110 protein-coding genes, 2 tRNA genes, 7 pseudogenes and 1 riboswitch (2 of these 120 only partly in view) are annotated in these 112260 nt (G+C 58.5%); of the genes and pseudogenes, 65 read left to right on the top strand and 54 right to left on the bottom strand.

The window, feature by feature from the left end; genetic code table 11:
- Positions 1-1238, bottom strand: the beginning of a protein-coding gene (rapA, locus tag AC1MDT_RS28095; protein ID WP_480419928.1) for an RNA polymerase-associated protein RapA. 1609 nt of this gene lie to the left of the window's left edge; 1238 of the gene's 2847 nt are visible here — the first part of the coding sequence; it begins with the start codon at positions 1236-1238; its stop codon lies off the left edge, out of view.
- Between the two features lie 263 nt (positions 1239-1501).
- Between rapA and AC1MDT_RS28100 the strand changes: the two genes are divergently transcribed.
- From AC1MDT_RS28100 to ccoM, 3 genes are all read left to right on the top strand, one after another.
- Positions 1502-1843: an aspartate-semialdehyde dehydrogenase gene (locus AC1MDT_RS28100; RefSeq protein WP_480419929.1), complete on the top strand. Its 342-nt coding sequence runs from the start codon at positions 1502-1504 to the stop codon at positions 1841-1843.
- 72 nt (positions 1844-1915) lie between these two features.
- Positions 1916-2077 (top strand): hypothetical protein, encoded by a 162-nt coding sequence (locus AC1MDT_RS28105; protein ID WP_007935839.1) that lies wholly within the window; start codon positions 1916-1918, stop codon positions 2075-2077.
- Between the two features lie 144 nt (positions 2078-2221).
- On the top strand, positions 2222-2335 hold the full coding sequence (gene ccoM / locus AC1MDT_RS28110; protein WP_342214916.1) for a cytochrome c oxidase subunit CcoM: 114 nt from the start codon (positions 2222-2224) through the stop codon (positions 2333-2335).
- A 265-nt stretch (positions 2336-2600) separates the two neighbouring features.
- Here the strand turns inward: ccoM and AC1MDT_RS28115 are convergent, their stop codons facing one another.
- From AC1MDT_RS28115 to AC1MDT_RS28125, 3 genes are all read right to left on the bottom strand, one after another.
- A complete protein-coding gene (locus AC1MDT_RS28115) occupies positions 2601-4076 on the bottom strand; it encodes an inorganic phosphate transporter (RefSeq protein WP_480419930.1) in 1476 nt (491 codons plus the stop codon).
- 375 nt (positions 4077-4451) lie between these two features.
- A complete protein-coding gene (locus AC1MDT_RS28120) occupies positions 4452-4652 on the bottom strand; it encodes a hypothetical protein (protein ID WP_007935837.1) in 201 nt (66 codons plus the stop codon).
- Positions 4653-4656: 4 nt separating this feature from the next.
- On the bottom strand, positions 4657-4824 hold the full coding sequence (locus AC1MDT_RS28125) for a hypothetical protein (RefSeq protein ID WP_480419931.1): 168 nt from the start codon (positions 4822-4824) through the stop codon (positions 4657-4659).
- Positions 4825-5338: 514 nt separating this feature from the next.
- On the opposite strand from AC1MDT_RS28125, the gene pcaR reads away from it, so the two are divergent.
- The 11 genes from pcaR to pcaC all read left to right on the top strand — a co-directional run bounded on the left by pcaR (position 5339) and on the right by pcaC (position 16215).
- A complete protein-coding gene (gene pcaR, locus AC1MDT_RS28130; protein ID WP_480419932.1) occupies positions 5339-6181 on the top strand; it encodes a pca regulon transcriptional regulator PcaR in 843 nt (280 codons plus the stop codon).
- A gap of 127 nt (positions 6182-6308) precedes the next feature.
- Positions 6309-7655: a 4-hydroxybenzoate transporter PcaK gene (pcaK, locus tag AC1MDT_RS28135; RefSeq protein WP_480419934.1), complete on the top strand. Its 1347-nt coding sequence runs from the start codon at positions 6309-6311 to the stop codon at positions 7653-7655.
- A 284-nt stretch (positions 7656-7939) separates the two neighbouring features.
- A complete protein-coding gene (locus AC1MDT_RS28140) occupies positions 7940-8800 on the top strand; it encodes a CoA transferase subunit A (RefSeq protein WP_480419935.1) in 861 nt (286 codons plus the stop codon).
- A complete protein-coding gene (locus AC1MDT_RS28145) occupies positions 8797-9576 on the top strand; it encodes a CoA-transferase subunit beta (protein ID WP_480419936.1) in 780 nt (259 codons plus the stop codon). Before AC1MDT_RS28140 ends, AC1MDT_RS28145 begins: the two co-directional genes overlap by 4 nt.
- Entirely contained in the window at positions 9573-10778 is a 1206-nt protein-coding gene (pcaF, locus tag AC1MDT_RS28150) for a 3-oxoadipyl-CoA thiolase (protein WP_480422878.1), read from the top strand. The genes AC1MDT_RS28145 and pcaF overlap by 4 nt, the downstream gene beginning before the upstream one ends.
- Before the next feature lie 53 nt (positions 10779-10831).
- Entirely contained in the window at positions 10832-11536 is a 705-nt protein-coding gene (pcaH, locus tag AC1MDT_RS28155) for a protocatechuate 3,4-dioxygenase subunit beta (protein WP_480419937.1), read from the top strand.
- A gap of 1 nt (position 11537) precedes the next feature.
- Positions 11538-12104 carry a protocatechuate 3,4-dioxygenase subunit alpha gene (gene pcaG / locus AC1MDT_RS28160; RefSeq protein ID WP_480419938.1) on the top strand — a complete coding sequence of 189 codons (567 nt, stop codon included), beginning with the start codon at positions 11538-11540 and terminating at the stop codon, positions 12102-12104.
- 190 nt (positions 12105-12294) lie between these two features.
- Positions 12295-13599, top strand: coding sequence for an MFS family transporter (locus tag AC1MDT_RS28165; protein WP_480419939.1), 1305 nt, complete (start codon positions 12295-12297; stop codon positions 13597-13599).
- A 45-nt stretch (positions 13600-13644) separates the two neighbouring features.
- Positions 13645-15009, top strand: coding sequence for a 3-carboxy-cis,cis-muconate cycloisomerase (locus tag AC1MDT_RS28170; RefSeq protein WP_480419940.1), 1365 nt, complete (start codon positions 13645-13647; stop codon positions 15007-15009).
- An 11-nt stretch (positions 15010-15020) separates the two neighbouring features.
- Positions 15021-15812: a 3-oxoadipate enol-lactonase gene (gene pcaD / locus AC1MDT_RS28175; RefSeq protein ID WP_480419941.1), complete on the top strand. Its 792-nt coding sequence runs from the start codon at positions 15021-15023 to the stop codon at positions 15810-15812.
- 10 nt (positions 15813-15822) lie between these two features.
- On the top strand, positions 15823-16215 hold the full coding sequence (gene pcaC / locus AC1MDT_RS28180) for a 4-carboxymuconolactone decarboxylase (protein WP_414906421.1): 393 nt from the start codon (positions 15823-15825) through the stop codon (positions 16213-16215).
- Positions 16216-16327: 112 nt separating this feature from the next.
- Here the strand turns inward: pcaC and AC1MDT_RS28185 are convergent, their stop codons facing one another.
- The 4 genes from AC1MDT_RS28185 to AC1MDT_RS28200 all read right to left on the bottom strand — a co-directional run bounded on the left by AC1MDT_RS28185 (position 16328) and on the right by AC1MDT_RS28200 (position 23786).
- Positions 16328-17587, bottom strand: coding sequence for an OprD family porin (locus tag AC1MDT_RS28185; RefSeq protein ID WP_480419942.1), 1260 nt, complete (start codon positions 17585-17587; stop codon positions 16328-16330).
- A gap of 431 nt (positions 17588-18018) precedes the next feature.
- Positions 18019-19479 carry an efflux RND transporter outer membrane subunit EmhC gene (gene emhC / locus AC1MDT_RS28190; protein WP_480419943.1) on the bottom strand — a complete coding sequence of 487 codons (1461 nt, stop codon included), beginning with the start codon at positions 19477-19479 and terminating at the stop codon, positions 18019-18021.
- Positions 19476-22625 (bottom strand): efflux RND transporter permease subunit EmhB, encoded by a 3150-nt coding sequence (emhB, locus tag AC1MDT_RS28195; RefSeq protein ID WP_480419944.1) that lies wholly within the window; start codon positions 22623-22625, stop codon positions 19476-19478. Before emhB ends, emhC begins: the two co-directional genes overlap by 4 nt.
- A 3-nt stretch (positions 22626-22628) precedes the next feature.
- Positions 22629-23786, bottom strand: a complete 1158-nt coding sequence (locus tag AC1MDT_RS28200) for an efflux RND transporter periplasmic adaptor subunit (protein ID WP_480419945.1) — start codon at positions 23784-23786, stop codon at positions 22629-22631.
- A gap of 262 nt (positions 23787-24048) precedes the next feature.
- Here AC1MDT_RS28200 and emhR point away from each other — a divergent pair, with 262 nt between their 5' ends.
- Positions 24049-24681: an efflux system transcriptional repressor EmhR gene (gene emhR / locus AC1MDT_RS28205; RefSeq protein ID WP_480419946.1), complete on the top strand. Its 633-nt coding sequence runs from the start codon at positions 24049-24051 to the stop codon at positions 24679-24681.
- A gap of 362 nt (positions 24682-25043) precedes the next feature.
- Here the strand turns inward: emhR and AC1MDT_RS28210 are convergent.
- The 5 genes and pseudogenes from AC1MDT_RS28210 to AC1MDT_RS28230 form a co-directional block, all read right to left on the bottom strand.
- Positions 25044-25357: pseudogene (locus AC1MDT_RS28210) on the bottom strand (DUF3077 domain-containing protein).
- 1193 nt (positions 25358-26550) lie between these two features.
- Positions 26551-26673, bottom strand: a pseudogene (locus AC1MDT_RS28215) (transporter); the annotation flags it as partial.
- 297 nt (positions 26674-26970) lie between these two features.
- Positions 26971-27291 carry an acid-activated periplasmic chaperone HdeA gene (gene hdeA, locus AC1MDT_RS28220; RefSeq protein WP_480419947.1) on the bottom strand — a complete coding sequence of 107 codons (321 nt, stop codon included), beginning with the start codon at positions 27289-27291 and terminating at the stop codon, positions 26971-26973.
- A gap of 93 nt (positions 27292-27384) precedes the next feature.
- The gene (locus AC1MDT_RS28225; RefSeq protein WP_480419948.1) at positions 27385-27570 is read right to left on the bottom strand and encodes an HdeA/HdeB family chaperone; all 186 of its coding nucleotides are present in this window, start codon (positions 27568-27570) and stop codon (positions 27385-27387) included.
- Complete coding sequence (locus AC1MDT_RS28230) at positions 27533-27691, bottom strand: HdeA/HdeB family chaperone (RefSeq protein WP_480419949.1); 159 nt, start codon at positions 27689-27691, stop codon at positions 27533-27535. The genes AC1MDT_RS28225 and AC1MDT_RS28230 overlap by 38 nt, the downstream gene beginning before the upstream one ends.
- Positions 27692-27988: 297 nt before the next feature.
- On the opposite strand from AC1MDT_RS28230, the gene AC1MDT_RS28235 reads away from it, so the two are divergent.
- Complete coding sequence (locus tag AC1MDT_RS28235) at positions 27989-28273, top strand: (2Fe-2S)-binding protein (protein WP_480422879.1); 285 nt, start codon at positions 27989-27991, stop codon at positions 28271-28273.
- Here AC1MDT_RS28235 and AC1MDT_RS28240 read toward each other — a convergent pair.
- The 5 genes and pseudogenes from AC1MDT_RS28240 to AC1MDT_RS28260 all read right to left on the bottom strand — a co-directional run bounded on the left by AC1MDT_RS28240 (position 28252) and on the right by AC1MDT_RS28260 (position 31703).
- Positions 28252-28565 (bottom strand): annotated as a pseudogene (locus AC1MDT_RS28240) (type II toxin-antitoxin system YafQ family toxin). The gene AC1MDT_RS28235 and the pseudogene AC1MDT_RS28240 sit on opposite strands and share 22 nt — an antisense overlap.
- On the bottom strand, positions 28531-28821 hold the full coding sequence (locus AC1MDT_RS28245) for a type II toxin-antitoxin system RelB/DinJ family antitoxin (RefSeq protein WP_480419950.1): 291 nt from the start codon (positions 28819-28821) through the stop codon (positions 28531-28533). Before AC1MDT_RS28245 ends, AC1MDT_RS28240 begins: the two are co-directional and overlap by 35 nt.
- 308 nt (positions 28822-29129) lie before the next feature.
- Positions 29130-30179: an alkene reductase gene (locus AC1MDT_RS28250; RefSeq protein ID WP_480419951.1), complete on the bottom strand. Its 1050-nt coding sequence runs from the start codon at positions 30177-30179 to the stop codon at positions 29130-29132.
- 20 nt (positions 30180-30199) lie between these two features.
- Positions 30200-31366, bottom strand: coding sequence for an MFS transporter (locus AC1MDT_RS28255; RefSeq protein ID WP_480419952.1), 1167 nt, complete (start codon positions 31364-31366; stop codon positions 30200-30202).
- Between the two features lie 34 nt (positions 31367-31400).
- A complete protein-coding gene (locus tag AC1MDT_RS28260) occupies positions 31401-31703 on the bottom strand; it encodes an ArsR/SmtB family transcription factor (RefSeq protein WP_480419953.1) in 303 nt (100 codons plus the stop codon).
- Between the two features lie 171 nt (positions 31704-31874).
- Here AC1MDT_RS28260 and AC1MDT_RS28265 point away from each other — a divergent pair, with 171 nt between their 5' ends.
- On the top strand, positions 31875-32474 hold the full coding sequence (locus AC1MDT_RS28265) for an acyl carrier protein phosphodiesterase (RefSeq protein WP_480419954.1): 600 nt from the start codon (positions 31875-31877) through the stop codon (positions 32472-32474).
- Positions 32475-32541: 67 nt separating this feature from the next.
- On the opposite strand, the gene AC1MDT_RS28270 is transcribed toward AC1MDT_RS28265, so the two are convergent.
- Positions 32542-33333, bottom strand: coding sequence for a lysophospholipid acyltransferase family protein (locus AC1MDT_RS28270; protein ID WP_480419955.1), 792 nt, complete (start codon positions 33331-33333; stop codon positions 32542-32544).
- Positions 33333-34088 carry an L-ornithine N(alpha)-acyltransferase gene (gene olsB, locus AC1MDT_RS28275; protein WP_480419956.1) on the bottom strand — a complete coding sequence of 252 codons (756 nt, stop codon included), beginning with the start codon at positions 34086-34088 and terminating at the stop codon, positions 33333-33335. The genes AC1MDT_RS28270 and olsB overlap by 1 nt, the downstream gene beginning before the upstream one ends.
- A gap of 154 nt (positions 34089-34242) precedes the next feature.
- On the opposite strand from olsB, the gene AC1MDT_RS28280 reads away from it, so the two are divergent.
- The 5 genes from AC1MDT_RS28280 (at position 34243) to AC1MDT_RS28300 (ending at position 38535) form a co-directional block, all read left to right on the top strand.
- The gene (locus AC1MDT_RS28280; RefSeq protein WP_480419957.1) at positions 34243-35121 is read left to right on the top strand and encodes an acyl-CoA dehydrogenase middle domain-containing protein; all 879 of its coding nucleotides are present in this window, start codon (positions 34243-34245) and stop codon (positions 35119-35121) included.
- A 158-nt stretch (positions 35122-35279) separates the two neighbouring features.
- Complete coding sequence (locus tag AC1MDT_RS28285) at positions 35280-36374, top strand: serine hydrolase domain-containing protein (RefSeq protein WP_480419958.1); 1095 nt, start codon at positions 35280-35282, stop codon at positions 36372-36374.
- The gene (locus AC1MDT_RS28290) at positions 36371-36700 is read left to right on the top strand and encodes an amidase (protein ID WP_480419959.1); all 330 of its coding nucleotides are present in this window, start codon (positions 36371-36373) and stop codon (positions 36698-36700) included. The genes AC1MDT_RS28285 and AC1MDT_RS28290 overlap by 4 nt, the downstream gene beginning before the upstream one ends.
- An 85-nt stretch (positions 36701-36785) precedes the next feature.
- On the top strand, positions 36786-37376 hold the full coding sequence (locus AC1MDT_RS28295; protein WP_480419960.1) for a YceI family protein: 591 nt from the start codon (positions 36786-36788) through the stop codon (positions 37374-37376).
- Between the two features lies 1 nt (position 37377).
- Positions 37378-38535: a phospholipase D-like domain-containing protein gene (locus AC1MDT_RS28300; protein ID WP_480419961.1), complete on the top strand. Its 1158-nt coding sequence runs from the start codon at positions 37378-37380 to the stop codon at positions 38533-38535.
- A 151-nt stretch (positions 38536-38686) separates the two neighbouring features.
- On the opposite strand, the gene bglX is transcribed toward AC1MDT_RS28300, so the two are convergent.
- Complete coding sequence (gene bglX, locus AC1MDT_RS28305; protein ID WP_480419962.1) at positions 38687-40978, bottom strand: beta-glucosidase BglX; 2292 nt, start codon at positions 40976-40978, stop codon at positions 38687-38689.
- 240 nt (positions 40979-41218) lie between these two features.
- Here bglX and AC1MDT_RS28310 point away from each other — a divergent pair, with 240 nt between their 5' ends.
- From AC1MDT_RS28310 to AC1MDT_RS28325, 4 genes are all read left to right on the top strand, one after another.
- Positions 41219-41827, top strand: a complete 609-nt coding sequence (locus tag AC1MDT_RS28310) for a LemA family protein (protein ID WP_480419963.1) — start codon at positions 41219-41221, stop codon at positions 41825-41827.
- Positions 41828-41855: 28 nt separating this feature from the next.
- Complete coding sequence (locus tag AC1MDT_RS28315) at positions 41856-42605, top strand: TPM domain-containing protein (protein ID WP_480419964.1); 750 nt, start codon at positions 41856-41858, stop codon at positions 42603-42605.
- A gap of 28 nt (positions 42606-42633) precedes the next feature.
- Positions 42634-43251: a TPM domain-containing protein gene (locus AC1MDT_RS28320; RefSeq protein WP_480419965.1), complete on the top strand. Its 618-nt coding sequence runs from the start codon at positions 42634-42636 to the stop codon at positions 43249-43251.
- A 212-nt stretch (positions 43252-43463) separates the two neighbouring features.
- Positions 43464-44678: a class I SAM-dependent methyltransferase gene (locus AC1MDT_RS28325; protein WP_480419966.1), complete on the top strand. Its 1215-nt coding sequence runs from the start codon at positions 43464-43466 to the stop codon at positions 44676-44678.
- A 62-nt stretch (positions 44679-44740) separates the two neighbouring features.
- On the opposite strand, the gene AC1MDT_RS28330 is transcribed toward AC1MDT_RS28325, so the two are convergent.
- A complete protein-coding gene (locus tag AC1MDT_RS28330; protein ID WP_480419967.1) occupies positions 44741-45646 on the bottom strand; it encodes a DMT family transporter in 906 nt (301 codons plus the stop codon).
- A gap of 304 nt (positions 45647-45950) precedes the next feature.
- Here AC1MDT_RS28330 and AC1MDT_RS28335 point away from each other — a divergent pair, with 304 nt between their 5' ends.
- The 3 genes from AC1MDT_RS28335 (at position 45951) to AC1MDT_RS28345 (ending at position 47378) form a co-directional block, all read left to right on the top strand.
- On the top strand, positions 45951-46532 hold the full coding sequence (locus tag AC1MDT_RS28335; RefSeq protein ID WP_414907788.1) for a DJ-1/PfpI family protein: 582 nt from the start codon (positions 45951-45953) through the stop codon (positions 46530-46532).
- Between the two features lie 14 nt (positions 46533-46546).
- A complete protein-coding gene (locus AC1MDT_RS28340; RefSeq protein ID WP_480419968.1) occupies positions 46547-46852 on the top strand; it encodes a ribbon-helix-helix domain-containing protein in 306 nt (101 codons plus the stop codon).
- Between the two features lie 181 nt (positions 46853-47033).
- Positions 47034-47378 (top strand): YegP family protein, encoded by a 345-nt coding sequence (locus tag AC1MDT_RS28345; RefSeq protein WP_480419969.1) that lies wholly within the window; start codon positions 47034-47036, stop codon positions 47376-47378.
- 213 nt (positions 47379-47591) lie between these two features.
- Here the strand turns inward: AC1MDT_RS28345 and AC1MDT_RS28350 are convergent, their stop codons facing one another.
- The gene (locus AC1MDT_RS28350) at positions 47592-48611 is read right to left on the bottom strand and encodes a DUF4917 family protein (protein WP_480419970.1); all 1020 of its coding nucleotides are present in this window, start codon (positions 48609-48611) and stop codon (positions 47592-47594) included.
- Positions 48612-48752: 141 nt separating this feature from the next.
- Between AC1MDT_RS28350 and yiaY the strand changes: the two genes are divergently transcribed.
- From yiaY to AC1MDT_RS28395, 9 genes are all read left to right on the top strand, one after another.
- Positions 48753-49901, top strand: coding sequence for an L-threonine dehydrogenase (yiaY, locus tag AC1MDT_RS28355; protein ID WP_480419971.1), 1149 nt, complete (start codon positions 48753-48755; stop codon positions 49899-49901).
- A gap of 70 nt (positions 49902-49971) precedes the next feature.
- Complete coding sequence (locus AC1MDT_RS28360; protein ID WP_480419972.1) at positions 49972-50880, top strand: LysR family transcriptional regulator; 909 nt, start codon at positions 49972-49974, stop codon at positions 50878-50880.
- 236 nt (positions 50881-51116) lie between these two features.
- The gene (locus AC1MDT_RS28365; RefSeq protein WP_480419973.1) at positions 51117-52310 is read left to right on the top strand and encodes a CaiB/BaiF CoA transferase family protein; all 1194 of its coding nucleotides are present in this window, start codon (positions 51117-51119) and stop codon (positions 52308-52310) included.
- Positions 52307-53233, top strand: coding sequence for a hydroxymethylglutaryl-CoA lyase (locus tag AC1MDT_RS28370; RefSeq protein ID WP_480419974.1), 927 nt, complete (start codon positions 52307-52309; stop codon positions 53231-53233). The genes AC1MDT_RS28365 and AC1MDT_RS28370 overlap by 4 nt, the downstream gene beginning before the upstream one ends.
- A 187-nt stretch (positions 53234-53420) precedes the next feature.
- Complete coding sequence (locus AC1MDT_RS28375; protein ID WP_480419975.1) at positions 53421-54752, top strand: MFS transporter; 1332 nt, start codon at positions 53421-53423, stop codon at positions 54750-54752.
- Positions 54753-55151: 399 nt separating this feature from the next.
- On the top strand, positions 55152-55790 hold the full coding sequence (locus AC1MDT_RS28380; protein WP_480419976.1) for a LysE family translocator: 639 nt from the start codon (positions 55152-55154) through the stop codon (positions 55788-55790).
- Between the two features lie 85 nt (positions 55791-55875).
- Positions 55876-57222 carry a sensor domain-containing protein gene (locus tag AC1MDT_RS28385; protein ID WP_480419977.1) on the top strand — a complete coding sequence of 449 codons (1347 nt, stop codon included), beginning with the start codon at positions 55876-55878 and terminating at the stop codon, positions 57220-57222.
- Positions 57223-57338: 116 nt separating this feature from the next.
- Positions 57339-57497 (top strand): KGG domain-containing protein, encoded by a 159-nt coding sequence (locus AC1MDT_RS28390; RefSeq protein WP_480419978.1) that lies wholly within the window; start codon positions 57339-57341, stop codon positions 57495-57497.
- 75 nt (positions 57498-57572) lie between these two features.
- On the top strand, positions 57573-58076 hold the full coding sequence (locus AC1MDT_RS28395; protein ID WP_480419979.1) for a DUF4142 domain-containing protein: 504 nt from the start codon (positions 57573-57575) through the stop codon (positions 58074-58076).
- A 63-nt stretch (positions 58077-58139) separates the two neighbouring features.
- Here the strand turns inward: AC1MDT_RS28395 and AC1MDT_RS28400 are convergent.
- Positions 58140-58373 (bottom strand): annotated as a pseudogene (locus AC1MDT_RS28400) (low affinity iron permease family protein); the annotation flags it as partial.
- 311 nt (positions 58374-58684) lie between these two features.
- Here AC1MDT_RS28400 and tam point away from each other — a divergent pair.
- Positions 58685-59455: a trans-aconitate 2-methyltransferase gene (tam, locus tag AC1MDT_RS28405; protein WP_480419980.1), complete on the top strand. Its 771-nt coding sequence runs from the start codon at positions 58685-58687 to the stop codon at positions 59453-59455.
- A 403-nt stretch (positions 59456-59858) separates the two neighbouring features.
- Here tam and AC1MDT_RS28410 read toward each other — a convergent pair whose 3' ends face one another.
- The gene (locus AC1MDT_RS28410) at positions 59859-60122 is read right to left on the bottom strand and encodes a short-chain dehydrogenase (protein WP_480419981.1); all 264 of its coding nucleotides are present in this window, start codon (positions 60120-60122) and stop codon (positions 59859-59861) included.
- A gap of 507 nt (positions 60123-60629) precedes the next feature.
- Between AC1MDT_RS28410 and gltS the strand changes: the two genes are divergently transcribed.
- The 8 genes and pseudogenes from gltS (at position 60630) to AC1MDT_RS28450 (ending at position 66123) form a co-directional block, all read left to right on the top strand.
- On the top strand, positions 60630-61832 hold the full coding sequence (gene gltS / locus AC1MDT_RS28415) for a sodium/glutamate symporter (RefSeq protein ID WP_480422880.1): 1203 nt from the start codon (positions 60630-60632) through the stop codon (positions 61830-61832).
- Between the two features lie 90 nt (positions 61833-61922).
- A complete protein-coding gene (locus AC1MDT_RS28420; protein WP_480419982.1) occupies positions 61923-62315 on the top strand; it encodes a RidA family protein in 393 nt (130 codons plus the stop codon).
- A gap of 426 nt (positions 62316-62741) precedes the next feature.
- Entirely contained in the window at positions 62742-62996 is a 255-nt protein-coding gene (locus AC1MDT_RS28425; protein ID WP_480419983.1) for a type II toxin-antitoxin system HicA family toxin, read from the top strand.
- The gene (locus tag AC1MDT_RS28430; RefSeq protein ID WP_480419984.1) at positions 62993-63325 is read left to right on the top strand and encodes a type II toxin-antitoxin system HicB family antitoxin; all 333 of its coding nucleotides are present in this window, start codon (positions 62993-62995) and stop codon (positions 63323-63325) included. Before AC1MDT_RS28425 ends, AC1MDT_RS28430 begins: the two co-directional genes overlap by 4 nt.
- 257 nt (positions 63326-63582) lie before the next feature.
- Positions 63583-63927 (top strand): annotated as a pseudogene (locus AC1MDT_RS28435) (hypothetical protein); the annotation flags it as partial.
- Positions 63924-64469 carry a baseplate complex protein gene (locus tag AC1MDT_RS28440; protein WP_480419985.1) on the top strand — a complete coding sequence of 182 codons (546 nt, stop codon included), beginning with the start codon at positions 63924-63926 and terminating at the stop codon, positions 64467-64469. The pseudogene AC1MDT_RS28435 and the gene AC1MDT_RS28440, both read left to right, overlap by 4 nt.
- Positions 64466-65170, top strand: a complete 705-nt coding sequence (locus tag AC1MDT_RS28445) for a hypothetical protein (RefSeq protein WP_480419986.1) — start codon at positions 64466-64468, stop codon at positions 65168-65170. The genes AC1MDT_RS28440 and AC1MDT_RS28445 overlap by 4 nt, the downstream gene beginning before the upstream one ends.
- Positions 65143-66123, top strand: coding sequence for a phage baseplate assembly protein V (locus tag AC1MDT_RS28450; RefSeq protein WP_480419987.1), 981 nt, complete (start codon positions 65143-65145; stop codon positions 66121-66123). The genes AC1MDT_RS28445 and AC1MDT_RS28450 overlap by 28 nt, the downstream gene beginning before the upstream one ends.
- Positions 66124-66126: 3 nt before the next feature.
- On the opposite strand, the gene AC1MDT_RS28455 is transcribed toward AC1MDT_RS28450, so the two are convergent.
- From AC1MDT_RS28455 to AC1MDT_RS28535, 17 genes and pseudogenes are all read right to left on the bottom strand, one after another.
- Complete coding sequence (locus AC1MDT_RS28455) at positions 66127-67329, bottom strand: hypothetical protein (RefSeq protein WP_480419988.1); 1203 nt, start codon at positions 67327-67329, stop codon at positions 66127-66129.
- Between the two features lie 208 nt (positions 67330-67537).
- Complete coding sequence (locus tag AC1MDT_RS28460) at positions 67538-67834, bottom strand: hypothetical protein (protein WP_480419989.1); 297 nt, start codon at positions 67832-67834, stop codon at positions 67538-67540.
- A 10-nt stretch (positions 67835-67844) separates the two neighbouring features.
- Positions 67845-68096, bottom strand: coding sequence for a hypothetical protein (locus AC1MDT_RS28465; RefSeq protein ID WP_480419990.1), 252 nt, complete (start codon positions 68094-68096; stop codon positions 67845-67847).
- Between the two features lie 642 nt (positions 68097-68738).
- The gene (locus AC1MDT_RS28470; protein WP_480419991.1) at positions 68739-70010 is read right to left on the bottom strand and encodes a hypothetical protein; all 1272 of its coding nucleotides are present in this window, start codon (positions 70008-70010) and stop codon (positions 68739-68741) included.
- An 839-nt stretch (positions 70011-70849) separates the two neighbouring features.
- A pseudogene (locus AC1MDT_RS28475) lies at positions 70850-71079 on the bottom strand (hypothetical protein).
- Positions 71080-71648: 569 nt separating this feature from the next.
- Positions 71649-71722: transfer RNA gene (locus AC1MDT_RS28480), tRNA-Gly, on the bottom strand.
- 162 nt (positions 71723-71884) lie between these two features.
- Positions 71885-72769, bottom strand: a complete 885-nt coding sequence (locus AC1MDT_RS28485; protein ID WP_480419992.1) for an alpha/beta fold hydrolase — start codon at positions 72767-72769, stop codon at positions 71885-71887.
- A 312-nt stretch (positions 72770-73081) separates the two neighbouring features.
- A complete protein-coding gene (locus AC1MDT_RS28490) occupies positions 73082-73774 on the bottom strand; it encodes a pseudouridine synthase (protein ID WP_480419993.1) in 693 nt (230 codons plus the stop codon).
- A 57-nt stretch (positions 73775-73831) separates the two neighbouring features.
- Positions 73832-74026: a cysteine-rich CWC family protein gene (locus AC1MDT_RS28495; RefSeq protein WP_480419994.1), complete on the bottom strand. Its 195-nt coding sequence runs from the start codon at positions 74024-74026 to the stop codon at positions 73832-73834.
- Positions 74019-74330, bottom strand: a pseudogene (locus tag AC1MDT_RS28500) (GGDEF domain-containing protein); the annotation flags it as partial. The pseudogene AC1MDT_RS28500 and the gene AC1MDT_RS28495, both read right to left, overlap by 8 nt.
- Before the next feature lie 281 nt (positions 74331-74611).
- Entirely contained in the window at positions 74612-76390 is a 1779-nt protein-coding gene (atzF, locus tag AC1MDT_RS28505; protein ID WP_480419995.1) for an allophanate hydrolase, read from the bottom strand.
- 25 nt (positions 76391-76415) lie between these two features.
- Positions 76416-80063 (bottom strand): urea carboxylase, encoded by a 3648-nt coding sequence (uca, locus tag AC1MDT_RS28510; RefSeq protein ID WP_480419996.1) that lies wholly within the window; start codon positions 80061-80063, stop codon positions 76416-76418.
- A 305-nt stretch (positions 80064-80368) separates the two neighbouring features.
- Positions 80369-81022, bottom strand: coding sequence for an urea amidolyase associated protein UAAP2 (locus tag AC1MDT_RS28515; RefSeq protein ID WP_480419997.1), 654 nt, complete (start codon positions 81020-81022; stop codon positions 80369-80371).
- A gap of 11 nt (positions 81023-81033) precedes the next feature.
- Positions 81034-81759, bottom strand: coding sequence for an urea amidolyase associated protein UAAP1 (locus AC1MDT_RS28520; protein ID WP_480419998.1), 726 nt, complete (start codon positions 81757-81759; stop codon positions 81034-81036).
- Positions 81760-81771: 12 nt separating this feature from the next.
- Positions 81772-82560, bottom strand: a complete 789-nt coding sequence (locus AC1MDT_RS28525; protein WP_480419999.1) for an ABC transporter ATP-binding protein — start codon at positions 82558-82560, stop codon at positions 81772-81774.
- A gap of 19 nt (positions 82561-82579) precedes the next feature.
- On the bottom strand, positions 82580-83395 hold the full coding sequence (locus AC1MDT_RS28530; protein ID WP_480420000.1) for an ABC transporter permease: 816 nt from the start codon (positions 83393-83395) through the stop codon (positions 82580-82582).
- A gap of 12 nt (positions 83396-83407) precedes the next feature.
- Positions 83408-84475, bottom strand: a complete 1068-nt coding sequence (locus AC1MDT_RS28535; RefSeq protein ID WP_480420001.1) for a putative urea ABC transporter substrate-binding protein — start codon at positions 84473-84475, stop codon at positions 83408-83410.
- A 61-nt stretch (positions 84476-84536) separates the two neighbouring features.
- Positions 84537-84637: riboswitch (guanidine-I (ykkC/yxkD leader) on the bottom strand.
- 268 nt (positions 84638-84905) lie between these two features.
- Here AC1MDT_RS28535 and AC1MDT_RS28540 point away from each other — a divergent pair.
- Positions 84906-85187, top strand: a complete 282-nt coding sequence (locus AC1MDT_RS28540) for a hypothetical protein (protein ID WP_480420002.1) — start codon at positions 84906-84908, stop codon at positions 85185-85187.
- A gap of 167 nt (positions 85188-85354) precedes the next feature.
- Complete coding sequence (locus AC1MDT_RS28545) at positions 85355-85804, top strand: hypothetical protein (RefSeq protein ID WP_480420003.1); 450 nt, start codon at positions 85355-85357, stop codon at positions 85802-85804.
- 99 nt (positions 85805-85903) lie between these two features.
- Here AC1MDT_RS28545 and AC1MDT_RS28550 read toward each other — a convergent pair whose 3' ends face one another.
- Positions 85904-87007 (bottom strand): enoyl-CoA hydratase/isomerase family protein, encoded by a 1104-nt coding sequence (locus AC1MDT_RS28550; protein WP_480420004.1) that lies wholly within the window; start codon positions 87005-87007, stop codon positions 85904-85906.
- A gap of 132 nt (positions 87008-87139) precedes the next feature.
- Here AC1MDT_RS28550 and ung point away from each other — a divergent pair, with 132 nt between their 5' ends.
- Positions 87140-87832: a uracil-DNA glycosylase gene (gene ung, locus AC1MDT_RS28555; RefSeq protein WP_480420005.1), complete on the top strand. Its 693-nt coding sequence runs from the start codon at positions 87140-87142 to the stop codon at positions 87830-87832.
- 90 nt (positions 87833-87922) lie between these two features.
- Here ung and AC1MDT_RS28560 read toward each other — a convergent pair whose 3' ends face one another.
- From AC1MDT_RS28560 to AC1MDT_RS28575, 4 genes are read right to left on the bottom strand one after another with little or no spacing between them, the layout of a single operon-like run.
- Complete coding sequence (locus AC1MDT_RS28560; protein ID WP_480420006.1) at positions 87923-88963, bottom strand: AbrB family transcriptional regulator; 1041 nt, start codon at positions 88961-88963, stop codon at positions 87923-87925.
- Positions 88956-90470 (bottom strand): tripartite tricarboxylate transporter permease, encoded by a 1515-nt coding sequence (locus AC1MDT_RS28565; protein WP_480420007.1) that lies wholly within the window; start codon positions 90468-90470, stop codon positions 88956-88958. Before AC1MDT_RS28565 ends, AC1MDT_RS28560 begins: the two co-directional genes overlap by 8 nt.
- 1 nt (position 90471) lies before the next feature.
- A complete protein-coding gene (locus tag AC1MDT_RS28570; RefSeq protein WP_480420008.1) occupies positions 90472-90930 on the bottom strand; it encodes a tripartite tricarboxylate transporter TctB family protein in 459 nt (152 codons plus the stop codon).
- 59 nt (positions 90931-90989) lie between these two features.
- On the bottom strand, positions 90990-91967 hold the full coding sequence (locus AC1MDT_RS28575; protein WP_480420009.1) for a Bug family tripartite tricarboxylate transporter substrate binding protein: 978 nt from the start codon (positions 91965-91967) through the stop codon (positions 90990-90992).
- 405 nt (positions 91968-92372) lie between these two features.
- Between AC1MDT_RS28575 and AC1MDT_RS28580 the strand changes: the two genes are divergently transcribed.
- Both AC1MDT_RS28580 and AC1MDT_RS28585 read left to right on the top strand, forming a co-directional pair.
- Positions 92373-93044 (top strand): response regulator, encoded by a 672-nt coding sequence (locus AC1MDT_RS28580; RefSeq protein WP_133837442.1) that lies wholly within the window; start codon positions 92373-92375, stop codon positions 93042-93044.
- Positions 93037-94422, top strand: coding sequence for a sensor histidine kinase (locus AC1MDT_RS28585; protein ID WP_480420010.1), 1386 nt, complete (start codon positions 93037-93039; stop codon positions 94420-94422). Before AC1MDT_RS28580 ends, AC1MDT_RS28585 begins: the two co-directional genes overlap by 8 nt.
- 116 nt (positions 94423-94538) lie before the next feature.
- Here the strand turns inward: AC1MDT_RS28585 and AC1MDT_RS28590 are convergent, their stop codons facing one another.
- Positions 94539-95360, bottom strand: a complete 822-nt coding sequence (locus tag AC1MDT_RS28590; protein ID WP_480420011.1) for an HDOD domain-containing protein — start codon at positions 95358-95360, stop codon at positions 94539-94541.
- Between the two features lie 34 nt (positions 95361-95394).
- A complete protein-coding gene (gene ygfZ / locus AC1MDT_RS28595; RefSeq protein WP_480420012.1) occupies positions 95395-96336 on the bottom strand; it encodes a CAF17-like 4Fe-4S cluster assembly/insertion protein YgfZ in 942 nt (313 codons plus the stop codon).
- Between the two features lie 149 nt (positions 96337-96485).
- On the opposite strand from ygfZ, the gene AC1MDT_RS28600 reads away from it, so the two are divergent.
- The gene (locus AC1MDT_RS28600) at positions 96486-96740 is read left to right on the top strand and encodes an FAD assembly factor SdhE (protein WP_007944081.1); all 255 of its coding nucleotides are present in this window, start codon (positions 96486-96488) and stop codon (positions 96738-96740) included.
- Complete coding sequence (locus AC1MDT_RS28605) at positions 96724-97176, top strand: protein YgfX (RefSeq protein ID WP_480420013.1); 453 nt, start codon at positions 96724-96726, stop codon at positions 97174-97176. Before AC1MDT_RS28600 ends, AC1MDT_RS28605 begins: the two co-directional genes overlap by 17 nt.
- On the opposite strand, the gene nadB is transcribed toward AC1MDT_RS28605, so the two are convergent.
- Positions 97145-98761, bottom strand: a complete 1617-nt coding sequence (gene nadB, locus AC1MDT_RS28610; protein ID WP_480420014.1) for an L-aspartate oxidase — start codon at positions 98759-98761, stop codon at positions 97145-97147. The two genes, AC1MDT_RS28605 and nadB, sit on opposite strands and share 32 nt — an antisense overlap.
- 556 nt (positions 98762-99317) lie before the next feature.
- On the opposite strand from nadB, the gene rpoE reads away from it, so the two are divergent.
- The 4 genes from rpoE (at position 99318) to AC1MDT_RS28630 (ending at position 103092) form a co-directional block, all read left to right on the top strand.
- Complete coding sequence (rpoE, locus tag AC1MDT_RS28615; protein ID WP_007944079.1) at positions 99318-99899, top strand: RNA polymerase sigma factor RpoE/AlgU; 582 nt, start codon at positions 99318-99320, stop codon at positions 99897-99899.
- A 30-nt stretch (positions 99900-99929) separates the two neighbouring features.
- Positions 99930-100517, top strand: coding sequence for a sigma-E factor negative regulatory protein (locus AC1MDT_RS28620; protein WP_480420015.1), 588 nt, complete (start codon positions 99930-99932; stop codon positions 100515-100517).
- 8 nt (positions 100518-100525) lie between these two features.
- A complete protein-coding gene (locus AC1MDT_RS28625) occupies positions 100526-101485 on the top strand; it encodes a MucB/RseB C-terminal domain-containing protein (protein ID WP_480420016.1) in 960 nt (319 codons plus the stop codon).
- Between the two features lie 179 nt (positions 101486-101664).
- Positions 101665-103092 (top strand): DegQ family serine endoprotease, encoded by a 1428-nt coding sequence (locus AC1MDT_RS28630; protein WP_480420017.1) that lies wholly within the window; start codon positions 101665-101667, stop codon positions 103090-103092.
- Positions 103093-103170: 78 nt separating this feature from the next.
- Here the strand turns inward: AC1MDT_RS28630 and AC1MDT_RS28635 are convergent, their stop codons facing one another.
- On the bottom strand, positions 103171-104604 hold the full coding sequence (locus AC1MDT_RS28635) for a M48 family metalloprotease (protein ID WP_480420018.1): 1434 nt from the start codon (positions 104602-104604) through the stop codon (positions 103171-103173).
- A 98-nt stretch (positions 104605-104702) separates the two neighbouring features.
- Here AC1MDT_RS28635 and AC1MDT_RS28640 point away from each other — a divergent pair, with 98 nt between their 5' ends.
- Together AC1MDT_RS28640 and AC1MDT_RS28645 are read left to right on the top strand one after the other, a co-directional pair.
- Positions 104703-104942, top strand: a complete 240-nt coding sequence (locus AC1MDT_RS28640) for a sulfurtransferase TusA family protein (protein WP_020300476.1) — start codon at positions 104703-104705, stop codon at positions 104940-104942.
- Between the two features lie 30 nt (positions 104943-104972).
- Complete coding sequence (locus AC1MDT_RS28645; protein ID WP_480420019.1) at positions 104973-106043, top strand: AI-2E family transporter; 1071 nt, start codon at positions 104973-104975, stop codon at positions 106041-106043.
- A gap of 119 nt (positions 106044-106162) precedes the next feature.
- Here AC1MDT_RS28645 and AC1MDT_RS28650 read toward each other — a convergent pair whose 3' ends face one another.
- Together AC1MDT_RS28650 and AC1MDT_RS28655 are read right to left on the bottom strand one after the other, a co-directional pair.
- On the bottom strand, positions 106163-106636 hold the full coding sequence (locus AC1MDT_RS28650) for a peroxiredoxin (RefSeq protein ID WP_480420020.1): 474 nt from the start codon (positions 106634-106636) through the stop codon (positions 106163-106165).
- Positions 106637-106646: 10 nt separating this feature from the next.
- Positions 106647-107207 carry a glycine cleavage system transcriptional repressor gene (locus tag AC1MDT_RS28655; protein ID WP_046055714.1) on the bottom strand — a complete coding sequence of 187 codons (561 nt, stop codon included), beginning with the start codon at positions 107205-107207 and terminating at the stop codon, positions 106647-106649.
- Positions 107208-107533: 326 nt separating this feature from the next.
- Here AC1MDT_RS28655 and dapA point away from each other — a divergent pair, with 326 nt between their 5' ends.
- From dapA to AC1MDT_RS28680, 5 genes are all read left to right on the top strand, one after another.
- On the top strand, positions 107534-108412 hold the full coding sequence (gene dapA / locus AC1MDT_RS28660) for a 4-hydroxy-tetrahydrodipicolinate synthase (RefSeq protein WP_480420021.1): 879 nt from the start codon (positions 107534-107536) through the stop codon (positions 108410-108412).
- A 17-nt stretch (positions 108413-108429) separates the two neighbouring features.
- The gene (bamC, locus tag AC1MDT_RS28665) at positions 108430-109542 is read left to right on the top strand and encodes an outer membrane protein assembly factor BamC (protein WP_480420022.1); all 1113 of its coding nucleotides are present in this window, start codon (positions 108430-108432) and stop codon (positions 109540-109542) included.
- Between the two features lie 4 nt (positions 109543-109546).
- The gene (locus AC1MDT_RS28670; RefSeq protein ID WP_414907743.1) at positions 109547-110305 is read left to right on the top strand and encodes an MBL fold metallo-hydrolase; all 759 of its coding nucleotides are present in this window, start codon (positions 109547-109549) and stop codon (positions 110303-110305) included.
- 28 nt (positions 110306-110333) lie between these two features.
- Positions 110334-111047 carry a phosphoribosylaminoimidazolesuccinocarboxamide synthase gene (gene purC / locus AC1MDT_RS28675; RefSeq protein WP_414907742.1) on the top strand — a complete coding sequence of 238 codons (714 nt, stop codon included), beginning with the start codon at positions 110334-110336 and terminating at the stop codon, positions 111045-111047.
- 83 nt (positions 111048-111130) lie between these two features.
- Positions 111131-111220 (top strand) — tRNA-Ser (locus AC1MDT_RS28680).
- A 172-nt stretch (positions 111221-111392) separates the two neighbouring features.
- Here the strand turns inward: AC1MDT_RS28680 and AC1MDT_RS28685 are convergent.
- Positions 111393-112260, bottom strand: partial view of a hypothetical protein gene (locus tag AC1MDT_RS28685; protein WP_480420023.1) — the 3' portion only. 317 nt of this gene lie beyond the right edge of the window; the window shows 868 of its 1185 coding nt (coding positions 318-1185); its start codon lies off the right edge, out of view — the gene reads right to left on this strand; the stop codon is at positions 111393-111395.

Consider the following 112260-nt stretch of genomic DNA (forward strand, 5'->3'; position numbering starts at 1 on the left):
CGAAACAGCACGCGGCCGGTGCCATGGCGGTCGAGCAATTCGCGGACCAGGCGGGCGCTGGCTTCGGTGTCGCCATCGTTCACGGCGGTCAGCAAGGCTTCGCCTTCGTTGCCGAGGAAGCCATGAATGGTCTTGTGCGCTTCAGGCGACAGGCGCCCTTTGTCCAATAGCTCCTGAACGGCTTCGGCCACCGGGCGATAGTTTTCGCTCTCGGCACGGAAGGCGTGCAGGTCATGGAAACGGTTCGGATCGAGCAGGCGCAGACGGGCGAAGTGGCTGTCCTGACCCAGTTGTTCCGGGGTGGCGGTCAGCAGCAATACGCCCGGGATCGTTTCAGCAAGCTGCTCGACCAGGGTGTACTCAGGGCTGGCCTTGTCTTCGTGCCACACCAGGTGGTGCGCTTCGTCGACGACCAGCAAATCCCAACCGGCGGCGAACAGCGCGTCCTGGGCCTTCTCGTCGTCCACCAGCCATTCCAGTGCAACCAGCGCGAGCTGAGTGTCTTCGAACGGGTTGGCGGCATCGCTTTCGATAAAGCGCTCTTCGTCGAACAACGCGACTTGCAGGTTGAAGCGACGGCGCATCTCGACCAGCCACTGGTGCTGAAGGTTCTCCGGAACCAGGATCAGCACGCGGTTGGCGCGGCCCGAGAGCAGTTGGCGGTGGATGACCAGGCCGGCTTCGATGGTTTTACCCAGGCCCACTTCGTCAGCCAGCAAAACCCGTGGGGCAATGCGGTCGGCGACTTCACGGGCAATGTGTAACTGGTGCGCGATCGGTTGCGCACGCACGCCGCCCAGGCCCCACAGCGAGGACTGCAATTGGCGGCTGGTGTGCTCAAGCGTGTGATAACGCAGGGAGAACCATGCCAGCGGGTCGATCTGGCCGGCGAAGAGACGGTCACTGGCCAGACGGAACTGAATGAAGTTCGACAGTTGGGTTTCCGGCAGGGTCACCCCTTCGTTCTGCGCGTTGAGGCCGTGGTAGACCAGCAGGCCGTCGACGTCGTCGACTTCCTGTACGGTCAGTTTCCAGCCTTCGAAATGCGTGATCGAGTCGCCCGGCGAAAATCGCACGCGCGTGAGGGGTGCATTTCGCAGCGCGTACTGGCGAGTGTCGCCAGTGGCCGGATAGAGCACGGTCAACAAGCGGCCGTCCTGTGCCAGAACGGTGCCTAAACCCAGCTCGGCTTCGCTGTCACTGATCCAGCGTTGCCCCGGTTGATACTGCTGCGCCATGCTGCCTGACTCCCACCTTGAAAAAGCGGGCTATCTTAACGGAATGAGGGCAGCAGGGCCAAAGGATTACTCGTGTAGGAGCGAGCTCGCTCGCGAAGCACGTTAACGATGACGAGGGCTGCCTGGGTGTACGCGGTGCCCTGACGTTCTTCGCCAGCGAGCTCGCTCCTACACCTACAGTGTGCACCCGGTCACAGTTTGCGACCGATGGCTCAAGTCGCCATCCCTACAGCCGACAGCCTGCTGACAGGAGAACCAAAAATATGCTGCTTCCGATGCTCCCTTTGAGTGCCGTGCCGATCACATCCCAGCACGACCCGGTCCGCCAGCGTCCGGATATTCCGCCGGTGGTAGCGGTGCAGGAAAACTCCAACGAAAGCACCATCGACCTGCAACAGCGTAATCCGGAAGAAGCGGCGTTTCAGCTGCGCGAAGAACAGCGCCGCCAGCAGGAGCGGCAGCGGCGTCGTCGTGAAGCCGATGAGGATCCGCAGGAGCACCTGGCGATTCCCGGTGACGAGCTGAATGCCGACAATACCGTGCCGGTGGCGCCGCTGATGGAGGATCAGCCGCGTCAGGGGTTGTGGGTCGATATTCAGATTTGAGGGGGTGGCTGGTCAGCGCTGCCGTCAGACTGCATTATTGCGACAAACCTGCCAAACGATGTACTGAGTACCATGAGCCAAGACGACAAGCTGATCGATCTCAATTCTGAACGCGCCAAGCGGGTTCATGACCTTAATGAAAAGCGCCTGAATGAAGTACGCCAGGCATTCGAGCAGGCCATGCCGTTGGGCAAAGCCAAGAAAAAGCCGAAAAACAAACCGAAAAAGCGTTGATGCATCCAGCATCGGTTGATGCTGGTCAGTTATTTCCCCTTCTATAAGCCCATTCTCGGGCGATATTGACCCTGGTCAATTTTTTCTCCTGCCTGATTGGTTAACTTAGCCCTATCGCAACAGGGCAAGTGCAGGAGGCTAGTCATGTTTTTCGACAACGTGGTGATCGCCGGAGTGCTGACTGTCAGCCTCATGGTTCTGTTTTTTGCTGGGTTTGGATTTTTTATCTGGAAGGATTCACATAAGCGCAAACCGTAGATCTTTCTGGATGTAATGAGCACGCAAGGCATTTTGGGCAACTTCGGTTGCCCTTTTTTTTGCCTGAAAATCTGTCTGGCAAAACAGAACCCTGTGGGAGCGAGCTTGCTCGCGATGGCGGCCTGTTAGCCAACATGGATGTTGAATGTTATGGCCTCATCGCGAGCAAGCTCGCTCCCACAGGGGATTTGTGGTGTCTGGAAGAAAACAGGTACAAAAAAGGCGCGAACCTCACGGAACGCGCCTTTTTTAATTGCAGCTACTATCAGCTACCCAATGCCTTCGATGCCAGCCAGAAAAGGCCGGCCGACAGGGCCACTGTGGCTGGCAAGGTCAGGACCCAGGCCAGCAGGATGGTTTTGACAGTGCCGCCTTGCAGGCCGCTTTTGTTGGCAACCATGGTGCCGGCCACACCCGAAGACAGGACGTGGGTGGTGGACACCGGCAGGCTGAAGATGTTGGCCAGGCCGATCATGCCCGCAGTGGTGATCTGGGCCGACATGCCTTGTGCGTACGTCATGCCTTGCTTGCCGATCTTCTCACCGATGGTCAGTACCACACGCTTCCAGCCAACCATGGTGCCCAGGCCGAGTGCCAGGGCGACCGCCAGAATCACCCAGAACGGGGCGTACTCGGTGGTGGTGGTCAGGTCTTTGCGCAGTTTGTCCAGGTCAGATTTTTCACGGGCTGCCAGGGTAGGTAATTTGCTGACTTTCTTCGCGGTGTCATCCAGGCAAAGCAGGTAGCGACGCACTTCGATGCGGCTTTCCGACGACAGCGAGTGATAGTCGGCTACACCTTTGAGGGTGTCGAGCAGGGCGCTGATGGTCGGTTCGGTCTGTTGCGGGTTGCAACGGAATTTCTCCGGCAAATCGCCTTCCACGCTTTTGCCCAGCGCCAGGAATTCACCCAGGGTGTCGGCATTTCGCTTGTAGAACTGGCTCAGGTGCAGGGTTGCGTCGCGAGTCCGTTCGATCTGATAAGTCGTGCTGCTCAGGTCAAGTACAAACTGCGCCGGCACAATACCGATCAAGACCAACATGATCAGGCCAATACCTTTCTGGCCATCATTGGAACCGTGCACGAAGCTCACGGCCATGGCCGAGATCACCAGCACCAGTCGATTCCAGAACGGCGGGTGCTTCTTGTCGTCGAGCTTGCGACGCTGGTCTGGCGTCTTGTGCATCTTGGACAGTGGGCGCCACCATTTAAGGCCGACCAGTATCAACCCGGCAACAATGAAGCCGGCTATTGGCGAGAACACCAGGGAAGCACCGATATCAATCGCTTTCTGCCAGTTCACGCCATCGGCCAACGGGATGTCATTGATCAAGGCGTTCGCCAGGCCGACACCGAGGATTGAACCGATCAAGGTGTGGGAGCTGGAAGCCGGGATACCGAAGTACCAGGTGCCCAGGTTCCAGGTAATAGCGGCGGCGAGCAACGAGAACACCATGGCCAGCCCGTGACCGGTGTTTACATTGATCAGCAGCTCTACCGGCAGCAGGTGGACGATGGCATACGCCACGCCAACACCGCCCAGCAGCACCCCGAGAAAGTTGAACACACCGGAAAAGAACACCGCCAGATGAGGTGGCATGGCTTTGGTGTAGATAACAGTGGCAACCGCGTTAGCGGTGTCATGAAAGCCGTTGATGAACTCGAAGGCGAGGACAAAGGCCAGGGCGAGCAAGAGGCTCACAAGCACCCAAGCATCCAGTCCGCTGAATAAATCGATCATGAAGGTTTTCTGACCCGGTCGTAAGGGGGCGCGATTATGCCAGAAAAGACTGGAAATCGATGCACTTGCTGCTCGTCGGTAACATTCTTCAATGAATTAATTTGTGGCGAGACCCTAAGCCCGAGGTTTTTTACGGGATTTGCAAGTCATTGAATCCAGTTGGAAAGACCACAGGCACAAGGGATTCTCTCAGGCGCGAGAGGCTGAACGCTTGTGTGAAATATCCGAGAAGAGGGTCGGACATCAGCCTATTACCTCATGTTATGAGTGAGGCGGCCGCTGCCCGCTGGTAGCGGGCGCGAAAAGCATAGTCGTTATCTCCCCGCTTTTAACGGGTGCCGACGCAGTCCCTTGAAAGGATTCAGGCCGAAGCGGTCAGGGCTCTTCGGCTTTGAGTTCCTTTTCCATCTTCTGCAATTCCTGGGTAAAAGCCTGATCCTGAACAGTGGCACGTTTGCGCCAGGGTTTGCGTTCCGGTTCTGGCTGAGCGGCGTAGGTGGTGACTTCCCCGCCGTAAACTTCCTTGTAACGTTGTTCCTGGCGCTCAAGTTCCGCGCGCAGTTCGTCTTTCGTCACAGTGCTACCTGATTGAGTTGAGATTAATTCTGGTGAAACGCGCTGCATCAAATCTATTGACCACGTTCGTCGAGAGGACAAAGCCCGCAAAGACATCATTTTTCGGCAGTGCAATCAATACTTCCATGTTGCAGGCGGCCACGACACCAGAGATGAATAGCTGACGCAGCATCAGTTTCCTGTTTCAGCGAGCGCAATGGCGGAGCATATGAAATGAGCGTCAGGCGCTTGCTGCGGGCAGCAACGATGGAACATCGCGCTGCCGGGTGGCGGAATCGGCAATAAAAAACCGGGGCCACTGAGTTGCATTATAGCGGTCGATTCGAAGAACACTATCTCCAAAGAGTTAAAAGTAGATCTTGATGTGTGATTGTTTTGTGAACCGTAACTTTTACGGCTAACTAGGGTTGCACAGTGAAGCCACTTTGCAATGATGTCTTTCTGGCGCCAATCAATCTCTCAACTTGGGACATAACATCGCGCCCTTAAGTTCTCGTCCAGGCAAGTGGGAAAAGATCTAGCGAACCCGGAGAGCGGAGTCGGCGAGCCTGGCTCGCCTTGGGTATCGTTGGTTGCGATTATCGGTCGATGGTTCGATAATCGCCCGCTCTTGACTATTCGGTGTTGTGTCTCAGGCCGGTAGCCGCTTGTAATAGTCGCTGACCCCTGTGGGAAAAGGACCTTATATGAACGATCAATTGCGCAACTCCTTCGCTTCAGTGGCGCCGCCGATCGTCGCCTCGCCCGCCAAGCGGATCCAGGCGCTGACCGGTGACCCGGACTTCATGACGTCCCTGGCCCGTGGCCTGGCGGTGGTGCAAGCGTTTCAGGAGCGCAAGCGGCACCTGACCATCGCCCAGATCAGTCACCGTACGGAAATTCCCCGCGCCGCTGTGAGACGTTGCCTGCACACATTGATCAAGCTCGGCTACGCCACCACCGACGGCCGCACGTATTCGCTGCTGCCCAAAGTGCTGACCCTCGGTCACGCCTATGTCTCCTCAACGCCCCTGGCGGTCTCCGCCCAGCCGTACCTGGACCGCATGAGCGAGCAACTCCACGAGGCCTGTAACATGGCGACGCTGGAAGGCGATGACATTTTGTACATCGCCCGTTCGGCGACCACCCAGCGACTGATCTCTGTCGACCTCTCGGTGGGCGGACGCCTGCCGGCCTATTGCACTTCCATGGGCCGTATTCTGCTGGCGGCGCTGGACGACACGTCTCTGGGCGAGTACCTCGACCACGCGGAACTGCAAGCCAAGACCAGTCGCACGCTGCACACTCCCGAGGCGTTACTCGAATGCCTGCAAGAGGTGCGGCAACAAGGCTGGTGCATTGTCGATCAGGAACTCGAACAGGGCCTGCGCTCGATTGCCGTTCCGGTGTACGACGCTTCCGGTCAAGTGGTCGCGGCGCTAAACGTCAGCACTCACGCCGGCCGGGTCAGTCGCAGCGAACTGGAGCAGCGTTTTCTGCCCGGCCTTCTGTCTGCCAGCCGCGACCTCAGCGCGCAGCTCTTCGCCTAAGCTGTTCGATAATCGCACAGACTCGCCTTTGGCGAATTGACGCTCTTTCACCAGGATCACTAATGTCGCGGCAGTGTCAGTTTCGGCTGACTCCTGTCCGACTGCGTTCTTGCGTGGAATAAAAATAATGAACCAGCCTCAGTCTGCTGTAGGTAACTGCCTCGACGTGCAGTCCTTCATCAATGCTCAACCCATTTCGCGCTATCAATGGCGAGTGGTGATCCTGTGTTTTCTGATTGTCTTCCTCGATGGCCTCGATACGGCGGCCATGGGCTTCATCGCGCCCGCCCTGTCGCAAGAGTGGGGCATCGACCGCGCCAGTCTCGGTCCGGTCATGAGTGCTGCGTTGATCGGCATGGTCTTCGGCGCGCTGGGGTCCGGCCCATTGGCTGACCGCTTCGGACGAAAAGTGGTGCTGGTGAGCGCCGTGCTGTTGTTCGGTGCTTTTAGCCTGGCCTCGGCTTACAGCACTAACGTCGATCAGCTGCTGGTCTTGCGTTTCCTCACCGGCCTGGGCCTCGGCGCAGGCATGCCGAACGCCACGACGCTGCTGTCCGAATACACCCCTGAGCGCAAAAAGTCCCTGCTGGTGACCAGCATGTTCTGCGGCTTCAACCTGGGTATGGCCGGTGGCGGGTTTATTTCGGCGAAACTCATTCCGGCGTTCGGTTGGCACAGCCTGCTGCTCATCGGCGGGATTTTGCCGTTGATGCTTGCGATTGTTTTATTGCTCTGGCTGCCGGAATCGGCGCGTTACCTGGTGGTGCGCAATCGAGGCACCGACAAGGTGCGCAAGGCGCTGGCGCCAATCGATCCAACTGTTGTTGCCCAGGCGTCCAGCTTCAGCGTGCCGGAACAGAAAACCGTGAAAGCCCGCAATGTATTTGCGGTGATCTTCTCCGGTACCTACAGCACCGGCACCTTATTACTGTGGCTCACTTATTTCATGGGCCTGGTAATTGTTTACCTGCTGACCAGTTGGCTGCCGACGCTGATGCGTGACAGTGGCGCGAGCATGGAGCAGGCCGCCTTCATTGGCGCGTTGTTCCAGTTTGGCGGCGTATTGAGTGCGGTGGGCGTGGGCTGGGCGATGGACCGGTTCAATCCGCACAAGGTAATTGGCATTTTCTACCTGTTGGCCGGGGTGTTTGCCTACGCGGTAGGGCAGAGCCTGGGCAACATCACGCTATTGGCGACCTTGGTGCTGTTGGCCGGGATGTGCATTAACGGCGCGCAATCGGCAATGCCTTCACTGGCAGCGCGGTTTTATCCAACCCAGGGCCGGGCGACCGGTGTGTCGTGGATGCTGGGGATTGGTCGTTTCGGCGCGATTCTGGGTGCGTGGATGGGGGCGACGTTGTTGGGGTTGGGCTGGAACTTTGAGCAAGTGCTGACGGCGCTGGTGATCCCGGCGGCCTTGGCGACCACGGCGGTGGTGATCAAGGGCATGGTCAGCCATGCGGATGCGACCTGACTGCCTGATCCGGAATCTCACGTGGTTTCGATGGCCTCTTCGCGAGCAGGCTCGCTCCCACAGGGGGAACGCGATCGACTGTGGGAGCGAGCCGGCTCCGGGCGGCGTTCCGACGAAGCTTTTGGGGATAGGTAGCCAGACAACAATCTGTTCGATAAACGAACACTCAGTCGATTATCGGATTGTTTGGCGTTTTTCAGAGGCTTACTCTTCAGTCATTCCGGCGCTGCGCATCGCGCCTTTTTCATCCACTGTCGGTTCATAACAAAACGGGAGCCTGCCCCATGGCTGAAATCCTTTCGCTGCACGACGCGGTGAAGCAATTCGTAAACGATGGCGATACCGTCGCGCTCGAAGGCTTCACTCACCTGATCCCTACGGCGGCGGGTCACGAAATCATTCGCCAGGGCAAGAAAGACCTGACGCTGGTGCGGATGACGCCTGACTTGATCTACGACCAGTTGATCGGTGCCGGTTGCGCTCGCAAGTTGATTTTCTCCTGGGGCGGTAACCCGGGTGTCGGTTCGCTGCACCGTCTGCGTGACGCCGTCGAGAAGCAGTGGCCGCACGCGCTGGAAATTGAAGAGCACAGCCATGCCGACCTGGCCAATGCCTACGTCGCTGGCGCTTCCGGGCTACCGTTTGCGGTGCTGCGTGCCTACGCCGGTTCCGACCTGCCGAAAGTCAACCCGCTGATCAAAACCGTCACGTGCCCGTTCACCGGCGAAGTGCTGGCAGCCGTGCCTTCGGTGCGTCCGGACATCACCGTAATTCACGCGCAGAAAGCCGACCGCAAAGGCAACGTGCTGCTCTGGGGCATTCTCGGCGTGCAAAAAGAAGCCGCGTTGGCCGCCAAGCGTTGCATCGTCACCGTCGAAGAAATCGTCGATGACCTCAATGCACCGATGAACGCCTGTGTTTTGCCGACCTGGGCATTGAGCGCGGTCTGCCACGTCCCTGGCGGCGCCCATCCGTCCTACGCTCATGGCTATAACGAGCGCGACAACCGTTTCTACCAGGCTTGGGACCCGATTGCCCGCGACCGTGAAACCTTCACCGCGTGGATCAACGAATACATTCATGGCTGCGCTGACTTCAGCGAGTTCCAGGCCAAGCTGGCCGCCGCTTCGCAGGTGAAGAAATGACTTACACCACCAATGAAATGATGACCGTCGCCGCTGCTCGCCGCCTGAAGAACGGTTCGGTGTGCTTCGTGGGTATCGGCCTGCCGTCGAAAGCGGCCAACCTGGCGCGGCTGACGTCCTCGCCAGACGTGGTCCTGATCTACGAGTCGGGCCCGATCGGTGCCAAACCGAGCGTACTGCCGCTGTCGATCGGTGACGGTGAGCTGGCGGAAACCGCTGACACCGTGGTTCCGACCGGTGAGATTTTTCGCTACTGGCTGCAGGGCGGACGCATTGATGTCGGCTTCCTGGGCGCCGCGCAAGTCGACCGTTTCGGCAACATCAATACCACCGTCGTTGGCGACTATCACCAGCCGAAAGTCCGCTTGCCAGGTGCCGGTGGCGCGCCGGAGATTGCGGGCTCGGCCAAAAGCGTTCTGATCATTCTCAAGCAGTCGGCGCGTTCCTTTGTCGACAAACTCGACTTCATCACCTCGGTCGGTCATGGCGAGGGCGGTGATTCGCGCAAGCGTCTGGGCCTGCCGGGTGCCGGTCCGGTCGGCATCATTACCGACCTGTGCATCATGGAGCCGGAAACCGGCACTCATGAATTCGTGGTCACCGCGCTGCACCCGGGTGTGACCCGCGAGCAAGTCATCGCTGCGACCGGTTGGCCGATTCGTTTTGCCCAAACCGTTGAAAACACAGTCGAGCCGACCGAGATCGAGCTTAAGGCACTGCGTGATCTGGAAGCCCGCACCGCTGCGGCCCACGGCCAAGCCCCCGGAGAAGCCTGATGCGTGACGTTTATATCTGCGACGCGATTCGCACCCCTATTGGCCGTTTCGGCGGTGGCTTATCGGCGGTTCGCGCCGACGACCTGGCCGCCGTGCCGATCAAGGCGCTGATGGAACGCAACCCGTCGGTGGACTGGACGGCGGTGGATGAGGTGTTCCTCGGCTGCGCCAACCAGGCCGGCGAAGACAACCGCAACGTGGCACGCATGGCGTTGTTGCTGGCAGGTCTGGCGGAAACCATTCCGGGCGTGACCCTCAATCGTCTTTGCGCCTCGGGTATGGACGCCATCGGTACTGCATTCCGCGCTATCGCCAGTGGCGAAATGGAGCTGGCGATTGCCGGCGGCGTCGAGTCGATGTCCCGTGCGCCGTTCGTGATGGGCAAGGCTGATGCGGCGTTCTCGCGCAACATGAAGCTGGAAGACACCACGATCGGTTGGCGTTTCATCAATCCGTTGATGAAAGCCCAGTATGGCGTCGATGCGATGCCGCAGACCGCTGACAACGTGGCCGACGATTACGAAGTTTCCCGCGAGGATCAGGACGCTTTCGCACTGCGCAGTCAGCAGCGGACGGCCGCCGCGCAAGCCGCAGGATTTTTCGCCGAAGAAATCGTTGAAGTGCGGATTGCCCACAAAAAGGGTGAAACGATCGTCAGCCAGGACGAGCATCCGCGCGGCGACACTACGCTGGAAGCCCTGGCCAAACTCAAGCCAATCAACGGTCCTGACAAAACCGTCACCGCCGGCAACTCTTCGGGTGTGAACGACGGTGCGGCGGCGCTGATTCTGGCGTCTGCCGAAGCGGTGAAGAAGCATGGCCTGACTGCCCGCGCCAAAGTGTTGGGCATGTCCAGCGCCGGTGTTTCGCCACGGGTAATGGGCATTGGTCCGGTGCCAGCAGTGCGCAAGTTGACTGAACGCCTGGGTCTGGCCGTCAGCGATTTCGATGTGATTGAACTCAACGAAGCGTTCGCCAGCCAGGGTTTGGCGGTATTGCGTGAGCTGGGACTGGCGGACGACGCGGCACAGGTCAACCCGAACGGCGGCGCCATTGCCTTGGGCCATCCGCTGGGAATGAGCGGTGCGCGTCTGGTGCTGACCGCGCTGCATCAGCTGGAAAAAACCGGTGGCAAGAAAGGTCTGGCGACCATGTGCGTCGGCGTCGGCCAAGGTCTGGCCTTGGTAATCGAACGCGTCTGACGGCGGCTCTGATAAATCAGCAGCGCCGACTAATAAGAACTGAGGAATGCTTCATGACTGACAAGCCTGGTTACCGCCGCCCGCAACAGGGCACCCAGCCGGAATACCTGCACCCGGCCTATCAATCCACCAACCGTCGCTCGCCGTCCAAGCCGTTGGTGTTTTTGCCCCATTCGCTGTCGGAAATTACCGGTCCAACCATCGGCGCCGAACGTATTAAAGAGCAGGACAACGACCTGACCGCCCAGCATAAGGGTGAGCCGTTGGGTGAGCGGATTATCATCCACGGCCGCGTGCTGGATGAAGATGGCTTGCCGGTACCAGGAATTCTGGTGGAGATCTGGCAGGCCAACGTCGCCGGTCGTTACAACCATGATCGCGACCTGCACGACGCGCCGCTGGACCCGAACTTCACCGGCACCGGTCGCACCGTGACCGACGCGGAGGGCTGGTATCAGTTCCAGACCATCAAGCCCGGCGCCTATCCGTGGGGCAACCACCACAACGCGTGGCGCCCGGCGCATATCCATTTCTCACTGTTCGGGCCCAGTATTCTGACGCGCCTGGTCACCCAGATGTATTTCCCGGGCGACCCGTTGCTGGCCTACGACCCGATCTACAACTGCGTGCCCGATACCCGCGCCAAAGAGCGCTTGATCGCCAGTTTCGATCTGGAAAAAACCATCCCTTCCTATGCCCTCGGTTATCGCTGGGACATCGTTTTGCGCGGCCGCGACGCCACGCCGATGGAGAAATAAGATGACGCTGAACGCGACCACGTCCCACACCGTCGGGCCGTACTACCACATCGGCCTGACCTGGCTGAACCGCGAGAACCTGACTGTCGAACACACCCTCGGCGAACGTGTAGCGATCACCGGGCAAGTGGTCGATGGCAACGGCGACGTCGTTAACGACGCGATGCTGGAAGTCTGGCAGGCCAACGCGGCCGGCAAGTACGACCATCCGGAAGACGATCAGGACAAACCCCTGGACCCTAACTTCGAAGGGTTTGGCCGGGTGCCGGTGGATGCCGAAGGGCGTTTTCGCTTTACCACGATCAAGCCGGGTACGGTGGAAGGCTTGAAGGGCACCACGCAGGCGCCGCATCTGGTGGTGTTGGTGTTTGCTCGCGGTCTGGTGAAGCACTTGCTAACGCGGATTTACTTTGAGGGGGAACCGGCGAACGTGGCGGATCCGCTGCTGGAGTGCGTGCCCTCCGAGCGCCGCACGACATTGCTGGCGAAGAAGGATGCATCGGGTGTTTATCAGTGGAATGTGATTCTGCAAGGCACCGATGCCGAGACGGTGTTCTTCGACTATTGAGAACACCGCAACCTTTGTGGGAGCGAGCCTGCTCGCGAAGGCGGTGTGTCATTCAGCATTGATGGCACTGTTACACCGCTTTCGCGAGCAGGCTCGCTCCCACAGGGGATTTGTGTCGCTGATGCTTCTGTGGAACGGGACTGTTGCGAAGTGTGTCTAGACTCTCACTGTCCCCATTGAGTGAAAAACAATGACAACGACCACCGCTACTCCGGTTCATTACACGGGCGAAGAGCGACGTAAACGCATCTTCGCGATTGTCGGCGCTTCGTCCGGCAACCTCGTCGAATGGTTCGACTTCTACGTCTATGCCTTCAGCGCAATCTATTTCGCCCCTGCCTTCTTTCCGTCCGACAACCCTACCGTGCAGTTGGTTAATACCGCCGGTGTGTTCGCCGCCGGGTTTCTGATGCGGCCTATCGGTGGCTGGATTTTCGGCCGCGTGGCCGACCGTCACGGGCGCAAGAATTCGATGATGATATCGGTGCTGATGATGTGCTTCGGTTCGTTGCTCGTCGCCTGCCTGCCGACCTACAACAGTATCGGGGTCTGGGCGCCGATCATGTTGCTGTTCGCCCGTTTGATTCAGGGTTTGTCGGTGGGTGGCGAATACGGCACCACGGCGACCTACATGAGTGAAGTGGCCCTCAAGGGCCAGCGCGGTTTCTTCGCCTCGTTCCAGTACGTGACGTTGATTGGCGGGCAGTTGTTGGCCGTGTTGCTGGTGGTGATCCTGCAACAGTTCCTCAACGAGGACGAATTGCGTGCCTATGGCTGGCGGATTCCGTTCGTGGTCGGTGCGGCGGCGGCGGTGATTTCGTTGTTTCTGCGTCGCACGCTCAAAGAAACCACCAGCAAGGAAATGCGTGAAGACAAAGACGCCGGCAGTATCAAGGCGCTGTTCCGCGATCATAAGGCTGCGTTCATTACCGTGCTCGGTTACACCGCCGGTGGGTCGCTGATTTTTTACACCTTTACCACGTATATGCAGAAGTACCTGGTGAACACCGTCGGCATGCAAGCCAAGACCGCCAGTTACATCATGACTGGCGCGCTGTTCCTTTATATGTGCATGCAGCCGCTGTTTGGCATGCTCGCGGACAAGATCGGCCGGCGCAATTCGATGCTCTGGTTCGGTGCCCTCGGCACGTTATTCACGGTACCGATTTTGCTGAGTCTGAAAAGTATCAGCAATCCGTTCCTCGCCTTTGTGCTGATTACCGTGGCGCTGGCAATCGTGAGTTTCTACACCTCCATCAGCGGTCTGGTGAAAGCCGAAATGTTCCCGCCGAAAGTGCGTGCATTGGGCGTCGGCCTGGCGTATGCGGTGGCCAATGCGATCTTCGGCGGTTCGGCGGAATACGTGGCTCTGAGCCTCAAAGCCGCGGGTATGGAAAATTCGTTCTACTGGTACGTCACGGTGATGATGGCGGTGGCGTTCCTGTTTAGTCTGCGTCTGCCGAAACAAGCCGCGTATTTGCATCACGACCTTTGATCGTTACGCGTGGGCCTGACCGGCCCATGCCTCCAGGGATTCTGTATGAACCAGCGACCGGGCAATCAATTGTTCGATGCCTATTTCACTGCCCGCGATATGCGTGACGTGTTCTGCGATCAGGGCCGGGTTCAGGCCATGCTCGATTTCGAAGCGGCACTGGCTCGGGCCGAGGCGCGAGTGGGTTTGATTCCACACACCGCTGTTGCGCCTATCGAAGCTGCGTGTCGGGCCGAGCAATACGATTTCGCCGTCCTTGCTGAAGCCATTGCCACGGCCGGAAACTCGGCCATTCCGCTGGTCAAGGCCTTGGGCAAACAGATTGCGAGCGACGATGCCGAAGCCGAACGCTACGTGCATCTGGGCGCGACCAGTCAGGACGTGATGGACACCGGCCTGGTGTTGCAACTGCGTCAGGCGCTGGCGTTGATCGAACGCGATTTGGCGCAACTGGGCGAAACGCTGGCCACCCAGGCATTACGTTACGTCGCCACGCCACTGGCCGGACGCACCTGGTTGCAACACGCGACACCGGTCACCCTCGGCATGAAAATCGCCGGTTGGCTGGGCGCGGTGAGCCGCAGCCGTCAGCGTCTAAGTGAGCTCAAGCCACGTTTGCTGGTGCTGCAATTCGGCGGCGCCTCCGGAACCCTGGCGGCCCTTGGCGAACAGGCGATGCCGGTTGCCGAAGCACTGGCCGGGGAACTGCAACTGACCTTGCCCGAGCAACCTTGGCACACCCAGCGTGATCGACTGGTGGAGTTCGGATCGGTACTCGGACTGATCGCCGGCAGCCTCGGCAAACTCGGTCGCGACATCAGTCTGTTGATGCAGACCGAAGCGGGCGAAGTGTTCGAACCTTCCGCACCCGGCAAGGGCGGTTCATCCACCATGCCGCACAAACGCAATCCCGTGGGCGCTGCGGTGCTGATCGGTGCCGCGACGCGCGTTCCCGGTTTGCTCTCGACCCTGTTCAGCGCCATGCCTCAAGAACACGAGCGCAGCCTCGGTCTGTGGCATGCCGAGTGGGAAACCTTGCCGGAGATTTGCTGCCTGGTGTCCGGCAGCCTGAAGCAAGCGCTGCTCGTGGCGGATGGACTGGACGTCGATGCCGATCGCATGGCCCGTAACCTCGACCTGACTCAAGGCCTGGTGCTCGCCGAAGCGGTGAGCATCGTTCTCGCCCAACGGGTGGGGCGCGACACCGCGCATCATCTGCTCGAGCGATGCTGCAAACGTGCGGTGGCCGAGCAACGTCATCTGCGCGCGGTACTCGGCGACGAGCCGCAAGTGACCAGCGAGCTCACGCCCGCTGAGCTGGATCATCTGTTGAACCCCGCCCATTACCTCGGTCAGGCCCACGCCTGGGTCGAGCGAGCAGTGGCTGAACATTCTGCATTGACTGCCTGAAGGAGATTGCTGTGGCTTTCGTACAACTCGCCGAGGGCGAACTGCATTACCAACTCGATGGGCCGGAGGATGCGCCGGTGCTGGTGCTGTCCAACTCGCTGGGCACCGACCTGCACATGTGGGACGCGCAGATCGCGGCGTTCACCCAGCATTTGCGCGTGCTGCGTTTCGACACCCGTGGCCACGGCAAATCGCTGGTCACGCCGGGGCCGTACAGCATTGAGCAACTGGGCCACGATGTGCTGGCGCTGCTCGATGCACTGCACATCGAACGGGCGCATTTTTGCGGTCTGTCCATGGGCGGCTTGATCGGCCAGTGGCTGGGGATCAACGCCGGTAATCGACTGAACTCGCTGGTGGTGTGCAATACCGCAGCGAAAATCGGCGATCCGTCGGTGTGGAACCCACGAATCGAAACCGTGCTACGTGACGGCTCGGCCGCCATGGTCGCGCTGCGTGATGCGTCGATTGCGCGTTGGTTTACCCCGGATTTTTCCGCCGCCCATCCGGCTGCGGCGAAGCAGATTACCGACATGCTCGCGGCCACCTCGCCTGAAGGCTATGCGGCCAATTGTGCGGCCGTGCGCGATGCCGATTTCCGCGATCAACTGGCCTCGATCAAGGTGCCCCTGCTGGTGATCGCCGGCACTGAAGACGCGGTCACGCCGCCGTCCGGTGGGCATTTCATTCAGGAACACGTGCCGGGCGCCGAGTACGCCGAGTTCTATGCGGCGCATCTGTCCAACGTTCAGGCCAGCGCTGCGTTCAGCGAACGGGTACTGGCGTTTTTGTTGGCTCATTAAGGGGATTGTCGTGGACGAAAAACAACGCTACGACGAAGGGCTGAAAGTCCGTCGCGCAGTCCTCGGAGACGCTCACGTCGACCGTAGCTTGAACGCGCTGACCGAGTTCAACTCGGAGTTTCAGGAAATGATCACCCGCCATGCCTGGGGTGACATCTGGACCCGCCCCGGCCTGCCGCGCCATACCCGCAGCCTGATCACCATCGCGATGCTGATCGGCATGAACCGCAACGATGAACTCAAGCTGCACCTGCGCGCCGCCGCCAACAACGGCGTGAGCCGTGGCGAGATCAAGGAAGTGATCATGCAGAGCGCGATCTACTGCGGCATTCCGGCGGCCAATGCAACGTTCCACCTGGCCGAATCGGTGTGGGATGAGTTGGGGGTTGAATCGCGGGAGTAATCGGCAAAGGCATACCCCTGTAGGAGCGAGCTTGCTCGCGATGGAGTGTCAGCTACATTAATGTCGGCTGACACACCATCGCGAGCAAGCTCGCTCCTACAAGGGCGTGGGTTTACAGCAGGCTGATCGGGTAGCTGATGATCAACCGGTTCTCGTCGAACTCGTTGTTGCTGAAATCGCGGCGCATGGTCGAGTTGCGCCACTTCACGTTCAGGTCCTTGAGCGCACCGCTTTGTACGGTGTAGCCCAACTCACTTTCGCGACCCCATTCCTTGCCATCAGTGAGGGTGCCGGTGTGAACGTTGTCGCCGCTGATGTAGCGGTTCATCAAGGTCAGACCGGGCACGCCAAGGGCGACGAAGTTGTAGTCGTGGCGCACTTGCCAGGACTTTTCCTGAGCATTGTCATAGCTGGAATTGTAACTGTCGTTGGCCAGGGTGCCGCCACTGGTGCCGTTGACCCGCATCCACGCGCTGTCGCCGGTCAGCTTTTGCAGGCCGACGAAGAAAGTGTTGCCGCCGTACCTGGCAGAGAACAGCCCCGACCAGGTTTTGTTGTCCAGCTCGCCAGCCCGGGCGCTGCCATCGTCCTTGCCATAGAAGAAACCGAGGTTCGCGCCCAGGGTCCAGTCACCAATGGGCTGGCTGTGGATCAGATTGACGAATTGCTGGCTGTAGATGTCCTTGAGTTCGGCATTCCACAGAGCGATCTGCGTGCGTTTTTCGTTGAACAGGTATTCGCCGCCCTGAAAGTTGAAACGGTCAGAGGTGAACGCGGGTTTTCCGTTCATCGACATTTCACTCATGCTGCTGTCGTCGCGCGGGCTGTTGGCGCGGAACTGGCCACCGTACAGCGTCAGGCCGTCGATTTCCTTTGAGGTGATCTGACCGCCACGGAAGGTTTGCGGCAGCGAGCGACCGTCGTCCGAGCGCAGAATCGGCAGTACCGGCATCCATTCACCAACCTTCGCTTCGGTCTGCGACAGCTTGGCCTTGAAAGCCACGTTGGTGCGACCGAAGGTATCGGCCGGGCGACCGTCGTGGTCCAGCGGCAGCAACTGTGTACCGCCGGTGCCTTTGCCGCCGTCGAGTTTCACCGAGTACAGCCCCAGTACATCCATGCCAAACCCGACGGTGCCCTGAGTGAACCCGGACTTGGCATCGAGGATGAAGTTTTGTGTCCACTCTTGAGCCTTGGCCTGAGCCTTGGTCGGGTTGGTGAAGTTGCGATTGATGTAGAAGTTGCGCAGGTTCAGGTTGACCTTGGCACCGTCGACAAAGCCTGACTCCTCGGCGGTGGCGGGCAGGGCCACACAGGCTAGGGCGATGGCGATCAGACTCGGGGGGAAATACTGTGCGGTGGAAGGCTTCATGTGCTCGGGTCTCTCTAGTTTTTAGCGGTAAAACGGGGGTGATGCCGCAACCTGGAGTTGCAGACAAAAATCGGAGTCAGGATAAAAAAACGAGAGGTGTCAGCCGGACAGGGCAGGGCGCGGGGGCATGGTGTTGAACCTGTTGTTATTGGTTTTGTACGGCAAATGGTGCGGGGAATGTACTGGATGGTTCAATCTTGAAAAGTGGGTTTTGGGCGGTTATCGAACGTAAGATTGGTTCTGTTTTTGTGGTGAATGTGCGGGCCTCTTCGCGAGCAGGCTCGCTCCCACAGGGGAGTGTATTTTAACTGTGGGAGCGAGCCTGCTCCGGGCGGCGTTCCGACGAAGGGGCCAGTATTCACAACACACCTTTTCCCACAGACAACAAAAAGCCCACCAAAAAGGTGGGCTTCTTTTTTACTACACCGCGATCAGAACAACTGCATCTTCGGCGCATCTTCTTTCAACGGCTCATTCTTCGCGGTCTGCTCGTCCCAGCCACCCCCCAGTGCCTTGTACAGATTGACCTGGCTAATCAGCTGCGCCAGACGGTCGGTGATCAACGACTGTTGGGAGGCGAACAGCTGGCGCTGCGCATCGAGGAAGGTCAGGTTGCTGTCGACACCGATCCGGTAACGACGCTCGGCCAGACGGTAGTAGTCCTGGTTGGCGCTGACCAGATCACGTTGAGCTTGTACCTGGTCGGTGTAGGTCGCGCGCGAAGCCAAGCCATCGGCGACTTCCTGGAAGGCAGTCTGGATGGACTTCTCGTAGTTCGCCACGCCAATGTCTTTCTGGATTTTCGAGTAATCCAGGCTGGCGCTCAGGCTGCCGGCGTTGAAGATCGGCAGGTTGATCTGCGGCTGGAACAACCAGGCGCCCGAACCGCCCTTGAACAGACCGGACAAGTCCGGGCTCAGGGTGCCGGCATTGGCGGTCAGGGTGATGCTCGGGAAGAACGCCGCCCGCGCCGCGCCGATGTTGGCGTTCGCCGCTTTCAGGTTGTACTCGGCCTGGAGAATATCCGGACGACGGTATAGCAAGTCCGACGGCAAGCCGGCCGGCACGTCGCTCAACAGGTCGTCAGCCAAAGGCTTGGCGGCTTGCAGATTGGCCGGGACGCCCGTGCCGAGCAACAGCACCAGGCTGTTTTCATCCTGGGCGACCTGGCGCGTGTACTTGGCCAATTGCGCCCGGGCGTTTTCCACCGAGGTACGCGACTGGGCCAGGTCCAGCGCCGAGGCTACCCCCACTTCGTTGCTGCGGGCGGTGAGCCTGTAGCTCTCCTGGAATGCACCGAGGGTGTCCTGGGTGACCTTCAGCAGTTCCTTGTCCGCCTGCCAGGTCAGATAGGCATTGGCCACGCTGGCCACCAGACTGATCTGCGTGCTGCGGCGACCTTCTTCCGTGGCGAAGTATTTCTGCAGCGCTTCTTCGCTCAGGCTATGAACCCGACCGAAGAGGTCGAGTTCATAAGCGCTAATGCCGACGTTGGCGGAATAGAGACTGGTGATGCCCTCTGCGCCGGTCTGTGAGGCCCGTGCCGGGACTCGCTGACGGCTGCCGCTGCCATTGGCCGAAACGGCCGGGAACAGGTCGGCACGCTGGATGCGGTACTGAGCTGCGAACGCATCAATGTTGAGGGCCGCGACACGCAGATCACGGTTGTTTTCCAGGGCGACCTGGATCAGCTGTTGCAACGCCTGGTCATGGAAAAACTGCTTCCAGCCCTGTTCGGCGGCGGCCTGGTTCGGTGCCTGGGCCGGCGAATAAGCAGGACCTTGCGGGTATTGGGCCGCCACCGGTGCTTCAGGCCGCTGGTAATCGGGTATCAGCGAGCAACCACCGAGCACAAAGGCGGCGACGGCTAGGGAGAGTAGCGACTTGCTCATTGGCCAGCCTCTTTAGTGGTTTCAGTAGTGTCATCCGGGTCGACGATTTTGCGCTGACCGATGGAAGACACGGTGACGAAGAACAGTGGGACCCAGAAGATCGCCAGGACCGTGGCGGTGAGCATACCGCCAATAACCCCGGTACCGATCGCATGTTGGCTACCCGAACCTGCACCCGTGGATATAGCCAGTGGTACTACACCGAGGACAAATGCGAGCGAGGTCATGATGATCGGTCGCAAACGCATACGGCAGGCTTCGATCGCGGCATCGCGCAGGCTACGCCCTTGCTCATGCAGTTCCTTAGCAAATTCGACAATCAAAATGGCGTTTTTCGCCGCCAGCCCGATGGTCGTCAGCAACCCTACCTGGAAGTACACGTCGTTTGACAGGCCGCGCAGGCTGGTGGCCATCAATGCACCGATGATCCCCAGTGGCACCACCAGCATGACCGCAATCGGAATTGACCAGCTTTCGTACAACGCCGCCAGACACAGGAACACCATCAGCAGCGACAACGCGTACAGCGCTGGCGCTTGGGAGCCGGACAGACGTTCCTCGTAGGACAGACCGGTCCAGGAGATACCGACACCGGGTGGCAGTTTCTGAGCGATGGCTTCGACTTCAGCCATGGCTTCACCGGTGGAGTAGCCAGGCGCCGGGGCACCGAGGATTTCCATCGCTTCTACGCCGTTGTAACGCGACAGCTTCGGCGCACCGTAGATCCATTGACCTTTGGCGAAGGCCGAGAACGGCACCATAGTTCCGTGGGCGTTACGCACGTACCACTTCTTGATGTCCTCCGGACTCATGCGCGAGTCAGGCTGACCTTGCACGTACACCTTTTTCACCCGACCGCGGTCGATGAAGTCGTTGACGTAGCTACTGCCCAGGGCAATCGACAGGGTGCTGTTGATTTCCGCGATGGTAATGCCCAGGGCACTGGCCTTCTCGTCATCGATTTCCAGCTGATACTGCGGTTCGTCGTTCAGACCGTTCGGACGCACCTGATAGAGCATCTTGCTTTGCGCGGCCATACCGAGGAACTGGTTTCGTGCCTCCATCAACTTGTCGTGACCGATACCGGCGCGATCTTGCAGGAACACATCGAAGCCGGTGGCGTTACCCAATTCCAGTACCGCCGGTGGTGCGAAGGCAAACACCATGGCATCACGGAAGGTGAAAAAGTGCTGCTGGGCGCGGGCGGCGAGTTTGAATACGCTGTTTTCCGCATCCCGTTCATGCCACGGCTTGAGCATGATGAACGCCAGGCCGGAACTTTGACCGCGACCGGCGAAGTTGAAGCCGTTCACGGTAAAGACCGAAGCCACTGCGCCGGATTCTTTCTCCAGCAAGTAGGCGCGCATCTGGTCGACCACCACTTGCGTGCGTTGGGCAGTGGAGCCTGCCGGTGTCTGCACCTGAGCGAACAGTACGCCCTGGTCTTCTTCCGGAAGGAATGCTGTGGGGATGCGGGTGAACAGCCAGATCATGCCGACCAGGATGATCACGTAGGCCAGCAGGTACGGGGCCTTGTTCGCGAGCATGTTGCCGACACCGCGCTCGTAGCTTTTGACACTACGATCGAAGCCGCGGTTGAACCAGCCGAAGAAGCCGCGTTTCGGCGTGCCGTGCTCGCCTTTCGGAATCGCCTTGAGCATGGTGGCGCAGAGCGCCGGGGTGAAGATCAGCGCGACCATTACGGAAAGGGCCATGGCCGAAACGATGGTGATCGAGAACTGTTTGTAGATCACACCGGTGGAACCGCTGAAGAACGCCATCGGCAGCAGTACGGCCGACAGAACCAGCGCGATACCGACCAGTGCACCCTGGATCTGCCCCATGGATTTCTTGGTGGCCTCCTTGGGTGACAGGCCTTCTTCGCTCATGACCCGTTCGACGTTTTCCACCACGACGATTGCATCGTCCACCAGCAAGCCGATGGCCAATACCATCCCGAACATGGTCAGGGTGTTGATGCTGAAGCCGAATGCCGCGAGGATCCCGAACGTACCCAGCAATACCACGGGCACGGTCATCGTGGTGATGACGGTGGCGCGGAAATTTTGCAGGAACAGGAACATCACCAGGAACACCAGCACGATGGCTTCGACCAGGGTTTCAACCACACCCTTGATCGACTCGGTCACCACGGGCGTGGTGTCGTACGGGAATACCACTTCCATCCCTTGCGGGAAGAATGGCTGGAGCGTGTCGATGGTCTTGCGCAGGGCTTTGGCAGTGTCGAGGGCGTTGGCACCGTTGGCCAGTTTGACTGCCAGACCGGAAGCCGGTGCGCCGTTGAACTGGGCGTTGATGGCGTAGTTCTCACCACCGAGGCCAACCTCGGCCACGTCTTTGAGGCGAACCTGAGAGCCGTCCTTGTTGACCTTGAGCAGGATTTCCTTGAACTGTTCCGCCGTCTGCAAACGGGTCTTGCCGATGATTGTGGCGTTCAGTTGCTGATTGGGCAGTGCAGGCAGGCCGCCCAGTTGGCCGGAAGAAACCTGCACGTTCTGCGCGGAGACTGCGGCACTAACGTCCACCGGGGTCAGGTTGAAGTTGTTCAACTTGGCCGGATCGAGCCAGATCCGCATCGCGTACTGGGCACCGAAGACCTGGAAGTCACCGACACCGGCGGTCCGCGAAATCGGGTCCTGCATGTTGGACACAATGTAGTTGGCCAGGTCGTCGCGGTTCATGCTGCCATCTTTCGAGACCACACCGATGACCAACAGGAAGTTTTTCACTGCCTTGGTCACGCGGATGCCCTGTTGCTGAACTTCTTGCGGCAGCAGCGGGGTGGCCAGGTTCAGTTTGTTCTGGACCTGAACCTGCGCGGTATCGGAGTTGGTGCCCTGTTCGAAGGTCGCGGTAATGGTCATGCTGCCGTCGGAGTTACTTTCCGAGGAGACATAACGCAGGTTATCGATACCGTTGAGCTGTTGCTCGATGACCTGCACCACGGTGTCCTGCACGGTTTGTGCGGACGCGCCTGGGTAAGTCACCTGGATCGCAATGGCGGGAGGCGCAATGCTTGGGTACTGGTTGATCGGGAGTTTGAGGATCGATAGAGCCCCGACCAACATGATCACCAGGGCAATTACCCAGGCGAAAATCGGACGGTCGATAAAAAATTTCGACATGGGTTACTCCCCTTTACCGCTGGAAGCCTTGTCAGCTGCCTGTGCGGTGGACGGGTTCTTGGTGCCGACGTTAGTGGCTTCAGTGGCCTTGACTTCAATACCAGGCTTGACGAATTGCAGGCCCTCGGTGATCAGGCGATCGCCGGCTTTCAGACCGTCTTCGATCAGCCATTGGTTGCCGACGGTGCGACTGGCCTTGAGCTGATGCAGTACAACCTTGTTGTCCGGGCCGACGACCAGCGCGGTCGGCGTACCTTTAAGGTCGCGGGTTACACCTTGTTGCGGGGCCAGAATCGCGGCGGCGTTCACACCGGACTGCAACTGGGCGTGAACGAACATGCCCGGCAACAGCGTGTGGTCGGGGTTCGGGAACACGGCACGCAGGGTGACGGAACCGGTGGTCTGGTCAACCGAGACTTCGGTGAACTCGAGCTTGCCGTCCTGCTTGTACTGGCTGCCATCTTCCAGGGTCAACTTGACCGCTGCCGCGTTGTCGCCGGATTTTTGCAGACGACCGCTTTCCAGCTCACGGCGCAGTTCAAGCAGCTCGACGGACGACTGGGTGACGTCGACGTAGATTGGGTCGAGTTGCTGGATCACCGCCATCGGATCAGCTTGACCGCTGGTGACCAGAGCGCCTTCGGTCACGCTGGAGCGGCCGATACGACCCGTGAGCGGGGCGTAAACCTTGGTGTAGCGCACATTGATCTGGGCGCTTTGCAGGGCGGCTTCCGATTGCATGCGGTTGGCCACGGCAGTGTCGTATTCCTGACGGCTGACGGCTTGTTCGTTGACCAGTTGCTTGTAGCGATCCGCGATCGACTTGGTCTGTTGCAAGTTGGCTTCAGCGCTTTTCAGCGTAGCGTCATAGACCGACGAATCGATTTGATAGAGCTGCTGGCCAAGCTTGACGTCGCCGCCTTCCTTGAACAGACGCTTGAGAATGATGCCGTTGACCTGCGGGCGAACTTCGGCGATGCGGTACGCACTGGTGCGGCCTGGCAGTTCGGAGGTCAGGGTGAAGGATTGAGGTTGCAAAGTTACAACGCCGACCTGAGGGGGTGGCGCGGCCGGTGCCGCCTCTTCCTTTTTGCATCCGCTTAGCAGTGATGCCAAGGCGACGGCGGCGACCAGAGCGGTAACAGCTGGCTTGAATTGCATGAAAATCCTCGGGTCAGGCGCGCAAGAAACGCTCAAGAAATGTGAAAAGGTAAAAATGGGTGATGAGTGGATAAGTAGCTTGCTATTGAATATACTTACGTTCATGGTTGTTTGTAAACACCGGCTACGTATCCACAACGTTACAGACGCCGTTCGAAGGTTCGAATTGTAGGCCGGGGACGTTACCCAAGAGCGCTCGCACCACTTTTATTCAGCGGATATTCAGACATCGCTGAAGCATCCTGATTGAGGTTTTACTGCCATGGCCCGTCGTACCAAAGAGGAAGCTCAAGAAACCCGTAGCCAGATACTCGAAGCGGCAGAAAAGGCCTTTTTTGAACGGGGCGTAGCGCGCACGACGCTGGCGGACATCGCGACCCTGGCTGGCGTCACTCGCGGGGCTATCTACTGGCATTTCAGCAACAAGGCGGACCTGGTGCAGGCCATGCTCGATGCGTTGCACGAGCCGCTGGATGAAATGGCCAGGGCCAGTGAGAGCGAAGCGGAGCTCGATCCACTGGGCTGCATGCGCAAGCTGTTGATTCATTTGTTTCATCAAGTTGCCCTGGACCCGAAAACACGACGCATCAATGAGATTTTTTTCCATAAGTGCGAATTCACTGATGAAATGTGCGATCTGCGCCAGCAGCGCGTGGTGGCGAGCCTCGACTGCAATGTGCGGATCGGCCTGGCCCTGCGTAATGCAGTGAATCGGGGGCAAATGCCGGAAAACCTCGACACGGAGCGCGCGGCCATCAGCCTGCATGCTTACATCGATGGCATCCTGTACCAGTGGCTGCTGGTTCCCGACAGTTTTCACCTGCACATCGAAGCAGAGCGTTGGGTTGATACAGGGTTGGACATGCTGCGCTTGAGCCCCAGTCTGCGCAAATGAAACAAATTTCGTAATCGGATCCGCTTGTGTCAAGGCTTGAGGCGAGTGGAGACCTGTTCTTCGCCCGCCTTGTCGTAATGGGATGCTTTTATATATGGACGCTTGCCAGGTAGCTAGGCAGTGAACTACGTATTTTGTAGGAATTTTGTGTCGAGTCTGTGAGCGAATGTGAATACCAGGCAAAAATCGATCCTGTGGGAGCGAGCCTGCTCGCGAAGGGGTCGTCGCATCCAACATCTTTGTTGACTGACACACCGCATTCGCGAGCAGGCTCGCCCCCACAGTTGATAGTGTCCAACCCACAGCATTTGTTTCAGGTACAAAAAAGCCGCGTTCGTACGCGGCTTTTTTACGTGCATGAGTTATCGCTGTTGCGTGGCTTCCTTACGCGTGCGATCAGGCCCTCGCTCCAGCACCTTCATCACATCATCGATCACGGCTTTGCTCATGGCTGTCAGGTAATGCGCAGCCCAGGCGTGGCGGTCGGTGTCTTTGGCGTAGGCGGCGTCGATGGATAGCTCTTTGGCGAGGTACACAAATTGGATGCTTGGGCCAGCGCGTCGGCGAGGGGCACGCCGCAGCTGACATGGAACAGCGCCTGATTCGAGCAGTAGATGAAAGGGGTGAGGCCGATAGTTTTCAGTTCTGAAGGATCGTGCGGATTTGTTTTGCTCATGGTCTAGCTCCTTGACATGGGGAGCTGCCACATTCGTTACCACACGAATGGGAGGCAGCTGTGCGCAGGGTGGTAAACCGGGAGCCAAGGAAACCGGCACGCCCGAGGGCGTCCCACGCACAGCCGCCATAACACAGGATCGTAGCCATAAAAAACTGACTGTATTGTGTTGGAAGCGCTGTTGCGCCTTTTCTCGCCGGGTTACCACACCCGATCGCTGAATGGTCAGCGACGTCCGGAGACTATCCCGTCGAAGAAAAGCGCAACAAGGCATCAAAGTGCCCAAACGCGAGATTAGGAGTTTGCCTACAAGGTCTGCGGGCGTCATCCGATATTCCGACACTTAAAGTAAACGGAACTAAACATCAGGTCGAAAACGCATGAGTTCGTTTACTGAACCGGGGATCAGTCTTCAGTGAAGTAGTCCGATTCAAGCATCCGAATGTTTTGTGTGCAGGAGGTAACTGAGTACTTGGGTCTAGGCACGCTAGCCCAGTCTGCTGGCAGCGTTTGAGTGCTGAGGCGACTCCGGTTTTGCTGATGCCTAGCGAGGCTTGCAGGGCGCGGCGGTATCGCTCAGCTCTGTAATTTCACTGTCGAGCTTTTGTTGCAGCTGTTGCTCCAGGCAAGTCAGTTTGATCAATAAGAGGATGTCTTGACTCTTCATGTGGCCTCGGCTAGCAACTGTCCTTTGTCCTGGGACGGAGGACAGTTTTGGTGGTTTTGCTCAGCAACTATCAACGAGCTCAACCTATCGAAGGCACAAGGCTGTCATTCAAATCTCCACTTGACCCCCGTTTTCATTCGACCTGACCACCGATTGCCTCGGATTTGACCAGCACGCTTTGTAACCATGATCGGCAGAGAACGGCCAAAAGCGGACTTTCTCCGGATTGTCTGTGCCTCCCCTCGAACACGGTCAAGCTCGCCAGGCATTCCAATGAACAGAAAGCTCCCGGCTACGGTATGGGCGCCATGGTGTAATAAACATCGTTGGCGCCTTAGGCGGATCGCACCTAGGAATTGCCGCACTGGTATTACGTGCTATGCGAGACGGTTTTCAAACCACACCTGGAAGGAAGGATGACAAACTTTGCTCCCGTGGGCATTGTCGGTGGTGTGAAGCCACCATGCTCGCGTTATACAGAGCCGGGGCTTTGTTCCGATGCCCTGCTGTCTTGGCTGTTGGGTACTCATCGGGGAAACAACAGCGTAATCGCCGCGCGAAATCCCCAGCCACGAGCACCGTCCTCGGGACTGTCGGCCCAATAGCGTGGACCAACTTGAATGGTCAGCGGTTGACCTCCCAGCTTGAGTTTTAACCCAAGTAGCGTTCTTCGAAACAAACGCTCAATCATTTGGGAGGCTTCCACGTTCAGTGGCTGCTCGGTAGGCGGCTCAATCGGTACCCTTCGGGTCCGATGGTTTCCATTGTAGTTGAGGCGTGGTGGCCCGCTGTTTGTAGCGAGCGGCAGTTCAGGAGGAGGGTTGCCGGTGGCTGCCCTGGGCATTCCAGTATTCAAACAAAGGCGTATCAGCGCCTTTGTCTGATTTCGGGTTATGACACGGCATGTCAGTAATGTTTCCAGCATATTCAGTGGAAGCCATTGAACTTACATTGCTTTTTTGACTTTTGCCCACTCGGCTTTGAGTTTGGTTATGAAGGATGCCTTTGGTTCTTTGGCACACACCTGAACCAACGCAGGCGTAACGGCAGCGATACCATCAACATCCACTACCTCATCTTCCACTTTACCCTTGCGGCTCACCAACTCCCCAATCCCCACGGCGGTGGGTTGGAAACTTTCATCTACGGCAAGAAAGTCTTCACAGGTCCACTGTGACACAGGTTTTTTCCCCGCACTGCCAGCGGCCATGGCCATTGAGCTGGCAGCCAGCATCAACGCTGTTATAAAGATTATTTTGCGCTGCATTATTAAATCCTCTGTTAATTGAATAATGAAAACCAGTAAGCTTTTTCTCAGATGCCCAAGCAACTCTAGTCAAGCAAAATCCGTTATGGGTATTTACTGTTTGGCTTTCGTTTTTTTAAGCGTATCAATGAAGGAATCCTGCATATTTTCAGTACAGGCTTTAATCACCTTCGGGGTTACTGTGACGGTGTCATCTACATCCATTACGGCATCAACGGGCTTACCCGCTTTAGTAAAACCCTCAGCTAAAAAAAACGGCGTTGGGTTGATACGTCTCATCCAACTCCAAAAAATCACCACACGTCCATTTATCGACAGGTGTCTTGGGGGCTTTGGCGGCCAATACACTTGAGCTGGCCATTATTACGAGGGTGGTTACAAGCACTTGCTTTGCATTCATTGGATTAACCTCAATACACAGCTACATGGTTGAAAACGCGAATGCTCGTTCAAGCCATTCACAGCAACTCACTATAGGTCAGCAAGAGATTTGTGCCCGGCAGCACATTCTTCGGCGACGACTGGCATGCTTGAGGTAAGCGCTGGTGAATCAATCTTGATCTATCGTCGTGAGCTCAAGGGCGGTGCCACAATCACCATCCCACTGACGGCTTCTGGCCGATTTCAGCCTCTGACCAACGGCAGCTTTGGGTCCAGGCTGTGTGAAAACGTTTTAGAGCAGATTTGAAAGTCAGGACTGGAACGAAAATCGCGTTCCTACGCAAATTTCCGGTCTGCTGCTGAACCAAACGCTGGCAGATTTTACGTAGCAACGCGGACTTCAAAATGGTGCATGCGTTTTCACACAGCCTGGGCCGTTCTCTGCCGGTCATGTCCACGAATCGTTCTGGTCAAATCCGATGCAAATGACTGGTCAGGTCGAATGCAAATGGGTGGGCAAGTCTGTGCAATTACCCAACAACAAAGCCCCGAACCAGTCGGGGCTTGTGTTTATAGTCGCTACTTGAACAGTTCGGAATGACTCCGAGATCAACAAACGTGATCAGGTCGAGATGCGTCTGCTCATAAATCATCAAAAAGTCACCGCCTATATGACACTCTCGAAAACCGGTCCAATCACCCGTCAGCGCATGATCCAGGTACTCGGCCGACAGCGGCTCTCCCAGAAATAGCATGACCATCACCTGACGAACTTCATTCATGTCGCGGCGTCCGGCACGCTTGTAACGTTCCCAGGATTTCTTGAATTCCGACGTTTGCGCACACTGCTTGGGTAGATCAGCGCGCTTTTGCTTTCTCTCCGGTTTCGCCATCAGTATCCCTCAGCATGTCGTCTATCGAGTCGAACCGCTGGCGAATATCTCGGGCTTGCGCCATGGCGCGGGCCGTTTTATCCGAAGGAACGCGCACCTCAAAGGGGAGGCCCTGAGTCGCTACGACCTGACGAAGAAAAAGACGCATGGCATCACTGATGCTCAGGCCGCACGCACTCAAGACTTCAGTAGCACGAGCTTTCAAATCCTCATCTATACGGCAACGCACGTCTGTGGTTTTCAGCAATGCACCCATGGAAATCACCTCATCGTTAATTTGTAGCTACATTGGCGCTACCTCGAGCAGTATGGTTGGCGGGGTCTTTTGGGTCAACTCCAGCGTGATGGACGGCTGCGATACTGTAGTAGCGTGATAATCAGCTGAATTTCTCGTCAGATATTTCAATCGATTGAGCACACGATGAACATCAGCCCGATCCCTTTCCTACTTGAGAACGTTCCGATTCCAACGCAGGAAAGAGCTGATGACCTCGAACGCTACATTCCCCAAAAAAAAGCCCCGGCTCTTTCGAGTCGGGGCTTTTGCGTTTGAACGGGTGACGATTACATCATCGGGTAATCGATGTAACCAACCGGCCCCTTGCCATAGAACAGTTCAGGACGCGCCTCATTCAGCGGTGCATCGGCCTTCAATCGTGCAGGCAAGTCCGGGTTGGCAATGAACGGCACGCCGAAGGCCACCGCGTCGGCCTTGCCGCTGGCCAGCCAAGCGTTGGCGCTGTCCTTGGTGAAGCGTTCGTTGACGATGTAGGGGCCGCCGAACGCTTCCTTCAACTGAGGACCGAGGCTGTCGCCGGCTTCTTTTTCACGAGAGCAGATGAACGCGATGCCACGTTTGCCCAGCTCGCGAGCGACATAGGTGAAGGTCTCGGACAGGTTGTCGTCGCCCATGTCATGAGAGTCGGCGCGTGGAGACAGGTGCACACCGACGCGGCCGGCGCCCCAGACTTCGATGGCGGCATCCGTCACTTCCAGCAACAGGCGAGCACGGTTTTCCAGGGAGCCGCCGTAGTGGTCGGTGCGCTGGTTGGTGCTGCTTTGCAGGAACTGGTCGAGCAGATAGCCGTTAGCACCATGGATTTCCACACCGTCGAAACCGGCCGCCTTGGCGTTCTCGGCACCCACGCGGTAAGCGTCGACGATGTCGGCGATTTCAGCGGTTTCCAGGGCGCGCGGGGTTGGGTAGTCGGCCAGTGGACGAACCAGGCTGACGTGACCTTTAGGCTGGATGGCGCTCGGTGCTACCGGTGCTTCGCCGTTCAGGTACGAAGTGTGGGAGACCCGGCCAACGTGCCACAGCTGCAGAACAATCTTGCCGCCCGCGCCGTGGACCGCTTTGGTCACGTTGGTCCAGCCGCGCACCTGGTCGTTGGACCAGATGCCTGGGGTATCGGGATACCCGACGCCCATCGGCGTGACTGAAGTGGCCTCGCTAAGGATCAGGCCGGCCGAGGCGCGCTGAACGTAGTACTCGGCCATCAGCGCGTTCGGCACACGGCCTTCGTCGGCGCGGCAGCGGGTCAGGGGCGCCATGATGATGCGGTTGGCCAACTCGAGGTCGCCCAGTTTGATCGGATCGAAAATAGTCGTCATGAAGTACAACCCTCGTGAGGTTAGTGAGTAGCAGGGGCCAGTTCGGGGTTGCCGCTCTGGCGGAAAGTAATCAGGGTGACCAGCAAGGCGAGTACCGCCAGTACGGCTGCCGCGAGCGGCACGCGGGTCAGGCCGAAGCCGTGGGCGATAACGCTACCGCCGACCCAGGCGCCCAATGCGTTGCCAATGTTGAACGCGCCGATGTTCAGGGTTGACACCAGGTTCGGGGCAGCCTTGCCGAAGGTCACCACGTTCACTTGCAATGCAGGCACGGCCGCAAAACACGCGGTGGCCCAGAGGAACAGGGTGATTTCGGTCGGAATCAGCGCGATGCTGGTCCAGGTCAGCACGGTGGATATCACCGCCATCGAAATGAAGACGCCGATCAGCGTCGCGGCCATGCCTTTGTCAGCCAGTTTGCCGCCGATGATATTGCCGACCGTCAGGCCCAGGCCGATGAGCATCAAGGTCCAGGTCACACCACGGGGCGAGACACCGGTGACTTCGCCCAGCAATGGCGCGACGTAAGTGAACAGGGTGAACACCGAGGCGGCGAACAGCGCGGTCATGCTCAGGGACAGCCAGATCCCGGCGCCCTTGAGCGCCGCCAGTTCGGCGCGCATGTCGAGTTTCTCTTCATCGCGCTTGGCCGGCAGGAAACGGATCAGGCCGATCAGCGCAATCACGCCGATCACGGTCACCGCCCAGAACGTCGAGCGCCAACCAGCTTGCTGACCGAGCGCAGTGCCCAACGGCACGCCCAGGACATTGGCCAGGGTCAGGCCGGTGAACATCAGGGCCACGGCCGAAGCGCGCTTGTTAGCCGGTACCAGGCCTGCTGCCACCACCGAGCCAATGCCGAAGAACGCACCGTGGCAGAGGGCAGTCACCACACGGGCAAACATCAGCACGTTGTAGTCAGTGGCCAGTGCGCAGAGCAGATTGCCGATGATGAAAATCCCCATCAACGCTACCAAAGCGGCCTTGCGCGGTAACCGGGCGGTGGCCAGTGCCATGAATGGCGCACCGATCGCCACGCCCAGGGCGTAACCGGTCACCAGCCAGCCGGCACCGGGAATCGACACACCGAGGTCGGCCGCCACGTCCGGCAGCAAGCCCATGATGACGAATTCGGTGGTGCCGATGGCAAAGGCGCTCAAGGCCAGAATGAGGAGCGAGAGGGGCATCATTGATTCCTTGTCGGCTGACTGACGTAAAGGGTCAGAGCTCTTTGCTGATGGTGCTGAGGAACGCCTGGATGGTTTCCTCGTTGCGCTTGAAAAAGTGCCATTGGCCGACTTTGCGGCTGCTGATCAGGCCGGCGCGTTGCAGGGTTGCCAGATGCGCAGACACGGTGGACTGCGACAAACCGCAACGTTGATCGATTTGCCCGGCGCAAACGCCGTGCTCGTTGCTGTGGGACTGGTCGGGGAATTCGACGGTAGGGTCTTTGAGCCAGTGCAGGATTTCTCGCCGTACTGGGTGTGCCAGGGCTTTTATTATTTCGTCGAGGTCAAGGTTCATGGCTTAGGGCTCGTGATGAGTAAAACGCTATATCGCGATGCGGCGAACTTTAAATCGGTATTTCGCGATATACCAATATGATTTTGCTCTGAGGACTGCGTAAATCGGTATATCGAGTTATAACGATATGCTGGTTGTAAAAATACAAGGGCGCAGTGCTAAGCTGCGCTCATGAACTATCTCGCCCATCTTCACCTTGGTGGTCAGCGTCCCGGTCAACTGCTCGGCAGTCTTTATGGCGATTTCGTCAAAGGGCGGCTGCAAGGGCAGTTTGATCCGGAGATTGAGTCGGCCATCCAGCTGCATCGCAGCATCGACGTTTTTACCGACCGCCACCCGTTAGTGGACGTGGCGTTGTCGCGGTTTTCCCTGACCCGCCGGCGTTACGCCGGGATCGTGCTCGACGTGTTTTTTGATCACTGCCTGGCGCGGGACTGGAAACTGTACGCCGACCAACCGCTGGCGCTGTTCACCTCGGACGTGTACCGCGTGCTGACAAGCGAACCGCAACTGCCGGAACGCCTGGCGCGCATTGCACCGCATATGGTGGCCAACGACTGGTTGGGTTCTTATCGGGAGTTCGAGGTGCTGGAGCAGGTGTTGCGGGGAATTTCACGGCGGTTGACGCGACCAGAAGAGCTGGCGGCAGCAATGCAGGAATTGCGGGTGCTGTATGAACCGTTGAGCGAGGATTTTCGGTTGTTCTATCCGCAGTTGCAGGAGTTTGCACGAATCAATGTGGGAGCGAGCTTGCTCGCGATGAGGCCATAACAGTCACCATTGATGTGCCAGTTAAATAGCTATCGCGAGCAAGCTCGCTCCCACAGGGGATGTGTGTTTAAGCCGCAATCGCGGGGCGCATTGGAATCTGCTGTTTCTCCGGGATAGCCCCAAACAACGCCTTCTGCACCGCCTGTTGCGCCTCGAACGCCAGTGCTGCGCGCTCCCGACCTTCGCAAGCAATTGGCTTGAGCAGATGAATCTCCACTTCACCCCGATCATTGGCGAACAAGCGCATCAGGTGTGAGAGCAAATCATCATCGCCAATAAACGGTGCCAGCGAATCAAGCTCACCGTCACGCAGGTAACGAATTGCTACCGGCTGCAGCTTCACTTCGGAATCAATTGCCGCGGACAGCAAGCGCCCATGAAAGGTGCGCAACGAACGGCCATCGGTGGTGGTGCCTTCCGGGAACATCAGCAGTGGATGGGCTTGCTCCAGATGACGGGTCATTTGTTTGCGGATCAACTGGCTGTCGCCCGAACCCCGACGGATAAACAGACTACCGGCCTTGGCCGCCAACCAGCCCGCCACCGGCCAGGTGCGCACTTCAGCCTTGGACAGGAATGACAGCGGCGTCAACATGCCCAGCAGTGGGATGTCGGTCCAGGACACGTGGTTGCTGACCCACAGCATCGGCGCTTGCGGCAATTCGCCGTGTACGGTCACGCGAAACGGCAGGGCGTTGCTCAACCGTGCCATGAAGAATCGCGACCAGCGCTGGCGGCGAACCATCGAATGAGCAATCCCTACACGCTCGAACAACCCGAACACACTGGCCATGCTCAAACCCAGCGCCACCACGCCAAGCACTCGCGCAATCCGCGCGTACACCCGTAACCGGCTCATTACACAGCCGCCTTGAAGTGTTTGGCGTAACGCGGGCAGAGCTCGTCGCGCTTGAGCAGAATGAACACGTCGGCGACCTGGAAATCTTCGTCCCAGCACGGCTCGCCGCAGATTTTCGCACCCAGGCGCATGTAGGCCTTGAGCAGCGGTGGCATTTCGGCGATGACGTTGGATGGGATGTCTAGAACAGGCAGCGGCTTTTTCGGCTCGGCTCGCAGGTGTTCAGTGCACAGATAACGTTCGCGTAAACGCTGCATGATCGCGTGAGCCTGAATGCCGCCGTCCTGCATCGGAATACTCGCGCAACCCATCAAATAGCTGTAGCCGCCTTGGTTCAGCACTTCAGCCAGTTCACCCCAGAGCACGGCGATGGTGCCGCCGTTGCGGTAGGCCGGGTCGACGCAGGTGCGGCCGATTTCGAGGATCGGGCCTTGCAGATGGACCAGCCCGTGCAGGCTGAATTCCTCTTCACTGTAAAACCTGCCCAGGCTGCTGGCAGCCGTGTGATCGAGCAAACGAGTGGTCGCCACCAGACGCCCGGTATTCAAGTCGCGTACACCGATGTGGGCGCAGTGAATATCATAGTCATCCATGTCCAGACCCAGTTCAGCACCCTTGAGCTTGGCGTTGAATTCGCCGCTGAACACGTTGAAGCGCAGGGTCTGGGCTTCCTGCAAGGCCACGGCGCCCATCAGGCGTTCGGCTTGCAGGCGGCGTTCATTGCCGGTGTCGCTGATGCGGGCGATCTGAGTCATAGGGAATCTCCGTGCGGGCTGTTTCCCCGTCTTGGGTGGCAGCCGATCGACTTTCTTTATGCAGCCGTGTTGTGCAAAGTCAGGCTATGTAGCCCCGGTGTCATCGCCATGAAGCTTTGGTGATGCTTGTATGACAGCCCACAAGGAGCCTCTTATGCCCTGGCAAACCCTGTTGCACCGCTGTGATCGCTTGCCTGCCAATGCGGACTTGGGTGAAGGTTTTTCGATGTTGTTGCACCAATTGGGTACCGTTACGCCGTTCGAACTGGCGGTAGCGGGTGGCCGGTTGATGGCGACACCGGGGCTGGCGTTTCTGGTGGGCTATCAGGCAGCGTTGCGCATGCTCTGGCCGAGTGCGCCTCTGAGCCTCGGCGCGTTGTGTGCGACCGAGCAACGCAGCCTGCGGGTCTCGGACATGCAAACCCGACTGGTCGGGTTGCGCGTGAGCGGGCGCAAGGATTTCGTCACTGCCGGTGATGCCGCCGACTGGTTGCTGATCGCCGCTCGCAGTGAAGAGCCAGGCGAGACGCCGCGCTTGAGTCTGGCAGTGGTTTATCCCGGTGAGCCGGGCGTGCGCCTGGAAAAGCTGCCTGCAATCGCGTTGATGCCGGACATCAGCCACGGCCGGCTGTTTCTCGACAACGCGTTATGTGAATTGCTGGCGGGGGATGGTTGGGACGCTTACGTCAAACCGTTCCGTACGCTGGAAGACACCTATGTGCTGAGCGCCATGACGGCCTGGCTGTATGGCGTCGCTCAGGACAGTGACTGGCCGCAAACCTTGCAATTGCGCTTGCTGGCGCTGCTGGCAGGCTGTGCAGAAGTCAGTCGGCAAGCGCCGAACAATTCGAGCGGCCATGTGTTGCTGGGCGGGTTGTTCGCACAGTTTGATGGGCTCAAGGCTGAGGTGGATCAGGCATTGGCCAATGGCCCGCCGCATTGGGCGGCGATGTGGCGCAGGGATCAGGCGGTGATGGATTTGGCGGCTGGGGCCAGGGGGAAGCGGTTGGCCAAGGCATTGGCGGTGTTCTGACGGGCCTCTTCGCGAGCAGGCTCGCTCCCACATTTTGAAATGCATTCCCCCTGTGGGAGCGAGCCTGCTCGCGAAGGCGGCCGGATGGACGACACAAACTCCGAAACTGTCATCAAACTCAACTAATCTCAGCAGGTGGATACCTCCGAGCGCCTGCCATGTTGAAAGGCTTGTCCCTGATTTTGATGCTGCTGCTCAGCCTCACCGCCCAAGCCGAAAACTGGCCCGCTGAACAATGGCCAAAGGGCCCGACGATTACCGGACTCGCACTCGACGCCTTGGAGGCCTACGCCTTCCCACCTCGCGACGACAGCACCCGCCAAGGCGTGCGCACCGATGCCTTGCTGGTGATCCGCGACGGTCAATTGATCTACGAACGCTACGCCGGCCCGACCACCGCCAACACACCGCACCTGACCTGGTCGATCAGCAAAAGCCTCATGGCCACGGTCCTCGGTGCGGCCTATGGCGAAGGCCTGTTCACACTCAATGACCCGGCGCTGAAGTTTTATCCGCCGCTTGAAAAACACCCGATGATAACGATGGCCGATCTGCTGCATTGGGGTTCGGGCCTGGACTGGCAGGAAGACTACGAATACGCGCCATTGAAGTCGTCGGTGGTGGCCATGCTCTACACCCGCGGTCACCACGACATGGCGGCGTTCACCGCCGATCACGGAGAGTACGCCGCCCCCGGTCAGGCGTTTCGCTATTCCAGTGGTGACAGCAGTCTGCTGTCTGCCGCGCTGAAAAACATCGTTGGCCCGGCACGTTATCCAGACTATCCATGGACTGCGCTGTTCGAACCGTTAGGGATTCGCCACGCCGTCTGGGAAACCGACGGCACAGGTATCTTTGTCGCTTCGTCCTATGCCTACCTCACCGCTCGGGATCTGGCCCGCGTCGGTCTGTTGATGTTGCGCGACGGTCGCTGGGGGGAGCGCCAATTGCTTCCCAAAGACTGGGTCGCCTTCAATCGCGAACCCTTTGCCCACTATCAAGCGAATCAGGACGATGCGGTGCCCGGCGGACAGTGGTGGCTCAATCGCGCAGTGGATGGCGCCGCGCAACCCTGGCCCGATGCCCCTGCCGATACCTTCGCCGCGCTGGGTCATTGGGGGCAGGCAATGTACGTGATCCCCAGCCAAAACCTGGTGATCGTTCGCTACGGCGATGACCGTGACGACCGCTACCAAGACAACGACTTGCTCAAACTCGCGCTCAAGGCATTTGCCGTGAAGGAACAGCCATGAACCGTCGCTCTTTCGTTCGTCGCCGACCGGTCAGCGCTTTGCTATTGATCCTGCTGATGCTCTTGCTCGGCTGGGTCTGGCAGGAGCGTGTAGCGCTGTGGGCGTTCCCGGACATCATCAGCGCCTACACCGCCAAGGAATATTGTTCGTGCCGCTACGTGATGAACAACGCCGTCGAGTATTGCCACAGCTATGTGAAGCAATGGCTGCCCACCAGCGGCTTCACCGACGATCCCGCCAGCAAGCGCGTCACCGCCAGCGGCATGGGCCGCAGCAACAGCGCCGTGTGGGTCAGCGAACGCCAGGGCTGCCGACTGATTCCGTAGCAGCAGCCTTCGGCAGCTGCTACAGGTTTGCTTCTGGCTCACGGGCGGCTAAGGTTCGCTCAGGTTTTTCTGCTAGCGAGTCTCTATGTTCAACCGCTTTTTCTCCCAAAACCTCGCTTTCGTGCTACTGGCAGGCGCCACGCTGCCGGCACACGCCGATTGGTACCTGGACGGCGAGTCCTCGCGGCTATCGTTCATCAGCACCAAAGACGCCAATATAAGCGAGGTGCAGCGCTTTCTGGTGCTGCACGGCAAGGTCGATCCCACGGGCCGGGCCGAAGTGGAGGTCGAGCTGGACTCGGTGAACAGCGGCATCCCGCTGCGCGACGAGCGTATGCGCAAGGACCTGTTCGAGATCCAGAGCTTTCCCGAGGCCTTGATCACCGCGCAGATCGATTTGCGGCCGATCAACGATCTCGCCCCCGGTGCGCAACTGGAGTTACGTCTGCCGCTGACCGTCAACCTCCATGGTAAACAACACAACTACAACGCCGAACTGTTGGCGACCCGTCTTGATGATCGGCGCTTCCAGGTGGTGACCCTCGAGCCGCTGGTGATCAACACAGCGAATTTCGATCTGGCCCCCGGTCTGGAACGTTTGCGCAACGTCGCCGGTTTGTCGGCGATCAGTATGTCGGTGCCGGTGGGTGCGGTACTGATTTTTACGGCGCGCTGACATGGCCGGCGCAATTTTTCCCTGGCGTGAAGGCAACCGCTTCGAACTGCTGATCGACGGTCCGCAGTTCTTCCCGCGCATGTTGGTCGCGATTGCCCGCGCTGAAGAGCAGGTCGAACTGGAGCTGTACCTGGTGGAAGCCGGTGCGTGCGCCGAGGCCATGGTTCAGGCGCTGGTCCAGGCGGCCGAACGTGGCGTGCGTGTGCGTTGCCTGTTCGATGATTACGGCAGCCTCGCGTTTACCCTGAACCTGCGTCAGCGTTTGATGGCCGCCGGTGTGGAACTGCGTTTCTACAATCGACTGAGCTGGCGGCGCTGGGTGGGTAACTTTTACCGCGATCACCGCAAGCTGTTGCTGGTGGACCAGCGCCTGGCGGTGGTCGGCGGCACCGGGGTCACCGATGAGTTCTGGACGCCGGGCGAAGACACCAGTGAATGGCACGAAGTCATGGTGGAAATCATCGGCCCGCTGGTCATCGACTGGCAGTTGCTGTTTGACCGCCAATGGATCGCCAACCGTCATCGACGCGCCTGGAAACCGGCTTCGCATTTCGGCTTGCCTCGGCTGCCGCGCGTGCCGTCCATGGGCGAGGGCATGGGCCGGGTGGCCTATGCGGACGCCCGCCAGCACCGGGACATTTTGCAGTCGCTGACGCGTGCGTTGAACAGCGGGCAGCGGCGAATCTGGCTGGCAACTCCGTATTTCCTGCCAACGTGGAAAGTCCGCCGCTCACTGCGCCGGGCAGCTGGCCGGGGCGTCGATGTGCGACTGCTGCTGACCGGGCCGCGCACCGATCACCCGTCGGTGCGTTACGCCGGGCATCGCTATTACCCGCGATTGCTCAAGGCAGGGGTCAAGATCTTTGAATACCAGCCGTGTTTCCTGCACCTGAAAATGGTGTTGATCGATGATTGGGTGAGCATTGGCTCGTGCAACTTCGATCACTGGAATCTGCGTTTCAACCTGGAGGCTAACCTCGAAGCGTTTGACCCCGGGTTGACCCGGGCGGTGGCGGCGAGTTTTGAAAAGGACTTTGGCTTGAGTCAGGAAGTAAGCCTGGAAGCCTGGCAACGCCGGCCGCTGTGGCGACGGGTGAAGCAACGGATGTGGGGATGGGTGGATCGGTTGGTGGTGAACCTGCTGGATCGACGGGACTAAACCCAATTTGCGCAACACCCCAAAACCATTGTAGGAGCGAGCTTGCTCGCGATGGTCGTCAACGATAACGCTGCGAGCCTGATACCCCGCGGCGTTCTCAAGCGTATCGCGAGCAAGCTCGCTCCTACAGGTTTTTGCAGTGTTTGAACGGTTACAGCAACTCAAAACTCTGCTGCGTCACGTCCTCTGAGTCCAGGCCGATCTGCACATTGAACTTGCCCGGTTCCGCCGCGTACTTGAGCTGGGCGTTGTAGAACTTCAGGTCATCCTCGGTGATAGTGAAGTGCACGACTTTCTGTTCGCCGGCCTTGAGCATGACTTTCTGGAAGTTCTTCAGTTCCTTGATCGGACGAATCATCGAACCGGTCACGTCCTGGATGTACAGCTGCACCACGGTTTCGCCGTCACGCTTGCCGGTGTTCTTCACCGTGACGCTGGCGTCGAGCTTGCCGGTCTTGTTCAGCGTAGTGGACGACAGGGCCATGCCGCTCAGGTTGAAATCGGTGTAGCTCAGACCGAAACCAAACGGGAACAGGGGACCGGTGGTGTCATCGAAATACTGCGAGGTGTAGTTGCCCGGTTTACCCGGCGTGAACGGCCGGCCAATGCTCAGGTGGTTGTAGTAGGTGGGAATCTGACCCACCGAGCGCGGGAAGCTGACTGGCAGTTTGCCCGACGGGTTGTAGTCGCCGAACAGCACGTCGGCAATGGCGTTGCCGCCTTCGGTGCCGGTGAACCAGGTTTCCAGAATCGCGTCAGCCTGTTCTTTCTCTTCGAGAATCGACAGCGGACGGCCATTCATCAACACCAACACCAGCGGTTTACCGGTAGCCTTCAAGGCCTTGATCAAGTCGCGCTGATTGGCCGGGATGTTGATGTCGGTGCGGCTCGACGATTCGTGAGACATGCCACGGGACTCGCCCACCGCTGCCACCACTACATCGGCGTCTTTGGCGGCTTTCACCGCTTCGTCGATCAACACTTGCGCCGAACGGGGATCATCGACCACTTCCGGGGCGTCGAAGTTGAGGAAGTTCAGGTAATCCAGCACCTTCTTGTCGCTGGTGATGTTGGCGCCACGGGCGTAAATCAGTTTCGATTGTGCGCCCAGTGCGTTGGTCATGCCGTCAAACAGGGTCACCGATTGCGCGGGTTTGCCGGCGGCGGCCCAGCTGCCCATCATGTCGATTGGCGCCTTGGCCAGTGGACCGACCAGGGCAATTTTCGCGGTTTTCTTCAGCGGCAGGGTTTCGTTCTGGTTCTTCAGCAACACCTGGCTGCGGCGCGCAACGTCACGCGCCTCGGTACGGTGCAGACGGCTGTCGGCGTAAGTGTCGGCCGGATCATCTTCAGCCTTGCCAATGCGCAGGTACGGGTCTTTGAACAGGCCCATGTCGTACTTGGCGGTCAGTACTTCACGCACGGCGTTGTCGATGTCGCTTTGCTCGATCTCGCCGGCTTTCAGCAGCCCTGGCAGTTCTTTGCCGTAGAGGCTGTCGTTCATGCTCATGTCGATGCCGGCCTTGATCGCCAGCTTCGCGGCTTCGCGACCGTCGGTGGCAACGCCGTGTTTGATCAGCTCGAAAATCGCCCCATGGTCGCTGACGGTGAGGCCTTTGAAGCCCCATTCCTTGCGTAACAGGTCTTTCATCAGCCAGGTGTTGGCGGTGGCCGGCACGCCGTTGATCGAGTTCAGCGCAACCATGACCCCGCCGGCACCGGCGTCGATGGCGGCGCGGTAGGGTGGCAGGTAGTCCTGGTACATTTTGACCGGGCTCATGTCGACCACGTTGTAGTCGCGACCCCCTTCGACTGCGCCATACAGGGCAAAGTGTTTGACGCTGGCCATGATGCTGTCGGCCGCGTTCGCGCCGCTGCCCTGGAAGGCCTTGACCATCACGCCGGCGATGCGCGAAACCAGATAGGTGTCTTCGCCGAAACCTTCGGATGTGCGACCCCAGCGTGGATCGCGGGAGATGTCGACCATCGGCGCGAAGGTGAGGTCCAGGCTGTCGGACGCCGCTTCCTTGGCTGCGATGCGTCCGGACAGGCCGATGGCGTCCATGTCCCAGCTCGAGGCCAGGGCCAGCGGGATCGGGAAAATGGTCCGGTGGCCGTGGATCACGTCATAGGCGAAGAACATCGGGATTTTCAATCGGCTGCGCATGGCCGCGTCCTGCATCGGACGGTTTTCCGGGCGCGTGATCGAGTTGAACGTGCCGCCGATGTTGCCGGCGGCGATTTCCTTGCGGATCAGCTCCCTAGGCATTTCCGGGCCGATGCTGATCAGGCGCAACTGGCCGATTTTTTCATCGAGGGTCATTTGCTTCATCAGGTTGCTGATGAAGGCGTCCTTGTTCTCCAGAGGTGCGGGCGTCGTAGCGGCCAATACGTTATGACTGGCCAGGCTGACGAACAGGCCCAGCAAACACAGCTTCTTCATGAATTGTTTTCTCAAAAGCCTAAGCGGCGGTAAATACGCGCCGGTCAGCCAAAATTTAGGGAGCGACTATTGTTGTTCAAGTAAATGCAGGCACACTTGCGCAGGGTTTTAGCGCTGGGGCATCTTTTTAGCCCATTGGCTCGATGCAATCCAGTGGCGGCGGCAGATTATGCCCCAAGAGACCGGTCAGAGGGTTGCAGCTTGTTTTTTCAACGGATTGTACAAGGGAGCGCCAACCAGATGAATGTACGACACCACTATCGGTCGAGCCTGCACCTCGCAGCCTTGATGTTGCTGACCACGTTGCTGGCCGGCTGTGGCATCAACACAATCCCGACACTGGACGAACAGGCCAAGGCGGCCTGGGGCCAGGTGCAGAATCAGTATCAGCGCCGCGCCGACCTGATCCCCAACCTGGTGGAAACCGTCAAGGGCTACGCCAAGCACGAAGAGGAAACCCTGACTGCGGTCGTCGAAGCCCGGGCCAAGGCCACTTCGATTCAGGTGGATGCCAAGACCCTGGATAACCCGGAAAAGCTCAAACAGTATCAGCAGGCCCAGGATCAGCTGACCGGTGCCTTGAGCCGTTTGATGGCGGTGTCCGAGCGATACCCGGACCTCAAGGCCAACCAGAACTTCCTGGCGTTGCAATCGCAACTTGAAGGCACCGAGAACCGCATCGCCGTGGCGCGTCGTGACTACATTCTTGCCGCGCAGAAGTACAACACCGAAATCCGTACCTTTCCGGGTCGCCTGTGGCACAGCGTGATGTACAGCGATTTGCCGATTCGCGAAACCTTCGAGGCGACTACCCCGGATGCTGATAAAGCGCCGCAAGTGAAGTTCTGATCGGCCGTCACCACGGAAGAGGTTGCCAATGCGCGTGTTGAAAATGGGCCTGGTGCTGATGCTCTGGGTGTTGACCCTGACAGCCCAGGCCGGGCTGAAATTCCCGGAGCTGACCGGACGGGTGGTGGATAACGCCCAGATGATCGAGCCAGCGGTGCGCGAGCAGCTGACGCAACAACTTCAGGCCCATGAAAAAGCCACCGGTGAACAATTGGTGGTGGTCACGTTGCCGAATTTGCAAGGCACCGACATTGCGGACTTCGGTTATCAACTGGGGCGCTACTGGGGCATCGGCCAGAAGGACAAAAACAACGGCGCGCTGCTGATCGTGGCGCGTGACGATCGCAAGCTGCGGATTGAAGTCGGTTATGGCCTGGAAGATCGCCTGACCGATGCACAGAGTTCGGTGATCATCAATCAGGTGATCACCCCGGCGTTCAAAACCGGCAACTACAGCAAGGGCATCAGCGACGGGGTCGCGGCGATGCTCGTGGTGTTGGGCGGTAATCCGCTGAATGAACCGTCGACCGTCTATGAATCCCGGGGTGATGCAGAAGGGGACTTCGTTTCGCGGCATCCGGGTGTATTTGTGTTTCTGGTGATGTTGTTCATCCTGACGATTTTCGTCTGCCAGTTGCTCGGAATCCTGCCCAGCGGCGGTGGCCGAGGCCGTTCGGGAGGTGGATTTGGCGGCGGAGGATTTGGCGGCGGCGCAGGTGGAGGATTCAGCGGTGGAGGGGGCGGTTTCGGGGGCGGCGGTTCGTCGGGCGGCTGGTGATGACAACAATGAATAGGCATTCGTAAACATGGCATTACTCACTGAACACGAACAACGCAAGGTCGCCGAGGCCATTGCCCGGGTCGAACGCGACACCGACGCGGAGTTGGTCACCGTGCTCGCGGCCCGCGCCGACGACTATGCCTACATCCCGCTGCTCTGGGCCAGTTTGCTGGCATTAATAGTGCCGGGTGTCGTGCATTACCTGACAGGCTGGCTGACCCTGCACAGCTTGCTGCTGGTGCAATGGGCCAGCTTCATCGTGCTGTGCCTGGTGTTGCGAATTCCCAAAGTCACCACGTACCTGGTCCCGCGTTCGGTGCGTCACTGGCGCGCCTCGAACCTGGCACGCCGGCAGTTCCTGGAGCAAAACCTGCACCACACGGTGGGCGGTACCGGGATACTGATTTTTGTCTGCGAGGCCGAGCGCTATGTGGAAATTCTGGTGGATGAAGGGATTTCCAGGCGGCTGGACAACAAGCACTGGGACGGGATTGTTGCGGCGTTCACGCAACAGGTGAAGCAGGGGCAGACGTTGCAGGGGTTTGTCACCTGCATCGAAGCGTGCGGCGAGTTGCTCAAGGTGCATGTGCCGGTGACGAAAGTGCGCAATGAATTGCCGAATCGGTTGGTGGTGTTGGGCTGAGCATACTCATTCGTTGTAGGAGCAAGCTTGCTCGCGATGGTCGTCAACGATAACGCGGGGTTGCAGGATAAACGCGGTGCTCTTGAATCCATCGCGAGCAAGCTCGCTCCTACAGATCGCACCGTTCGGTAAATAACTGCGTGTCCCGAGCGGCCATCCCCCCTAAAATACCCGCCATTCCCCGAATCGCTCCGCCCGAGGCCGTTTTTTCCATGTCTGTCACCGCCACTCCCGCCAGCCTCGCGCCGGATCATCACGCCCAGTTTATCGATTTGCTGCAAAACAGCCTCGACGCCAATGCGTTCATCAAGCTGGTGCTGGCCAAGTACGTCGGCACCGAAGCCGATTTGCAGCGGCTGATCATCAAGCAGCTGACGGTCAAGGATCAGCCTTGCCTGTCATTCGTGTATCGCTACAAGACTCGCGATATCACCAAAAACCTGCCGATTGAAGAGGGGGTGGCGACCATCGCCGCCTTGTTGCCTGCCTCATTCAAAAATGCGCATTTACTGTCGCTGACGGACGAAGCCCAGCTCGAATACAGCAAAAAGGGCAAGGCTTCACTGTTCAAGAGCAAACCTCAGCAATTGCGAGAAGTGCCGTCCGCCGAGCACAACCGCGAGAAAAACCGCTTCCTCGACCTGAGCCGGCCGTTCCTCGCCGACCTTGGCGTGACCAACAAGCAGCATGAGTTGATCCCGGCGATGTCGCGCAAGTGGAAGCAGATCAACAAATTCATCGAAGTCTTCAGCCATGCGCTGACCAGCTCCCCGCTGGCGCTGGACAAGCCGGTGCAGGTGGCGGACTTTGGTTCGGGCAAGGGTTACCTGACGTTCGCGATCCACGACTACCTGCGAAACACCTTGAAGGCCGAAGGCGTGGTGACGGGTGTCGAGTTGCGTGAAGAAATGGTCAATCTGTGCAACTCCGCGGCCGCAAAACTTGAGCATCCGGGGCTGGTGTTCAAATGTGGTGACGTGCGCAGTGTGGCGCCGAGCGAGCTGGACGTGATGATCGCGCTGCATGCCTGCGACATCGCCACCGACTATGCCATTCATACCGGCATTCGCTCCGGCGCCTCGATCATCATGTGCTCGCCGTGCTGCCACAAACAGATCCGCCTGCAAATCCAGAGCCCGGCGCTGCTCAAGCCGATGCTTCAGTACGGTCTGCATTTGGGGCAGCAGGCGGAAATGGTCACCGACAGTTTGCGCGCGTTGTTCCTTGAAGCGTGCGGTTATGAAACCAAGGTGTTCGAGTTCATTTCACTGGACCATACCAACAAGAACAAGATGATCCTGGCGGTCAAACGCGCCGAGCCGGTGGACCCGGCTCAGCTGTTGGTGAAAATTCAGGAACTGAAGGATTTCTACCACATCACCGAACATTGCCTGGAAACCCTGCTGCGTTCCGACGGCTATCTGTGATCCTGTGGGAGCGAGCCTGCTCGCGAAGGGGCCGTAACAGCAACATCATTGTTGTCTGTCTGTCAGTCCGCCTTCGCGAGCAGGCTCGCTCCTACAGTTGATTTGACTGCGGTCTTGCGCCCCAACATCACCGTCACGATCACCCCGGCGGCAAACAGCCAGGTGATCGGCTCGATGTGCTCACCGAAGAACAGCGCCGAAAAGGCGATGGTGAAGAAAATCTGCAGCAACTGGATCTGACTGACCCGGGCAATACCGCCCATGGCCAGCCCGGCGTACCAGGCGAAGAACCCGATGAACTGCGAGAACAGCGAGACATAACCAAACGCCCACCAGGTCTTGGCCGAAATCTCGCCCTGATGTTGCAGCGCCAGGTACACCACCGGCCCGATCAATAGCGGCGTCGACAGCACCAGCGCCCAACAGATCACCTGCCAGCCGCCCATCTCCTTGGCCAACCGTCCACCCTCGGCGTAACCCAGGCCACCCACGGCAATCGCGCCGAGCATCAGCAAATCACCTGACTGAATACTGCCGGCACCGCTGATCAGCGCATAACCGAGTACCAACGCACTGCCCAGCGCGGCGCAGGCCCAAAAGGATTTTGACGGTCGCTCATGGGACAGCCACGCAGCGTACAGCGCCACGCACAACGGTTGCAGACCGTTGACCAGCGCACCGTGGGACGCCGGCAAGGTTTGCATCGCCCAAGCCGAAAGCACCGGGAACCCGAGGATCACCCCGGCGATCACCAGCGTCAGGCCTTTGATCTGTTTCCAGGTCGGCCATTTCTCCCGACGCCACAGCAACAGCAACGCCGCCGGAACTGCCGCGAACAACGCACGGCCCAGGCCGTTGAGCAGCGGATGGAGTTCCTGCACGACAATCCGCGTGAAGGGCAGGGTAAGGCTGAAAATAACAACGCCGAGCAGGCCCAGGGCCATACCGGTATTTTCGCGCGAGGACATGATGGCAACCAGAATCGAGGGTGGCGGGAAGAGCCTTTATATAGCCACAAACCTGGGGTCTGCCGCTGTTACAGCTAGGCGCAGAGTTATCCGTACAGTTTGAGGTCGCCATCGCGAGCAAGCTCGCTCCCACATTTGATCTGCGGTGAACACATAATTTGCTAACACCGAAGATCCAATGTGGGAGCGAGCTCGCTCGCGATGAACGATAACGCCGTAGTAGCTGGTTATTACCCGTCCCGCCGGATTAGGACTACCTTGAATACTCCTGCAGGCCCACGTTTTTCCCAGAGGAGTCCTCCCCATGGCAGCTAAAAAAATTCTGATGTTGGTTGGCGATTACGTCGAAGACTACGAAGTAATGGTGCCGTTCCAGGCGCTGCTGATGGTCGGCCACACGGTGCACGCTGTTTGTCCGGACAAAAACGCCGGCCAGACCGTGCGCACAGCCATCCACGACTTCGAAGGCGACCAGACCTACAGCGAAAAACCTGGTCACTTGTTTGCCCTGAACTTTGACTTCGCCAAGGTCAAATCCGAAGACTACGACGCGCTACTGATCCCTGGCGGTCGTGCGCCGGAGTACTTGCGCCTGAACGAAAAAGTGCTGGAACTGGTGCGTGCGTTCGACAAGGCCGGTAAACCGATTGCCGCCGTGTGTCATGGTGCACAATTGTTGGCAGCGGCGGGGGTTCTCGAAGGTCGCGAGTGCAGCGCCTACCCGGCCTGCGCCCCGGAAGTCCGCCTGGCCGGCGGGACGTTCATCGATATCCCGGTGACCGAAGGTCACGTTCAAGGCAATCTGGCCACTGCTCCAGCCTGGCCGGCGCACCCGAACTGGCTCGCGGGTTTCCTCGGGTTGCTGGGCACCAAAATCACGCTGTAACGAGGGACGCTCCCATGTGCGAGCTCTACGTCAAAGCCGATCCGATTCTCTATGAATCGCGCTCCCGCTCGCTGCGCATCTGCGGGGTGGTCACCACCCTGCGGCTGGAGAATCAGTTCTGGGACATCCTCAGTGAAATCGCCGGGGTCGATGGCATGACCACCAACCAGTTGATCGCCAAGCTGTATGAAGAGGTGATGGACTATCGCGGCGAGGTGGTGAATTTCGCCTCGTTCTTGCGGGTGAGTTGTACGCGGTACCTGAGTCAGCGGCGGGTGGTTGCGCCAGAGTTGTCAGTGGTGCGCACGGCGGTGAAGTAGGGTGGTTTTGCGATGACCTGGTGGGCCCCTTCGCGAGCAGGCTCGCTCCCACAGTGAATGTGTGTACCCATTCCATTGTGGGAGCGAGCCTGCTCGCGAAGGGGCCGGTACAGGCGACAAAAATCTTCGCCTGGTCTTTACTCTTTGGCGCGAACCCTCTCAATTGCCAAGGAGAACGAGCATGTCCGGATGGTACGAAGTGAGCAAAACCAGCAGCGGCCAGTTTCGGTTCGTCCTGAAAGCGGCCAATGCAGAAATCATTCTGAACAGCGAGCACTACACGACCCGCAGTGCTGCGGATAACGGCATCGCGGCGGTGCAGAAAAACAGCCCGCAGGATGACCGCTACGAGAAAAAGACCACCAAGGATGGCCATCCGTACTTCAACCTCAAAGCCGCAAATCACGAAATCATCGGTAGCAGCGAGGCTTATTCCTCCGAGGCTGCGCTTGAGAAAGGCATCGCTAGCGTCAAGGCCAACGGGCCGACCAGGGTGATCAAGGACAAAACCTTGCCGGTGCTCTGACCACACCTGAATGCAAATCTCCTGTGGTACCGCTATCGCGAGCAGGCTCGCTCCCACATTAGAGGGCATACCCCTGTAGGAGCGAGCTTGCTCGCGAGGGTGTGTCAGTCGACGTCAATGTTGCTGACGCACCCTCGCGAGCAAGCTCGCTCCTACAGGGATTTGTGCGCGTCCGCAGATCCAGTGTGGGAGCGGGCGTCTACCGCATTGCCGCTAAACTTCGACGGGCACCGTCAGCTTCGGGCTACCCAGTGCATGGGTCTTCGAATCAAAAAAGCGCAATTCACAGCCAGTCCCCTCAAACACCTTCGCGTAATGCCGCTTCTGGTGCTGGATGAACGCCTTGCTGCGCGGATAAATAGAGATCGCCAGCACGGTCGGTTTCGCCTGGCGCAGCGCATGAATAATGTGGCTGTCCTGCTCACCCAGCGCCTGACCAAACAGACACAACCCCTCGCCATGACCGAGTAACTGGTCGTAGCAAAACGACAAGTAATCCGAGCTGCGAATGGTCTTGAGTTTGTCCTGCGCCGGCCCTTCGTTCACAAACAGCGGCACGTCATCGAGGGTCTTGATCGTGTTGTTGATCGCAAAACTTCCCAGCAGGGTGCCCTCGGTCGACATGAGTTTGCGCGCCGTGCCGTCCTGATTACGCACCAGGTGCAGGCCGCCATGCAGGTACAACACGCGGGTTTTATCGGTTGCCGTGGCGCTCAGGTCGAAACCCGGCTCGGCACCCTGGAACAGATCGCTGATGGCATCAGGCTGGTGCTGAATCGCCCAGTAACTGAGCAAGTCATAGTTGGTGGTAAATACCGTCCGATAATTGCGCAGTTCCTGATTGATCGTCGCCAGTGTCGAAGGCACGACCAGCCGCCACGGGATGTGCACCGCGTGGACGGTGTTGATCAGTGCTTCCTTGATCGCGTAGTAGCGATTGCGCGGTGCGGCGGAGCTGACGGCCAGGGACTTGTTGACCCGGCTGGTGGTTTTCAGCGCGCTGAGCACTTGCTCGAAGCTGCGCGTCTGCAGGGCGTCGAACACACTCAGCTCGGACTGGCTCAGGGGTTTTTCTTCGACGGTGCGGGCGTTTTCAAACAGCGAGTCGTAGCCGAAATCGTCCCATACCGCGCGGCTGGCGCCGTTACCCAGCAGCAGGCCGCTGAACGAGGCGGTGGTGCGCAAGGCGTTCCAGTCTTCAAGTTGGGCGTCAACATCCTGGAAATCGGTCATTGCGGTCTTCGTCTCAAAGCAAAAAGTCTGATGGGCGGCGACTTTATCACGACCGGGACTTGAGCCAGATCAAGAAACCGCACGACTGATGGGTCGATCCTACGGGCACCCGCTGATTCGACCCCGTCAGGAGATTCGCATATGAGCAGCACATTTTTTATCCCCGCCGTGAACATCATGGGCATCGGTTGCCTTGACGCAGCCATGGACGCCATCGGCAAGTACGGTTTTCGCAAGGCGTTGATCGTCACTGACGTCGGGCTGGCCAAAGCTGGGGTGGCGAAGATGATTGCCGAGAAGCTGGCGAAACAGGACATCGACGCGGTGATCTTCGACGGAGCCAAGCCCAACCCGAACATCGCCAACGTCGAGCGTGGCCTGGGCCTGCTCAAGGAAAATCGCTGTGATTTCGTGGTGTCCCTGGGTGGTGGTTCGCCCCATGACTGCGCCAAGGGCATCGCCCTGTGCGCGACCAACGGCGGGCAGATTCGCGACTACGAAGGCGTCGATCGATCCACCAAGCCGCAGTTGCCGGTGATCGCCATCAACACCACCGCCGGCACCGCCAGCGAGATGACCCGCTTTTGCATCATCACCGACGAATCGCGCCACGTGAAAATGGCCATCGTCGACCGCAACGTCACGCCGCTGCTGTCGGTCAACGACCCGGCGCTGATGGTGGCCATGCCCAAGGGCCTGACGGCGGCCACCGGCATGGACGCGCTGACCCACGCCATCGAAGCCTACGTATCCACCGCCGCCAACCCGATCACCGATGCCTGCGCGCTGAAGGCAATCACCCTGATCAGCAACAACCTGCGCCTGGCCGTGGGCGACGGCAGTGACATGACCGCACGGGAAAACATGGCGTACGCGCAATTCCTCGCCGGCATGGCCTTCAACAATGCGTCCCTGGGGTTCGTCCACGCCATGGCCCACCAATTGGGTGGTTTCTATGATTTGCCCCACGGTGTTTGCAACGCCGTGCTTCTGCCTCATGTACAAAGCTTCAACGCGCTGGTTTGCGCCCATCGCCTGACCGATGTGGCCCACGCAATGGGCGCAGACATCCGTGGTTTCAGCCCGGAAGAAGGCGCACAGGCGGCCATCGCTGCGATCCGCACCTTGGCCAGGGATGTAGAAATTCCCGCCGGTTTGCGTGAACTCGGCGTCAAGCTCGACGACATCCCGGCCCTCGCCACCAACGCCTTGAAAGATGCGTGTGGCCTGACCAATCCACGGTCGGCAGACCAGCGTCAGATCGAGGAGATTTTCTGTAACTCGTTTTGATAGCGGCATGGCGACGGCGCAAAGGACGGTATGCTGCGACTTCCTCCGAGTCGATAACGCCGAGCCCCTGATGCTGCAAAAAAGCCTGATTCGCCGCCTCGATCTGATCACTCTCCAGTTGTTCGTCGCGGTTCATGAAGAGGGCACCCTGACGCGTGCCGCGACCCGCGAAGCCATCGCGGTGTCGGCGGCCAGCAAGCGGTTGATGGAGTTGGAGGAGGCGCTGGGCATTAGTTTGTTCGTGCGTCAGGCCAAAGGCATGACCCTGACGCCGGCTGGTGAAACCCTGTTGCACCACGCTCGGCAGATGCTGTTCAACGTCGAAAAAATGGGGCTCGAACTTGGCGAGCACAGTCATGGTATTCGCGGCTATGTGCGGATGCTCGCCAACCTGTCGGCGATCATTCAGTTTCTGCCCGAAGACTTGCGGAGCTTCTCCAAGCGTCATCCTCAGGTCAAGACCGATCTCGAAGAACGGCCCAGCAGCGGGGTGATTCAGGGGGTACTGGATGGTGTGGCCGACCTCGGGATCTGCTCAAGTGACAGCGACGTCAAAGGCTTGCATAGCGTGCTTTACCGTCAGGACAAACTGGTGGTGTTGATGCTGCCCGATCATCCGTTGGCGAGTCGTTCCAGCCTGGCGTTCGCCGATACGCTGGACAGCGATTACGTCGGCCTGCATTCCGCGAGCTCGATCAACATGCGCACTCACGCAGCGGCTCGCAAGGCAGGCAAGGTGCTGCGCCTGCGGATTCATGTGCCGGGGTTCGATGCGATGTGCCGGATGGTTCAGGCCAACATGGGCATCGGGATTTTGCCGCAGAAGGCTTATGAATTGTTTGGTCGGGCGTTGGGTTTGCATTCGGTGCCGTTGACCGACGATTGGTCGGATCGGGCGTTGATCATCGTGGTACGGGATGAGGCGGCGTTGTCTCCCGTGAGCCGGATGTTGTTTGAGCAGTTGCGGGGTCAGGTCTGATGTTTCTCGATTGGATGGGGCGGCCCCTTCGCGAGCAGGCTCGCTCCCACAGTTGATTGGCGGCGTTCACAAATCCCCTGTGGGAGCGAGCTTGCTCGCGATGGCTGACTTGAGGTCGCAGCAATCCTCCAGACCGTTCTCGTTTCGCGAACGCCCGTTGCCAACTGAAGGTTGGATTCCTGCCCCCTCGCTCCTCTAGCCTTGGCTCATATTCCAAGAACAAGAGGTACCCCGCGATGACTGCCCCCCTGAGTGCAATCAAGGTGATCGAGATCGGCACGCTGATCGCCGCGCCATTCGCCGCCCGAATGCTCGCCGAGTTCGGTGCCGAAGTGATCAAGATCGAAGCCATGGGGCAGGGCGACCCTCTGCGCAAATGGCGCAAGCTGCACGAAGGCACTTCGTTGTGGTGGTACCTGCAATCGCGAAACAAGAAGTCCCTGGCGCTGAATCTGAAATCCCCCGAAGGCATTGAACTGGTCAAGCAACTGGCGACCAGCGCCGACGTGTTGATCGAAAACCTGCGCCCCGGGGCCCTGGAGAAACTCGGATTGGGCTGGGACGTGTTGCACGCCCTTAACCCCAACCTGACCCTGGTACGGATTTCCGGCTATGGCCAAACCGGCCCCTACCGCGATCGGCCGGGTTTCGGCGCTATCGGCGAGGCCATGGGCGGGATTCGCTACACCACCGGCACACCCGGTTCGCCGCCGGCTCGGGTCGGCGTCAGTCTGGGTGATTCCCTGGCCTCGTTGCACGCGGTGATCGGCGCCTTGATGTCATTGCTGCGGGTCAAGACCGGGCAGGGCGGCGGCCAAGTGGTCGATGTGTCGCTGGCCGAAAGCGTATTCAATGTCATGGAAAGTCTGGTGCCGGAATACGACATGCTTGGCCATGTTCGTGAACGCAGCGGCGGGGCTTTGCCGGGCATCGCGCCTTCCAACACGTACCTGACCGCCGATGGCGCCTACGTGGTGATCGCCGGCAACAGCGACCCGATCTACAAGCGCCTGATGGGCGTGATAGGCCGGGTTGATCTGGCGCAAGCGCCGGAGTTTGCCCATAACGACGGTCGGGCGGCTAAAAGCAACGTGCTTGACGCGGCGATCACTCACTGGACCAGCAGCCTGCCGATCGACCACGTACTGTCGGCCCTGGAAGCCGCCGAAGTGCCGGCCGGACGCATCTATTCAGTGGCCGACATCGTTGCCGATCCGCACTATCAGGCGCGGGACATGCTGCTCAGCGCCGACCTGCCGGGCGGCGCCACGGTGAAGATGCCGGGCATCGTGCCAAAACTCTCCGAAACTCCCGGCGGTGTGAACTGGTCCGGACCGGGTTTGGGCCAGCACACCGACGCTATTCTCGCCGGGCTGGGCCTTACGGGCTCGGACATCGAGCGGTTGAAAGTTGAAGGAGTGGTGCAATGATCACTGATTTTTCCCAGACCCTGATGGTTCAGGAGGTCTCTCCCCGCGACGGCTTACAGATCGAGCCGACCTGGGTCGAAACCGTCGACAAGATTGCCTTGATCGATCAGTTGTCGTTGGCCGGTTTCAGCCGCATTGAAGCGGGTTCGTTCGTATCGCCCAAAGCCATTCCGGCGTTGCGAGACGGTGAGCTGGTGTTTAAGGGCATCACCCGGCAACCCAGTGTGATTTACGTGGCATTGATCCCCAACCTCAAGGGCGCACAACGGGCGCTGGCGACGGGGGCTGACGAGCTGAACCTGGTGATGTCTGCCAGCCAGACCCACAACCTGGCGAACATGCGCATGCGTTGCGAGGACTCGTTGGCCGCGTTCGGCGAGGTCGTGCAGTACGTGGGCGGCACCCAGGTGCGCCTCAACGGCAGCATCGCCACCACGTTCGGCTGCCCGTTCGAAGGCACGATCGATGAGGATCGCGTTCTGCAAATCGTCGAGGCTTATCAGGAGCTCGGGATCCAGGGCATTACCTTGGCCGATACCACCGGCATGGCCAATCCACGCCAGGTTGATCGGCTGGTGCGTCGGGTCTTGCAGCGCGTTTCGCCGGCGGATCTGACCCTGCATTTCCACAACACCCGCGGCCTCGGTTTGTGCAACGTGCTCGCGGCTTACGAGGCCGGTGCCCGACGTTTCGACGCGGCCCTCGGCGGGCTGGGTGGATGCCCGTTTGCACCGGGTGCCTCGGGCAATATCTGCACCGAAGACCTGGTGAACCTGTGCGATGAAATCGGCATTCACACCGGCATCGATTTGCCGCTGTTGCTGAAGTTGTCCCGAGGATTGCCAGCGCTGCTCGGCCATGACGTGCCCGGTCAGTTGGCCAAGTCCGGACGCAATTGCGATGTGCACCCAACCCCGTCCTGAACCCACCAAAAATCCCTGTGGGAGCGAGCTTGCTCGCGATGACTGAGTCACATCCAGCATAGATGTCGACTGATTCTCCGCCATCGCGAGCAAGCTCGCTCCCACAGTAAAAGCATTCATGCGGACCCACTCAACCAGACAACAAAAACAATCGGACACCTACGGGAAGTCCGCCTGGAGAAACACCATGAGCCTTAATGTACTGGAGGCGGGTGCAAGCCCGTCCGTTAGCCACGACGAAGAAAAAGCCCTGGTCACCAAGGTCGCCTGGCGTCTGATGCCGTTGATCATGGTCTGCTATCTGTTCGCGTTTTTTGACCGCATCAACATCAGCTTCGCCAAGTTCCAGTTGCAGACGGACCTGAGCCTGAGCGACACGGCGTACGGCCTCGGCGCCGGGCTGTTTGTGGTCGGTTATGTGTTGTTCGAAGTGCCGAGCAACATGATGCTCTACAAGGTCGGCGCACGGCGCTGGATCGCCCGGATCATGATGTCCTGGGGGCTTGCAACGGCGGCGATGGTCTTCGTCAACAGCGAATGGCAGTTCTATGGATTGCGCTTTGTGATTGGCGCCATGGAGGCCGGGTTTGCGCCGGGCGTGCTGTATTACTTGACGCTGTGGTTCCCGCAGCACTATCGCGGACGTATCACCTCGATGTTGTTCCTGTCGTCGGCGTTTGCCGGTCTGGTGGGCGCACCGTTCTCCGGACTGGTGCTGCAACACCTCGATGGCTTCCTGGACATGCGCGGTTGGCACTGGCTGTTTCTGCTCGGCGGCGTGCCGTGCATCGGCCTCGGTTTGCTGGTGCTAACGCTGCTCAAGGATCGCATCGAAGACGCTCATTGGCTGACGCCGTCCGAGAAAACGCTGCTGGCCAGTCGCATTGCGCACCATGAACCGCACAAGAGCGGCGGTTCGTTGCTCGCCGCGCTGCGAATTCCGGGTTTCCTGACGCTGGGGCTGATCTACTTCCTGATTCAGGTGGCGTCCTACGGCTTGAATTTCTGGGCCCCGCAACTGATCCGTAGCGCCGGCACCGAGAGCCCGGTCATGATCGGTTTGTTGACGGCGATCCCGTACATCTGTGGCGCGATCAGCATGGTGGTGATCGGACGGTTGTCCGACTCGACCGGCGAGCGCCGCAAGTTTGTCGCCGGACTGGTCGCGGTGGGAGCGGTGGGCTTCTTCTGTGCAGGAATCTTCGCCAACCACACGACCTTCCTGATCGTCGCACTTGGCTTGCTCGGCGCAGGGATCATCGCCTCCATCCCGAGCTTCTGGACCCTGCCGCCAAAACTGCTGGCCGGTGCCGGCGCAGGAGCCGCTGGCGGGATCGCGGTGATCAACACCCTTGGCCAGTTCGGCGGTATTGTCAGCCCGGTCATGGTCGGGCGGATCAAGGACCTGACCGGCAGCACGACCCCCGCCCTGTACGTCATCGGCGTCGCCGCGTTGATCGCTGTTGCGCTACTGATGTGGGGGTTGCCGCAGAAGCTGCGAACTTTGGACAAATACTGAGATTTCTATCGCTCAATCTGACGCCATCGCGAGCAAGCTCGCTCCCACAGTTGATCGGGTTGTCCAGTCAAACGCGATCTAATGTGGGAGCGAGCTTGCTCGCGATGACTGACTAACATTCAATGAATATTTTCCGGTTTAGATCTCTGTCCGCCCGGCAACCCCCCCCTCCATCCCACCTCCATCACGGCGTTTGCCAATAAACGCCAGTGACGACATCCTCGACCTGTCCACTGACCTGGCCCGCTGGAATTGCGTGGAAGCGGCACAGCCGAAATCGAACGAGCCCTGATAACCGGATTGAGCCCGTCTTAAAGTTCTTCGACAATCAGTAAGTCGATGCGCAAAGTCCTGAGATAGACTTGCGTCCATTCACCAGTTAGTTCAAAAGGATTTCCAATGACCCCATCGCTGCTAATGGCCGTCCTCGCTTCCGGTTTTATCTATGGCATCACGCCAGGACCGGGTGTGCTGGCGGTATTCGGCATCGGCGCGGCCCGTGGTCGACGGGCGGGGGCGGGATTTCTTTGTGGGCATTTGCTCGGGGACGTGGTCTGGTGCAGCACGGCGCTCGTTGCGATCGTGGGGGCGAGGGAAATCGGCAGCACGGCGTTCGATGTGCTGGGTGTGCTCAGCGGGCTGTATTTGTTCTGGCTGGGCCTGCGCGCGGTTCGTGCCCGTCGCAACAGCGCCGAAGCGCCTCAAGGCCCGGCGCGGCAACCGTTCTGGCACGGCATTCTGTTTGGCCTGACCAATCCGAAAGCGTACCCGGTTGCGGTCGCAACGTTCACCGCGCTGCTCTCCAGTCGCGCAGAGTTGCTCCATTGGTCGATGTTGCCGTGGCTGATCGTCCTGAGCTTCGTCGGCGGTCTCATGGCCTACGCTATCCTCATTGGCATTGTCGGTGCGCAGCAGGTACGCACGTTGTATCAACGGCATGAGTTGTTGATCACCCGGCTGTGCGGGGTGATGTTTATCGGTTTTGCCATCAATGCGCTGGCGCATGCGTTGCCGGGATTGGTGACGAACAAGGCTTGATGCTGGTCGCCTGGATGCGCCAGTTTTGCTCATGGGGCAAGGATGGTTTCTTTTTGCTGCATTGTCCGGACACACCCTCTGCACCATGGCAACTGGAAATTCCGCGCCGTTGGCGAGCTATCTCGATCTGTTGCTGGACGCCGTCTGCGCGGTCGATAAGCAAGGTCGCTTCGTATTTGTCAGTGCGGCCTGCGAGCGTATTTTCGGCTACACCCCGGACGAGCTGATCGGACAGACAATGATCGATCTGGTGCATCCGGTCGACCGTCAACGCACCCTTGATGCCGCACAGGACATCATGGGCGGCGAGCCCAAGCTCAACTTTGAAAACCGTTATTTGCGCAAGGATGGCCGAGTGGTACACATCCTTTGGTCGGCGCGCTGGTCAGAAGTCGACCAGTTACGCATCGCCGTGGCGCGCGACATCACCGAGCGCAAGCAGGCCGAGTCCCGACAAGCGGCGTTGTATGCGATCTCCGAAGCGGCCCACGCGGCGGAGGATTTGCTGGCGCTGTTCAAACGCATCCACCTGATCATCGGCGAATGGTTGCCGGCGCTGAATTTTTCCGTCGCGCTGTACGACGAACACTGTGCGCAACTGAATTTCCCCTATCACGTTGACGAACACGAGCAGCAACCCGAGCACCCCGGAACGGTCATCGGGAGGCTCTGCACCGAGGTCATTCGCACCGGCCTGCCGATTTTGCTGACCCCGGATCAGGACGTTCCACTCGCAGGATTCGAGGGGTTGGTGGCTGAACAGCACTCACCTTGCTGGCTGGGGGTGCCACTGAACTCGCAAAACGGCACCATCGGCGCGCTGATCGTCAAAAGCGTCCCGGGCGGCGAGCGCTACACCGAGCAGGATAAGGAACTGTTGCAGTACGTTTGCGCCCAGGTCGCCACTGCGATCGAGCGCAAACAATTGCATGCCCGGCTGGAGCAGATGGCCCAGTACGACCAACTCACCCAGCTCCCCAACCGCGAATTGCTCCGCGACCGTCTCAAAGCTTCGCTGGCGGTGGCGCGTCAGGAGTGCGGTCGAATGGCCTTGCTGTACGTCGACCTCGACCGTTTTAAACAAGTCAACGACACCCATGGCCATGCAGTCGGTGACATGTTGCTGCAAGCGGTCGCCAATCGGCTCAAGGGGTGCGTGCGGGAATCCGACACGGTGGCGCGCATTGGCGGTGATGAGTTTGTGGTGTTGTTACACAGCATCCACGCCTCGGAAGACGCCGACAGCGTCGCGGGAAAAATCCGTCAGGTGCTGGCTCAGCCGCTGCGTCTGGACGGGCACAGCCTGAGCATCCAGACGAGCATTGGTGTGGCGCGATACCCCGACCACGGCACGGAAGAAAAGCAGTTGCTCCGATATGCCGATGAAGCCATGTACAGCGCCAAGCGCGAGCATCACCTGCGACTCGTCTGAACATTCGCCGCCGTTCGTCGCGGCGCTGCCAGGTTTTCTAAACCTTTTTGGGGATCGAAATTCAGATTCAATGCGGGCTCCCGCTCGCCGCGATCATCACCAAGAGGTAGAGAATCATGCCTAATTCAAGAAACTCGAACTCGGGAAACTTCGCCAACGATCGAACGAAGGCATCTGAAGCCGGTCGCAAAGGTGGGAAAACTACCACCACGACTGTCGATAAAGACCCTGCGAAACCAGAAATGGGTCGCAAAGGTGGTCCGAAATCCAAATAGTGGGTGAAGGTAGTTTTGATTGAAAGGCGGGGGCGAAAGCTCCCGTTTTAATTTTATGTTGAGGAGGGCGCGACCATGAGCCGGATGGCCACCCGAATACGCAATGCCGGTTTTGCTGCGTTACTGGGCCTGTGCGCCAGCAGTGCCTTTGCCCAGTCGCCCGCCGAATTCATCAACGATGCCTCGGCCAAAGGGATGGCCGACATTGAGGCCAGTCGCCTGGCGCATCAGAAAACCGAATCCAAAGAGGTCAAGGACTACACCATCATCGTCATTAATGACCGCACCACCGCCAATCAGCATCTGGCAAAAATCGCCAAGCAACTTAATTTGCCGGTGGCGCCACGCGAAGAAGTGGCCGACAAGGCCAAAGCCCTGATGCCGCAAGTGATGGACGACGCGAGCTTCGACCAGGCCTACGTCGCCAGTCAGGTGAAAAGCACCCAGGAAGCCATCGAGCAACTGCAGCAGGTAGCTCAGACCACCGACGTGCCGGAAATTAAAGCCTTCGCTGAAGAAACGTTGCCTAAATTGCAAAACCATCTGCAAATGGCCAAGGCGTTGCAAGCGAGTCGCTAATCTGGGCGCGCGTGACAAAAAAAAACGGCGCGCAACCTCGGTTTCGCGCCGTTTATCGTTGGTTTAGCACTGATTCCAGTCTGGTTTGCTCTTGTTCTTAGTGGCTACTCCTTCCAGCGCAATAGTTTCGCTTTCACCCATGGAGCGGTACTGCTTGCGCAGTGCTTCCAACTGTTTCAGGTCCAGCGCTTCCAGTCCCAGCATCGCGTTCTGCGCTTCCTTCGTCGCCCGTATCAACTCATCGATTTTCAAATGCAAAATGTTCGTGTCGCGGTTCTGCGTGTTCTGAATCAGGAACGTCCGGGGATTGCCGGCTCACAGGCGAGTGTTTGAGAGACTTTTGCGAACTTCATTGCCGTGTTCCTTATGGGGTGCGCCTGATTTTGTGACAGCGCCGGCGGGATGAAAATTCTGATGACATTTTCGTATTTCGCGTGCAACACAACGCTTGTAGCAGCTGGCGAAGCCTGCGTTCGGCTGCTGCTACAGGAGCCGGCGGTGCGTGGAATTGTTTACTTAGGTCGGGTAGGGCAGAGCGCACTCGTCGAGGTATCGTAGCGAACCGGTTGTTTGCCCCGCCCACGACAACGCACCGACAGGAGAACGCAATGAGCTGGTCCGCCAAGCAATACGTCGCTTTTGAAGATGAACGCACCCGTCCGGCTCGGGACCTGCTCGCGGCGATCCCGCCCGTGGAGGCGCTCTCCGCCGTCGACATCGGTTGCGGCCCCGGCAACTCGACCGAATTGCTGGTAGAGCGCTTCACTCACGCCACCGTGCGTGGCGTGGACAGTTCAAGCGATATGATTGACGCCGCCCGCAAGCGCTTGCCGCATGTGCAGTTCGACACTGTTGATATCGGAACCTGGGACGACAACGGCCCGTTCGACGTGATATTCGCCAACGCGGTATTACAGTGGCTTCCCGATCACGCGACGTTACTGCCTTCGCTGGCCGCCAGACTGACCAAGGGCGGCAGCCTGGCGATTCAAATGCCTGACAACCTCAACGAGCCGTCCCATCGCCTGATGCGCGAAGTGGCCGCTGATGGCCCATGGGCCGGCAAGTTGGCGAACGCCGCCGGGCAGCGGACGGAAATGGCCAGTGCCAGCGCTTACTACTCGATGCTGCGACCGCACTGTGCACGAGTCGATGTCTGGCGCACCACTTACCATCATCCTCTGGCGGGCGGTGCGTCGGGCGTAGTTGAGTGGTTCAAGGGCAGCGGGTTGCGGCCGTTTCTCGAACCGCTGGATGAGGCGGAAAAGGCGCAATACCTCAAGCAATATCACGCCGCGATCGAGCAGGCTTATCCGGCACTAAGCGATGGCTCGGTACTGCTGCCGTTCCCGCGATTGTTCATCGTCGCGACTCGATAGTGCAAAAAAGGGGCGGCTAACGCTAACGTTATCTGCCCCTTTTCCTGGCACTCAAGTATTCAAAAATGAATGAAGCAAAGCCGAACAATCCAATCATTGAAATGATCATGATCCCGAACTCTGAATGGTCCATGCTGACCTCTAAGTGAAAGGTGAGAGGGCAGAGTAAGGTATCTGTTGTGGGGCTCAATGCAGTGCTACGGCTTCTTTACTGGCTCGCGGGGATCTATACGCAAACTATATGTGGGGCGGCAAAAAACGCTCAGCGTTGAATGCTGGCCAGCTGCTACGAGCTGCTTCCCGGATTGGCATATGTTACTCGGAACGTTCTTTGACGCGATGCTTGATCGGAGCCCGAGAAACGCAAAGGGCGCCTTGAAAGGTGCCCCCTATCACGTCAGAACTATTGCGCATCCATACGTCGAGCAATGACGTCCAGCACATCGCAACCGTCGCGCAAGGGAATGCAGCAGAGCAATGCGAAGTCGCTGAGGATTACCGAGTCAGTTGTGAGGTCGCCGCGCATGGCGAGGTTTTCAAGGATCTGCGTCACTGCGCCAATTCTGTAACGGGCGGTGCTGAGCAGTGAATGCAGCGGTTGGGTGGTGTTTACATATAGGGAGGGGAGGTCGTCGGCGTTGCTGGTTAAAGCCATGTATTCATTCATGAGTGATCACCATGTAGGAGGAAGACCTACCACTCAATCGTCGCCAAACAATAGGGTGGTAGCTGTACGCGGGTTGGCGAACCGGGCCATGGTAAAACCGGCAGACCCTAAGGTCTCCCACGCACAGCCACCAAAAAAGAGGCAGCCAACTGCGTTCAAAAGCGCTCCGAGAAATCCTCGGAGGCTTCTGTACCATGGCATCGAGTCGCCAAACCCGATGCGCCATTTTGGGCGCGGGTCGACTATAGACTTCATGGTAAAAACACAGCAATGCGCAAGTGTACGGACAATTCCCAGAGTCGTGTAGGACGCTGCCTTTTTGGATTTTCACTCAAATAGTGGCAAAAAAGCTGCCGGCGTCCAGAATCACTCTGTAGCGCAATTAGCAGCTGTTGCTGCACGCGCCGCGCTATTGCGTCACTCCATCTTACAATTCCCCGCTTCGGAGCAACGTCATGGCAATCCCACTGTGTGGGGCTAACTGATCGATCCTTAAAGGAAGGGAATATCATGCGCCTCGACACGCTGGAAACGCTGATGGCCGCGTCCCTTGTGCTTCTGCTTGGAAGACTGATCCTTGCCCGAGCGCGCCTGTTGCGTACCTACAGCATCCCCGAGCCCGTTGTTGGCGGGCTATTGGTGGCTCTGCTGGTTTTTGCATTGAGCCGTGCCTTTAACATTGACGTGCGTTTTGATACGACGCTTCAAGCGCCGCTGATGCTCACATTCTTCGCCACCATTGGTTTAAATGCCGATCTGGCTGGGCTGAAAGCCGGCGGACGCAAATTGTTTTTCTTTCTCGCTGCAGTGATTGGCTTGCTCGTCCTGCAGGATACGCTCGGCATTGTCCTGGCCTGGGTGTTGGGGCAGGAGCCTACTCTTGGCCTGCTGGGTGCGTCGGTAACTCTTTCGGGTGGCCATGGCACCGGCGCTGCCTGGGCTGCCGTATTTTCGGAGCGTCATGGGTTAGCCTCTGCAACGGAGATTGCGATTGCCTGTGCCACCTTCGGTCTGATACTTGGGGGATTGATCGGCGGGCCAGTCGCGCGCTTTCTGATCGTACGAAACGGCCTTACCCCCAAGTCGCACTCCAGCCCGGAAAGCGTAACTGCTTTCGAAGAACCCAAAGCAGTTCGCCCGATCACGGCGGACGCCTTCATTGAAACCGTGGCGCTGATTGCCGTTTGTCTCGCCGTCGGTTCGGCGCTTGCCTCGTGGTTGGCCAACACCGCATTTGAGTTGCCGGCGTTCGTCTGCGTACTGTTCGTCGGCGTCATTCTGCGCAATGCCCTTGCCTTGCCTGGCTGGTACCCGGTCTTCGAGCGCGAAGTATCGCTGCTTGGAAATGTAAGCCTTGGGCTCTTTCTGGCCATCGCGCTGATGAGCTTGCGTTTGGGGGATTTGGCTTCACTTGCGCTGCCGCTTCTCACTATCCTCGTTGTGCAGGCGCTGGCGATGGCAGGCTATGCCATCTTCATCACCTTCCGGGTCATGGGGAGCAACTACGATGCGGCGGTTCTGGCAGCCGGGCACTGCGGTTTTGGCCTCGGGGCCACGCCAACGGCGATTGCCAATATGCAAGCCATCACGGCGCAGTTCGGCCCCTCCCATCTTGCCTTCCTGATCGTGCCGATGGTGGGCGCGTTTTTCATCGATATCGTGAATGCGGTCATCATCAAGTTGTTCCTGCTACTGCCCATTTATGGGTAAGGGTGCGGGCCAGTGCCCATCGTCGGCTGGACGGATCTCTGGCACCTGGGGTAGGTTCACCATCCAACTATTCTTTGGGCATCCACAACCATGAGCGATCGTCACATCATCGTTCCAGATCACATGAGATTACTTTCCGAGCGGGCCGGCTACGCCCCAGCTGTGAAGGTGGGCGCAACGCTGTATTGCGCAGGCCAGGTAGGTCGTACGCCTGAGCTTGCAGTTATTGAAGACCCGGAGCAGCAGTTTTTTGCCGCATGGGAAAATCTCCGGCTCGTCCTGGCCGCTGGAGGCTGTGAATTTGAGGATGTCGTCGAAATGACGACTTATCACATCGATTTGCAACGCCACATGCCACTATTCAGAAGCGTGAAGGATAAAGTCTTTCCAAGGGGCACCTGTGCATGGACATGCATAGGCGTCAGTGAACTTGCCAAGCCAGGCCTGCTTGTAGAGATCAAGTGCATCGCAGTGCGGCGATGAGTGCTTTTAAGGGCGCGGGAATGAAATCTTGAGCTGAAAAACAGGTTTGTTGAACGCGCTTTCATACGCAACTCTCGGATTTTGCCTACAAGCTGAGCAGGAGTCACCCGCTATCCACAGCTGGGTAGATAGGAAATAGTGCTCCGCAGAACGGAGTGGACGATTGGTGATGAGCGATTGACGTCCGAAAAATTGCCGGCTTCGCAGAACCGTTACGGATGCGTTCGCGCCATGACTGTCTAGCAATAGTCACCCCCCGATATTTTTCATGGCCGTTCAACACGACCACTGAATCTCAGATACGAAAAACGCCGCTTTCCTAATTTAGAAGAGCTGCATTTTGACGCTATTGATCGGTGCCGCTCATGCATCGACAACGTCCAGCGCAGATTACAAACCTTTTTTTTGGTATCGCGGTGTAATACCATGAACAATAAGCAGCTCAGCACGCTCACAGCTATCTTCTCTAGGCCGACGCCTTCTACGCTGGAGTGGGCTCGTATCGAGTCACTGCTTGGCGCGGCGGGTGCCAAGACCATCGAAGGCAACGGATCGCGTGTTCGTTTCGAACTGAACGGTGTGGTCGCAACATTCCACCGGCCTCACCCAGACAAAGAAGCAAAGCCCTACCAGGTGCGTGATGCAAGGGCTTTCCTTGAACAAGCAGGAGTTACCCCGTGAACGTCATGAATTATCAAGGCTACGCCGCCCGAATTGACTACAGCGATGAAGACGGTCTGTTTGTCGGCCACATCGCGGGTATCAAGGATGTCGTCGGGTTTCACGGAGAATCTGTCAGCGAGCTCCGAGCTGCGTTTGAAGAGGCGGTTATTGATTATCTGGAGACGTGCGCCAAATTGGGTCGTGCACCGCAGAAGCCCTATTCTGGAAATCTCAGCCTGCGCCTCGCACCAGCGCTCCATGCAACAGTCGCCGTAAAAGCACAGCTCGCTCACAAGAGCATCAACCAGTGGGTAGCCGACGTTCTTGATCGTGAGGCGCACGCCTGACCCACTCGCCGGTGGCGCTGGTTATCCGATTCGCCACACGGGTATATCGCAGAAGTCACCACCCTGTTCCCCGCAAGCTTGCCTTTACTTCAATATCGCACGCGGTGAAGACACGCCTCGCTAGGCAGGGCGTGCCTGCCATCCCTTGGCTTCCATCATCTGTGTAGCCAAGTCTCTAGCGTTCATCGAGCCGGACAGTATCTTCCGCATGTTGGCGATGTGTGGGCGGCCAGCTTCGCGCCATGCCGGTTGCGCAGGTGGTCAAAGCCGCGAAGCAATCCATGGCCGGCCAACTGGCGGTGCTGGAAAGTTACGCGGCCGACAGTTCACCACTGGGCGACCTGGCGGCGCTGGCCCCCCGTAAAGCGGCCCAGCAGCAAGCCCGTGACCAGCAGTTGGACGAGCTAAAAGCCTTGCTCGCCGGCGGCGCTGAAGACAGCAGCATGCGCGCGCGCCTGATTGGTCCGGGGAACACCAGCGAACTGCGCCGCGAATTGCTCGCCGGTGACTCCCCGGGGCACGAATGGGTGCTGTGTGCCGGCGTCATGCTGGTGGGCTCGAAAGAGGCGTTGAGTTTTGTCCAGGAGCTGGTCGGCCTATGACGCTGTTACTCGATGGCCACAAGGTGCAGGGCAAGAACCTCAAGGTGACCGCGAACCTGCGGATTGAAAGCGGCGACATGTCGGGCCAGACCAGCAATACCGACAAGGCGCACAAGGGCTTCAAACCCAAGACCCTGACCGTTTCGCTGCTGATTCCCTTTGTGGATAACTCGCACATGACCGATCTGATGCGCCTGGCCGAGTCCACGGGCAGCGGTGGCCAGTTGCACCTGTACCGCGTTGTAAACGACACGGCCGAGGCCTTCGGTATACGCCAGGTCGAGTTCTCGGACGGGATCAGCGCCCGCGAGGACGATTCCCTGCGCGCTTGGTTGGTGCAGTTCACACTGAGCGAACGCCAGTCTAACCCTGAGAAGGTCGAAGGCCGACGCGCCAGCAATGCAGTGAATGCCCAAGGCGGGCCGGGGAGTGCTGTGGGTGGCGATGGCAAGGACTCGACCATGGACAACCCGGCGTTGAGTGGCTTCGAAAAAGTGCTGGGCCGTGTCGATAAATGGCTGGGCGGGAGTGAGCCGAAGTGAAGCTGCACAAAGTCCTGGCCATCAACGGCACGCCTTTCGCCCTGGTGAAAGAGGATGTTCGACTGGACGCCACCAGCCCGGGGCGGGCGACGTTTACGATCAAGTCCGCAGAGTCGGTCAAAGGATTGGTGACACTGGATATCGGCTACAACGACCGCACGCTGCAACGGCACTTTATCGGCTACGTCGAACGCTGCACCCCGGCCAACAGCATCGAGCAGGTGCTGTTCTGCCGCGAGCTGGCCGCCGTGCTGGCCAATCCGTTGCCGCTGAACCTGCGTCACGTCGATCTGCAGGCTGTGCTGGCCCAGGTCAGCGAACAGACCGGTTTGCGTTTCCGCGTTCCCGATCGGCCCTACGCCAACGTCAAAGCACCGTTCTTTTACAGCCTGGCCGCCGGTTACCAGGCGATGGATAGTCTGGCCCGGGTTTTCAACATTCCCGACTTCACTTGGCACCAGCTGGGCAACGGCGAAGTGTTTGCCGGCAGTTGGGCTGACAGCTTTTTCGGCGCCCGGTCACCGCTGCAAATCCCCACGGAGCTGTTCGACGGCTACCAGGGCAACCAAAGCGCGATGGTCGCGGCCCTTCCCGGGTTGCGACCAGGTGCAACAATCAACCACGGCGAGCGCATCACCAGTGTGGCCCTTGCCAACGACCAGATGGCCATCCGATGGAAGACGCAATCCGCCGCGCTGTAGAGCGCCAATTCCCTGAACTGACTGGTGGTTACCACCTGCCGCGCTTTGCCCGAGTTATCGCCGTGGCCGATGCCCCAGCCGGCGCCGGGATCTGCGACGACTTCCGGCCGCGTTATGCCGTGGACATTGAACTGCTCGGTCCGGATGGTGAAGTCGATCCGCAGTTGCCGTTGCTTGCCGGTGTGCCCTTGCCGCTGCCCACCGGTGGCGAAGAAATGGGCATGTATGCCTTTCCGGAGGAAGGAACCCAGGTGGTGGTGTGCTTCGCTTACGGCCTGCCGAACAAGCCCTACATCCAGACTATTTTGCCGCATGGCCTGAGCATGCCCCGGGTGCCGAAAGGCGATCAGGTGTGGCAGCACAGCGAAGCCGCCCAACAGCGCGTGGACGCCGATGGCAATTGGTTACGCCAGACCGATGGCAAGATTCAGGACAAGGCGATCGAACGCGAGGTTGAAGCGCTGGAGAACCGCGAACAATTCCAGAGCCACACTCAGGCGGTGGATGATCATTCGACCGAGACGGTGGGGGGAGTCAAGACCATCGAGGCGCTGGGCGCGCTCAAGCTGATGTCGGGCGGTTCCGCGAGCCTGGCGGCGGTGGATGATCTGCACCAGGCCACCGGCCGCGACCTGAACCTGGTAGTGGGGCAAAAGCACAACGCCACTGTGGGTGGCGACATGCAGGAGAAAATTCAGGGCTTGCGCAAAAGCGTGGCCGGCGTCAGCCAGCAGCTGCAAGCGCCAAAAGCTTGGTTAGGGTCGGATAGCGTCAACGTATTGCAAGTGCTTTACGACCTCATTGAGCTGGTAAGCCAGATGAGCAATCAGTTAGCTGGTCATGTGCATACACCTGGTCCCACTCCCGGGCCAAGTGATGTGGCACTGTTTAACGAAAAATTCGCAGCGGCTAGCCTGCTAAAAGCTCAACTAAAACCAATAATAAAAGGATAAACACTAGATTTTATTTAGCCTTTTTAGGCGCTGGTATTCTCTCATCTGTCTAAGCATGTAAAGCTTAAATTTCTTATCATCTTTAATGTTGGGGGCTGCCACGTGTTCGAATAGAGATTTTTTAATGATTTCAATTTGTGGAGATAGATGTAGCAGAAATGATGGAGTTTTCTCGATGAAAGGGTCGACTATTGTAAGTGTGTTTTCAGTTGCTGAACATAACCACGTAACCATGATTTCATTGATGTGTAAGTCGCCGAAGCCATACCCGATACATGTGAGGTGTTTTACGTGATAAATGTCTGACTTGAATTTATCAAACATTACCGTCAGCCCCTGACTATGGCTACTCCTCCCTTTCTGAAACTTGAACGCTCCGGTAATCAAGCTGCGATCGAAGAACTGTGCTTCTTGATCAGAATCTTTCAGGGTGAGTGCTTGAATTGATCTTATGCTGTCCTCTTTCTCGACCTTGTAGTACGCGTTATGGACATCAATTATCCGCTGGATATGGTCCCCTGGTAAACTCCCGGGTGAGCTGAATCGGATGTAATCTTTACAGGAATTGAACAGGAAAGTGTCTAGCCCTCCATGTAATTTATACAGGTTCACTCCTCGTTCACCTGGTGCAAAAAAATCTAAATCCCCCTTGCTCATCTGCTCGCTTGTAAGTACTTCAAATTCAAATTCAAGCGAGGCGCCGTTAAAAGCTGTCTTAGAATATTCGGAGTTCTTATAGAATCCGGCCTTCAAAGGCTCTGCCATAAATGAGCAAATCTCTTCAACCATTACGTCATGATTTAGACTAAATATTCTTAGTGGTTCGCCACTCTTAAAATACTTGCGAAGTCCTTCCAGATAGCTCAGGCCTAAAATAGTTAGTTCCTTCCTGGCTGAGTGTTCGGCAATTAAGTATCGGGACACCATGTCCACTAAATGGATACGGATATTTTCGTAATTTTCTGTGGATGGCCCATGGCGATGTGCCATGACCTCGATAGCACCGATAACTGCCTCATAGTGCAAGTCTTTATCATCTAGTAATCTTAAAAAGAAATCAGTCGATTCTTCAGACCACCGATAGTTACTAGCAATTTTTCTTACCAAGTCCGGAGTATGGTCCGCCTTAACGTTTTCCGTTAGCTCCACTACTAAAGGCATTCCAAGTTCGTAAGAAGCACCTGCCCCCAAAAAAAGTCCCTGCATGATCTTTTCCCTGTTAATAAATGAACGCAGGGGTGATCGTAGCACCCCATCTATTTTCCAGTCGTGCATCTGCCGCGTGGATCTGAGCAGTGTGCGAGAGCCAGGTTGGATTTACATCTCGCTGTGGGATCGTCTGCGCGTAGGTTCACCGCACATCTATCGGGTCGGAGTGATTGGGTTCCAAGCACTACATTTTCTGGTGATTGCCTCACCCAAGCCGGGACCACCAGGATTGCGCAAAGGCGCAACCGTCGATGTACTCGATGCCGCTCAACACAAATCCACTGACAGCCATCCCTGCCAGCGTCGCATCTAATAGAGGTGGCAACGGATCAGGATCCAGCGGCATACCCACGTTGACCACCGCTACGTTCGTTGCTCGTCCCAAGTCCTTGCTGACCGTTGAACTCACCATAACGTTGCCTCGAATTGGCGGATAACGGCCACGCTCCTTGGTATCGAGCGCTATACCTCGTAGGCGCATCGGGGTAACTAAAACATTCATGGGGCGCCCTCTACTCGCTGGAATCGATGTCGAGTAGCGACTCAACGGCAAAGGCCAGTGCCCCGTCCGCTAACTCCAGCAGATCGCTAAGATCATCTGCATCGATCACCTTGTTCAGGTGCAGTGCGTGTGCCTGGCTCAGCAGCGCCTTGTGATGGGCACCGGGCTTCGCGAGTAGTGACACGTCATCGCGCAGCAGAGCGCGCCACTGAGCTATTGCTGAAGACTTTACGGTTGTCGCTCCCACAGGCTCTGCGTTCATCAGTCCCACCTATTCAAGCAAAATACTGTATGTATAAACAGTATAGCGCTCGCGGTGTCACTGCACATCAGTAGGGCGACTGACGGCATTCAGCGTGCTGAGTGCTGGGGGCTGAGCTGCCCAGGGAAAATGCCACAGCAACGAAAAAACTGATGAAAAAGCACTTATCCCCCTCCCGCCGACGGGCTCTATGTCTGTTTTTTTTGCAAAGGGAATACTGATGCAATTAGATATCTAGCGTAGGCCCGCTGGGGGGACTATGGGGAGGTTGGCGATTGCTCTGTGTGTAAGGTTTTGCAACAAAGTGCAGGGGGCTTGCAGAGCGTTCAGAGCGATCTAGATCGGCGACTGATCTCTAAAGACCCCGATTTTAAAGGGGATGGCCTTTTAAAATATTTGTTTTGTTGAGTTTTTATCTTTTGACTAGCCCATTCTTAATGAGCTTTGGGAGGGGCAGGGAGGGCTTCAAATTGCCTAAGTCTTAAGCGTACCGGGTTTCAAGTCCGTGTGACCCATTTTAGAAGTTAGCCAGCAAGGGTGCTTCAGATAGTCACTATCGAATCATTCTGGAAGTCAGTAGCTATTGGTCCATTGACGTCTTCTTCACCAGGCGTCAATCACGTTGAGATGTCAGTCAACTTCCTATGCCAAACCGAGATCAAGATGTCTGATCTCTTTAAAAATCGCGAATTCCAGTATGCTCTTTCCCCAGTTTAAGTGTCCAAGTTGATTGCTATCAAGCTCTGTAGCATTTCCGTGAACTAGTTTTGATCTGGCCTCATATAGCTCTTTGAAGCTTTTCTTTATTGCTCGTCTTCCCTTGATGTTATTGCTTGTCAAATAGGCGCATCGATCTGCAAGTGTCTCAGTTAGATTTCCATTGTATGTCATGTCGCCAAGTAACGCCTCTAATCCAATGCATACTTGTAAGAATGCTAAAGTCTGGTTCTCAACAATATATGAGTCGAAACACCATGTTATGGCCGCCTTTACCCTGGTTGCCTCATCGCCGGAGAACTCAATTAGCTGTATGGGTTTGGTAAGTGTTGAGATTATGTTCTTGTCTAGCTGGTTTTGTTCATTGGAGTTGTTGATAGATTCGTCGCTCCAGTTTATATCTAGACTACCCAATAATCTGCATAGGTCTAATGGGAGTTCGGCGGTTGTCGTTCTTGGTGTTTCGAAGCCTTCGTCAATAGAGATGATGGTAAGTTTTTTTATTTGATGATGCGTGAGCAAGAAAAAACCGAGGCCGGCTTTAAATTCTTCGGACTGTTTGAATAAGCCCTTGGACATTCCTTGTTGGAGGATTATTTTGAAGTTATTAACAGCGATCTTATTGCATGTGTTTTCGAGTCGGCGACTTGCATGGCCGAGCATTCTCTGTTTTATGTAAATTTTTCCTAGTTCTAGCTTCTTGTCTAGAGATAACAGTCCGCGATTGTATCCGCCTGGAACTTGATCGGCATCATGGAAGGAAACTATCGATGTGTCTCTGCTTAGTATTATTGGCGTGGGAATGTTTTTTGTTATTTCCGGGATTGGAAGGTATACGTTAATTTCTCTAGGTATTGATAGTAGGTAGTCTTTAAAGTCGTTGGTTAGTTTTTGGCCGTTTTTTTCGCCGAGGATGTCGTCCCAAAGTTTTCCTTCGGTTGCTGAGTTATTACCGGTTACAGCTCTAATTGCTTCATATGTAAAATCATAAAAAATAGAGAATACGTCTATTGAGTCAATCCATTCCTTTTTATCTTTGAGTATTTCTTTTGATAGTGACTCAAGGTGTACGGACACTGATTCATATAGTGGCCAGCTATCTTTTATTAGGCAGTTCTTGAAAGTGCCACGAATCTTGTTTTCAATTCTTTCAATTCTTTCAATTCTTTCAATTCTTTCTATTCTCTTATGATCCAATTTGTCTACCCCTTATAATAAATTCAAGCCCGTACTGATAGGGCGCATTTTTCTTCAGGATGCGGTAGCGCTCCGTAATTCTGCCGACGTAACGGCGTATTCGGATAAGTATCTTGTGAAAATGTACCCCCAGCCGTGATGCTCAGATGCCCCCACATAGAATCCTTATTAAAGAAGCATAGCAGTGACAGCGTCCCTAATTGGAATGGAAAGCGATTGCTCAAAATTTGCTCAGAAAACGTTCGCTCTGGCGGAAAAGATGGGCGGAAGGGAGACCGGTACGGGATTTGGCTAAGAGGGATTAGATGACGACCTACCCTCCAACGGCGCGTCAGGTGCTTTTGGGCTTGCCACGGCGTTCCACTCACTCACCAATGCCTGCACGTTGTCGGGTTAGGATGGGCACCGTTTCTTTTTGTCACTCAGGAAGTCTATGGACATTATTAAGCTTCGACACGGTAAGCGCGTCAGCGTACCGAGAGAAAAGGTATCGCAGCGTCGACCTTGGGAAGAGCCTTACGGAACAGTGGTAGGAAGCGTAAGCCCGAATGGGGTATCGGTACGGCTCGACGGCGAATGCGCCACGATTCTCAGGCTTCGACCAGAAGACTTGGATGAAGAATAGTGTCGGTTAGTCGCGAGGTTGCTTGTCCACACGTCTCGATAGTGTCCACAATGTGTCCACGGTGTCCGATAACCATTTCGGAAAAAGACAGAGAATATCCCGTACATCTCAATAGTTACGTGCTCTGGCCAAGGCGGTCTGATAATTCGGGTTGATAGGAAATCAACTCCCCATTTACGTGGTGTAGCTGGCGGGGCGAACTATTAGCCTTCGTTTATTCAGTTTCGCGACGATCTGGTGGGGATCCGCTCAGTCGGGCCAAGCCTTGTTTGATATGACCTGCGTTTTCGCCAATGGTGTAAAGCGCCCCCCGCACGTTATCGCCCACATCTACCGCATTTTGCTTCTCTGCCCACAGCGTCAGTTCCATCACTGCCGCTTCCAGGGCCATTGATTCTGGTAAATCCGTTCCAGCACATCCGCCAGTGAATATTCGCTTGCCATGGTTGCCGGTCCTTTCGAAAAAACTCAAGCATAGCAGCGACACTGCGCGGGAACGGGGCCGAATCGGCGTCTGTGCGATGTGAAATCGGGAGGCGTGTTTAAAGTGACTATTTTTCGCCACCCTCCGCGAAACCGAGCGATAAATGCTCTGCAGCCCTTCTAGAACGTGGCGTTGAGGGGTGGCGATCAGGCGCTCAGGTGGACTATTTAAAAAGGTATTTAAATACAAAACCCTTATAAATCAAGTGCTTGAGGGGGGTGGGTAAATAGCTTTCCTGATAGCCCGAGAAATAGTTTGGGTGATCTGAAAAAGAGGATTGTTGAAAGCGCTGAAAGCCTTGTTCTGTCTGGGGTGGAGAGTAGAAAAGAAAATTAAATAGCTTTAATAGTCACTTTAAACCTCAACCGGAAAATCGATTCGATCCGGTAGGGGGAGGCTATCTGACGAGCGAGGTTCTCACGGTCCGACCATGCGGCTGGTTCGCTAGCATGGGGGGCGGTAGATTCTTGGAAACTGTCACCAGGCGCGATTGGATGTCCGTGGACTGCGCTGGAGGCCTTGAAAACAGTGGAGCGGGTGAAGGGAATCGAACCCTCGTTATCAGCTTGGGAAGCTGGAGTAATGCCATTATACGACACCCGCTCAGAGCGGCTGACTTTGTACCAGATGTGCGCATGGAAAAGAAGTTTTTCTTTGCGTGCGATGGCTTTAACACCGGGTGAAACACAAGCAGGGACCGCGTGATAGTCATTCGCGGGCAAGCCTCGCTCCTACAGGGCAGGGCTTGCTCGCGATGACTCTGTTTCAGATTGCCAGTGCATGGTGATCCTGAACGTAGTGGTAACGCGGTCGGCTTTCATGCTGTGCCGGCTTCAGAAAGCCCAGCAATGCCTTGCGGCTGTCTCGGCAGGCGGCTTTGTGTTCCATGTCGAGAAAGTGCCCGGTCGCATCCAGCGTCGTAAACGTGGCGTTTTGCACGTGGTCGGCGAATAACCGGGCGCCATCGGCGGCGGTGTATTCGTCCCATTCGCCGTTCATGAACAGTACCGGCACGTTGATTTTCTTCGCGGCTTTGAAAAAGCACTGGCGATCGCTGTGCAGCAGGTCGCTGATGTGGAAGTGCATTTGCCCGTATTCATGGTCGGCCAGGCTGCTGACGTGCCGGTAGTTGAAGCGCTTGAACAGGGTCGGCAGGTGTTTGCCGATGGTGCTGTTCACCAGGTTGCCGACGCGGTCACCGTCCCGGCTGCCGAGGTAGTCCACACCGCGCTCGAGGTAATCGAGCATGTGCGCGTTGATCTCCGGGGAGAACGAGCTGATCACGGCTTTTTCGATGCGTCGTGGCTGGTGGGCGAGGGCGACCAGGGTCGCGGCGCCACCCCAGGAAAACGACAGCACGTGTTCGGCGGCGAAGTGGTCGATCAGCTCCAGGAGGATCTGCGCTTCGACTTCCTTGGTCAGCAATTTCTCGTGCAGGTTGTGGGCTTTTGACCTGCCCGCGTAGGGTTGGTCATAGCAGACCACATTGAACTGCGGGTGGAGGTTTTTCACGGTTTGTGCAAACGACGCAGTCGTGGCCATCGAGCCGTTAACCAAGATAATGGTCTTCTCTGCGGCGTCTGCGCGATAGAACTCCGTGTAAACCCGGTACTGACCTTGTATATCCAGCACAGCGATTTCTGGCCTCATGTCATAAGACTCCTGGCAAGCGGTTATGCGCGCAAATGAGATTGCACGAGCTTTGTGACAGGTAGGCATATGCCTTGAATTTTTGTGGCCCATGTCGATCCGTGCTGCAGGTCGACGGGTATTATTATTGGCGGGCAGTCTGCCGGTCTGAGGCGGAACCTGAGGGTTCTCTAACCGGCAAAAAGTTTCTTAGAAGTATGTTGTGACTCGTCAGTCACATTTCGGCTGACGACCTGATTCAAGCAGGGGCAACGCCATCGCGCAAGTGCCTTTCGTAAATTGTTCGACAACTTCTGCTCAGCGGTAGGCTGCTTAGATCAATTGAATCTCTTCATCGCTTAGCGGGCGGTATTCGCCCGGTTTCAGCGAGTCGTCGAGCACCAGCGGCCCCATGCGTTCGCGATGCAGGCGCAACACCTTGTTGTCAAAGTGGCCGAACATCCGCTTCACCTGGTGATAACGGCCTTCGACGATACTCAGACGCGCAGATTTCGGCCCGAGCAGCACCAGCTCGGCCGGCAACGTAGTGAGGTCTTCGAAGGCGAAGTACAGGCCTTCGGTAAATTTCAGCGCGTAGTGCGGCCCGATGTCCTGCTCGGTCTCGACGTAGTAGACCTTGGGCAATTTGGTCTGCGGTTGGGTCAGGCGTCGCGACCAGCTGCCGTCGTTGGTGATCAGCATCAGGCCGGTGGTGTTGAAATCCAGACGACCGGCGATGTGCAGTTCGTCCTTGTCCGGCTCATGGATCAGGTCGAGCACCGTCGGGTGTTCCGGATCACGGGTGGCGCTGACGCAACCGGCGGGCTTGTGCAGCATGAAGTGGCGCACCGGTTTGCCGGTTTGCAGCACCTCGTCGTCAACTTCGACGCGGCTGAACTCCCGGACCTCGGCGTGCGGGTCGCTGACGATGGTTCCGTCGACCCTGATGCGCTTTTCCACCAGCAACAGGCGAACCTGCTTTCGGTTGAAGCGCGGCAGGTTGCTGAGGAAACGGTCAACACGCATGACGGGAGATCGACAGGAAAAGGGCCGCGCATCTTACGTGATCGGCCGGGAGGATGCTTACAACTGCGCCTCGACCTGAGCGCAGCGCGGGCACAGGCAGGATTTGTCGCGCAGCTCGGTCGGTAGTGCTTCGAGTACTGCCGGGTCGATGCTGACGCCATAGCACCAGCAGGCCCGGTCGGCGGTGCGAGGATCGGCCAGGGTGCAGTCGTTGGCAGCGCCGCAGGCTGGGCACATATCTGGTTTATTCATAACTGGAGTGAGACATTTCCATGCAGGTTCGGTTACGGCCGGATTGCTTGGCCCGATACATTGCATGATCGGCCCGGGAGAGCAGGGTATGCAAGGTTTCATCGGGCTGCAACGTGGTCAGGCCGATGCTGACGGTCAGCTGTAGCTCATTGCCGTTGTAGGCATAACGCTGTTGCTCGACAGGGTGGCGAATTTTCTCGGCGATCATCAGACCGGTCTCACCGTTCGTATCGACGCTCGCGAAGCGTAGTAACTGAGGAGCGACGTTGCCAGGAACCCTGCACCCAGCAGCGCAATCAGCGTGAGGAGCAACGAACGTTGCGAATACAGCGGCGAGCGAGGCGGCATGACAATTGCGTTGGCAGTGACCCGATGGCAGGCATTCTGATGGCACTGTGGGGGAATAGCTGCTCTATGTGCAGCGCGAATGATCGTTCCCACGCGCCATGCAGCAGGTTGTACCCGGACTTTGTGGGAGCGAGCCTGCTCGCGATGGCGGTGGATCAGTCGACATCAATCGTGAGTGTGCTGACGCCATCGCGAGCAGGCTCGCTCCCACAGGTTCAGATGGGTGCCTACATGCGGTCAGCCAAGGGTTTTCAGGTAAGTGCGCCATCCGCCCAGATGACTAATATCCATCGCCCCCTCCAACCCATACGCCTCACAGATAAACCCGCTCTCCCAACGCCCATCCGCCAGTTGCACCTTGCCCAACCCCAGCGGCGCCGGAATCCCGGTCAAAAACGAGCCCAATTCACTGCTTGGCAATTCCCAAACCTCCACCGCAATCGCCACGCCGCCATCCTTCACCCGAACCATCCCCGGACGAAACGGCGGACCACCGGCCAATGCGTACAGTTGATAGTCCGGTGAACTGAGCGTCGTCTCGACCAACCGTGCACCGCGCCGTTTCAGCTGCCAGTTCAATGCCAGCCCATCCAGGTGCGCGCCGCACACCACTAACCGCGCGCGATCATTGCGTGCGGCAGTCGTCGGTGCCGATAACCCCGAGCGTTGCTGACGCTGAAAAGCATCCGCCAGGCTCAGCAAATATTGATCGGTAAACGCCCGGCCAAACAGCGTCACGCCCCACGGCAAGCCATTGCCCATAAAGCCGCTCGGCACCGCGACGGCCGCGTAATCGAGCAGGTTCATGAAGTTGGTGTAGTAGCCGAGTTCCGAATTGCGCAGGACCGGCTCGGCCTCCAATTCCGCTAACGTGACGGGGCGGCCAATGGTGGGGGTGACGACGCAATCAAGATTGAGCAGCGCTTGATCGCACAGGGCTTTCAGGGCTTGCAGCCGGTATTGGGCGCGGAAGGTTTGCACGCCATCGACCGCTGGCGCCTTGGCCAGCACCGCACGAATCACCGGCAACACCGCTTCTGGATGTTGCTCCATCAACTCGCCCGCCACGCTGTAGCGCTCGGCCACCCACGGGCCTTCATAAAGCAAGTGCGCCGCCTCGAGAAACGGCGTCAAATCCAGTTCCACCGCCTCGCCGCCCAACGCCTTGAGTTGGTCGACGGCATCACCGAACAACCGCGGGCCTTCAGGGCAGCCGAAGAATTGCAGATCCTGCACGCGCGGCACGCCGAAACGGAAGGGGCGCGGTGCGCCGAACGCCGAGCCGTCGTTCCATAGCGGATTGCTGCGGCTGTACTCATCGCGTGGATCGAGGTGTGCAGTGAGCGCCAGCAACTGACTGGCTTCCCGTGCCGTCGCGGTAAACGTCGTGACGCAATCGAGGGTGCGGCAGGCCGGCACCACACCCGCCGTCGAGATCAATCCTTTGCTGGCTTTCAACCCGATCAGATTATTCAATGCCGCGGGCACTCGCCCCGACCCCGCCGTGTCCGTCCCTAACGAGAAACTCGCGACGCCCAGCGCAACCGCCAGCGAAGAACCGGCGCTCGAACCACCCGACGGATAGTCCGGCAACACGCTGTTCGGGCACGCGCCATACGGCGAGCGACTGCCGTTCAACCCGGTCGCAAACTGGTCGAGATTGGTCTTGCCCAGCGGGATCGCTCCCAACGCCAGCAACTGCTCGACGATGGTCGCCGATTGCTCTGGCACATAGGCAAACGCCGGGCACGCCGCCGTGGTGGGAATGCCCGCCAGGTCGATGTTGTCCTTGATCGCAAACGGCACGCCGTACAGCGGCAAGCTGTCGATGTCTCGACCGTCCAGCGCGGCGAGATAGGGTTCCAGTTCTTCGACACTCAGCAAGTGGATGAACAGGTGATAGTCCGGGTTCAGCGCCGCCGCTTTATCACGCAGGCTCAGCAGCAGTTGCCGAGGCGTGAGGCTGCCGTCGCGGTAGGCGCTGCGCAGGACGTCGAGTTGTAGATTGATGTTCATGGGGTTAATCCTTTTCAAAATGGGCTCAGTCGAGTTCCAGCACCACGACGCGCTGTCCGGCACGCACCGCCGAACCGGGTTGCACGCGAATCTCGCGCACCACCCCGGCCATGGGCGCGAGCAGCGGGATTTCCATCTTCATCGACTCAAGAATCACCAGCACATCACCCGCTTGAACCCGGTTGCCGGTTTCAACCTGAACCTGCCAGAGGTTGCCGGCGATGTGGCTGTCGACGCTCTGTTGACCGCTGGCCAGCGGTGCATCATCGGTCACTGGCGGGGCCAGTTCTTCGCTGTCGAAATGCGCCTGGCCACTGGCGATCCACCGCTCGCGTTCAGCGTCGAACGCGTGCTTTTGCTGATTGCGAAACGCGGCAATGCTCTCGGACTCGTTGCTCAAGAACGCCTGGTAATCCGCGAGGTTCAACTGGCTGTGTTGAATGTTCAGATCGAAGCGCCCGAGGGGGAAATCCCGCCGAATGCGCAGCAGTTCATCGGCGCTCACCGGGTAGAAACGAATCTGGTCGAAGAAGCGCAGCAGCCACGGTTTGCCATCGAATGCGGCGACTTCGCGGTAGCGGTTCCACATCTGCAAGGTACGGCCGACGAACTGGTAACCACCGGGGCCTTCCATGCCGTACACGCACATGTAGGCGCCGCCGATGCCCACTGAGTTTTCCGCGGTCCAGGTGCGGGCCGGGTTGTACTTGGTGGTCACCAGGCGATGGCGCGGATCAAGCGGGGTGGCGACCGGTGCACCGAGGTACACGTCGCCCAGCCCCATCACCAGATAACTGGCATCGAACACTGTGCGCTGCACTTCGTCGAGGTTCGGCAGGTCGTTGATGCGGCGGATGAACTCCAGATTGCTCGGGCACCATGGCGCGTCCTTGCGCACGGTGGTCATGTACTTTTCGATTGCCAACTGGCAGGCCGGGTCGTCCCAGGACAGCGGCAGGTGAACGATGCGCGACGGCACTTGCAAGTCCTTGGCGGCGCACACGGCGTCCCATTCACCGACGATGATGCCCAGCAGATCGGCCAGCGGCAGTTGTTCGGGTTGGTAATGCACCTGCAGCGAGCGGATGCCCGGCGTCAGGTCGATCACACCGCGCAGGTGTTGGCTTTCCAGCGCCTGCATCAGGGCGTGGGCGCGGAAGCGCAGGACCAGGTCCAACTCGGGGGCGCCGATTTCCAGCAGCAGATGCGTATCGCCCGACAATCTAGCAACCAGCCGCGTATCACCCTGCCCAATATCCAACACCACCGGCGACACAATCCCTTGTGGGAGTGAGCCTGCTCGCGATAGCGGAGTGTCAGTTAAATCAATTTTGGATGTGCCGCCGCCATCGCGAGCAGGCTCGCTCCCACAGGGGGTATTCCATTTCAGGGCGAGATGACGGGCGGTCTTGAGATCGACCGGGACGAACTGCACCTTGTCCCCGGCCTTGAGCTGCCCCAACTGCCAAAGGTCCGCCTCGATCACCGTCACCGGGCAAACGAACCCACCCAGACTCGGGCCGTCCGGCCCCAGAATCACTGGCATATCACCCGTGAAATCCACCGCCCCGATCGCATACGGATTGTCATGAATATTCGACGGATGCAGTCCCGCTTCACCCCCATCGGCACGCACCCATTCCGGCTTCGGCCCGATCAATCGAACACCAGTGCGGCTGGAGTTGAAATGCACTTCCCACTGAGTGGCGAAGAAGGTGCCGATGTAGCGTTCGGTGAAGTATTCCGGCGCGCCATGCGGACCGTAGATCACCCGTATTTGCCGCACGGCGGGTAACTCGGTGACCTGTTCTTCAGGGAGTTGGTCACCATGGCTTCGGTCGCTCAAGACAGGCACATGCAACACGTCGCCAGTGCGCAGCGCACGACCACCATGCCCACCGAACTGTCCGAGGGTGAAGGTGCTTTTGCTGCCCAGATAATCCGGTACTTGCAGACCACCGCGCACGCACAGATAGCTGCGCGCACCCGCACTCGCAATCGTGCCGAGGCTTAGCGTGGCACCGGCCGGAATGAGCAGCGCCGTGTTCATCGCGACGGTTTCACCGTTCAACACCGGCGCAATCTCCGCTCCGGTGACCGCCACCACTGCATCACAATTGAAGCGCAGCAACGGCCCGTTCATGGTGATTTCCAGTGCCGCAGCGCCTTCGTCGTTACCCAGCAAGCCATTGCCCAGGCGCAGCGCCCGACTGTCCATCGGCCCTGATGGCGGCACGCCGACGGCCCAGTATCCGAGGCGACCGGGATAGTCCTGCACGCTGGTTTGCGTGCCGGCACTGAGCACTTCAAAGGTGTTGGCCTGATACACCAGATTTTCCAGGCAACGTGTCCACGGCTGGCCGCTGGCGAAGGGGGCATCCAGCAAAATCTGCCGCAGGTAATCGCGGTTGGTTTCCACGCCATAGAGCAGGCTGTCGCCCAATGCCTGATGCAGATCGGCACGTGCTGCTTCGCGAGTCGGCGCCCAACTGATGACCTTGGCGATCATTGGATCGAAGTACGGTGGAATCTCGCAACCGGCCTCGACCCAGGTATCGATGCGCAGCTGTTTGCCATCGGCGGCAGGGAAGTTCACGGCCGTCAGCAAACCTGGGCTGGGTTGAAAATCGCGACCCGGATCTTCGGCATACAGCCGCGCCTGAATCGCATGGCCGTCGGCTTTCAAACCCTGGCTCAATGCACTCAGCGGCGGCAAATCACCGGCCGCCAGTTCCACCATCCAGCGCACCAGGTCCACGCCCCACACTTGTTCGGTGACACCGTGCTCCACCTGCAAGCGGGTGTTCACTTCCAGAAAATAGAAGCGCTGATCTTCACTGTCGAAGACGAATTCCACGGTGCCGGCACTGCGATAGTTCACCGCCTTGGCCAGTTTGATCGCCGCTGCACACAGCTCATCGGCCATGCCTTGCGGCAGGTTTGGCGCCGGGGTTTCTTCGAGGACTTTCTGGTTGCGGCGCTGCACCGAGCAGTCGCGCACACCGAGGGCAATCACGTCGCCGCGACCGTCGCCGAACACCTGAACCTCGAGATGCCGCGCGCGCTGGATGTATTTTTCGATGAATACTCCGGCGTCGCTGAAGTTGTTCTGGCCGAGGCGTTTGACCGCCTCAAAGGATTCGCTCAACTCAGCCGCGCTGCGGCATACGCGCATGCCAATGCCGCCCCCGCCGGCGGTGCTTTTGAGCATCACCGGGTAGCCGACCTGTTCGGCTGCGAACAATGCCGCGTCAAGGCTGTCGAGCAGTTCGGTGCCTTCGAGCATCGGCACACCGTGTTGTTTGGCCAATGCGCGAGCGGTGTGCTTGAGGCCGAACACGCGCAGTTGCTCGGGCGTCGGGCCGATGAAGGCGATGTCGGCCGCTTCGCAGGCTTCGGCGAACGCGGCGTTTTCCGAGAGGAAGCCGTAGCCGGGATGGATCGCCGTGGCGCCGGTGGCTCGGGCGATGGCGAGAATCTTGTCGACCGCAAGGTAGGTGCTGGCGGCTGCGCCTTCACCGAGGCTGTGGGCTTCGTCAGCTTGCAGCAGGTGCAGGCTCGCGGCGTCGGCTTGGGAGTAAACGGCAACGCCCTTGACCTGCAGTTCACGCAGGGTGCGCAGGATGCGGCAGGCAATCGCGCCACGGTTGGCAATCAGGACTTTTTCGAACATGGCAAAACCCCCGGAGGCGATAACGCATCAGCCTCGACCTGGGATGCGGGCCGTCCCGCAGTTTTCGATAAGCGCCGAGGTCGTCCCCGACGGCAGAATCAGTTCACTTCAAAAACACCAGCGAACCTTGTGGGAGCGAGCTTGCTCGCGATGGCGTCAGCACATTCACCATGAATGTCGACTGATACACCGCTATCGCGAGCAAGCTCGCTCCCACAGGGTTTAGTGGTGTTCTGGAGATTTTAGGCACTGCACGGAACGGGCCTGGCACAGGGCAAACAACCAATGGCGCAAGCGGCTGAGTTTCAGTTCCATACCAGCAACTCCGCGGGTGTCGGGTTGTAGGCGTTGCACGGGTTGTTCAGTTGCGGGCAGTTGGAGATCAGCACGATCACGTCCATTTCGGCCCGCAGGTCGACGTATTTGCCCGGCGCCGAAATCCCGTCTTCAAAGGTCAGACCGCCGTCAGCCGTGACCGGCACGTTCATGAAAAAGTTGATGTTCGGCCCGATGTCGCCCTTGCCCAGTCGTCCGTCGTGGACGCAGGCGCGCAGGTAATTGTCGCGGCAGCTGTGCATGTAGCGTTTCTCCAACGCGTAGCGCACGGTGTTGCTCTCTTGCGCGCAGGCACCGCCAAGGGTGTCGTGACGCCCGCAGGTGTCGGCGACGATGGTCAGCATCGGTTTGCCAAGGTTGGAATAGAGCACGCTGCCGGTGCTCAGGTAGACGCTGTTCTGCCGACGCAATGTGCGCTGCACGTCGTAACGTTCCTTCGGATTGGCGACGCTATAGAACAACGTATCGACGGCTTGGTTGCCTTCCAGGTCGAGAATGCGCAGGGTCTGGCCCGCCTTGACTTCCATCAGCCAGGGTTCGCCGGCCGGGATGGTCGCGCGGTAGATCGCGGCGTCGGGTTGCCTGTTTGTGTGAACGACAGCGGTAGCGATTGAAAGTGACATGGCAGCGATCCTCAGGCGAACAGGCGGTCGGTGTTGATGAAGCCGCGCTCGTTTTCCGGGCGTGAGGTGCGGCAGTGTTCGGCGACGCTGGCGTCAGCGTTCATCCAGCTGAGCTTCAGCGGTTTCGGTGCGTATTGCGGCGACGGGTCCATCGGGTGTTGCAGGGCGGTGAGCACCACCAGCGTGTCCATCGGCGCGTACAACTCGATGTAGTCGCCGGCCTTGGAATGGCCTTCGACGAAGTGAAAACGCCCCGCGTCATCGACGTTCACGCGGCTGAACAAATTCAGGGTCATCAGCAGATCGGACAGGCCCAACCCCCATTTGCCCAACTCAACCAACAGGTTGTCGGTGCCGTTGCGGAAGAAGCCGTTGCGCAGTTCCTGATAGCGGCCGGCACCGTATTTTTCCGCGACTTCTTCAGCGCAGAGCACACCGCCGAGGCTGTCGCTCCACCCGCAAGTGTCGGCGGTAATGGCGGCCAGCACGCGGCCCATGTCCGAGTACAAGCAATGGCCGATGGTGAGTTTGGCGGTGTGTTGGCATTTAAGGCTGTCGGGCAGGTTCAGGCGTTCGGTTTTTTCATTGGCGTTGAGCAGCGTCAGGCTGACATTGGCGCCACCGCGCAGGTCGGTCAGGCGCAGCAATTGGCCGCGCTTCAAAACGAAGGAACGGTGGCCGCCGCCGGGGAGCGTTTCTTCGGCAAACGGTGGAAACAGTTGAGTCGAATCTGTCATTGCAAAATTCCTCTAAGCGATACGAAGCGTGCCGGCCAGCGGTGCCGGCAAGGCGTCGACGGCGGCACGCTGGACGCGGCGGTCGCTGTTCAAAGGGATGTCGTAAGTGATGCGCGCGCCATAGGCACCGGGGGCATGCGGGTCGACGCGGACCTTGTCGAACACCAGCAGACGAGTGCCCAGGCTGAAACCTTCGGACAGGTCATGGGTGACCATGAACACCGTCAGTTGCGTCTCGCGCCACAACTCCAGCAGCAGCGTGTGCATGTCCTTGCGGATGCCCGGATCGAGGGCGCCGAACGGCTCGTCGAGCAGCAATACCCGAGGCTTCATGATCAGCGCCTGGGCGATGGCCAGCCGTTGCTGCATGCCGCCGGAGAGTTGCGCCGGGTACTTGTCCAGCGAGTGGCCGAGACCGACTTTGTGCAGCAACACCGAGGCCTGTTCCCGAGCCTCGCGTTTGGCGCTGCCGAACAGGCGACCGAGCAGCGGCGAGCGCGGCAGTTCGAGGCCGAGGGCGACGTTGTCCAGCACCGTCAGGTGCGGGAACACCGAGTAGCGCTGGAACACCACGCCACGACTCGAATCCGGTTCGCCAGCCAGCGTTCGGCCGTCCAGCAGAATCTCGCCGCGACTGGCGCGCTCCTGCCCGAGCAGCAGCCGCAGGAAGGTCGACTTGCCGCAACCCGAAGCGCCGACGAGTGTGCAGAACTCACCCTCGTTGACGCTCAGGTTCAGGCCTTCGAGCACCACCTGATCAGCGTATTGCTGCCAGACGTTTTTCACCGTGATGAAGCTCATGCGCGGGCTCCTTCATAACTCATTTAGGGGCACCTTCGTGCCAGGGGAACGCGCGTTGGGTCAGGCGTTTCAGGCCCCAATCCATCAGCCAGGCGAGCAGGGTGATCCAGACCACGTAGGGCAAAATCACGTCCATCGCCAGGTAGCGGCGCACCAGGAAGATCCGATAGCCGAGGCCGTCAGTGGAGGCGATGGCTTCGGCAGCGATCAGGAACAGCCACGCCGAACCAAGCATCAGCCGCAGCGAGATCAACAGGCGTGGCAGCAATTGTGGCAGCACCACGCGCAGCATCAGCGTCCAGGTCGAGGCACCGAGGGTCTGGGCCTTGATCAGCAGTTCGACGGGTATTTCCCGGGCACGCTGTTCCAGATCCCGCGCCAGGCACGGGGTAATGCCGATCACGATCAGCATCACTTTCGACAATTCCCCCAGCCCGAACACGATGAACAGAATCGGCAGAATCGCCAGCGGTGGCACCATCGACAGCACGGTCAGCAACGGCGACAACGGGGTGCCAAACAGCGGCAGCGTACCGGTGGCGATGCCCAGGCACAGCCCGGCCAGCGCGCTGATACCGAGGCCGATGGCCAGCCGCCTTAGACTGGAGGCAGTGTCTTGCCACAGCACATAGTCACCGGTGCGGGTGTCGGCAACGAAGGCCAGGCGTTTCACCGCGTCGGTCATCTGCACGGCGCTCGGCAGCAGTTTGTCGTTGGGGTTGTCCGTCAGTCGCGCGGCCGAGCCCATGAAATAGGCGAACAGCACCAGGGCGAACGGCAGGATCACCAGTAGCAGGCGACTCGGGCGATCCGGGTGGCGATTGATCAGGCGCATGGCCAAGTCCTCTTAGAGCTTGGCGTCAGCGGCCATCTGCACATAGCTCGGGTCGAAGCGCAGCTTGAGGTTGGTCTTGTCGCCGCTGATCACGCCATTGGCGAAGGCCATGCCGACCGCGCTGGTGTCCTTGGCGCCTTGACCGAGCAAGCCATGCTGGAACGAGAACTCGGCCACTTTGCGCATGGTGTCCGGTAGTTGCTTGCTGGTGGAGAACGCCAACGCTTCTTGAGGGGTGGCGAACAATTTGGTGGTGTCGAGTTGCGACTGGAAGCCGGCCAGGTCAGTGCCAGAGGCTTTCGCCATGTGTTCCAGTGCCGCTTTGCTGGCGGCATTTTTCTCGTTCATCAGCTCAACCACTTCAAACCAGGCGCCGGTCAGCGCTTTGCCCAAGGCCGGGTTGTCTTTGAGGGTGGTGCTGTTGACCACCATCATGTCCATGATTTCGCCGGGGATCTGGCTGGAGTTGAAGACTTCGCTGACGCCGGGTTTGGCCTTGATGTCCGAGAGCATCGGGTTCCAGGTGGTGACGGCGTTGACCTGGTCGGTGTTGAAGGCTGCCGAGATATCGGCGTCGGAGGTGTTGACCACTTTCAGGTCTTTCTCGGTAAGGTCGACCGAGTCCAGCGCCCGGGCCAGCAGGTAATGGGACACCGACAGCTCGACCAGATTGACGTCCATGCCCTTGAGGTCGACGACTTTCTTGCCGTCGCCCTTGACCACGATGCCGTCGTTGCCGTTGGAAAAATCGCTGACGATCAGCGCGGTGCTGTCGACGCCACCGGCCGCCGGGATGGTCAGCGCGTCCATATTGGTCATGGTGCACCCGTCGAACTGGCCGGCGGTGTACTGGTTGATGGATTCGACGTAGTCATTGAGCTGCACCACATCGATTGTGATGCCGTATTTTTTCGCCCATTTGTCGACGATGCCTTGGCTTCCAGCGTATTCCCAAGGCATCCAGCCAGCGTAGATAGTCCAGCAGACGCTGAAATGGTCTTTCTGCGCGGCCTGGGACGAGAAACTCACGAAAGCTGCGAACGCAGCGGCGAGGAGGGCGGGTAAACGAGTTTTGGACATGGTGGTTCTCCAGTTGATCAGGGGCGGGCAGGAGTCAACGCGGCACCGCGAACGGTGGCTTGTCTCCCGGGCTTTTGTCCCGCCGTGTAACCTCAACTGGAGGTCGCCAACTCTCGGACCAGCCACTCGCTCAAGCGAGCCGGAACCCTAGTCAGCCATTGCAAAATGTGGTGCCGCGAACCTGTAATGACTCTTGCACGTCTTTGGTAAAGCGAGAGCCGTGCCAAGTTGACTGGGAGCGCTCTGGCTCGGGGGATTTCGCAACTGGTGGGTGTGGTCCGGGTGGCCGCGTTGCCTTGTGATGGTGCGCTGGCGCACCGCAATGGAACGTATCGGCCACTGATCCGAAGGCTTTTTGCCGAACCGCACTTGATTCTGATTTTCAAGTCAAAAGACATGAGTGCGGTCGCGGGTTTTCCCGGAGTCCATCATGTTGCGTCGAATATTGCTCAGTGCGTTTTTCGGTTTAGGTCTTTCAGCGTGCTACTACGTAGGCCCTGCCGATGTGTACACCGCACCTTATTACTACCCCGGGTATTACTCGCCTTATTACTACCCAGGCTATTACTCGCCTTACTTCTACGGTGGCTATTACTGGCCTTACTATTACGGTGGGTATTACGGTCCGCGTTATTACGGTGGTCATGGCTATTACTACGGCGGACACGGACCGCATTATTACGGCGGGGGCTATCACGGTGGGCACCATTAATCAGCGTTTGAATAGATGAAAAACCTTTCACGGGTGAGATGTTTCAAGTTGTTACGAGACCGCACCAGATTTCGAATTCGATGTCTGATCTTTCGACAGTCACCGAATAATTGACGGTCGCCCGCCAGCGTCGCTGGTGTGGCTCACTCGCGGTCCAGGAGGCCGCCATGCTCTGTAGAAAAAAGCTCCGCAAAATTCTTCTGATTGCAGTATTGGGATTGTCGCTTGGTGCATGCGTGCCTTATTCCGATGAAGGAGCCAGCTACTACAGTTCCGAGGTCTACACCTCGCCAGCGCCTGCCTATTACGCCGGTGGCGGTTCGTACTATTCAGGTGGCGGGGGTTATTACTCGCCACCACCCAGGTACTACGTACCGCCAGCGCGGTATTACCAGCCAACGCCGCGGTATTACCCGCAGCCGCGGATCTACCAACCGGCACCGCGCTACTACCAGGCGGCACCCCGGGCCGACTACCGAGCCGACCGCCGGGACTATCAGCATCACGGATGGGAGGGGCGAAACCGTAACGGATGGGAAAATGAGCACCGTGATAATGGCGGACGCAACAATCACAGTGGGCGAGATGGTCACGACGATCACGAAGGCCGCCGATAACAACGGATATCTGTAGGAGCGAGCTTGCTCGCGATGGTGTGTCAGCAACACTGGTGTCGACTGACACACCATCGCGAGCAAGCTCGCTCCTACAGTTTTTTATAGATCCGCCAAGGGATGCCTACCTTCCCAGACCTTGTGGAAATGCGCTTGAACCACTGCATCCGGCACGTTATTGATGTCTGGCCAATGCCAGTGAGGTTTCTGATCCTTGTCGATCAACCGCGCCCGCACGCCTTCGCTGAACTCCGGATGTCGGCAGCAATTGAGGCTCATGGTGTATTCCATCTGAAAAACTTGAGCCAGGGACAGGTGCCTGGCGCGGGCGATCTGCTCCCAGACCAGATGAGCTGTCAGGGGCGAGCCTTCGCTCATGGTCCGTGCGGCACGACTGAGCAGCAGGTCGGTGTCATCGCGCAGCGGGGCGATAGCTTTCCAGGCGCAACGCACATCACTGACATCCAGCAACTCGTCGATCTGCTGACGTCGTGGCAACCATTGGGCGTCTGGCATTTGCGCGACTGCTTCCTGCTGCAAGGCCTTGAGCAGACTGTTGAGCTGCATCGGTGTCTGTTCCTGCCAGTTCAATTGCAGCAAGCCTTCGATCAGCGCTTCCTGCTGTTCATCGAGCAGGAAGCGGTCGGCCAGGTCCAGATCGATCGCATCGCGACCGTTCATATGGGCGCCGGTCAGTCCGAGAAACAAGCCAAGTTTGCCGGGCAGTCGTGACAGGAACCAACTGGCCCCGACGTCCGGGTACAGGCCGATACTGATCTCGGGCATCGCCAACCGGGTGCTCGGCGTGACAATGCGAATGCTCGCGCCTTGCAGCAGCCCCATGCCACCGCCGAGCACGTAGCCATGGCCCCAGCAGATCAACGGTTTCGGGTAGGTGTGCAGATTGAAATCCAGGCGATATTCCGCTGCAAAGAAGTGCGCGGCCAAGGGCGGCACTTCCCCGGGCTGCGTGCGACACGCCTCCACCAGGCTGCGGACTTCTCCGCCGGCGCAAAAGGCCTTGGCGCCGTTGCCGCGCAATAATACGCAGACGATTTGCGGTTCCTTGGCCCAGGCGTCCAGTTGATCGCGCAAGGCATTGATCATCGGCAAGGACAGGGCGTTAAGGGACTTTTCGGCATCGAGGCTGGCGATGCCGATGCGGGCGCCGTCGGTGCCGGTGAGTTCTTCGAAGTGCAGATTCATCGTGACCTCGATAGGGAATTTGAGCGTTCAGTATGATCGCTGTGCAGGAAAGTGCCGGTTCAGTGTCAGATCAATTGACAAGCGTGATGGGCTTTCCTAGGGTTCGCTCCATTGTTTTTGCCGGATGTAACCATGACTGCTGATGACCGTATCAAACTCGAACCGAGCTGGAAGGAGGCACTGCGTGCCGAGTTCGACCAGCCCTACATGACAGAGTTGCGCGATTTCCTGCAACAGGAGCGCGCTGCGGGCAAGGAAATCTATCCACCGGGACCGATGATTTTCAACGCACTCAATTCGACGCCGTTGGATAAAGTCAAGGTGGTCATCCTCGGGCAAGACCCCTATCACGGCCCGGGCCAGGCACACGGCTTGTGCTTCTCGGTGCAACCGGGCGTGCCGGCGCCGCCGTCGCTGGTGAACATCTATAAAGAGTTGAAGCGCGATCTGAACATCGACATTCCGGCCCACGGATGCCTGCAAAGCTGGGCGGACCAGGGCGTGCTGATGATCAACACCACCATGACCGTGGAGCGCGCGAATGCCAATGCTCATGCAGGCAAAGGCTGGCAGCACTTTACTGATCGGATAATCGAAGTGGTGAGCGAGCACCAGCCGCATCTGGTGTTCCTGCTATGGGGCGCGCATGCCCAGAGCAAACAGAAACTGATCGATGCCACCAAACATTTGGTGTTGACCTCGGTGCATCCGTCGCCGTTGTCCGCGTATCGCGGTTTTCTCGGGTGCGGGCACTTCAGCCGGACCAACAAGTTTCTTGAGCAGAATGGCGAGATGCCGATCGAGTGGCGATTGCCGCCGGTTTGATGAGCTGACAGAGTTGCCCCCTTCGCGAGCAGGCTCGCTCCCACACCCCTGTGGGAGCGAGCCTGCTCGCGAAGGGGTCAACTCTGTCTGTCAGGGTGATTCCGGCACCCGGTTCCAATACTTGAACAACGGCTCCGCCAGAAACAACACAAACAACAGCCGCATCACCTGCATCGCCGTCACCAGCGGTACCGACAATTGCAGGGTTTCCGCCGTCAGGCTCATCTCCGCAATCCCGCCGGGCATCATGCCCAACGTCAGCGAACGTAAATCCAGGTGCGTAAGCGCACTCAATCCCAGTGCTGCCGCCGTGGCGATCAACATCGTCAGGACAGTCCCGATCAAGGTCCGCCCCATAAACGAAGGCGCACGCCGGAAAAACTGTCGATTGAAGTGGCAACCCAAGCCGCTGCCAATCAGCCATTGGCCAATCTGACTGCCGCCGTCAGGCAAACCGATATGCAGATCCCAACCGAGGCTCACTGCTGCACTCAATAGCAACGGCCCGAATAGCCACGGATTGGGTTGACGAAGGCGTTCCCACATCCAGGCCGCCAAAGCGGCAGCCGGGAAGAGAAGGGCGAGCCACCACCCGTTGACGGCGGTCGGATGAAAGACCGGCGTCCCGTTGCCCAGCAAATATTTGAATGCTGCCGGCACAGACAGCACCACCACCATTACCCGCAGACTTTGCCCGGCCGCCACGCGGCTGAGTACCGCGCCATTGCGCGCGCCGAGGTTGACCATCTCCCCGGAGCCGCCAGGCATGCTGGAAAAAAAGGCGGTGGCGCGATCCTCGCCGGTCCGCCGCAACAACCAGACGCCGACCACGGCGGACAGACTGGTGACCAACGCACCGAAGAAAATCAGGCCGAAGTGGCTTAGGACCTGTTCCATCACCACCGGAGTGAAGTGCAGGCCGATGCCGATGCCGACGATCCACTGACCGCACTTGCGACCCCCGGGGATTTCCGCCAATTGCCACGGAGTCAGGCAGCGCACGAGGATGATCGCCAGCAACGAGCCGACCATCCACGGCAGTGGCCAGCCGATCTGGCTGGCGAGGTAACCGCCCAGCAGACCGACCAGCGGGGTTCCCCACCAGGATTTGAGGGGGGAGCGATCAGGCATCGGCGATAGCGCGCCGGGCGACTGAACGTTTGCGCCAGATTCGCAGTATCGGCATCAGCAGCATGATCGCCGTCAGCACCCAGACACCGAAGGTGATCGGGCTGGACCAGAGGATTTCCAGTGCGCCGTTGGAGATCGACAGGGCGCGACGCAGGTTTTGCTCCATCAGACCCCCGAGGATGAAACCCAGCAGTACCGGCGACAATGGGAAGTCCAGCTTGCGCAGGAGGTAGCCGAAGATGCCGATGCCGATCATCAGGAACAGATCGAACGTAGTGGCGTGCACCGCGTAGACGCCAATCCCGGTAATGATCGCAATCACCGGCACCAGCGCCCAGTTCGGCACGGCGAGGATGCGGGTGAAGATACGGATCATTGGAATGTTGAGGATCACCAGCATGATGTTGGCGACGAACAACGACGCGATCAGGCCCCAAACGATGTCTGGTTGCTGTTGGAACAGCAGCGGGCCGGGAGTGATGTTGTACAACGACAGCGCGCCAATCATCACCGCGGTGGTGCCTGAACCCGGTACGCCGAGGGTCAGCATGGGCACCAGTGCGCCACAGGCCGCGCCACCGATGGCGGTTTCCGGTGCCGCGAGGCCGCGCATGTCACCCTGGCCGAACGTACCTTTGGCGCCAGCGATACGTTTCTCGGTCATGTAGGCCACGGCACTGGCGAGTGTCGCGCCCGCACCCGGCAACACGCCCATGATGAACCCCAGCACGCCGCAACGGATGTTCACCAGGAACACCGCCGAGGCTTCCTTGAAGTTGAACATCATGCGTCCGGTGGCCTTTACCGCTTCCTGGCCACGATGGGTTTTTTCCAGCAGCAGGAGGATTTCGCTGATGGAGAACAGACCCAGCACCAGCACCACAAACTGAATGCCGTCGGTCAAATGGATGTTGTCTGCGGTGAAACGGTACACGCCGCTGTTGGCATCGATCCCGACGCTCGACAGAAACAGACCGATCAGCGCCGCAATAAAAGTCTTTAGCGGTCGGTCACCAGCCATGCCGCCGAGACAGACAATTGCAAACACCATCAGTACGAAGTATTCCGCCGGCCCGAAGGCAATCGCCCATTTCGCCAGCAGCGGCGCGAACAGCACCATGCCGCACGTGGCGATGAACGCACCGATAAACGAACTCCACGCCGACAGCGACAGCGCCACACCGGCCAGGCCTTTGCGGGCCATCGGGTAACCGTCGAGGGTGGTCATCACTGTAGAAGCTTCGCCCGGAATGTTCAGCAGGATCGAGCTGATCCGGCCGCCGTATTCGCACCCCAGGTAAACCGCCGCCAACAGGATCAATGCCGACTCCGGTGGCAGGCCGAGGGCGAATGCGATCGGGATCAATAGCGCCACGCCATTGATCGGGCCCAGGCCTGGCAACAGGCCGACGACGGTGCCGATTAATGTGCCGCAGAGGGCAGTCACCAGGTTGTATGGGCTTAGCGCGACGCCGAAGCCCTGGCCCAAATAGCCAAGAGTATCCATATCAGTTCTCCAGAACGTCGAGCACGCCCAAGGGCAGTGGCACGTCCATCAACTTGTCGAACAGCAGATAAAGGCCGACGGCCATCAGGCTGATGATCACCGTGCTCGGCAGCCAGCGGCCGCCATACAGGCGTGCCATCGGGATCCCGATCAACATGCTGGCGACAATGAAGCCGAGGGGTTCGAAGGTGCCGGCGAAAACCAGCAACAGCACCACGCAGATGCCGATTTTGATCAGGGTTTCACGGTCCGGTTTGGGGTCGTCGTCGCTGTGGATGATCGGCGTCGGCCGAAACACCATGTACAGCAATCCCAGCCCCATCAGGCCGAGCATCAAAAGGGGGAACGCGCGAGGTCCCACCGGTTCGTAGGAAAAAGCCGCCTGGTACGGCCACGCCATCAGCGCCAGGCCAACACAGGCCAGCAACAGCACCGAAGCAAAAATGCGTTGTAAGAGCATGGGAAACTCCTGTGCCACGGCCCCGCAGAACGAGGGCCGCGGCCGCTAGACAAAGGCGATCACTGAATCAGGCCGAACTCTCTGGCCAGCACTTTGTAGTCCGCGACCTGCTTCTTCACGTAGGTGTCCAGCTCCGGGCCGGTCATGGCAAACGGGAAGAGCTCACGCTGATCGCGCAGCTTGGCGAAGTCTTCGGACGCCAGCAGTTTGTCGAAAGCGTCTTTCCACCAGGCGTAGTCTTCGTCGCTGACCTTTGGCCCCAGGTAAAAGCCGCGAACCACCGGCCAGACAATGTCGTAGCCTTGTTCTTTGGCGGTCGGAATGTCTTTCATTTCCGGCTCGTCGAGGCGCTTGTCGGAGAACACCGCCAACAGGCGCATGTCACCGCTGAGGATGTGCGGCATGGAGTCGGAGATGTCGGTGCTGCCGACCTGGATGTGGCCGCCGAGCAGGGCGGTGGCGATTTCACCGCCGCCTTCGAGGGCGACGTAACGCAGGTCGCGCGGGTTAATCCCGGCGGCCTTGGCGATCAGGGCCGTTTGCATCCAGTCCTGGCTGCCGACGGTGCCACCGGAGCCAATCACGACTTTGCTCGGATCTTTCTTCAGTGCTTGAACGAGGTCGTCGAGGTTCTTGTAAGGCGAATCGCTTTTCACCGCGATGGCGCCGTAGCTGGTGCCGACGGCAGCCAGCCAGCGCACGGCGTTTTCATCGAAACGACCGAACTTGCCTTGGGCCAGGTTCAGCAACGAACCACTGGACCACGCCACCAGCGTGCCAGCGTCGGCCGGGCGCTGGGCGACCACCGCGTTGTACGCCACCGCACCGACACCGCCGGGCATGTAGGTCACGCGCATCGGTTTGGTCAGCAATTTCTCGTTGACCAGCGCGCTTTGCGCCAGTTTGCAGGTCAGGTCGAAACCACCACCTGGCGAGGCCGGGGCAATGCATTCCGGACGTTTTGGCTCGGCCATCAGTTGGCCGGCAAACAGCACACAGCTGGCGGCGAGGGCGAAACGGCGCAGTGATCGATTCATTGTTGTCTCCATGGGAGTTTTTATTTTTTGGGGGTATTTCAGGTGCGGCGGTTTCGCGCTGGGCAGCCGGCTTCGGCGCTGGGGCGTATCAACGATGGGAATCGTGAGAAAGGGTGGGGCGGGCGAGTCTGAAGCGGTATGGACAGCATGGTGCAGTACCTCGGTTATTGTTCTTATTGGCGAAAACGCTTCATGGCGTTTTTCGGGAGCTACATTTCACAGCACGTTGCAAACTACGGTCGGAGGATCGGCAGTCGAAGCCCTCCGTGGGCCGACTCTAACGATTCAACCTTTCACTAACCTTTCAGCGGTCTTTCACGGTTTTCGGGCTTCACAGCGGCGGTTGCGGCTGTAAACTCCGCGCCAAAGAGTGGCGTCGACCATCCCTGAATGAGGTAGAAATCCATGCGTGTCCTGCTCGTCGAAGACCATTTGCAGCTCGCCGACAGTGTCGCCCAAGCGCTCAAGAGCACCGGGCTGACGGTGGATGTGCTGCACGACGGTGTGGCCGCCGACCTGGCCTTGAGCAGCGAGGAATACGCCATGGCAATTCTCGACGTCGGCCTGCCGCGCATGGATGGTTTCGAAGTGCTGGCGCGCTTGCGGGCGCGGGGCAAGAACCTGCCGGTGTTGATGTTGACCGCCCGCAGCGACGTCAAGGACCGGGTCCACGGCTTGAACCTCGGTGCCGACGACTACCTGGCCAAACCGTTCGAACTGACTGAACTCGAAGCCCGGGTCAAAGCCTTGCTGCGCCGCAGTGTGCTCGGCGGTGAACGCCAGCAGCGCTGCGGGGTACTGGCCTATGACCTGGACACCCGGCGCTTCACCCTCGGCGAAGAATTGCTGACCCTCACCTCCCGCGAGCAGGCGGTACTTGAAGCCCTGATCGCTCGTCCCGGCCGGGTAATGAGCAAGGAACAACTGGCTTCCCAAGTGTTTGGTCTGGACGAAGAAGCCAGCCCGGATGCCATCGAAATCTACGTCCATCGCTTGCGCAAAAAGCTGGACGGTCAGCCCGTCGCCATCGTGACCTTCCGCGGTCTCGGCTATTTGCTGGAAAGCCGCGATGCATAGGCCCAGCAGCCTGCGCTGGCGGTTGTTGTGGAACCTGGCGCTGTTGCTGGTGGTGTTGATGCTGGCCAGTGGTTTGAGCGCGTACTGGAATGGGCGCGAGGCCGCCGATACCGCGTACGACCGGACCTTGCTGGCCTCGGCGCGAACCATCGCCGCCGGAGTGTCCCAGCGCGATGGCAGCCTGAGCGCCGACGTGCCTTACGTGGCCCTCGATACCTTCGCCTATGACAGCGCCGGGCGCATTTTCTACCTGGTCAACGACATCAACCAGAAGCTGATTTCCGGTTACGAAAACCTTCCGCCGCCGCCGCCAGGCACGCCGCGCACCGATGACTACCCGGCGCTGGCGCGTTTCTACAACGCCACATACCAGGGGCAAAATGTGCGGGTGGTCAGCCTGCTCAAGCCGGTGAGTGAGCCCAACATGAACGGCATGGCGGAAATTCGTGTGGCGGAAACCGATGAAGCGCGGGTCAGGATGGCCCGTAGCCTGGCGGCGGACACCTTGCTGCGTCTGGGCATGCTGGCGGTCGGGGCACTGCTGATGGTGTGGTTCGCGGTCAGTGCGGCGCTGCGCCCGCTGGAGCGTTTGCGCACAGCGGTGGAAGAACGCCAGTCCGACGACCTGCGGCCGTTGCCGTTGGTGGAAGTACAGCGGGAGTTGTGGCCGTTGGTGCGTGCGCTGAATCACTTTACCGAGCGGCTGCGGGTCCAGTTCGAGCGTCAGGCGCAATTCATTGCCGATGCCGCCCACGAACTGCGTACCCCGCTGGCAGCGCTCAAGGCCCGGCTCGAACTGGGCCTGCGCTCAAGCGAACCCGACACCTGGCGCGACACCCTGGAAAACGCCGCCCAAAGTACCGATCGTTTAACCCATTTGGCCAATCAATTGCTGTCGTTGGCACGGGTCGAGAACGGTGCGCGGGCCATTGCCGAGGGCGGTGCGCAACTGCTTGATCTCAGTCAGTTGGCGCGTGAATTGGGTATGGCCATGGCGCCGCTGGCCCACGCGCGTGGCGTGGCCCTTGCGCTGGAAGCGGATGAACCGGTGTGGTTGCGGGGGGAACCGACGTTGTTGAACGAACTGTTGAGCAATCTGGTGGATAACGCGCTGGCGCATACCCCACCGGGCGGTAACGTGATTCTGCGAGTCACCGCGCCGGCCGTGCTGGAGGTCGAGGATGATGGCCCGGGGATTCCCGTTGAAGAGCGCGATCGGGTCTTTGAGCGCTTTTACCGACGTAACCAGCAGGTGGCCGGTTCGGGCCTGGGCCTGGCGATTGTCGGCGAGATCTGCCGCGCTCACCTGGCGCAGATCAGCCTGCACGATGGCGCGTCGGCGGGGTTGAAGGTGCGGGTGAGTTTTATCGCGGGGTAGGTTTGCGGTGTCTGGAATGGCCCCTTCGCGAGCAGGCTCGCTCCCACAAGAGATCTCGGGTGTTGCAGATCCAGTGTGGGAGCGAGCCTGCTCGCGAAGGGGCGGCGCGGTCTCGACTAGTAAAACATCGACCGCGATTCTTCCAGATCCTTGCACATCGCCTCGTTCTCGGGATCGATCCCCAGTTGCTTGAACGCTGGCACGTTGTGCGCATCGATTCGGGCCAATGGATGGTCGGTGTCCCTGTGGCAATACAGGCTGGCCACTTGTACCAGATCGACATAATCAACCTGATCGGATTGGCGCTTGAAGTCCAGGTATTGCCCCGGCACCTTCACCAGCTTTTCCGGGAAATCCCAGACCCTGAGCAATTTGTCGCCGAGCAGGGGATGAATACGGTCAATCACATGGTTGAGGCTGACGGGGTCGGAGAGCAGTTCATTGTGATCTTCGGCGTAGCTCAGGATAGGCAGCACGCCGATCTGATGGACCAGCCCGCCGAGCGCCGCCTGATCAGGCTTGAGTTGGGTGTATTTGCGGCACAGCGCATAACTGACCCCGGCGATTTCCAGGCTTTTGCGCCATACCTCGCGCATCTTCCGTTCCACCACATCTGAGCGGGCATGGAAAATCTGTTCCATGACCAGGCCGATGGCCAGGTTACTGCTGTAATTGACGCCCAGGCGCGTGATCGCGGTATGGAGGTCCGTGACTTCCTGGGTTGCACGCAGCAGCGGGCTGTTGACCACTTTGATCAGGCGCGCGGACAACGCGGTATCGCGACCGATTACTTTGCTCAGGGTACTGACGCTGACTTCCGGGTCTTCAGCAGCCTTGCGAATCTGCAGGGCCACTTCCGGTAACGTTGGCAGGACCAGGTCATCGTTATTGATGGCCTCAACCACATCCTGTTGGACCTTTTCCGCCAGATCGCTCATTTCTTTTCTCTAGGTATTGCCACAAGTGCTGCTGTTAACGCTGGATTTCGCGATCGCGATTCAGTTCGTAAGGCAGGTCGAGCAGGTGCAGGGCTGGCCCTTCTAGGGCGCCCAGATGGATGTCACCCCCTTCCGCTGCTTCGGCTTGCAGCACGGCCAGGAGTTCAATGTTTTGTCCGGCGTTGGCGGCCAGCACCACTTCGCCGATGGCGCTGCCGTGAGTCGGAGAAAACAGTGGCGTACCAGGCTCAGGCAATTCGTTGGCGTCCAGACTCAGGCGATACAAGCGACGCTTGAGTTTGCCCAGGTACTGCATGCGCGCGACGATTTCCTGGCCGGTGTAGCAACCCTTTTTGAAACTCACGCCACCGACCGCTTGCAAATTGAGCATCTGCGGGATGAACAGCTCACGGGTACCCGGCATGACCTGACCGATCCCGGCGCGGATCTGGCCCAGCAGCCATTGATTCAGATCGCTTTCGGTCAGCAGCCCGGACAGCTTGCCTTTGATGACACCCGCTTGATCGGCGGCAACCCAGAGTTCGGCGCGGTCCGGCGAGACGCGGATGGCGATCAGGCCTTCATTGCGCGCAACACTGTCAGTGTCGGCCGGCAACTCAAGACCGAGGCTGATCAGTGCCGCATCGCCATGGTCGACGCCGAAGCGGACCCAGGCAGCGCTTTCATCAGTCAGTTTGGATTTGGAGAACACGGCGTACTTTTTCAGGTCCGCCAGTTGCGGTTCCAGCAGCTCGGTGGCCATGGCCAGTAGAACGCCATCGCCTTGCAGCAAGATACGGAAACTCGACTGCATTCGGCCCTTCTGCGTGCAGCGGGCGCCGAGGCTGGCCTGGGTGTCGCTCAGGTAATTTAGGTTGCAGGTCAGTTGGCCTTGCAGGAATTTGCTGGCATCCGCGCCGCGTACCGCGAGAACGCCTTCGTGAGACAGGGTGCAGAAAAAAGCAGAGTCGGCCATGGGTCATCGCAGGGTAAAGAGACTGGGGGACATCATAAGGGGGCGCTGTTGAAATGGGTAGTTCACAAAGGATCGGTAGGGTCCGACCAAAGCCGAGTGTTCGACGGTGCTGGGGGCTGTATACTTGCCGCCTATTTGAGGAGCGCTCCATGGTCGAAGATGTTGAACTGAATCGCCTCTACTGGCACAGCCGCCGCGGCATGCTTGAGCTTGACGTGTTGCTGGTGCCGTTCGTGAAAGAGGTCTATCCGCACCTCAATGATGTCGACCGCGATTGCTACCGCAAGCTGCTCGAATGCGAAGACCAGGACATGTTCGGCTGGTTCATGGAACGCGCCGAATCGGAAGATCCGGAGCTTCAGCGCATGGTTCGCATGATCCTGGACCGTGTCCAGCCCAAGTAATTCGTTCGAATGCCGCTGGCATGCCTCGCGGCAGTTGCTGGCGGCGTATCTTCTGGCCCAGCTATTCGCGCTGGGTTCGCTGTTTCTTCTCTCCATACCGATCTGGGCCCGCGTGCTCGGCGTCGCGTTGTGCCTGGCTCATGGTGTTTGGGCGTTGCCGAGACAGATTTTGCTGACACATCCACAGGCATTTTGCGGCTTGCGTCGAGATGGCGATGGTTGGCAGTTGTGGAGTCAGACGGCGGGTTGGCAGGCCGTTCAGCTGCGGCCAGACAGCCTGGCGCTGCCGTTGATCGTGGTGTTGCGTTTTCGGCTGCGAGGCGAACGATGGGTCAGGTCGATTTGCGTGCCCCGGGACTCGCAGGCGGCGGATGTGCACCGACGCCTGCGGGTTCGACTCAAGTTCAGTCGACGTAGGTGGGTGGCACCAGAATAGTGTCCAGGGCGACGGGGAGCATGTCCGGATAGTCGAGGGTGTAATGCAGGCCGCGACTTTCCTTGCGTTCCATGGCTGACTCAATCATCAGCTCGGCGACTTGGGCCAGGTTACGCAACTCGATCAAGTCCCGGCTGACCTTGTAATTACTGTAGAACTCATCGATTTCGTCCAGCAGCAGGCGCACGCGGTGCTGTGCACGTTGCAAACGCTTGTTGGTGCGCACGATGCCGACGTAATCCCACATGAACCGCCGCAGTTCATCCCAGTTGTGCGCAATGATCACGTCTTCATCGGAGTCGGTGACCTGGCTGGCATCCCAGATGGGCAGGGCAATCGGAATCGATACCTGCGGCAACTGTTCCAGAATGTCCGCTGCCGCTGAGCGCGCATAAACGAAACACTCCAGCAACGAGTTGCTGGCCATGCGGTTGGCGCCATGCAGGCCGGTGAAGCTGGTTTCGCCGATGGCATACAGCCCTGGCACGTCGGTGCGACCATTTTGATCGACCATCACGCCGCCGCAGGTGTAGTGCGCCGCGGGCACCACCGGGATCGGTTGCTTGGTGATGTCGATGGAAAATTCGAGGCAGCGTTCGTACACCGTCGGGAAGTGAGTCTTGATGAACGCTTCCGGCATGTGGCTGATGTCGAGATAGACGCAGTCGACACCCAGGCGCTTCATCTCATGGTCGATGGCGCGGGCGACGATGTCCCGTGGTGCCAACTCCGCGCGCGGATCGAAGCGCTGCATGAAGCGTTCGCCGTTGGGCAGCTTCAGGTGGGCGCCTTCGCCGCGCAGTGCTTCGGTGATCAGGAAACTCTTGGCTTGCGGGTGATACAGGCAGGTGGGATGGAACTGGTTGAATTCCAGATTCGCCACCCGGCAACCCGAACGCCAGGCCATGGCGATGCCATCACCGCAGGCGCCGTCGGGGTTGCTGGTATAGAGGTAGACCTTGGCGGCCCCTCCGGACGCGAGGATTACAAAACGCGCGCCGTAGGTGTCGACCTCACCGGTGCCGCGGTTGAGTACATAGGCGCCCAGGCAGCGATTACCTTCAAGGCCCAGGCGTTTCTCGGTGATCAGGTCGACGGCGACGCGCTGTTCCAGCAGTTCGATGTTCGATCGTTGCCTGGCTTGGGCGAGCAAGGTTTTGAAAATCGCAGCGCCAGTCGCATCGGCGGCATGAATGATGCGTCGATGACTATGGCCGCCTTCACGGGTCAGGTGGAATTCGAATCCGCCGTCTTCGGTGCCGGACTGTTCATCGCGAGTAAACGGCACGCCTTGGTCGATCAGCCATTGAATCGCCTCTTTACTGTGCTCGACGGTAAATCGCACGGCGTCTTCGTGACACAGGCCACCACCGGCATTAAGCGTGTCATCGACGTGGGACTCAACGGTGTCGGTGTCATCCAGCACTGCCGCTACGCCACCTTGGGCCCAGAAAGTCGAGCCATTGGCGAGATCGCCTTTGCTCAGGACCGCGATGCGTAAATGACCGGGTAAGGTCAACGCAAGACTTAAACCGGCAGCGCCGCTGCCAATGACCAGAACATCGTGTTGAAACTGTTGGCTCATTTCAGGATTCCGCTCAAAGCGACCCGGGTCGGGGTTGGCGCAAGACACCTGGATTGGTGAGTCAGGCAGCCACACAGCCTACTAGTATATAGAGGGGGGGAGCGGCACAATAGCCGAGCCCATATGGCATTGTGAAACTACTGTGACGGAAAATACCTGACGCTTCGTCGGATGCTTTTTTGACCGGTTCGGCGACAAGACGACTGTATCGTCGATTTAACAGTCATTTTCTATTCAGGGTTGCACAATGTGGGTTGCACCCAGCTATAAATATTTGGAACTTTTGCCAAAGGCCCAAGATCAATAGACGGTGCCTGAAAAGAAGGACGTGTCGGCTTCAGAGCGGGATCTGCGGTTTGATCCTTACCTGCGAATCCGATGACAAGATTATTCGCGCAGCCGGATTATGCCGAGCTGCGCTTTTCGTGCGTGCCAAATCAGAGCCCGCAGGAAACTTGCTTGGAGGGGGAGAACTTTTGCGAAAAGCCCGAGTCTATGTTTGCAAGCCTGGTCGTTTAGTTATGCAAGCCTCCTCCGAGCTTATCGAGGAGTGTTCATGCTAACCCAGGAAGAGGATCAGCAGCTGGTCGAGCGCGTTCAACGCGGCGACAAGCGCGCTTTCGATCTGCTAGTGCTGAAATACCAGCACAAAATTCTCGGGTTGATCGTGCGTTTCGTGCACGACACCCATGAAGCCCAGGATGTGGCGCAGGAAGCCTTTATCAAGGCGTACCGCGCACTTGGAAATTTTCGCGGAGACAGCGCGTTTTATACGTGGCTTTACCGTATTGCCATCAACACGGCAAAAAACTATCTGGTTTCACGCGGCCGTCGGCCGCCGGATAGCGATGTCAGCTCCGAGGATGCAGAGTTTTACGATGGCGATCATGGCCTCAAGGATCTAGAGTCTCCAGAGCGTGCATTGCTGCGGGATGAGATCGAAGGCACCGTCCATCGAACCATTCAGCAACTGCCAGAAGATTTGCGTACGGCGTTAACTTTACGTGAATTCGATGGTCTGAGTTACGAGGACATTGCAGCAGTCATGCAGTGTCCGGTGGGTACCGTGCGCTCCCGGATCTTCCGCGCTCGGGAAGCCATCGATAAAGCCCTGCAGCCGTTGTTGCAGGAAAACTGAGACAGCGGCGACAGCCAAGAGAGGAACGCCATGAGTCGTGAAGCCCTGCAGGAATCGCTGTCCGCAGTGATGGATAACGAAGCGGACGAATTGGAATTGCGTCGGGTATTGAATGCCTTTGACGATGCTGACACCCGTGATACCTGGGCTCGTTATCAAATCGCGCGGGCGGTGATGCACAAGGATCTGCTGCTTCCACGTCTGGATATCGCTGCGGCAGTCTCTGCTGCGCTGGCTGACGAAGCTGTGCCGGCAAAAGCCTCCCGTGGTCCATGGCGCAGCCTGGGTCGTCTGGCGGTCGCTGCATCGGTAACGGTTGCCGTACTGGCAGGTGTTCGTCTATACAACCACGACGAGATCGCGGGTGTCGAACTGGCTCAACAATCCAGTCAACCGGGTCTGGCCGTTCCTCAGGTCAAGGGTCCAGCTGTATTAGCAGGCTACAATGAGAGTTCGGATGCCACTGGCCCTATGGCCAACGGCGTATTGCAAGGTCAGCCAGGCTGGCACGATCAGCGTATGCCAGGCTACTTGCGCCAACATGCTCAACAGGCTGCATTGAAAGGTACTGAGAGCGCGCTGCCTTACGCTCGTGCCGCAAGTCTGGAAAACCGTTAAGGAGGATCATGCGCGCCATCCCTCTACTTACGCTTCTGCTCGGTGGCTGGTTTGTTGTTCCAGCCCATGCTGATGAAGCCCAGGACTGGTTGACCCGTTTGGGCCACGCCGAGCAACAGCAAAGCTTTCGCGGTACTTTCGTCTACGAGCGTAACGGTAGTTTTTCTACCCATAACATCTGGCACCGCGTCCAGGATGGCAAGGTCCGCGAGCGTTTACTCCAGCTCGACGGCTCAGCACAGGAAGTCGTGCGCATTGATGGGCATACTCAATGCGTCAGCGGCATCCTGATAGCAGGGCTTGGGGATTCTCCCAACTCTTCTGCTCGTGCACTCGATCCTCAAAAGCTCAAGAATTGGTACGACCTTGCCGTCATTGGCAAGTCGCGCGTGGCTGGGCGGGCGGCGGTGATTGTTTCGCTGAAGCCGCGTGATCAGCACCGCTATGGTTTTGAACTGCATCTGGACCAGGAAACCGGCCTGCCTCTCAAATCATTGCTGCTCAATGATAAAGGGCAACTGCTGGAGCGATTCCAGTTCACGCAACTGGATACGACCAACGTACCGTCCGACAGTGACTTGCAGCCCGGCGCCGATTGCAAGGCCGTCGTACTCGACAGCGACAAGGCTTCTGCGGTCAAGGCGGCGCAGGCTTGGCACTCTGATTGGTTGCCACCGGGTTTCGAGTTGACTAGCAGTACGTCGCGAAAAGATCCAGAGACCAAAACCCAGGTCAACAGTCTGATGTATGACGATGGTCTGGCGCGTTTCTCGGTGTTCCTTGAGCCGTTGAATGGCGCTACAGTCACTGATACACGCACTCAGCTCGGGCCAACCGTTGCTGTTTCCCGGCGCTTGACCACCCCGCAAGGCGAAGTGATGGTCACCGTAGTCGGTGAAATTCCGATAGGTACCGCTGAACGGATTGCGCTGTCCATGCGCACTGATGCCACTGCAACCAAGCAGTGAGCGGGTATCGAAATGTTTGGTGAGCATTCCAATTTGCAATTATTCCCGATTTTTTCTATAGGTCAGAGCCCCCTCGGCTCTGGCCTTGTTTTTTGTTTCCGGAACAAAAATACCGGCGTATCGTTCCCGGTGTTCCTTGCTCCATATCGCTTAACCATGCTCGTCGTAACGGGAGCCTTATGTCGATACCACGCTTGAAGTCTTATCTCTCTATTTTTGCCACTGTGCTCGTGCTCGGTCAGGCAGTTACTGCTCAAGCAGTCGAATTGCCTGACTTCACGCAACTGGTCGAGCAGGCCTCGCCCGCGGTGGTGAACATCAGTACTACGCAAAAACTGCCGGACCGCAAAGTGTCGGACGAGCAGATGCCTGACCTTGAAGGCTTGCCGCCGATGCTGCGCGAGTTCCTGGAGCGTGGCATGCCACCGCCGCGTTCACCTCGCGGTGATCGCCAGCGCGAAGCCCAATCCCTGGGTTCGGGGTTCATCATCTCGCCTGACGGCTACATCCTGACCAACAACCACGTCATCGCCGATGCCGACGAAATTGTCGTTCGTCTTGCCGATCGCAGCGAAATGAAGGCCAAGCTGATTGGCACTGATCCACGTTCTGACGTGGCGCTGCTGAAAATCGAAGGCAAGGATCTGCCGGTTCTCAAGCTCGGAAAATCCCAGGACCTGAAAGCCGGCCAATGGGTCGTGGCTATCGGCTCACCCTTCGGTTTCGACCATACCGTGACTCAAGGTATCGTCAGCGCAATCGGTCGCAGTTTGCCGAACGAAAACTATGTGCCGTTCATCCAGACCGACGTGCCGATCAACCCGGGTAACTCCGGTGGTCCGCTGTTCAACCTGGCGGGTGAAGTGGTGGGGATCAACTCGCAGATCTACACCCGCTCCGGCGGCTTCATGGGGGTGTCCTTCGCGATCCCTATCGACGTGGCCATGGACGTTTCCAATCAGTTGAAAAGCGGCGGCAAGGTCAGCCGTGGCTGGTTGGGTGTAGTGATCCAGGAAGTGAGCAAGGATCTGGCCGAGTCTTTTGGTCTTGAGAAACCGGCCGGTGCACTGGTGGCTCAGATCCAGGATGACGGCCCTGCTGCCAAAGGTGGCGTGCAAGTAGGCGATGTGATCCTGAGCATGAACGGACAACCGATCATCATGTCCGCCGATCTGCCGCACCTGGTCGGCGCGCTGAAGGCCGGCTCCAAAGCCAATCTGGAAGTGGTTCGCGACGGTAAGCGCAAGAATATCGAGCTGACAGTCGGCGCTATCCCGGAGGAAGGCAAAGAAGTCGACGCCCTGCCAAAATCCAGCACTGAGCTCAGCAGCAATCGCCTGGGTGTTTCTGTGGCCGAGCTGACTGATGAGCAGAAGAAAACCTACGACCTCAAAGGCGGTGTGGTCATCAAGGAGGTCCAGGACGGTCCTGCGTCCCTGATTGGCTTGCAACCAGGCGATGTGATCACTCACCTGAATAATCAGGCGATTAGTTCCACCAAGGAGTTCACGGATATCGCCAAGGCGCTGCCGAAGAACCGCTCGGTGTCGATGCGGGTTCTGCGTCAAGGTCGCGCCAGCTTCATCACCTTTAAACTGGCTGAATAAACCGGTTGATGGGTCAATAAAAAACCGCCTCGAAAGAGGCGGTTTTTTTGTGCCCTGATTTTCTGTTTACAAAAAAAATCAGCCCATCATGTCCTTGATCAGGCGCTCTTGTTCCATCAACTCGCGTTGCCGTGCGTCGATTCGCGACGCTAGCGGGAAGTTGGTGCCGGCCTTGCGCTTGGCGAAGTCAAGTTGCTGAATGGCCTGGCGATAGTCCCCGATCAGCGCGAAGTACTCGGCACGAGCCTGATGCAGGCCGATGATATTGCCCGACAGGCCCCGTGTCTCGGCCACCATGTACCAGACATCCGGATCGTTCGGGCGGGACTTGAGCAGGGTTTCAAGGACTTTCTCGGCGTCAGCCGGGCGGTTCTGCTTGAGCAGCAAGTCGACCCGCACCTGATTCAGCGGATAGTTGAGCGGGTACTGCACGAGCATCCGGTCGACCCGCGTCTGTGCATCCGGTAGGCGGTTGTTGGCGATGTCCAGATCTACTTGGGCCAGGTTGTAAATAATTTCGTCAGGCGACTTGGCCAGCAACTGCTTGAGGTTCTCGCGGGCGTCATTGAACTGGCTGCCTTTGATCTGGGCGATTGCCAGGCCATAACGAGCTACGTCGTTCTTCGGGTTTTCATCGAGTTGGACGCGAAAGCGTTTGGCAGCAAGACCTGGACTGTCTTCGTAGAACAACTGGACGCGCGCGCGAATCAATTGATACGTCAGGCTGTCTTCCTTGCCTCCCGGCTTGAACTGCTGGGCGCGGTTGCGGGTGTCGGCGATCCGCGATTCGGTGACCGGGTGAGTCAGCAGGAATTCCGGCGGTTTGGAATCGAAACGGTGCTGGCGCATCAGACGCTCGAACATGTTCGGCATCGAGTTCGGGTCGTAACCGGCTTTCTCGAGGTTGAGCATGCCAATACGGTCGGCCTCCTGCTCTTTCTCCCGGGAGAAGCGTAGCTGCTCCTGAACGGCCGCTGCCTGGGTGCTGACGATGGTGGCGATACCCGCGTCTCCGGCGCCAGCCGCTGCCAAGATGATCCCGCCGAGCAGAGCGGCCATCATCGGGATTTGCATGCGTTGCGAAGCTTCGACGCCGCGTGCAAAGTGGCGTTGCGATACGTGAGCCAGTTCGTGAGCGAGTACCGAGGCGTACTCGCCTTCGGTCTCGGCATTCAGAAACAGACCGCCGTTGACCCCGATAATCCCGCCGGGTGCGGCGAAGGCGTTGAGTTCCGGGCTATTGATCAGGATGAACTCCAGGCGCCGATCATTGACCTGGCTGGTTTCAACCAGTCGATAGACACTGGATTCCACGTAGTCCTTGAGCTGCGGATCATTGAGCTGCAAGACCTGACTGCGCAACAACGCCAGCCATGCACGGCCCAATTGGTATTCCTGCTGCGGCGAGACAATGGCAGAACTGGCATCGCCGAGTGACGGCAGGTCGTCGGCGAAGCCTGGTGAGGCAAGCAGGCAAGCGAGCGTCAGCAGGGTAGGGCGCAGAAAAGTCATGCACAAAGCCTTAGTCGACAAAGACCTTACTGTAGCCGGACACTAAGCTTGCGACCAGATATTCTAAGCTGCTCAACCATCAGACCCGGAGTAACGCGATGACCGACGCTGTAGCCCATGACGCCGAACTGGACGCCAGCGGCTTGAATTGCCCTTTGCCGTTGCTCAAGGCCAAGCTGGAACTCAATCGATTGGCCAGCGGCGCGGTGCTTAAGGTGATCGCTACCGACGCGGGTTCTCAGCGCGACTTTCGCACCTTTGCCCGATTAGCCGGTCATACGCTGCTTCGTGAAGAAGACGAAGCGGGTGTATACCGCTACTGGTTGAAAAAAGCCTGATATCGCTGCGTTCGGTTCTAAGGATTATTGATGTTCAAAGTGTTACGCGATTGGATTCAGCGCTACTTTTCCGATGAAGAGGCCGTGGTGCTGGCGGTCCTTTTGGTTTTGGCGTTTACCGCCGTGCTTACGCTGGGCGGCATGCTCGCGCCGGTGCTCACCGGAATGGTACTGGCGTATTTGATGCAAGGGTTGGTAGTGACGCTTGAACGCCTGCGCATGCCCGGTGCGGTGGCGGTGGGGCTGGTCTTCGCGTTGTTCATGGGCGTCTTGCTGGTATTTATTGTTGTCGTGGTGCCGTTGCTCTGGCATCAGTTGATCACTTTGTTCAACGAGCTACCCGGCATGCTCGCCAAGTGGCAGTCGCTGCTGTTGCTGCTACCCGAACGCTACCCACATCTGGTGTCCGACGAGCAGGTGCTCCAGGCCATCGAGTTGGCGCGGGGCGAGATTGGCAAGTTCGGTCAGTGGGCGCTGACGTTCTCGCTGTCGAGTCTACCGCTGCTGGTAAACATCATGATCTACCTGGTGTTGGTACCTATCCTGGTGTTCTTCTTTCTCAAGGACCGAGAGATGATTGGCCAGTGGGTGCGCGGTTATTTGCCGCGTGAACGGGCGCTGATCACTCGAGTCGCCCACGAAATGAACCGGCAGATCGCCAACTACATTCGCGGCAAGGTCATCGAGATCTTCATTTGCGGAGGGGCGACCTACATCGGTTTTGTCGTTCTGGGACTCAACTACGCGGCATTGCTGGCTTTGCTGGTCGGCGTGTCGGTGGTGGTGCCGTACGTCGGAGCGGTGGTGGTGACGGTGCCGGTCATGCTGATTGCCTTGTTCCAGTGGGGCTGGAGCGATCAGTTCATCTATTTGATGGCGGTCTACGGGATCATCCAGGTGCTGGATGGCAACGTGCTGGTGCCGTTGTTGTTCTCGGAGGCGGTCAACCTGCATCCCGTGGTGATCATCTGCGCGGTACTGCTGTTTGGCGGGTTGTGGGGCTTTTGGGGGGTGTTCTTCGCGATTCCCCTGGCGACGCTGTTCAAGGCTGTGCTGGATGCGTGGCCGCGCAAGGAACCGTCGGTCGCGCCGTTGCTGTAACTGTCCGGCCTGATTATGCGGTGGGGCTGAGGGCCTCTTCGCGAGCAGGCTCGCTCCCACACATAACCAATGTGGGAGCGAGCCTGCTCGCGAAGGCGTCAGAACAGACGCCAAAAAAATCAGCCCTTGTTCAGCGCCTGGGCCGCAGCCAAAACAGCATCTACATGCCCCGGCACCTTCACGCCGCGCCATTCCTGACGCAGCACGCCATCCTTATCAATCAGGAAAGTGCTGCGATCAACGCCCATGTATTCCTTGCCATACAGCTTTTTCAGCTTGATCACATCGAATAACTGGCAAAGCGCCTCTTCCTTGTCGCTGATCAGCTCGAAGGTGAACGCTTGCTTGGTCTTGAAGTTTTCGTGGGATTTCAGGCTGTCACGCGATACACCAAAAACTTCGGTGTTCGCCGCTTTAAAGGCGTCCAGCTGATCGCGAAAGCCCTGGCCCTGAGTGGTGCAGCCCGGCGTGCTGTCCTTCGGGTAGAAGTAAATCACCACTTGCTTGCCTTTGAGGCCCGCGAGACTGACGGTCTGCCCGCTGGTCGCGGGCGCTTCGAAGTCGGCAACCGGTTGATCAATGGCAACGGCCATGGAAGTTTCCTTACATTGGGTTTTGTGGGCGCCACGGTTCGATCAGGGCGTCCAGATTCAGCGCATCGGCGAAATCCAGGAACTGATCGCGCAGCCAGCTGATTTGCACGCCGGCCGGTAACGTCACGGTAAAGGTGGCGTTGAGCATGGTGCCGCCGGTCTGTGGAGCCTGATAGGTGTCGCAGGTCAGGTTTTCCAGCTCGACGTTGTGGTCCATGAAGAACTGGCACAGCTCGTTGATGATGTCCGAGCGATAAGCCGAGCTGACATAGGCGACGTAAGGCAAGGCCTGTGGACGGTTCTCCAGGGCCGCGCTGCGTACCACGTTGACCGTGAAGGCGTGTTTTTTGGCGAGGCTCGAAAGGCTGCCTTCCAGGCGCGCCAAGGCGTCCCAGCTGCCGGAGATCTCGAGGATCAACGCACTGCACTCGCCATGACGGGTCAGGCGGGAAGTGACTACGGCGCAGCGATTTTCATGGCTGGCGCGGCACAGGACGTTAGTCAGCTCCATGGGGTTGGCGCCGAGGGCACTGATGACAAGGAATTGTTCGCGAACTGTGGGGGTGGACATGCAGCATTCCTAAAGCGATGAGCGGTCGATACTTCTACGGGCTTTTATTGCTGGGGCGAGCCTGCGGATGCGAATTCAGAAAACCCGGCCGAAGGTTGCAACGTGCTCCAGTGTGGCAAGAGCGAGGGGTGGCAACGCTGGATCGGGGCTTGTGATGCCGAAAATGGAGGCTGAAACCCGGCGTACGAGCTTATCAGTACCGATCAAAGTCTGAAGGGTAGCGAAAAGCAGCGCCAAGGGGAATGGCAGCAGCGCAGTACTTCGCTTGTGCAAGCATCTTGGCGCCAGTACCATTACCGCTCTCTTTTTCCGGCAGGAGCGGTTGCATGATTGCGGGCAGTATGGTGGCACTGGTCACACCCATGGATGCACAAGGTCGTCTCGATTGGGACAGCTTGAGCAAACTGGTGGACTTTCACCTGCAAAACGGCACCCACGCCATCGTGGCGGTCGGCACTACAGGTGAGTCTGCCACGCTAGACGTGAATGAGCACATCGAAGTGATTCGTTACGTAGTCAAGCAGGTGGCAGGGCGCATTCCGGTGATTGCCGGTACTGGCGCCAACTCGACGCGCGAAGCGATCGAGCTGACCACCAACGCGAAGACCGCCGGCGCCGATGCTTGCCTGCTGGTCACGCCGTACTACAACAAGCCGACCCAGGAAGGCTTGTACCAGCACTTCAAGGCCATCGCCGAAGCCGTCGATATCCCGCAGATCCTGTATAACGTGCCCGGTCGCACCGCTTGCGACATGCTGGCCGACACCGTGATCCGCCTGTCGACCGTGAAAAACATCATCGGCATCAAGGAAGCCACTGGCGACCTGACACGTGCCAAAGCCATCATCGATGGCGTAAGCAAAGACTTTCTGGTGCTTTCCGGTGACGACGCCACCGCGGTCGAACTGATGCTGCTCGGCGGTAAAGGCAACATCTCGGTGACCGCCAACGTCGCCCCGCGTGACATGGCCGACCTGTGCAACGCTGCTCTGAAAGGCGACGCCGTCACGGCCCGCGCGATCCATGAAAAGCTGATGCCGCTCAATAAAACCTTGTTTATCGAATCCAACCCTATTCCCGTGAAATGGGCGCTGCATGAAATGGGCCTGATGCCAGACGGTATCCGTCTGCCGCTTACCTGGCTCAGCGCTGCCTGTCACGAACCGCTGCGGCAGGCCATGCGCCAGTCCGGCGTCCTGGTTTAATTGAGGAAGTACAACGCATGAAGCGAATGGCCGGACTTTCCGCACTTGCCTTGATTATCTCCAGCACCAGTGGCTGTGGATGGGTCTGGGGCCCGGAAGGTTATTTCCGTGACCGTGGTAGCGATTACCTGGACGCGCAACAGACTGCACCCATGCAAATGCCACCCGATGTCAACGCCAAGCATCTGGATCCGTTGTTGCCAATCCCGCGCAACGTGGCCAATGACACCACCAAAGGCGAATACATCGTTCCTCGTCCGCAGCCACTGTCGGCATCGGCCGACGCCAGTGCCTATTCCCTGCAGAAAACCGGTGATTCGCGCTGGATCGTGGCCCAGAACCCTCCGGCCGAAGTCTGGCCAGTGGCCGTGCAGTTCTTCCAGGACAACGGTTTCCGTCTGGACGAACAGCGCCCGCAAACCGGTGAATTCACCACCACCTGGCAGCATTCCGACGAATTGTCCGCCGCGATGGGCAAACGCCTGAGCGCGGCCGGTGTCGCCGCCGACAGCGAAACCCGCGTGCGGGTTCGCATCGAGCCAGGCGTGCAGCGCAACACCAGTGAAGTCTACGTGGTCAGCGCCGAGCGCCCTGCAGGCAGCACCTCCGATGTGGCCTTCACCAACCGTTCGGTCAACACTGGCCTGGACGCGGCACTGGTCGACGATATGCTTGCGAGCATGAGCCGCATTTCGGAGAAGGGCGGTTCGGTCTCCATGCTGGCTTCGCGTGATTCCGATACGACAAGCCGGGTCATCCTGAGCGAAGACGGCAGCGGCAACCCGGTATTGAACGTCGGTACTGACCTGGACCGTGCCTGGTCGAGCGTCGGTCGTGCGCTGGAAAAGGGTGAATGGCGCGTTGAAGACATCAACCGCAGCCTCGGTCTGTACTACATCAACCTGTCCGAAAAAGCCGATAAGAAAAACGAGAAGCCTGGTTTCTTCAGCGGCCTGTTCGGCAGTGCGCCGAGCAAGGAAGAAATTGAAGCTCGCGCCGAGCGTTATCAGGTTCGCCTGAGCAAGGTCGGCGATAGCGTCCAGGTCACCGTCGAGAAGAACATCAATACCGTGGCTCCAGCAGAAGTGGCGCGCAAAGTGTTGAGCAAGATTCAGGATAACCTGGGCTGATCTCATGCGTTTTGCCGTTCTCGGCAGCGGTAGCCAAGGGAACGGCACGCTGATAGCCAGCGCTGACACGTATGTGCTGGTGGATTGTGGTTTCTCCCTGCGGGAAACCGAAAAACGCCTGCTGCGCCTGGGTGTGAACCCTTCGCAGCTGAGCGCGATACTCGTGACCCACGAACATGCCGACCACGTGCATGGCGTGGGTTTGCTGTCTCGGCGCTACAATCTGCCTGTCTACCTCAGTCGCGGGACCCTGCGCGGGATGCGCAAACCAATTGAGCCGGCTGGCTTGTTGGCCGGCGGCGAGCAACTGCAGATCGGCGCACTGAGCATCGGCGTCATTGCCGTGGCCCATGATGCACAGGAGCCGACGCAATATGTTTTCAGTGACGGTGAGCGGCGTTTCGGCCTGTTGACCGACCTGGGCTCGTACTGCGACAAGGTGCTGGACGGCTATCGGGATCTCGATGCGTTGATGATCGAGTCCAACCATTGCCGTGACATGCTCGCTCGCGGTCACTACCCGTACTTCCTGAAGCAGCGGGTGGGCGGTGAATTGGGACATTTGAACAACCATCAGGCGGCATTCCTGGTGTCCGAGTTGGGCTGGCAAGGCCTGCAACACCTGGTCCTGGCCCATCTGAGCAGCAAGAACAACCTGCCGCAGCTGGCCCGGCAATGTTTTGTCGACACCCTCGGGTGCGACCCGGACTGGCTGCAACTGGCCGATCAAGATTCAGGGCTCGACTGGCGACACATCGCCTAGCCCACCTACTTAGCAAGCGGAGCCCATCATGGAAAAACGTGAAGAACTCTACCGCGGCAAAGCCAAATCGGTTTTCAAGACCGACGACGCTGACCGCTTGATCCTGCTGTTTCGCAACGACACCTCGGCGTTCGACGGCAAGCGCATCGAGCAGCTCGACCGCAAAGGCATGGTGAACAACAAGTTCAACGCCTTCATCATGCAGAAACTCGAAGCAGCCGGCGTGCCGACCCAATTCGACAAACTGCTGGGCGACAACGAATGCCTGGTGAAGAAGCTCGACATGATCCCGGTCGAGTGCGTCGTGCGTAACTACGCCGCCGGCAGCCTGGTCAAGCGCCTGGGCGTTGAAGAAGGCATGAAGCTCAACCCTTACACCTTCGAACTGTTCCTGAAGGACGACGCCAAGGGCGACCCGTTCATCAACGAATCCCACGTCGTGGCATTTGGTTGGGGCACCGCCGAGCAACTGGTTCGCATGAAAGAACTGTCGCTCAAGGTCAACGAAGTCCTGAGCAAACTGTTCGACGACGCCGGCCTGCTGCTGGTCGACTTCAAGCTCGAGTTCGGCGTATTCCACGACGGCTCCATCGTCCTGGGCGACGAATTCAGCCCGGACGGCTGCCGTCTGTGGGACAAGGCCACCGGCAAGAAAATGGACAAAGACCGCTTCCGTCAGGGCCTCGGTGACGTCATCGAAGCCTACGAAGAAGTCGCCAATCGTCTGGGCGTACCGCTTTAATCGACGCAAGCATCTGATAGCACGGAAAAATTTTGCTTAGGGGGTTCGCTTCCGGCAAAAGTGTTGTTATGATGCGCGCCGTTGGAGAGATGCCAGAGTGGCCGAATGGGACGGATTCGAAATCCGTTGTACCTTCACCGGTACCTAGGGTTCGAATCCCTATCTCTCCGCCATATATGTACAAAAAGGCCCCATTTTATGGGGCCTTTTTGCATTCTGTGGTTTCTGTTCCCCCATTTATTCCCCCACTCTCTTTTTTCATGATGTGCACTGCTACCTTCGCGCTGAATTCAGAGGCGTGTCGCTTGGCTCGCCTCCAATCAGCTCAGGCTCTGGCCTCAAGTTTCAGAGCAATCCTTGTTTGAGCAGGAGATCACCAAGTGTTATGGGCGGCTCATCTTCGCTGGTCGGGCTTTGTGTGGCTCCCTGGGCGTTCAGGTCTGGTATATCTGCCTCACGCTCGCCAGGCTTTGCTGTCCCGGCTTCACTAATCGGATGAGTGCTCAACGGGGTGGCGCTGTTACTTGCGACTGACGAGCTGGGCTGGCCCTTTGTTTCTTGAGTCTGTTGGCTGTGTGGCACAGGTTTTTCATCAATAGTTGCATCGGGGGGAATTGGGTGGGTCTGCGTGCTGCTACCGGCCTCGACTGTTGGCTCTTTTGATGCGTGGCGGGTGAGGTGTTTTTCTATCATGCCCAGTCCAGACCCCATGATTATCAGTCGCTCCACGACTTTAGGGCGTGTCAGTTCGTGCTTTTTGGCTAATTCATCAAGGAGGTCGATTGCTGTTGATGAGATCTCGACGTTAAGTTGTTTTTTGCCTGCTGCCTTTGTCCGCGCTCTATATTTCTTTTGACTCCAACTCTGTTTAATTTTCTCGATGATTGCTTTCTGTTCGTTTGGGCCGTACTCCGCCTGATCGAAGAACATAAGTAGTTCTTGGTAATTGCTAATTGGGTCACGTAGGGAGAAAAGAGATGTGCTGCTTTTATTCAGCCACTCCCAGGCACATTTGCAGCGCTGGGGGCCCTCTTCTTTGTTTTCAAACCATTCGAAATCACTGTCTCTTGCCTTGTGTCGAATCCAGTGATTACGGAGGCTTTCGATTTCTACTGCTTTGTATCCAATTTCGACATCCCAGAGGTCGAGCATGGCTATGAGGTGATTTCTGCCAGTGAGGTGTACCAGGCTTCGAGATAGATTTAGGTCGGTA

The sequence above is a fragment of the Pseudomonas sp. ASL7 genome, assembly GCF_056680375.1.

Coding starts and splice junctions, on each gene's coding strand:
- AC1MDT_RS28455 (WP_480419988.1), bottom strand. CDS start 67,329: ATGCAGGGACTTTTTTTGGGGGCAGGTGCTTCTTACGAACTTGGAATG.
- AC1MDT_RS28325 (WP_480419966.1), top strand. CDS start 43,464: ATGTCTGTCACCGCCACTCCCGCCAGCCTCGCGCCGGATCATCACGCC.
- AC1MDT_RS28370 (WP_480419974.1), top strand. CDS start 52,307: ATGATCACTGATTTTTCCCAGACCCTGATGGTTCAGGAGGTCTCTCCC.
- AC1MDT_RS28560 (WP_480420006.1), bottom strand. CDS start 88,963: ATGCCTGATCGCTCCCCCCTCAAATCCTGGTGGGGAACCCCGCTGGTC.
- AC1MDT_RS28105 (WP_007935839.1), top strand. CDS start 1,916: ATGAGCCAAGACGACAAGCTGATCGATCTCAATTCTGAACGCGCCAAG.
- AC1MDT_RS28600 (WP_007944081.1), top strand. CDS start 96,486: ATGGTCGAAGATGTTGAACTGAATCGCCTCTACTGGCACAGCCGCCGC.
- AC1MDT_RS28310 (WP_480419963.1), top strand. CDS start 41,219: ATGAATGTACGACACCACTATCGGTCGAGCCTGCACCTCGCAGCCTTG.
- AC1MDT_RS28395 (WP_480419979.1), top strand. CDS start 57,573: ATGAGCCGGATGGCCACCCGAATACGCAATGCCGGTTTTGCTGCGTTA.
- emhB (WP_480419944.1), bottom strand. CDS start 22,625: ATGTCGAAATTTTTTATCGACCGTCCGATTTTCGCCTGGGTAATTGCC.
- AC1MDT_RS28295 (WP_480419960.1), top strand. CDS start 36,786: ATGTTCAACCGCTTTTTCTCCCAAAACCTCGCTTTCGTGCTACTGGCA.
- AC1MDT_RS28315 (WP_480419964.1), top strand. CDS start 41,856: ATGCGCGTGTTGAAAATGGGCCTGGTGCTGATGCTCTGGGTGTTGACC.
- AC1MDT_RS28575 (WP_480420009.1), bottom strand. CDS start 91,967: ATGAATCGATCACTGCGCCGTTTCGCCCTCGCCGCCAGCTGTGTGCTG.
- hdeA (WP_480419947.1), bottom strand. CDS start 27,291: ATGCAGCGCAAAATAATCTTTATAACAGCGTTGATGCTGGCTGCCAGC.
- AC1MDT_RS28655 (WP_046055714.1), bottom strand. CDS start 107,207: ATGTCCACCCCCACAGTTCGCGAACAATTCCTTGTCATCAGTGCCCTC.
- AC1MDT_RS28410 (WP_480419981.1), bottom strand. CDS start 60,122: ATGAATGAATACATGGCTTTAACCAGCAACGCCGACGACCTCCCCTCC.
- AC1MDT_RS28530 (WP_480420000.1), bottom strand. CDS start 83,395: ATGCGCCTGATCAATCGCCACCCGGATCGCCCGAGTCGCCTGCTACTG.
- AC1MDT_RS28330 (WP_480419967.1), bottom strand. CDS start 45,646: ATGTCCTCGCGCGAAAATACCGGTATGGCCCTGGGCCTGCTCGGCGTT.
- AC1MDT_RS28380 (WP_480419976.1), top strand. CDS start 55,152: ATGACCCCATCGCTGCTAATGGCCGTCCTCGCTTCCGGTTTTATCTAT.
- ung (WP_480420005.1), top strand. CDS start 87,140: ATGACTGCTGATGACCGTATCAAACTCGAACCGAGCTGGAAGGAGGCA.
- AC1MDT_RS28420 (WP_480419982.1), top strand. CDS start 61,923: ATGAGCGATCGTCACATCATCGTTCCAGATCACATGAGATTACTTTCC.
- AC1MDT_RS28145 (WP_480419936.1), top strand. CDS start 8,797: ATGACTTACACCACCAATGAAATGATGACCGTCGCCGCTGCTCGCCGC.
- AC1MDT_RS28365 (WP_480419973.1), top strand. CDS start 51,117: ATGACTGCCCCCCTGAGTGCAATCAAGGTGATCGAGATCGGCACGCTG.
- AC1MDT_RS28540 (WP_480420002.1), top strand. CDS start 84,906: ATGTTGCGTCGAATATTGCTCAGTGCGTTTTTCGGTTTAGGTCTTTCA.
- AC1MDT_RS28580 (WP_133837442.1), top strand. CDS start 92,373: ATGCGTGTCCTGCTCGTCGAAGACCATTTGCAGCTCGCCGACAGTGTC.
- emhC (WP_480419943.1), bottom strand. CDS start 19,479: ATGAGCAAGTCGCTACTCTCCCTAGCCGTCGCCGCCTTTGTGCTCGGT.
- dapA (WP_480420021.1), top strand. CDS start 107,534: ATGATTGCGGGCAGTATGGTGGCACTGGTCACACCCATGGATGCACAA.
- AC1MDT_RS28630 (WP_480420017.1), top strand. CDS start 101,665: ATGTCGATACCACGCTTGAAGTCTTATCTCTCTATTTTTGCCACTGTG.
- AC1MDT_RS28485 (WP_480419992.1), bottom strand. CDS start 72,769: ATGAGGCCAGAAATCGCTGTGCTGGATATACAAGGTCAGTACCGGGTT.
- AC1MDT_RS28125 (WP_480419931.1), bottom strand. CDS start 4,824: ATGCTGCGTCAGCTATTCATCTCTGGTGTCGTGGCCGCCTGCAACATG.
- olsB (WP_480419956.1), bottom strand. CDS start 34,088: ATGACTCAGATCGCCCGCATCAGCGACACCGGCAATGAACGCCGCCTG.
- AC1MDT_RS28550 (WP_480420004.1), bottom strand. CDS start 87,007: ATGAATCTGCACTTCGAAGAACTCACCGGCACCGACGGCGCCCGCATC.
- AC1MDT_RS28140 (WP_480419935.1), top strand. CDS start 7,940: ATGGCTGAAATCCTTTCGCTGCACGACGCGGTGAAGCAATTCGTAAAC.
- AC1MDT_RS28450 (WP_480419987.1), top strand. CDS start 65,143: ATGGAAGACGCAATCCGCCGCGCTGTAGAGCGCCAATTCCCTGAACTG.
- pcaH (WP_480419937.1), top strand. CDS start 10,832: ATGACTGACAAGCCTGGTTACCGCCGCCCGCAACAGGGCACCCAGCCG.
- AC1MDT_RS28170 (WP_480419940.1), top strand. CDS start 13,645: ATGAACCAGCGACCGGGCAATCAATTGTTCGATGCCTATTTCACTGCC.
- AC1MDT_RS28285 (WP_480419958.1), top strand. CDS start 35,280: ATGTTGAAAGGCTTGTCCCTGATTTTGATGCTGCTGCTCAGCCTCACC.
- AC1MDT_RS28570 (WP_480420008.1), bottom strand. CDS start 90,930: ATGCTCTTACAACGCATTTTTGCTTCGGTGCTGTTGCTGGCCTGTGTT.
- AC1MDT_RS28645 (WP_480420019.1), top strand. CDS start 104,973: ATGTTCAAAGTGTTACGCGATTGGATTCAGCGCTACTTTTCCGATGAA.
- AC1MDT_RS28425 (WP_480419983.1), top strand. CDS start 62,742: ATGAACAATAAGCAGCTCAGCACGCTCACAGCTATCTTCTCTAGGCCG.
- ccoM (WP_342214916.1), top strand. CDS start 2,222: ATGTTTTTCGACAACGTGGTGATCGCCGGAGTGCTGACTGTCAGCCTC.
- AC1MDT_RS28260 (WP_480419953.1), bottom strand. CDS start 31,703: ATGAACCTTGACCTCGACGAAATAATAAAAGCCCTGGCACACCCAGTA.
- tam (WP_480419980.1), top strand. CDS start 58,685: ATGAGCTGGTCCGCCAAGCAATACGTCGCTTTTGAAGATGAACGCACC.
- AC1MDT_RS28335 (WP_414907788.1), top strand. CDS start 45,951: ATGGCAGCTAAAAAAATTCTGATGTTGGTTGGCGATTACGTCGAAGAC.
- ygfZ (WP_480420012.1), bottom strand. CDS start 96,336: ATGGCCGACTCTGCTTTTTTCTGCACCCTGTCTCACGAAGGCGTTCTC.
- AC1MDT_RS28185 (WP_480419942.1), bottom strand. CDS start 17,587: ATGAAGCCTTCCACCGCACAGTATTTCCCCCCGAGTCTGATCGCCATC.
- AC1MDT_RS28525 (WP_480419999.1), bottom strand. CDS start 82,560: ATGAGCTTCATCACGGTGAAAAACGTCTGGCAGCAATACGCTGATCAG.
- nadB (WP_480420014.1), bottom strand. CDS start 98,761: ATGAGCCAACAGTTTCAACACGATGTTCTGGTCATTGGCAGCGGCGCT.
- AC1MDT_RS28635 (WP_480420018.1), bottom strand. CDS start 104,604: ATGACTTTTCTGCGCCCTACCCTGCTGACGCTCGCTTGCCTGCTTGCC.
- AC1MDT_RS28625 (WP_480420016.1), top strand. CDS start 100,526: ATGCGCGCCATCCCTCTACTTACGCTTCTGCTCGGTGGCTGGTTTGTT.
- AC1MDT_RS28515 (WP_480419997.1), bottom strand. CDS start 81,022: ATGTCACTTTCAATCGCTACCGCTGTCGTTCACACAAACAGGCAACCC.
- AC1MDT_RS28585 (WP_480420010.1), top strand. CDS start 93,037: ATGCATAGGCCCAGCAGCCTGCGCTGGCGGTTGTTGTGGAACCTGGCG.
- AC1MDT_RS28320 (WP_480419965.1), top strand. CDS start 42,634: ATGGCATTACTCACTGAACACGAACAACGCAAGGTCGCCGAGGCCATT.
- AC1MDT_RS28670 (WP_414907743.1), top strand. CDS start 109,547: ATGCGTTTTGCCGTTCTCGGCAGCGGTAGCCAAGGGAACGGCACGCTG.
- AC1MDT_RS28165 (WP_480419939.1), top strand. CDS start 12,295: ATGACAACGACCACCGCTACTCCGGTTCATTACACGGGCGAAGAGCGA.
- bamC (WP_480420022.1), top strand. CDS start 108,430: ATGAAGCGAATGGCCGGACTTTCCGCACTTGCCTTGATTATCTCCAGC.
- AC1MDT_RS28290 (WP_480419959.1), top strand. CDS start 36,371: ATGAACCGTCGCTCTTTCGTTCGTCGCCGACCGGTCAGCGCTTTGCTA.
- AC1MDT_RS28490 (WP_480419993.1), bottom strand. CDS start 73,774: ATGCGTGTTGACCGTTTCCTCAGCAACCTGCCGCGCTTCAACCGAAAG.
- AC1MDT_RS28440 (WP_480419985.1), top strand. CDS start 63,924: ATGACGCTGTTACTCGATGGCCACAAGGTGCAGGGCAAGAACCTCAAG.
- AC1MDT_RS28265 (WP_480419954.1), top strand. CDS start 31,875: ATGAACTATCTCGCCCATCTTCACCTTGGTGGTCAGCGTCCCGGTCAA.
- AC1MDT_RS28535 (WP_480420001.1), bottom strand. CDS start 84,475: ATGTCCAAAACTCGTTTACCCGCCCTCCTCGCCGCTGCGTTCGCAGCT.
- bglX (WP_480419962.1), bottom strand. CDS start 40,978: ATGAAGAAGCTGTGTTTGCTGGGCCTGTTCGTCAGCCTGGCCAGTCAT.
- purC (WP_414907742.1), top strand. CDS start 110,334: ATGGAAAAACGTGAAGAACTCTACCGCGGCAAAGCCAAATCGGTTTTC.
- AC1MDT_RS28390 (WP_480419978.1), top strand. CDS start 57,339: ATGCCTAATTCAAGAAACTCGAACTCGGGAAACTTCGCCAACGATCGA.
- AC1MDT_RS28640 (WP_020300476.1), top strand. CDS start 104,703: ATGACCGACGCTGTAGCCCATGACGCCGAACTGGACGCCAGCGGCTTG.
- AC1MDT_RS28100 (WP_480419929.1), top strand. CDS start 1,502: ATGCTGCTTCCGATGCTCCCTTTGAGTGCCGTGCCGATCACATCCCAG.
- rpoE (WP_007944079.1), top strand. CDS start 99,318: ATGCTAACCCAGGAAGAGGATCAGCAGCTGGTCGAGCGCGTTCAACGC.
- AC1MDT_RS28460 (WP_480419989.1), bottom strand. CDS start 67,834: ATGAATGTTTTAGTTACCCCGATGCGCCTACGAGGTATAGCGCTCGAT.
- AC1MDT_RS28345 (WP_480419969.1), top strand. CDS start 47,034: ATGTCCGGATGGTACGAAGTGAGCAAAACCAGCAGCGGCCAGTTTCGG.
- pcaR (WP_480419932.1), top strand. CDS start 5,339: ATGAACGATCAATTGCGCAACTCCTTCGCTTCAGTGGCGCCGCCGATC.
- AC1MDT_RS28200 (WP_480419945.1), bottom strand. CDS start 23,786: ATGCAATTCAAGCCAGCTGTTACCGCTCTGGTCGCCGCCGTCGCCTTG.
- AC1MDT_RS28545 (WP_480420003.1), top strand. CDS start 85,355: ATGCTCTGTAGAAAAAAGCTCCGCAAAATTCTTCTGATTGCAGTATTG.
- AC1MDT_RS28350 (WP_480419970.1), bottom strand. CDS start 48,611: ATGACCGATTTCCAGGATGTTGACGCCCAACTTGAAGACTGGAACGCC.
- atzF (WP_480419995.1), bottom strand. CDS start 76,390: ATGAACATCAATCTACAACTCGACGTCCTGCGCAGCGCCTACCGCGAC.
- uca (WP_480419996.1), bottom strand. CDS start 80,063: ATGTTCGAAAAAGTCCTGATTGCCAACCGTGGCGCGATTGCCTGCCGC.
- AC1MDT_RS28650 (WP_480420020.1), bottom strand. CDS start 106,636: ATGGCCGTTGCCATTGATCAACCGGTTGCCGACTTCGAAGCGCCCGCG.
- AC1MDT_RS28565 (WP_480420007.1), bottom strand. CDS start 90,470: ATGGATACTCTTGGCTATTTGGGCCAGGGCTTCGGCGTCGCGCTAAGC.
- AC1MDT_RS28225 (WP_480419948.1), bottom strand. CDS start 27,570: ATGAGACGTATCAACCCAACGCCGTTTTTTTTAGCTGAGGGTTTTACT.
- AC1MDT_RS28495 (WP_480419994.1), bottom strand. CDS start 74,026: ATGAATAAACCAGATATGTGCCCAGCCTGCGGCGCTGCCAACGACTGC.
- AC1MDT_RS28115 (WP_480419930.1), bottom strand. CDS start 4,076: ATGATCGATTTATTCAGCGGACTGGATGCTTGGGTGCTTGTGAGCCTC.
- pcaG (WP_480419938.1), top strand. CDS start 11,538: ATGACGCTGAACGCGACCACGTCCCACACCGTCGGGCCGTACTACCAC.
- AC1MDT_RS28590 (WP_480420011.1), bottom strand. CDS start 95,360: ATGAGCGATCTGGCGGAAAAGGTCCAACAGGATGTGGTTGAGGCCATC.
- AC1MDT_RS28270 (WP_480419955.1), bottom strand. CDS start 33,333: ATGAGCCGGTTACGGGTGTACGCGCGGATTGCGCGAGTGCTTGGCGTG.
- AC1MDT_RS28360 (WP_480419972.1), top strand. CDS start 49,972: ATGCTGCAAAAAAGCCTGATTCGCCGCCTCGATCTGATCACTCTCCAG.
- AC1MDT_RS28230 (WP_480419949.1), bottom strand. CDS start 27,691: ATGAATGCAAAGCAAGTGCTTGTAACCACCCTCGTAATAATGGCCAGC.
- AC1MDT_RS28620 (WP_480420015.1), top strand. CDS start 99,930: ATGAGTCGTGAAGCCCTGCAGGAATCGCTGTCCGCAGTGATGGATAAC.
- AC1MDT_RS28340 (WP_480419968.1), top strand. CDS start 46,547: ATGTGCGAGCTCTACGTCAAAGCCGATCCGATTCTCTATGAATCGCGC.
- AC1MDT_RS28375 (WP_480419975.1), top strand. CDS start 53,421: ATGAGCCTTAATGTACTGGAGGCGGGTGCAAGCCCGTCCGTTAGCCAC.
- emhR (WP_480419946.1), top strand. CDS start 24,049: ATGGCCCGTCGTACCAAAGAGGAAGCTCAAGAAACCCGTAGCCAGATA.
- pcaK (WP_480419934.1), top strand. CDS start 6,309: ATGAACCAGCCTCAGTCTGCTGTAGGTAACTGCCTCGACGTGCAGTCC.
- AC1MDT_RS28255 (WP_480419952.1), bottom strand. CDS start 31,366: ATGCCCCTCTCGCTCCTCATTCTGGCCTTGAGCGCCTTTGCCATCGGC.
- AC1MDT_RS28245 (WP_480419950.1), bottom strand. CDS start 28,821: ATGGGTGCATTGCTGAAAACCACAGACGTGCGTTGCCGTATAGATGAG.
- AC1MDT_RS28300 (WP_480419961.1), top strand. CDS start 37,378: ATGGCCGGCGCAATTTTTCCCTGGCGTGAAGGCAACCGCTTCGAACTG.
- yiaY (WP_480419971.1), top strand. CDS start 48,753: ATGAGCAGCACATTTTTTATCCCCGCCGTGAACATCATGGGCATCGGT.
- AC1MDT_RS28385 (WP_480419977.1), top strand. CDS start 55,876: ATGGCAACTGGAAATTCCGCGCCGTTGGCGAGCTATCTCGATCTGTTG.
- AC1MDT_RS28520 (WP_480419998.1), bottom strand. CDS start 81,759: ATGACAGATTCGACTCAACTGTTTCCACCGTTTGCCGAAGAAACGCTC.
- AC1MDT_RS28250 (WP_480419951.1), bottom strand. CDS start 30,179: ATGACGACTATTTTCGATCCGATCAAACTGGGCGACCTCGAGTTGGCC.
- AC1MDT_RS28280 (WP_480419957.1), top strand. CDS start 34,243: ATGCCCTGGCAAACCCTGTTGCACCGCTGTGATCGCTTGCCTGCCAAT.
- AC1MDT_RS28465 (WP_480419990.1), bottom strand. CDS start 68,096: ATGAACGCAGAGCCTGTGGGAGCGACAACCGTAAAGTCTTCAGCAATA.